Annotated in this window: 116 protein-coding genes and 1 riboswitch; of the genes, 60 read left to right on the forward strand and 56 right to left on the reverse strand. The window is 67.2% G+C overall.

Going from position 1 to position 108,463, the window contains the following annotated elements; genetic code table 11:
• Window positions 1–24: 24 nt before the first annotated feature.
• Complete coding sequence (locus tag ACW9UR_RS19635; RefSeq protein WP_458918759.1) at window positions 25–447, forward strand: EVE domain-containing protein; 423 nt, start codon at window positions 25–27, stop codon at window positions 445–447.
• 64 nt (window positions 448–511) lie between these two features.
• Entirely contained in the window at window positions 512–895 is a 384-nt protein-coding gene (locus ACW9UR_RS19640) for a DUF1761 domain-containing protein (protein WP_458918760.1), read from the forward strand.
• Window positions 896–969: 74 nt separating this feature from the next.
• Here ACW9UR_RS19640 and ACW9UR_RS19645 read toward each other — a convergent pair whose 3' ends face one another.
• From ACW9UR_RS19645 to ACW9UR_RS19670, 6 genes are all read right to left on the reverse strand, one after another.
• On the reverse strand, window positions 970–1,767 hold the full coding sequence (locus ACW9UR_RS19645) for an extensin-like domain-containing protein (protein WP_458918761.1): 798 nt from the start codon (window positions 1,765–1,767) through the stop codon (window positions 970–972).
• A 139-nt stretch (window positions 1,768–1,906) separates the two neighbouring features.
• Window positions 1,907–2,158, reverse strand: coding sequence for a hypothetical protein (locus ACW9UR_RS19650; protein WP_458918762.1), 252 nt, complete (start codon window positions 2,156–2,158; stop codon window positions 1,907–1,909).
• 453 nt (window positions 2,159–2,611) lie between these two features.
• Window positions 2,612–3,139 (reverse strand): peptide-methionine (R)-S-oxide reductase, encoded by a 528-nt coding sequence (locus ACW9UR_RS19655; protein WP_458918763.1) that lies wholly within the window; start codon window positions 3,137–3,139, stop codon window positions 2,612–2,614.
• Between the two features lie 10 nt (window positions 3,140–3,149).
• The gene (locus tag ACW9UR_RS19660; RefSeq protein ID WP_458918764.1) at window positions 3,150–3,707 is read right to left on the reverse strand and encodes a peptide-methionine (R)-S-oxide reductase; all 558 of its coding nucleotides are present in this window, start codon (window positions 3,705–3,707) and stop codon (window positions 3,150–3,152) included.
• A 118-nt stretch (window positions 3,708–3,825) separates the two neighbouring features.
• Window positions 3,826–5,217, reverse strand: coding sequence for an adenosylhomocysteinase (gene ahcY, locus ACW9UR_RS19665; protein ID WP_458918765.1), 1,392 nt, complete (start codon window positions 5,215–5,217; stop codon window positions 3,826–3,828).
• A gap of 93 nt (window positions 5,218–5,310) precedes the next feature.
• Window positions 5,311–5,613: a hypothetical protein gene (locus tag ACW9UR_RS19670; RefSeq protein WP_458918766.1), complete on the reverse strand. Its 303-nt coding sequence runs from the start codon at window positions 5,611–5,613 to the stop codon at window positions 5,311–5,313.
• Between the two features lie 239 nt (window positions 5,614–5,852).
• On the opposite strand from ACW9UR_RS19670, the gene ACW9UR_RS19675 reads away from it, so the two are divergent.
• From ACW9UR_RS19675 to ACW9UR_RS19695, 5 genes are all read left to right on the forward strand, one after another.
• On the forward strand, window positions 5,853–6,833 hold the full coding sequence (locus ACW9UR_RS19675) for a glycosyltransferase family 8 protein (protein WP_458918767.1): 981 nt from the start codon (window positions 5,853–5,855) through the stop codon (window positions 6,831–6,833).
• Window positions 6,830–7,426: a YfbR-like 5'-deoxynucleotidase gene (locus tag ACW9UR_RS19680; protein WP_458918768.1), complete on the forward strand. Its 597-nt coding sequence runs from the start codon at window positions 6,830–6,832 to the stop codon at window positions 7,424–7,426. The genes ACW9UR_RS19675 and ACW9UR_RS19680 overlap by 4 nt, the downstream gene beginning before the upstream one ends.
• 65 nt (window positions 7,427–7,491) lie before the next feature.
• The gene (locus ACW9UR_RS19685; RefSeq protein ID WP_458918769.1) at window positions 7,492–8,406 is read left to right on the forward strand and encodes a tetratricopeptide repeat protein; all 915 of its coding nucleotides are present in this window, start codon (window positions 7,492–7,494) and stop codon (window positions 8,404–8,406) included.
• Between the two features lie 31 nt (window positions 8,407–8,437).
• On the forward strand, window positions 8,438–9,100 hold the full coding sequence (locus ACW9UR_RS19690; protein ID WP_458918770.1) for an LON peptidase substrate-binding domain-containing protein: 663 nt from the start codon (window positions 8,438–8,440) through the stop codon (window positions 9,098–9,100).
• Window positions 9,097–9,291: a Trm112 family protein gene (locus ACW9UR_RS19695; protein WP_458918771.1), complete on the forward strand. Its 195-nt coding sequence runs from the start codon at window positions 9,097–9,099 to the stop codon at window positions 9,289–9,291. Before ACW9UR_RS19690 ends, ACW9UR_RS19695 begins: the two co-directional genes overlap by 4 nt.
• Before the next feature lie 21 nt (window positions 9,292–9,312).
• On the opposite strand, the gene ACW9UR_RS19700 is transcribed toward ACW9UR_RS19695, so the two are convergent.
• Both ACW9UR_RS19700 and ACW9UR_RS19705 read right to left on the reverse strand, forming a co-directional pair.
• Window positions 9,313–9,525: a hypothetical protein gene (locus tag ACW9UR_RS19700; protein WP_458918772.1), complete on the reverse strand. Its 213-nt coding sequence runs from the start codon at window positions 9,523–9,525 to the stop codon at window positions 9,313–9,315.
• Window positions 9,526–9,664: 139 nt separating this feature from the next.
• Window positions 9,665–10,864: a benzoate/H(+) symporter BenE family transporter gene (locus tag ACW9UR_RS19705; RefSeq protein WP_458918773.1), complete on the reverse strand. Its 1,200-nt coding sequence runs from the start codon at window positions 10,862–10,864 to the stop codon at window positions 9,665–9,667.
• 142 nt (window positions 10,865–11,006) lie between these two features.
• On the opposite strand from ACW9UR_RS19705, the gene ACW9UR_RS19710 reads away from it, so the two are divergent.
• The gene (locus ACW9UR_RS19710; RefSeq protein WP_458918774.1) at window positions 11,007–11,726 is read left to right on the forward strand and encodes an alpha/beta hydrolase; all 720 of its coding nucleotides are present in this window, start codon (window positions 11,007–11,009) and stop codon (window positions 11,724–11,726) included.
• Here the strand turns inward: ACW9UR_RS19710 and ACW9UR_RS19715 are convergent.
• Complete coding sequence (locus ACW9UR_RS19715; protein WP_458918775.1) at window positions 11,723–12,949, reverse strand: UbiH/UbiF/VisC/COQ6 family ubiquinone biosynthesis hydroxylase; 1,227 nt, start codon at window positions 12,947–12,949, stop codon at window positions 11,723–11,725. The genes ACW9UR_RS19710 and ACW9UR_RS19715 overlap by 4 nt on opposite strands.
• A gap of 84 nt (window positions 12,950–13,033) precedes the next feature.
• Here ACW9UR_RS19715 and ACW9UR_RS19720 point away from each other — a divergent pair, with 84 nt between their 5' ends.
• The 4 genes from ACW9UR_RS19720 to ACW9UR_RS19735 all read left to right on the forward strand — a co-directional run bounded on the left by ACW9UR_RS19720 (window position 13,034) and on the right by ACW9UR_RS19735 (window position 19,177).
• Window positions 13,034–14,359: an amidase gene (locus ACW9UR_RS19720; RefSeq protein ID WP_458918776.1), complete on the forward strand. Its 1,326-nt coding sequence runs from the start codon at window positions 13,034–13,036 to the stop codon at window positions 14,357–14,359.
• 97 nt (window positions 14,360–14,456) lie between these two features.
• A complete protein-coding gene (locus ACW9UR_RS19725) occupies window positions 14,457–15,671 on the forward strand; it encodes an aminotransferase class I/II-fold pyridoxal phosphate-dependent enzyme (RefSeq protein WP_458918777.1) in 1,215 nt (404 codons plus the stop codon).
• A 2-nt stretch (window positions 15,672–15,673) separates the two neighbouring features.
• Window positions 15,674–18,370 (forward strand): FtsK/SpoIIIE family DNA translocase, encoded by a 2,697-nt coding sequence (locus ACW9UR_RS19730; protein WP_458918976.1) that lies wholly within the window; start codon window positions 15,674–15,676, stop codon window positions 18,368–18,370.
• A gap of 204 nt (window positions 18,371–18,574) precedes the next feature.
• Window positions 18,575–19,177: a LolA family protein gene (locus ACW9UR_RS19735; protein WP_458918778.1), complete on the forward strand. Its 603-nt coding sequence runs from the start codon at window positions 18,575–18,577 to the stop codon at window positions 19,175–19,177.
• Between the two features lies 1 nt (window position 19,178).
• Here the strand turns inward: ACW9UR_RS19735 and xth are convergent, their stop codons facing one another.
• On the reverse strand, window positions 19,179–19,967 hold the full coding sequence (gene xth / locus ACW9UR_RS19740) for an exodeoxyribonuclease III (RefSeq protein WP_458918779.1): 789 nt from the start codon (window positions 19,965–19,967) through the stop codon (window positions 19,179–19,181).
• A 599-nt stretch (window positions 19,968–20,566) separates the two neighbouring features.
• Here xth and ACW9UR_RS19745 point away from each other — a divergent pair.
• Window positions 20,567–20,803, forward strand: coding sequence for a hypothetical protein (locus ACW9UR_RS19745; protein ID WP_458918780.1), 237 nt, complete (start codon window positions 20,567–20,569; stop codon window positions 20,801–20,803).
• Window positions 20,804–20,896: 93 nt separating this feature from the next.
• On the forward strand, window positions 20,897–21,439 hold the full coding sequence (locus tag ACW9UR_RS19750) for a flavodoxin domain-containing protein (protein WP_458918781.1): 543 nt from the start codon (window positions 20,897–20,899) through the stop codon (window positions 21,437–21,439).
• A 91-nt stretch (window positions 21,440–21,530) separates the two neighbouring features.
• Here the strand turns inward: ACW9UR_RS19750 and ACW9UR_RS19755 are convergent, their stop codons facing one another.
• Window positions 21,531–22,217, reverse strand: a complete 687-nt coding sequence (locus ACW9UR_RS19755; protein WP_458918782.1) for a response regulator transcription factor — start codon at window positions 22,215–22,217, stop codon at window positions 21,531–21,533.
• Window positions 22,218–22,494: 277 nt separating this feature from the next.
• On the opposite strand from ACW9UR_RS19755, the gene ribA reads away from it, so the two are divergent.
• The 3 genes from ribA (at window position 22,495) to ACW9UR_RS19770 (ending at window position 25,223) form a co-directional block, all read left to right on the forward strand.
• Window positions 22,495–23,517 carry a GTP cyclohydrolase II gene (gene ribA, locus ACW9UR_RS19760; protein WP_458918977.1) on the forward strand — a complete coding sequence of 341 codons (1,023 nt, stop codon included), beginning with the start codon at window positions 22,495–22,497 and terminating at the stop codon, window positions 23,515–23,517.
• Window positions 23,514–24,017: a L,D-transpeptidase family protein gene (locus ACW9UR_RS19765; RefSeq protein ID WP_458918783.1), complete on the forward strand. Its 504-nt coding sequence runs from the start codon at window positions 23,514–23,516 to the stop codon at window positions 24,015–24,017. The genes ribA and ACW9UR_RS19765 overlap by 4 nt, the downstream gene beginning before the upstream one ends.
• An 87-nt stretch (window positions 24,018–24,104) precedes the next feature.
• On the forward strand, window positions 24,105–25,223 hold the full coding sequence (locus ACW9UR_RS19770; protein ID WP_458918784.1) for a histidine kinase dimerization/phosphoacceptor domain -containing protein: 1,119 nt from the start codon (window positions 24,105–24,107) through the stop codon (window positions 25,221–25,223).
• 222 nt (window positions 25,224–25,445) lie between these two features.
• Here the strand turns inward: ACW9UR_RS19770 and ACW9UR_RS19775 are convergent, their stop codons facing one another.
• The gene (locus tag ACW9UR_RS19775) at window positions 25,446–26,102 is read right to left on the reverse strand and encodes a YggS family pyridoxal phosphate-dependent enzyme (protein ID WP_458918785.1); all 657 of its coding nucleotides are present in this window, start codon (window positions 26,100–26,102) and stop codon (window positions 25,446–25,448) included.
• 126 nt (window positions 26,103–26,228) lie between these two features.
• Here ACW9UR_RS19775 and ACW9UR_RS19780 point away from each other — a divergent pair, with 126 nt between their 5' ends.
• The 3 genes from ACW9UR_RS19780 (at window position 26,229) to ACW9UR_RS19790 (ending at window position 29,876) form a co-directional block, all read left to right on the forward strand.
• Window positions 26,229–27,506 (forward strand): acetylornithine deacetylase/succinyl-diaminopimelate desuccinylase family protein, encoded by a 1,278-nt coding sequence (locus ACW9UR_RS19780; protein ID WP_458918786.1) that lies wholly within the window; start codon window positions 26,229–26,231, stop codon window positions 27,504–27,506.
• Entirely contained in the window at window positions 27,503–28,333 is an 831-nt protein-coding gene (locus ACW9UR_RS19785) for an ADP-ribosylglycohydrolase family protein (RefSeq protein WP_458918787.1), read from the forward strand. The genes ACW9UR_RS19780 and ACW9UR_RS19785 overlap by 4 nt, the downstream gene beginning before the upstream one ends.
• 76 nt (window positions 28,334–28,409) lie before the next feature.
• Window positions 28,410–29,876, forward strand: coding sequence for an ABC transporter substrate-binding protein (locus ACW9UR_RS19790; RefSeq protein ID WP_458918788.1), 1,467 nt, complete (start codon window positions 28,410–28,412; stop codon window positions 29,874–29,876).
• A 32-nt stretch (window positions 29,877–29,908) separates the two neighbouring features.
• Here the strand turns inward: ACW9UR_RS19790 and ACW9UR_RS19795 are convergent, their stop codons facing one another.
• Window positions 29,909–30,052 carry a hypothetical protein gene (locus tag ACW9UR_RS19795; RefSeq protein WP_458918789.1) on the reverse strand — a complete coding sequence of 48 codons (144 nt, stop codon included), beginning with the start codon at window positions 30,050–30,052 and terminating at the stop codon, window positions 29,909–29,911.
• Between the two features lie 128 nt (window positions 30,053–30,180).
• Between ACW9UR_RS19795 and ACW9UR_RS19800 the strand changes: the two genes are divergently transcribed.
• From ACW9UR_RS19800 to ACW9UR_RS19815, 4 genes are all read left to right on the forward strand, one after another.
• The gene (locus tag ACW9UR_RS19800) at window positions 30,181–30,882 is read left to right on the forward strand and encodes an NYN domain-containing protein (RefSeq protein ID WP_458918790.1); all 702 of its coding nucleotides are present in this window, start codon (window positions 30,181–30,183) and stop codon (window positions 30,880–30,882) included.
• A gap of 70 nt (window positions 30,883–30,952) precedes the next feature.
• Complete coding sequence (locus ACW9UR_RS19805) at window positions 30,953–31,897, forward strand: ABC transporter permease (RefSeq protein WP_458918791.1); 945 nt, start codon at window positions 30,953–30,955, stop codon at window positions 31,895–31,897.
• Window positions 31,897–32,709: an ABC transporter permease gene (locus tag ACW9UR_RS19810; RefSeq protein ID WP_458918792.1), complete on the forward strand. Its 813-nt coding sequence runs from the start codon at window positions 31,897–31,899 to the stop codon at window positions 32,707–32,709. The genes ACW9UR_RS19805 and ACW9UR_RS19810 overlap by 1 nt, the downstream gene beginning before the upstream one ends.
• Window positions 32,706–34,295 carry an ABC transporter ATP-binding protein gene (locus ACW9UR_RS19815; protein ID WP_458918793.1) on the forward strand — a complete coding sequence of 530 codons (1,590 nt, stop codon included), beginning with the start codon at window positions 32,706–32,708 and terminating at the stop codon, window positions 34,293–34,295. Before ACW9UR_RS19810 ends, ACW9UR_RS19815 begins: the two co-directional genes overlap by 4 nt.
• Here ACW9UR_RS19815 and ACW9UR_RS19820 read toward each other — a convergent pair.
• The 4 genes from ACW9UR_RS19820 to ACW9UR_RS19835 form a co-directional block, all read right to left on the reverse strand.
• Window positions 34,292–35,275 (reverse strand): P1 family peptidase, encoded by a 984-nt coding sequence (locus tag ACW9UR_RS19820; RefSeq protein ID WP_458918794.1) that lies wholly within the window; start codon window positions 35,273–35,275, stop codon window positions 34,292–34,294. The genes ACW9UR_RS19815 and ACW9UR_RS19820 overlap by 4 nt on opposite strands.
• The gene (locus ACW9UR_RS19825; protein WP_458918795.1) at window positions 35,272–36,012 is read right to left on the reverse strand and encodes an SDR family oxidoreductase; all 741 of its coding nucleotides are present in this window, start codon (window positions 36,010–36,012) and stop codon (window positions 35,272–35,274) included. Before ACW9UR_RS19825 ends, ACW9UR_RS19820 begins: the two co-directional genes overlap by 4 nt.
• Window positions 36,013–36,027: 15 nt before the next feature.
• Complete coding sequence (locus ACW9UR_RS19830) at window positions 36,028–37,482, reverse strand: aldehyde dehydrogenase family protein (RefSeq protein ID WP_458918796.1); 1,455 nt, start codon at window positions 37,480–37,482, stop codon at window positions 36,028–36,030.
• A 66-nt stretch (window positions 37,483–37,548) separates the two neighbouring features.
• Window positions 37,549–38,523: a flagellar motor switch protein FliM gene (locus ACW9UR_RS19835; protein ID WP_458918797.1), complete on the reverse strand. Its 975-nt coding sequence runs from the start codon at window positions 38,521–38,523 to the stop codon at window positions 37,549–37,551.
• 139 nt (window positions 38,524–38,662) lie between these two features.
• Between ACW9UR_RS19835 and ACW9UR_RS19840 the strand changes: the two genes are divergently transcribed.
• The 7 genes from ACW9UR_RS19840 (at window position 38,663) to ACW9UR_RS19870 (ending at window position 46,599) form a co-directional block, all read left to right on the forward strand.
• Window positions 38,663–39,448, forward strand: a complete 786-nt coding sequence (locus ACW9UR_RS19840; RefSeq protein ID WP_458918798.1) for a flagellar motor protein MotB — start codon at window positions 38,663–38,665, stop codon at window positions 39,446–39,448.
• Window positions 39,449–39,545: 97 nt separating this feature from the next.
• Entirely contained in the window at window positions 39,546–40,844 is a 1,299-nt protein-coding gene (locus ACW9UR_RS19845) for a flagellar hook protein FlgE (protein ID WP_458918799.1), read from the forward strand.
• A 26-nt stretch (window positions 40,845–40,870) separates the two neighbouring features.
• Window positions 40,871–42,337, forward strand: coding sequence for a flagellar hook-associated protein FlgK (gene flgK, locus ACW9UR_RS19850; protein ID WP_458918800.1), 1,467 nt, complete (start codon window positions 40,871–40,873; stop codon window positions 42,335–42,337).
• A gap of 122 nt (window positions 42,338–42,459) precedes the next feature.
• Window positions 42,460–43,341: a flagellin gene (locus ACW9UR_RS19855; protein WP_458918801.1), complete on the forward strand. Its 882-nt coding sequence runs from the start codon at window positions 42,460–42,462 to the stop codon at window positions 43,339–43,341.
• A 20-nt stretch (window positions 43,342–43,361) separates the two neighbouring features.
• Window positions 43,362–44,468 (forward strand): flagellar basal body P-ring protein FlgI, encoded by a 1,107-nt coding sequence (locus ACW9UR_RS19860; protein WP_458918978.1) that lies wholly within the window; start codon window positions 43,362–43,364, stop codon window positions 44,466–44,468.
• A gap of 329 nt (window positions 44,469–44,797) precedes the next feature.
• Window positions 44,798–45,994: an MFS transporter gene (locus tag ACW9UR_RS19865; RefSeq protein ID WP_458918802.1), complete on the forward strand. Its 1,197-nt coding sequence runs from the start codon at window positions 44,798–44,800 to the stop codon at window positions 45,992–45,994.
• Window positions 45,973–46,599, forward strand: coding sequence for an HAD family hydrolase (locus ACW9UR_RS19870; protein WP_458918803.1), 627 nt, complete (start codon window positions 45,973–45,975; stop codon window positions 46,597–46,599). The genes ACW9UR_RS19865 and ACW9UR_RS19870 overlap by 22 nt, the downstream gene beginning before the upstream one ends.
• Here ACW9UR_RS19870 and ACW9UR_RS19875 read toward each other — a convergent pair whose 3' ends face one another.
• The 8 genes from ACW9UR_RS19875 to trpB all read right to left on the reverse strand — a co-directional run bounded on the left by ACW9UR_RS19875 (window position 46,600) and on the right by trpB (window position 51,762).
• Window positions 46,600–47,130, reverse strand: a complete 531-nt coding sequence (locus tag ACW9UR_RS19875; RefSeq protein ID WP_458918804.1) for a helix-turn-helix transcriptional regulator — start codon at window positions 47,128–47,130, stop codon at window positions 46,600–46,602.
• A gap of 28 nt (window positions 47,131–47,158) precedes the next feature.
• Window positions 47,159–47,719, reverse strand: coding sequence for a hypothetical protein (locus ACW9UR_RS19880; protein ID WP_458918805.1), 561 nt, complete (start codon window positions 47,717–47,719; stop codon window positions 47,159–47,161).
• Window positions 47,720–47,819: 100 nt separating this feature from the next.
• Window positions 47,820–48,290, reverse strand: coding sequence for a hypothetical protein (locus ACW9UR_RS19885; protein WP_458918806.1), 471 nt, complete (start codon window positions 48,288–48,290; stop codon window positions 47,820–47,822).
• A 107-nt stretch (window positions 48,291–48,397) separates the two neighbouring features.
• The gene (locus ACW9UR_RS19890; RefSeq protein ID WP_458918807.1) at window positions 48,398–48,697 is read right to left on the reverse strand and encodes a hypothetical protein; all 300 of its coding nucleotides are present in this window, start codon (window positions 48,695–48,697) and stop codon (window positions 48,398–48,400) included.
• Window positions 48,698–48,789: 92 nt separating this feature from the next.
• On the reverse strand, window positions 48,790–49,311 hold the full coding sequence (locus ACW9UR_RS19895; protein WP_458918808.1) for a helix-turn-helix transcriptional regulator: 522 nt from the start codon (window positions 49,309–49,311) through the stop codon (window positions 48,790–48,792).
• Between the two features lie 30 nt (window positions 49,312–49,341).
• A complete protein-coding gene (locus ACW9UR_RS19900; RefSeq protein WP_458918809.1) occupies window positions 49,342–49,833 on the reverse strand; it encodes a hypothetical protein in 492 nt (163 codons plus the stop codon).
• A gap of 63 nt (window positions 49,834–49,896) precedes the next feature.
• A complete protein-coding gene (locus ACW9UR_RS19905) occupies window positions 49,897–50,364 on the reverse strand; it encodes a hypothetical protein (protein WP_458918810.1) in 468 nt (155 codons plus the stop codon).
• Between the two features lie 177 nt (window positions 50,365–50,541).
• Complete coding sequence (gene trpB / locus ACW9UR_RS19910) at window positions 50,542–51,762, reverse strand: tryptophan synthase subunit beta (protein ID WP_458918811.1); 1,221 nt, start codon at window positions 51,760–51,762, stop codon at window positions 50,542–50,544.
• 187 nt (window positions 51,763–51,949) lie between these two features.
• Between trpB and ACW9UR_RS19915 the strand changes: the two genes are divergently transcribed.
• Entirely contained in the window at window positions 51,950–52,576 is a 627-nt protein-coding gene (locus tag ACW9UR_RS19915) for a DUF1236 domain-containing protein (protein WP_458918812.1), read from the forward strand.
• Window positions 52,577–52,700: 124 nt separating this feature from the next.
• Here ACW9UR_RS19915 and ACW9UR_RS19920 read toward each other — a convergent pair whose 3' ends face one another.
• The 7 genes from ACW9UR_RS19920 to cmk form a co-directional block, all read right to left on the reverse strand.
• Window positions 52,701–53,150 carry a GNAT family N-acetyltransferase gene (locus tag ACW9UR_RS19920; protein WP_458918813.1) on the reverse strand — a complete coding sequence of 150 codons (450 nt, stop codon included), beginning with the start codon at window positions 53,148–53,150 and terminating at the stop codon, window positions 52,701–52,703.
• Window positions 53,147–53,815, reverse strand: a complete 669-nt coding sequence (locus ACW9UR_RS19925) for a phosphoribosylanthranilate isomerase (RefSeq protein ID WP_458918814.1) — start codon at window positions 53,813–53,815, stop codon at window positions 53,147–53,149. The genes ACW9UR_RS19920 and ACW9UR_RS19925 overlap by 4 nt, the downstream gene beginning before the upstream one ends.
• 4 nt (window positions 53,816–53,819) lie before the next feature.
• Window positions 53,820–54,170, reverse strand: a complete 351-nt coding sequence (locus tag ACW9UR_RS19930; RefSeq protein WP_458918815.1) for a lipopolysaccharide assembly protein LapA domain-containing protein — start codon at window positions 54,168–54,170, stop codon at window positions 53,820–53,822.
• 37 nt (window positions 54,171–54,207) lie between these two features.
• The gene (gene ihfB, locus ACW9UR_RS19935) at window positions 54,208–54,492 is read right to left on the reverse strand and encodes an integration host factor subunit beta (RefSeq protein ID WP_458918816.1); all 285 of its coding nucleotides are present in this window, start codon (window positions 54,490–54,492) and stop codon (window positions 54,208–54,210) included.
• Window positions 54,493–54,582: 90 nt separating this feature from the next.
• Window positions 54,583–55,500 carry a signal peptide peptidase SppA gene (gene sppA, locus ACW9UR_RS19940; protein WP_458918817.1) on the reverse strand — a complete coding sequence of 306 codons (918 nt, stop codon included), beginning with the start codon at window positions 55,498–55,500 and terminating at the stop codon, window positions 54,583–54,585.
• Entirely contained in the window at window positions 55,501–57,186 is a 1,686-nt protein-coding gene (gene rpsA / locus ACW9UR_RS19945) for a 30S ribosomal protein S1 (protein ID WP_458918818.1), read from the reverse strand.
• Window positions 57,187–57,310: 124 nt separating this feature from the next.
• Window positions 57,311–57,952 (reverse strand): (d)CMP kinase, encoded by a 642-nt coding sequence (gene cmk, locus ACW9UR_RS19950; protein WP_458918819.1) that lies wholly within the window; start codon window positions 57,950–57,952, stop codon window positions 57,311–57,313.
• A 148-nt stretch (window positions 57,953–58,100) separates the two neighbouring features.
• Here cmk and ACW9UR_RS19955 point away from each other — a divergent pair, with 148 nt between their 5' ends.
• Window positions 58,101–60,659: a methyl-accepting chemotaxis protein gene (locus ACW9UR_RS19955; RefSeq protein WP_458918820.1), complete on the forward strand. Its 2,559-nt coding sequence runs from the start codon at window positions 58,101–58,103 to the stop codon at window positions 60,657–60,659.
• Between the two features lie 129 nt (window positions 60,660–60,788).
• Here the strand turns inward: ACW9UR_RS19955 and trmB are convergent, their stop codons facing one another.
• A complete protein-coding gene (trmB, locus tag ACW9UR_RS19960) occupies window positions 60,789–61,541 on the reverse strand; it encodes a tRNA (guanosine(46)-N7)-methyltransferase TrmB (RefSeq protein ID WP_458918821.1) in 753 nt (250 codons plus the stop codon).
• Between the two features lie 87 nt (window positions 61,542–61,628).
• A complete protein-coding gene (locus ACW9UR_RS19965) occupies window positions 61,629–62,054 on the reverse strand; it encodes a DUF1428 domain-containing protein (RefSeq protein ID WP_458918822.1) in 426 nt (141 codons plus the stop codon).
• A 277-nt stretch (window positions 62,055–62,331) separates the two neighbouring features.
• Here ACW9UR_RS19965 and ACW9UR_RS19970 point away from each other — a divergent pair, with 277 nt between their 5' ends.
• On the forward strand, window positions 62,332–63,528 hold the full coding sequence (locus tag ACW9UR_RS19970) for a multidrug effflux MFS transporter (protein ID WP_458918823.1): 1,197 nt from the start codon (window positions 62,332–62,334) through the stop codon (window positions 63,526–63,528).
• Here ACW9UR_RS19970 and lnt read toward each other — a convergent pair.
• The 4 genes from lnt to ACW9UR_RS19990 are packed head-to-tail and all read right to left on the reverse strand — an operon-like array spanning window position 63,525 to window position 67,534.
• Window positions 63,525–65,051, reverse strand: a complete 1,527-nt coding sequence (gene lnt / locus ACW9UR_RS19975) for an apolipoprotein N-acyltransferase (protein ID WP_458918824.1) — start codon at window positions 65,049–65,051, stop codon at window positions 63,525–63,527. The two genes, ACW9UR_RS19970 and lnt, sit on opposite strands and share 4 nt — an antisense overlap.
• 4 nt (window positions 65,052–65,055) lie before the next feature.
• The gene (locus ACW9UR_RS19980; RefSeq protein ID WP_458918825.1) at window positions 65,056–65,967 is read right to left on the reverse strand and encodes a hemolysin family protein; all 912 of its coding nucleotides are present in this window, start codon (window positions 65,965–65,967) and stop codon (window positions 65,056–65,058) included.
• A gap of 37 nt (window positions 65,968–66,004) precedes the next feature.
• Entirely contained in the window at window positions 66,005–66,508 is a 504-nt protein-coding gene (gene ybeY, locus ACW9UR_RS19985) for an rRNA maturation RNase YbeY (protein ID WP_458918826.1), read from the reverse strand.
• Between the two features lie 6 nt (window positions 66,509–66,514).
• Window positions 66,515–67,534, reverse strand: a complete 1,020-nt coding sequence (locus ACW9UR_RS19990) for a PhoH family protein (protein WP_458918827.1) — start codon at window positions 67,532–67,534, stop codon at window positions 66,515–66,517.
• A gap of 182 nt (window positions 67,535–67,716) precedes the next feature.
• Here ACW9UR_RS19990 and ACW9UR_RS19995 point away from each other — a divergent pair, with 182 nt between their 5' ends.
• Window positions 67,717–68,478 (forward strand): hypothetical protein, encoded by a 762-nt coding sequence (locus ACW9UR_RS19995; RefSeq protein ID WP_458918828.1) that lies wholly within the window; start codon window positions 67,717–67,719, stop codon window positions 68,476–68,478.
• Here ACW9UR_RS19995 and miaB read toward each other — a convergent pair.
• The 3 genes from miaB to ACW9UR_RS20010 all read right to left on the reverse strand — a co-directional run bounded on the left by miaB (window position 68,475) and on the right by ACW9UR_RS20010 (window position 72,554).
• Window positions 68,475–69,806 (reverse strand): tRNA (N6-isopentenyl adenosine(37)-C2)-methylthiotransferase MiaB, encoded by a 1,332-nt coding sequence (miaB, locus tag ACW9UR_RS20000; protein ID WP_458918829.1) that lies wholly within the window; start codon window positions 69,804–69,806, stop codon window positions 68,475–68,477. The genes ACW9UR_RS19995 and miaB overlap by 4 nt on opposite strands.
• Window positions 69,807–69,908: 102 nt before the next feature.
• Window positions 69,909–70,322, reverse strand: a complete 414-nt coding sequence (locus ACW9UR_RS20005; RefSeq protein ID WP_458918830.1) for a Ros/MucR family transcriptional regulator — start codon at window positions 70,320–70,322, stop codon at window positions 69,909–69,911.
• Window positions 70,323–70,532: 210 nt separating this feature from the next.
• Complete coding sequence (locus ACW9UR_RS20010) at window positions 70,533–72,554, reverse strand: M3 family metallopeptidase (protein WP_458918831.1); 2,022 nt, start codon at window positions 72,552–72,554, stop codon at window positions 70,533–70,535.
• Between the two features lie 159 nt (window positions 72,555–72,713).
• On the opposite strand from ACW9UR_RS20010, the gene ACW9UR_RS20015 reads away from it, so the two are divergent.
• From ACW9UR_RS20015 to ACW9UR_RS20045, 7 genes are all read left to right on the forward strand, one after another.
• Window positions 72,714–73,310, forward strand: coding sequence for a hypothetical protein (locus tag ACW9UR_RS20015; protein WP_458918832.1), 597 nt, complete (start codon window positions 72,714–72,716; stop codon window positions 73,308–73,310).
• Between the two features lie 106 nt (window positions 73,311–73,416).
• Entirely contained in the window at window positions 73,417–75,915 is a 2,499-nt protein-coding gene (locus tag ACW9UR_RS20020; RefSeq protein WP_458918833.1) for a GcvT family protein, read from the forward strand.
• A 440-nt stretch (window positions 75,916–76,355) separates the two neighbouring features.
• Complete coding sequence (locus ACW9UR_RS20025; RefSeq protein WP_458918834.1) at window positions 76,356–76,562, forward strand: hypothetical protein; 207 nt, start codon at window positions 76,356–76,358, stop codon at window positions 76,560–76,562.
• Window positions 76,563–76,615: 53 nt separating this feature from the next.
• Window positions 76,616–76,822 (forward strand): hypothetical protein, encoded by a 207-nt coding sequence (locus ACW9UR_RS20030; RefSeq protein ID WP_458918835.1) that lies wholly within the window; start codon window positions 76,616–76,618, stop codon window positions 76,820–76,822.
• Between the two features lie 32 nt (window positions 76,823–76,854).
• On the forward strand, window positions 76,855–77,061 hold the full coding sequence (locus tag ACW9UR_RS20035) for a hypothetical protein (RefSeq protein WP_458918836.1): 207 nt from the start codon (window positions 76,855–76,857) through the stop codon (window positions 77,059–77,061).
• A 32-nt stretch (window positions 77,062–77,093) separates the two neighbouring features.
• Window positions 77,094–77,300 (forward strand): hypothetical protein, encoded by a 207-nt coding sequence (locus ACW9UR_RS20040; protein ID WP_458918836.1) that lies wholly within the window; start codon window positions 77,094–77,096, stop codon window positions 77,298–77,300.
• Between the two features lie 32 nt (window positions 77,301–77,332).
• On the forward strand, window positions 77,333–77,539 hold the full coding sequence (locus tag ACW9UR_RS20045; protein WP_458918837.1) for a hypothetical protein: 207 nt from the start codon (window positions 77,333–77,335) through the stop codon (window positions 77,537–77,539).
• 118 nt (window positions 77,540–77,657) lie between these two features.
• Here the strand turns inward: ACW9UR_RS20045 and ACW9UR_RS20050 are convergent, their stop codons facing one another.
• The 3 genes from ACW9UR_RS20050 to ACW9UR_RS20060 are packed head-to-tail and all read right to left on the reverse strand — an operon-like array spanning window position 77,658 to window position 80,175.
• Window positions 77,658–78,650 carry a threonine ammonia-lyase gene (locus ACW9UR_RS20050; RefSeq protein WP_458918838.1) on the reverse strand — a complete coding sequence of 331 codons (993 nt, stop codon included), beginning with the start codon at window positions 78,648–78,650 and terminating at the stop codon, window positions 77,658–77,660.
• Window positions 78,647–79,489, reverse strand: coding sequence for an alpha/beta fold hydrolase (locus ACW9UR_RS20055; RefSeq protein WP_458918839.1), 843 nt, complete (start codon window positions 79,487–79,489; stop codon window positions 78,647–78,649). Before ACW9UR_RS20055 ends, ACW9UR_RS20050 begins: the two co-directional genes overlap by 4 nt.
• The gene (locus tag ACW9UR_RS20060; protein ID WP_458918840.1) at window positions 79,489–80,175 is read right to left on the reverse strand and encodes a haloacid dehalogenase type II; all 687 of its coding nucleotides are present in this window, start codon (window positions 80,173–80,175) and stop codon (window positions 79,489–79,491) included. The genes ACW9UR_RS20055 and ACW9UR_RS20060 overlap by 1 nt, the downstream gene beginning before the upstream one ends.
• 74 nt (window positions 80,176–80,249) lie before the next feature.
• Between ACW9UR_RS20060 and ACW9UR_RS20065 the strand changes: the two genes are divergently transcribed.
• Entirely contained in the window at window positions 80,250–80,648 is a 399-nt protein-coding gene (locus ACW9UR_RS20065; protein ID WP_458918841.1) for a VOC family protein, read from the forward strand.
• A gap of 3 nt (window positions 80,649–80,651) precedes the next feature.
• Here the strand turns inward: ACW9UR_RS20065 and ACW9UR_RS20070 are convergent, their stop codons facing one another.
• The 3 genes from ACW9UR_RS20070 to fabA are packed head-to-tail and all read right to left on the reverse strand — an operon-like array spanning window position 80,652 to window position 83,237.
• Window positions 80,652–81,440, reverse strand: coding sequence for an enoyl-ACP reductase FabI (locus ACW9UR_RS20070; protein ID WP_458918842.1), 789 nt, complete (start codon window positions 81,438–81,440; stop codon window positions 80,652–80,654).
• 9 nt (window positions 81,441–81,449) lie between these two features.
• Entirely contained in the window at window positions 81,450–82,676 is a 1,227-nt protein-coding gene (gene fabB / locus ACW9UR_RS20075) for a beta-ketoacyl-ACP synthase I (protein WP_458918843.1), read from the reverse strand.
• 54 nt (window positions 82,677–82,730) lie between these two features.
• Window positions 82,731–83,237: a bifunctional 3-hydroxydecanoyl-ACP dehydratase/trans-2-decenoyl-ACP isomerase gene (gene fabA, locus ACW9UR_RS20080; RefSeq protein ID WP_458918844.1), complete on the reverse strand. Its 507-nt coding sequence runs from the start codon at window positions 83,235–83,237 to the stop codon at window positions 82,731–82,733.
• Between the two features lie 188 nt (window positions 83,238–83,425).
• Here fabA and irrA point away from each other — a divergent pair, with 188 nt between their 5' ends.
• The 5 genes from irrA to dxs all read left to right on the forward strand — a co-directional run bounded on the left by irrA (window position 83,426) and on the right by dxs (window position 88,007).
• On the forward strand, window positions 83,426–83,857 hold the full coding sequence (gene irrA / locus ACW9UR_RS20085; protein WP_458918845.1) for an iron response transcriptional regulator IrrA: 432 nt from the start codon (window positions 83,426–83,428) through the stop codon (window positions 83,855–83,857).
• Window positions 83,858–83,930: 73 nt separating this feature from the next.
• The gene (locus ACW9UR_RS20090) at window positions 83,931–84,869 is read left to right on the forward strand and encodes a histone deacetylase family protein (RefSeq protein WP_458918846.1); all 939 of its coding nucleotides are present in this window, start codon (window positions 83,931–83,933) and stop codon (window positions 84,867–84,869) included.
• Window positions 84,862–85,110 (forward strand): exodeoxyribonuclease VII small subunit, encoded by a 249-nt coding sequence (locus ACW9UR_RS20095; protein ID WP_458918847.1) that lies wholly within the window; start codon window positions 84,862–84,864, stop codon window positions 85,108–85,110. The genes ACW9UR_RS20090 and ACW9UR_RS20095 overlap by 8 nt, the downstream gene beginning before the upstream one ends.
• Before the next feature lie 4 nt (window positions 85,111–85,114).
• Window positions 85,115–86,008, forward strand: coding sequence for a polyprenyl synthetase family protein (locus ACW9UR_RS20100; protein WP_458918848.1), 894 nt, complete (start codon window positions 85,115–85,117; stop codon window positions 86,006–86,008).
• Window positions 86,009–86,063: 55 nt separating this feature from the next.
• On the forward strand, window positions 86,064–88,007 hold the full coding sequence (gene dxs / locus ACW9UR_RS20105) for a 1-deoxy-D-xylulose-5-phosphate synthase (RefSeq protein ID WP_458918849.1): 1,944 nt from the start codon (window positions 86,064–86,066) through the stop codon (window positions 88,005–88,007).
• On the opposite strand, the gene ACW9UR_RS20110 is transcribed toward dxs, so the two are convergent.
• The 4 genes from ACW9UR_RS20110 to ACW9UR_RS20125 form a co-directional block, all read right to left on the reverse strand.
• The gene (locus ACW9UR_RS20110; RefSeq protein WP_458918850.1) at window positions 88,008–88,619 is read right to left on the reverse strand and encodes a phosphatase PAP2 family protein; all 612 of its coding nucleotides are present in this window, start codon (window positions 88,617–88,619) and stop codon (window positions 88,008–88,010) included.
• 102 nt (window positions 88,620–88,721) lie between these two features.
• On the reverse strand, window positions 88,722–89,387 hold the full coding sequence (locus ACW9UR_RS20115; protein WP_458918851.1) for an outer membrane beta-barrel protein: 666 nt from the start codon (window positions 89,385–89,387) through the stop codon (window positions 88,722–88,724).
• A gap of 158 nt (window positions 89,388–89,545) precedes the next feature.
• The gene (locus ACW9UR_RS20120) at window positions 89,546–90,355 is read right to left on the reverse strand and encodes a DUF547 domain-containing protein (protein WP_458918852.1); all 810 of its coding nucleotides are present in this window, start codon (window positions 90,353–90,355) and stop codon (window positions 89,546–89,548) included.
• 70 nt (window positions 90,356–90,425) lie between these two features.
• Window positions 90,426–90,893, reverse strand: coding sequence for a tRNA (cytidine(34)-2'-O)-methyltransferase (locus ACW9UR_RS20125; RefSeq protein WP_458918853.1), 468 nt, complete (start codon window positions 90,891–90,893; stop codon window positions 90,426–90,428).
• A 197-nt stretch (window positions 90,894–91,090) separates the two neighbouring features.
• Between ACW9UR_RS20125 and petA the strand changes: the two genes are divergently transcribed.
• The 4 genes from petA (at window position 91,091) to ACW9UR_RS20145 (ending at window position 94,856) form a co-directional block, all read left to right on the forward strand.
• On the forward strand, window positions 91,091–91,672 hold the full coding sequence (gene petA, locus ACW9UR_RS20130; RefSeq protein ID WP_458918854.1) for a ubiquinol-cytochrome c reductase iron-sulfur subunit: 582 nt from the start codon (window positions 91,091–91,093) through the stop codon (window positions 91,670–91,672).
• Between the two features lie 12 nt (window positions 91,673–91,684).
• Window positions 91,685–93,028: a cytochrome b gene (petB, locus tag ACW9UR_RS20135; protein ID WP_458918855.1), complete on the forward strand. Its 1,344-nt coding sequence runs from the start codon at window positions 91,685–91,687 to the stop codon at window positions 93,026–93,028.
• A gap of 10 nt (window positions 93,029–93,038) precedes the next feature.
• Entirely contained in the window at window positions 93,039–93,860 is an 822-nt protein-coding gene (locus ACW9UR_RS20140) for a cytochrome c1 (RefSeq protein ID WP_458918856.1), read from the forward strand.
• Between the two features lie 90 nt (window positions 93,861–93,950).
• Window positions 93,951–94,856: a DMT family transporter gene (locus tag ACW9UR_RS20145; RefSeq protein ID WP_458918857.1), complete on the forward strand. Its 906-nt coding sequence runs from the start codon at window positions 93,951–93,953 to the stop codon at window positions 94,854–94,856.
• Here the strand turns inward: ACW9UR_RS20145 and ACW9UR_RS20150 are convergent.
• From ACW9UR_RS20150 to thiB, 3 genes are read right to left on the reverse strand one after another with little or no spacing between them, the layout of a single operon-like run.
• Window positions 94,829–95,539: a thiamine ABC transporter ATP-binding protein gene (locus ACW9UR_RS20150; RefSeq protein WP_458918858.1), complete on the reverse strand. Its 711-nt coding sequence runs from the start codon at window positions 95,537–95,539 to the stop codon at window positions 94,829–94,831. The two genes, ACW9UR_RS20145 and ACW9UR_RS20150, sit on opposite strands and share 28 nt — an antisense overlap.
• Entirely contained in the window at window positions 95,523–97,088 is a 1,566-nt protein-coding gene (locus ACW9UR_RS20155; protein WP_458918859.1) for a thiamine/thiamine pyrophosphate ABC transporter permease ThiP, read from the reverse strand. The genes ACW9UR_RS20150 and ACW9UR_RS20155 overlap by 17 nt, the downstream gene beginning before the upstream one ends.
• Window positions 97,064–98,056 carry a thiamine ABC transporter substrate binding subunit gene (thiB, locus tag ACW9UR_RS20160; RefSeq protein ID WP_458918860.1) on the reverse strand — a complete coding sequence of 331 codons (993 nt, stop codon included), beginning with the start codon at window positions 98,054–98,056 and terminating at the stop codon, window positions 97,064–97,066. The genes ACW9UR_RS20155 and thiB overlap by 25 nt, the downstream gene beginning before the upstream one ends.
• A 33-nt stretch (window positions 98,057–98,089) precedes the next feature.
• Window positions 98,090–98,190: riboswitch (TPP riboswitch) on the reverse strand.
• A gap of 102 nt (window positions 98,191–98,292) precedes the next feature.
• Between thiB and aroC the strand changes: the two genes are divergently transcribed.
• The 3 genes from aroC to ACW9UR_RS20175 are packed head-to-tail and all read left to right on the forward strand — an operon-like array spanning window position 98,293 to window position 100,747.
• A complete protein-coding gene (gene aroC / locus ACW9UR_RS20165; protein WP_458918861.1) occupies window positions 98,293–99,396 on the forward strand; it encodes a chorismate synthase in 1,104 nt (367 codons plus the stop codon).
• Window positions 99,393–100,064, forward strand: a complete 672-nt coding sequence (locus ACW9UR_RS20170; protein WP_458918862.1) for an HD domain-containing protein — start codon at window positions 99,393–99,395, stop codon at window positions 100,062–100,064. The genes aroC and ACW9UR_RS20170 overlap by 4 nt, the downstream gene beginning before the upstream one ends.
• Window positions 100,061–100,747 (forward strand): haloacid dehalogenase type II, encoded by a 687-nt coding sequence (locus ACW9UR_RS20175; RefSeq protein WP_458918863.1) that lies wholly within the window; start codon window positions 100,061–100,063, stop codon window positions 100,745–100,747. The genes ACW9UR_RS20170 and ACW9UR_RS20175 overlap by 4 nt, the downstream gene beginning before the upstream one ends.
• On the opposite strand, the gene ACW9UR_RS20180 is transcribed toward ACW9UR_RS20175, so the two are convergent.
• Window positions 100,716–101,930: a class I SAM-dependent RNA methyltransferase gene (locus ACW9UR_RS20180; protein ID WP_458918864.1), complete on the reverse strand. Its 1,215-nt coding sequence runs from the start codon at window positions 101,928–101,930 to the stop codon at window positions 100,716–100,718. The two genes, ACW9UR_RS20175 and ACW9UR_RS20180, sit on opposite strands and share 32 nt — an antisense overlap.
• 121 nt (window positions 101,931–102,051) lie before the next feature.
• Between ACW9UR_RS20180 and ACW9UR_RS20185 the strand changes: the two genes are divergently transcribed.
• The 3 genes from ACW9UR_RS20185 to ACW9UR_RS20195 all read left to right on the forward strand — a co-directional run bounded on the left by ACW9UR_RS20185 (window position 102,052) and on the right by ACW9UR_RS20195 (window position 104,505).
• The gene (locus ACW9UR_RS20185; RefSeq protein WP_458918865.1) at window positions 102,052–102,549 is read left to right on the forward strand and encodes a VOC family protein; all 498 of its coding nucleotides are present in this window, start codon (window positions 102,052–102,054) and stop codon (window positions 102,547–102,549) included.
• A 70-nt stretch (window positions 102,550–102,619) separates the two neighbouring features.
• Window positions 102,620–103,540, forward strand: a complete 921-nt coding sequence (locus ACW9UR_RS20190) for a sulfite exporter TauE/SafE family protein (protein WP_458918866.1) — start codon at window positions 102,620–102,622, stop codon at window positions 103,538–103,540.
• Window positions 103,537–104,505 carry a TIGR02186 family protein gene (locus ACW9UR_RS20195; protein ID WP_458918867.1) on the forward strand — a complete coding sequence of 323 codons (969 nt, stop codon included), beginning with the start codon at window positions 103,537–103,539 and terminating at the stop codon, window positions 104,503–104,505. Before ACW9UR_RS20190 ends, ACW9UR_RS20195 begins: the two co-directional genes overlap by 4 nt.
• Here ACW9UR_RS20195 and ACW9UR_RS20200 read toward each other — a convergent pair.
• On the reverse strand, window positions 104,502–106,046 hold the full coding sequence (locus tag ACW9UR_RS20200; protein WP_458918868.1) for a YifB family Mg chelatase-like AAA ATPase: 1,545 nt from the start codon (window positions 106,044–106,046) through the stop codon (window positions 104,502–104,504). The genes ACW9UR_RS20195 and ACW9UR_RS20200 overlap by 4 nt on opposite strands.
• A 341-nt stretch (window positions 106,047–106,387) precedes the next feature.
• On the opposite strand from ACW9UR_RS20200, the gene ACW9UR_RS20205 reads away from it, so the two are divergent.
• Complete coding sequence (locus ACW9UR_RS20205) at window positions 106,388–107,263, forward strand: RNA polymerase factor sigma-32 (RefSeq protein ID WP_458918869.1); 876 nt, start codon at window positions 106,388–106,390, stop codon at window positions 107,261–107,263.
• A gap of 71 nt (window positions 107,264–107,334) precedes the next feature.
• A complete protein-coding gene (locus ACW9UR_RS20210) occupies window positions 107,335–108,072 on the forward strand; it encodes a ChaN family lipoprotein (RefSeq protein WP_458918870.1) in 738 nt (245 codons plus the stop codon).
• Window positions 108,073–108,463 lie beyond the last annotated feature (391 nt).

Here is a 108,463-nt window from a genome sequence, read left to right on the forward strand (position 1 = left end):
GCACGCAATCTGGAGGATGCGCCGATGCGCTACTGGCTGTTCAAATCCGAACCCGGCACCTGGAGCTGGGACGACCAGGTCGCCAAGGGCGACGCGGGCGAGGAATGGGATGGCGTGCGCAACTACCAGGCCCGCAATAACATGCGCGAGATGAAGATCGGCGACCGCGGCTTCTTCTACCACTCGCTGAAGGAAAAGAGCATCGTCGGCGTGGTCGAGGTCATCGCCGAAGCGCATCCTGACAGCAAGACCGACGATCCGCGCTGGGAATGCGTGGACATCAAGGCAATCGGCCCGATGCCGACGCCTATCACGCTCGACGATTGCAAGCGGGAACCTGCACTGGCGGATATGGTGCTGGTCAACAACACCCGCCTGTCGGTGCAGCCTGTCACCGCGGACGAGTGGAAGACCATTTGCCAAATGGGCGGCTGGCAGGGCGACTGAGCCGGATCTTTGACCGGAGTGGGCCCCGTGCAATAGTGGGCCGGTCTCAGCCTCGGAGGGTCCCATGGGCATTGTCGCCGTTCTAGTCGCAGCCATTGCCAGCTACGCCTGGGGCTCGGTCTGGTACATGAAGATGGCGCAGCCGTGGATGGCCGCCAATGGCCTGACCGAAGAGACCATAGACCGCAAGAACCCGCTGCCTTACGTGGTCAGCTTCGTCGCGACCGTCGTGGTCGCGGGCATGATGCGGCACATCCTGGTCATGGGCGGCATCGATGGTCCGTTCGCGGGACTTGTCACCGGCCTGGGCCTCGGGGCTTTCATCGCCGCGCCTTGGATCGTGACCAATTACAGCTTCGCAGGGCGGCCGCGCAGCCTGATGTTCATCGACGGCGCCTATGCCGTGGTCGGCTGCGCAATCATGGGGCTGGTGCTGGGGCTTTTCTGACGGGCTTCGCTATGGGTGGTTACCGCTGGAGCCTCCGGCGGGGATACTTTGGGAACATGGAAGGCAATCGCGCTTCAGCGACAGCTGCGATAGCGGCCCTGAGCCAGGTGGAAGTGGTCCTGGTGAAGGCTGTTGAAGTCCGGACCGAGCACCGTACGGAACCAGGTGCAGGCGTCGTCGCGCAGGTCCCGCCAGAAAGCGCGGATGTCGCTGTCGGGGTTGCGCCAGCCGTCCTGCAGGGTCAGCCGTCGGCCGCTGTCGAGCACCACCGAGGTGATGTCGATTGCGCTGGCGGTCGCATGGGCGCTCATCGCTTCGCCGTCGCCGTCCTCGGTGCGGATCGGTCGGCAGCTGAAACTGTCGAGATGGCCGATCTGCGTCACCCCCTGGCCCAGTCGCGCCTGCGCCGCGGGTTGAACTGCATGGCGTTCCCAAAGGTAAAGCCTCAGCGCCACGGGGCAACTGGTCGAGACCGGGGCGACCAGGGCGCGCGAGAGTTTCCGGACCTGCGTGTGCGCGGTGATGTGGCACTCGGCGCTGATCTGGCGGTCGGCCATACGGATCATGCCGGGTGTCTCGATCCGGTCGAGGACCGCGCGGCACGCCTCGGGCGAGCGGGTTGCGCGGTCAAGCTTGAACGCGGTGAGCGGGCCGGGCGGCGCCTCGGGGTCCAGCGGGGCCAGCGGGTTGAGCCGGTCGGGGATCCCTGGACCAAGCGCCGCTCCGGCGACGACGACGAAGACCAGCAGCAGGACCCAGCCGACCATCGAGCCGAGCGCGCCAAGGATCCCGCCCATGGTGACCGGCGGGCGTGGGGCGTCGGTCTCGGTCGGCTCCGCGGGTTCGCGATGTCTCAGGAAATGGGGGAACACGCCCGGCCTCGGAAATGAATGGACGGGGCGACTATACGACGGGATCGATCGTTGACCACCCCGCAGCGGATGGCAGAAGCGGCCCGGCGGGGGGAACCGGACCGCTTATGGGCGCGGCTGCGCCGGGGATCAGGGGTAATCAGTTGGTGGCGATCGCCTCGATGCGGCGCTTCTTGTCGTTGTCGCTGATGTCCGACTCCAGCACCCCGCGGATCTGTGCCAGCTGCGAAACCGTCAGCGACATCACGTCCACATTTTCCACGTTCAGTTGCTGGAACGCGTTGGTCGTCGCCAGCTCCAGCATCGACAGCTCTTCGCCCATCGCGAAGGCCGAGGTCGAGAAGGCAGTCGTCGAAGCGAAGAGCACGAGTGCGGTAGCGAAGGTTTTCATGGCGTGTTTCCCTTTGTTCTCTGGTGCAGACCGGAACCGCCCGGCCTGTGCAAACTGGTTTGAGCCATCCCGGGCAGCCGTTCAAAACACGTCCTTCTCACGGCGCTTCACGCGGTATTTGCCTTGACAGATATGTTGATTCCGACCTGCGCATGGAATGTTTCAAACCGCGTGCGCCGGGCGGGACAAGCACTCCAGATCAGGCTCTTGAGATCGGTTGGCGATCACGCCCTCTGACCGGCGCGTGAAGGATCGGACGCATGTGGTGTTACGCTCAGTCACGAACTGCGTGAGAATTAGGGATACGTCACGCAGCACACGTTCGCGTTGCTTAGCCGTGAGCGGATGAACCGGGCAAATTGGGGGAAAGAACTGCGGACCGGGGCAACAAAAAGGGGCCGAAGACGAATCGCCTTCGGCCCCAGGTTCCGGCTAGCCCGGCCCTTAGGCGGATCAGCCGGCCTCGGGGGTAAACAACAGCGAGGCGCCGTTGATGCAGTGGACGAGCTTGTCCTCCACCGTCAGCAAGTGGCCGAGGTGGCTGCCGCAACGGCGGCAATGAACCTCGATCTCGGGGACGTCGTCTTCGGACCGGCCGTAGGGGCTGCCGGGGTCGATATCCGTCATAACTGCGGTTGGCTGGCTGTGCGAGAAGAACACCCAGCCCTTGGTCAGCTCTACCCGCCATTCGGAGGAATAGATGTGCAGCTCGCAGCCTTTGCAGTGGAATTCCCCCTTTCGGTAGTCGTCCCAGAGCGGCGAGCTGCGCGCCCATTCCGTGCCGCCTTTTCTAAGGATGGCGAACTCGTAGTCGCTGAGCAGCGACCGCCATTCTGACTCGGTCCTGGTGATTTCGTAGTCGAAGGTGAAATTGCGGCTGGGCCGGGCAGATGCACGGCCCACGATCAATGTCGGCAAGGCCGAGGCGGCGAGGAGCGTGCGAGCAAGAAAGCCGCGACGGTTCGGATAATGTACCACCATCTCGCTGCCCTCAGGACATCGCGGTGAAGCTGAGCGACGCGCCGTTGATGCAGTGTACCAGCTCGCCGTCGATGTGGACGATATGCCCCAGATGGCTGCCGCACCGGCGGCAGTGGGTCTCGATCAGCGTGCGCTCGGGATTGTCGGGGCTGCCCATCCGGGCCTCGTTTCCGCCGCCATAGGGGTTGCCGCGGTCGATGCCGGTCAAGACTGCGTCCGGGTGGGAGTGGTAGAAGAACAACCAGCCCAGCTCGATCGGCGCGCGCCACTCCGAGGAGTAGAGCGGCAGGTTACAACCCCCGCACGCGAACTCTCCGGCGCTGTAGTCGTTCCATTTCGGATCGCTGGTCGGAAACTCGGTCCCGCCCTCGCGGAGCATCTCGTACTCCTTTTCCGAGAGCAGATCCCGCCATTCCGCCTCGGTCCGGGTGACCTCGTAGGGGTAGGCGGTATCCCCATATTTGGGGACGGATTGTGCGCGGGCAGAACCGGGCAGCGATGCCCCGATGCCTGCTAGCGCGGCGCCTCTCAGCAGCGCGCGGCGCGTTGGTCCATTCGGGGTACTCATGGTGCTTCCTTTCGGGCGTTCGTGACCTGCCCTCAAGGATACAGCCGCGGCCGGTAAACCCGGCTACAAGGCTGCGTGACGTCCGGCGGTGGGGCCGCCGGACGCGGGATCTCTGGCATCAGTAGCGGTAATGTTCGGGTTTGAAAGGGCCCTCTGCCTTCACGCCTATATAGGAAGCCTGGTCATCGCTCATTTTCGTGAGCTTGGCGCCGATCTTAGCCAGGTGCAGCCGGGCAACCTTCTCGTCGAGGTGCTTGGGCAGGATGTAGACCTGGTTCTGGTACTGCTCGCCACGGGTGTAGAGCTCGATCTGCGCCAGCACCTGGTTGGTGAAGCTGGCCGACATCACGAAGCTCGGGTGGCCGGTGGCGTTGCCGAGGTTCAGCAGGCGGCCTTCGGACAGCAGGATGATGCGGCTGCCCGAGGGCATTTCGATCATGTCCACCTGGTCCTTGATGTTGGTCCACTTGTGGTTCTTTAGCGCGGCCACCTGGATCTCGTTGTCGAAGTGGCCGATGTTGCCGACGATCGCCATGTCCTTCATCTCGCGCATGTGCTCGAGCCGGATGACGTCCTTGTTGCCGGTGGTGGTGATGAAGATGTCAGCGGACGATACCACGTCTTCGAGCAGTACGACCTCGAAGCCGTCCATTGCCGCTTGCAGCGCGCAGATCGGGTCGACTTCGGTGACTTTTACACGGGCGCCGGCGCCCCGCAGCGAGGCGGCGGAGCCCTTGCCCACGTCGCCATAACCGCAGACGACGGCAACCTTACCGGCCATCATCACGTCGGTGGCGCGGCGGATGCCGTCGACCAGGCTCTCGCGGCAGCCGTACTTGTTGTCGAACTTCGACTTGGTGACGCTGTCATTGACGTTGATCGCGGGGAACGGCAGGTGTCCCTTCTCCATCATCTGGTAGAGACGATGCACGCCGGTGGTGGTCTCTTCGGTGACACCCTGGATCTTGTGGCGTTGCTTGACGAACCAGCCGGGGCTGGCGGCCATGCGCTTGCGGATCTGCGCGAAGAGGGCTTCTTCCTCTTCCGATTTCGGCACCGCGATCAGGTCGGTCTCGCCTTCCTCGACCCGTGCGCCCATGAGGATGTAGAGCGTGGCGTCCCCACCGTCGTCGAGGATCATGTTCGCGCCGTCCTCGAAGTCGAAGATCTTGTCGGCGTAGTCCCAATACTCCTCGAGCGTCTCGCCCTTGATGGCGAACACTGGAATGCCGGCCTTGGCGATCGCTGCTGCGGCATGATCCTGGGTCGAGAAGATGTTGCACGATGCCCAGCGGACTTCCGCGCCGAGCGCGGTCAGCGTCTCGATCAGGACGGCGGTCTGGATCGTCATGTGCAGGCTGCCCGCGATGCGCGCGCCTTTCAGCGGTTTTGACTCTCCGAACTCCTCGCGCAGGGCCATCAGGCCCGGCATTTCGGTTTCGGCGATGTCCATCTCGTGGCGGCCGTAGTCGGCCAGCGCGATGTCCTTGATGATGTAGTCCTGCGCCATTTCTGGGATCCCGTGCAACTCGGTGTTGGAGGGTCACTTAGCACTGGTGTGGCAGTGTCTCAACGGGCGCGAGGACGCAGGGTGCGCGCCGTGTCACCCGGCGCTGGCGGGCAGTCCCTCAGGCTGCATGGGGAACTCGATCCAGTCCTGGCCCGCAGCCATGATGCAACTGGTTCCGGCCGCGTCGGTCAGCAGGATCGTCCAGCTGCCGTCCTCGCCGGTCCAGATCTCGACCAGCTTGCCCGGACCGGACAAGCCGCCCGACGTCAGTTGCTCGCCGTGGCTCTGGGCAAGGCTCTCGATCAGGTCCGCTCTCGGCGCGCAGGCAAACTGCGCCTTTGCCGCGACCGGCGCAAACAGGGCGACGACCGCGGCGGCCATGGTGGTAAGTCTCATGATCCGCTCCTGTCCTGTCGGTCAGTCCGCCGGGAGCATGGGAAACACCCTCGGTGGCGCTGCCTCGGTGCACGGACCGCCGATACGGGATGTCCGCGCTTACAATAAAATATGGCCCTGAAACTTTGCGGATCAAATAACTGGGGATCACGAGCGTGGCAGAAGCCTGCTTTCGCGGTCCGCGCCCCTGTGCTAGCACCCCCGCCTGAGCACGCCCGTTCCCGGCAATCTGGACCGCGATGACCGAGATAAGCCTATCTTCTGCCGATCGCCCGGCCTCCGCGCGGAAGGCCGTCGTCTTCTCCTGCGATGGCAACTACATGCCGTTCGCGTTGGCGGCCGCACAGCAGATAGCGGAGTTGCACCCAAACCGCGATTTCGACATCTGCCTGTGCTCCGAGGACCTGCCCGAACTGCCGCCGGGGTTCAAGCATCTCGGCCTGCGCCGGATCGCCGTCAGGACCGGCGGTCATTTCGCTGGCCTGCGGCTCGACGCGCGGCGGACCGAGGCGGTCTACATGCGGCTCGCGCTGCCGCTGATCTTCGCTGACGAGTACGACCGGCTGCTCTATCTGGATGCGGACATCTTCGTGCAGCGCGGTGACTTCTCGGCCCTTCTCGACGTCGACATGAAGGGCCATGTCGTCGCTGCCGTGCGCGACCACATCCAGTGGCGCACACCGAACCGCAAGCAGGAGCAGTACCGCCGGTTCGGCTGGCCCGCCGGACCATACTTCAACAGCGGGGTCCTGCTGATCGACGTGCCCGCCTTCGAGGCGCGCGAGATGCGCGACCGCTGCGTCGCCTTCGGGCTGGAGCACAAGGACAACCTGATCGGCCATGACCAGACGCTGCTCAACTGCGTGCTGCGCGCGGACTGGGCTGAGCTTTCGCCGATGTGGAACTGGCAGGACACCCGCTCGACCCGGCTGTTCGGGATGATGGAGGGCGCGCACCTGCTGCATTTCATCGGTCCGGCAAAGCCGTGGAATACCAACGACGGCCGCTTCCCGCTGCCCCTGTGGCAGCATTTCGACCGCTTCATGGCCCGCCACTATCCCGAGCTGCATACGCCCACGGCATCCGCGGACCCGCTCGCGAACCGGGAATTCATGGGGAAGATGCTCATGAAACACTTCGTCTCCCAAAGCTCCACGCGCCGCTACCTTTCGCGCTTCGAAAGCGCGTTGGACGTGATCTCGCCGGCGGGGTCGCGATGACCGCGCGCGCCTGGCAACGAATGCTCTCGGGGCGGCGGCTGGACCTGCTCGACCCTTCGCCGCTCGACGTCGAGATCGAGGACATCGCGCACGGCCTGTCTTTCGTCGCGCGATGGAACGGGCAGACCCGCGGCGATTTTCCCTATTCGGTGGCCGAGCACTCGCTGCTGGTCGAGCGGCTGGTCGTGCTGATCGCCCCGAAAACGCCTGCGCACTGGCGGCTCGCGGCGCTGCTTCACGACGCGCCAGAATACGTCATCGGTGACATGATCTCGCCGGTGAAGGCTGCTGTCGGCCCCTCCTACAAGGCGATGGACGCGCGGCTGGCCGAGGCGGTCCACATGCGCTTCGGCTTGCCCAAGACCCTGCCGATCACGGTCAAGCGGCTGATCAAGCGCGCTGACCGGATCAGCGCGTGGCTCGAGGCGACGCAGATCGCCGGCTTCACCGAGGCCGAGGCCAACAAGCACTTCTCGCGGCCGCCTTCGTCGCCGGACCTGAACGAGTTCCGGCTCGATCCGCGCCCGCCGATGGAGGTGAAGGCCGATTTCCTGTCCCGCCATGCGGCGCTCTGCGCCGAGGTCGAGGCCTAGCGTCCGGCGGTCTGGCGGCCTATATGGGATCGGGAAACGCGTCAGCGGAATAAAGGACGGGGCCGATGCTGGAATTCGGACAGAACGCGCAGGAAACCGCCGGGGATGACCTGATCAAGGACAGCTCCGAGGCGACATTCATGGCCGATGTGGTCGATGCCTCGATGGAGGTGCCGGTCATCGTGGACTTCTGGGCGCCGTGGTGCGGCCCGTGCAAGACCTTGACCCCGGTGCTTGAGCAGGCCGTCCGCGACGCGCGCGGTAAGGTCAAGCTGGTCAAGGTCAACGTAGACGAGAACCAGATGATTGCAGGCCAGATGCGCGTGCAGTCGATACCGGCGGTCTACGGTTTCGTCGGCGGCCGTCCGGTCGACGGCTTCATGGGCGCGCAGAGCGCGGGCGAGGTGAAGCGATTCATCGACGGTTTGATCGCGCAAAGCCCAGCCGGTGACGGCGGCCTGGCCGAGGCGCTGGAGGCCGCCGAACAGATGCTCGAGGAAGGCGCCGTCGCAGACGCCGCCCAGACCTTCGCCGCCATTCTCGGTGAGGAGCCTTCGAACATGCAGGCGCTGGCCGGTCTGGCCCGTGCCCATATCGCCCTTGGCGAAGTCGACCGCGCCCAGGCGCTGATCGACGGCGCGCCCGAGGAAGGCAGGAACGACCCCGCCATCGCCGCTGTCCGTGCGCAGCTGGAACTGGCGAGCGACGTACAGGACGCGGGAGAAGTGGCCGAGGCGCTGGCCCGTGTGGACGCCAACCCGGACGACCTTCAGGCGCGCTTCGATCTGGCGATGGCGCAGGTCTCTGCCGGGCAGTCCGCCGAGGCGATCGAAACGCTGCTGGACCTCTTCGGACGCGACCGCGAGTGGAACGAGGGCGCCGCCAAGGAGCAGCTTTTCAAGCTGTTCGAGGCGTTGGGCCCGAAGGATCCCGCGGCGCAGAAAGGCCGCCGGCGCTTGTCATCGATGATATTCGCCTAGGTTTCCCCTCAACAGGGGACCGAACGGGCGCATGACACGTACATTCACTCTCGCCGATTTGCCGGGCACCATCCCGGTATTTCCGCTGCCGGGCGCGCTGCTCTTGCCGCGTGCCCGGCTGCCGCTCAACATCTTCGAGCCGCGCTACCTGGCGATGCTGGATGATACGCTGAAGACCGAGCACCGGCTGATCGGCATGGTGCAGCCCGTGGCCATGCCCGATGGCCACGCGGGCGCGGAAGAGAAGTTCCACAGCATCGGGTGCGCGGGCCGTGTCACCGGCTTTCAGGAAACCGAGGACGGGCGCTACATGATCACGCTTACGGGCGTGTCGCGCTATCGTCTGCGGGCTCGAAAGGAGGGGTTCACGCCCTACCTGCGTGCCGAGGTGGACTGGACCAGCTTCGAGCGTGATCTTGGCCGGCGCGAAACCGATCCGGGATTCGACCGCGACACTTTCCTGAACGTCCTCCACCGTTATTTCGAGACAGCGCAACTGGCCTCGGACTGGGACAGTCTGAAAGAGGCCGAGGAGGAGCTGCTGGTGAACTCGCTTTCGATGCTCTGCCCGTTCGATTTCGAAGAGAAACAGGCGCTGCTCGAGGCACCGACGCTTCAGACCCGGCGCGAGACGCTGGTGACGCTGATGGAATTCGCCCTGCGCGGCGGCACCGATGAAGGCAGCCTGCAATGACCGACAATTCCCTCCGCGAGACGCTGGATCGCAAGGTACTCGAGGCGCTCGTCTGCCCCGTCACACGCGGCGTGCTGATCTACGACTCTGAGAAGCAGGAACTTGTGTCGCGCGGGGCCGGTCTTGCCTTTCCGATCCGCAACGGCATCCCGGTCATGCTCATCGACGAGGCGCGGCGGCTGGAGGACTGACCGCCGCGCCCGTCCAAAGGCTCACCCCGCCTCGATTACGCGCACACGGGTCGCGGCCTCACGCACGATCTCGCCGTCCTCGGTGAACACCGGGCGGGCGGCTTCGGGGCAATCCTCGCCGTCGATGAAATAGACCATCATCGATGCAGTCTGCTGCTTGGGAACCTCGCCCGCCTGGGCGTACATGGCGGACAGTATTGCGGCCAGGCTGGCCAGGAAGGTCTTGCGGTACATCGTCGTCTCCTGATCTTGAAGCGCCACCGTTGGCGCCGATGCACGCAATTTGCGCGGCGCGGGTTTCACCGGTTTGTCGAAATCAGGAAGATCGGTTTCAGGGGCGTTTCACCGCGTTTCTGGAGCGTTGCGATCGGCCTCAGGCCTTCTGATCCTGCCGAGCAGCACGTCCAAGCGCGACCTTTCGCCGGATCGCCAGCATCGCTCCGCCTGCAAGCAGCCCCCAGAACGCGCCAGAAACGCCCAGAAAGGCGGCACCCGAGGCGGTCAGCAGGAAGGTCACCGCGCTTGCCTCGCGGTCCTCGGCATCGCGGAACGCCGCCAGTGCCGAGGCCGAGAACGCCCCGAACAGGGCGACGCCACCGACCGCCTGGATCAGGATCTGCGGCGCCAGCCCCACGAATGCCGTTGCTGCGCCCGCCAGCACGCCAAGTGCGACATAGGCCATGCCGGCGACAATGGCTGCCCAGTACCGGCGGCGCGGATCCGGATGAGCATCCTCGCCCATGCAGAGCGCCGCCGTGATGGCGGCGTAGTTGGCGGCATGGCCTCCGAAGGGGGCCGCAAGAACGCTGGCGAAGCCGCTCGCAGCGATGTCGGGACCAGCCGGGCGGTCGTAGCCATGCGCCCTGAGCACCGCGGCACCGGGCAGGTTCTGCCCCGCCATCGTCACGATATAAAGTGGCAGCGCCAGCCCGACGAAGCCGCCAAGCGTGAAGACCGGCACCACGAATTCGGGTGTGGTCAGCAGCGGCAGGCCCCGCAACGCCTCGGCGTCGGGCTGCACCCCGAACAGGATCACGCCGACGAAGGCCGCCAGCGCAGTCGGCACGGCCAGCAGCGGATGAATGCGCCGACCGACGACCCACCCGACCAGGATCGGCAGGCCCCAGACGGGGTTGAACTCGATGGCTCGGAACGGCGCAAGGCACAGGCCCAGCAGCACGCCCGCCAGCATCGCGTTCGCCAGCGATGCGGGGATCCGGCCGACCAGCCCGGCCAGCGGTTTCCACAGCCCCGTCAACATCAGCAGTCCGCCGCACATGACAAAGGCCCCGACCGCTTCGGCGAAGCCTCCGGGCAGCGCGCCCGTCGTCACCAGCAGCGCCGCGCCCGGCGTCGACCAGGCGAACGAGATCGGAATCCGGGTGCGCGCCGACATGACCATCGCCGCAAGCCCCTTGGCGACGGCAATCGCCATCAGCCCAGAGGCCGCCTGCAGCGGCGTCGCGCCCACCGCCCCCAGCCCTTGCAGGACGACGGCGAAGGACGAGGCGAAGCCGACAAAGGCGGCGATAAGGCCCATGAAAGCGGCAGAGGCGGAGAAGTCACGGAACATGCCGCGCACCATGTCCAAGCAACGCGGGACGCGCCAGCGAAATCGCGGCGCAACTGCGTCTAAGTCTTCCTCGGCTTGTGGCCCGCACCGGCGACGCCCATGTTCTGCGAATGGGAGATTGAACTTATCGAAATGGGTTTCCGTGAACCGCGCATTTCTGTCGACCGTCTTTGAAGGTACCACCGGGCGGCACAGGCCGCCCGCCGCAGGGCAGGAGCATGTGGTGCTGCTGCACGGCCTTGGCCGCACACGCTCGTCCATGCGGGTGCTGGAATGGGCGCTGACGCAGGCAGGCTATCACGTCGTCAACCAGGGGTATCCATCGCGCCGCTTCCGTATCGAGGAACTGGCCGCGCAGACCCTGCCGAGCGCCCTGCACGCCTGCCGGGATGGAGCGACGGTAAATTTCGTGACCCACTCGATGGGCGCGGTGCTGCTGCGGCAATGGGCCTCGGAAAACGCCATCCCGCACGTCGGTCGGGCGGTTCTTCTTGGCCCGCCCGGTGCGGGCTCCGAGATCGTGGACCGGTTCGGAGATTGGCGGCTCTTCGGCTTGCTGAATGGCCCCGCAGGTACCCAGCTTGGTACCGGACCGGACGACCTGCCGGCAAAGCTGCCGCCTGAGGTCCCCATGGAGGTCGGAGTGATCGCCGGGAGCCGGTCGCTCAACCCGTTGATGTCCGCGCTGATCGAGGGTCCGAACGACGGCAAGGTGTCCGTCCGCTCCGCCTTTGCGACCCCGGCCAGCGACCGGCTGGTCCTGCCGGTCAGCCACACGTGGATGATGATGAACCAAAAGGTGGTCGAGGCGGTGATCCGCTTCTTGGTCAGCGGTAGCTTTGCCGAGCCACCGCAGGTCTAAAGCGGCCGTCCTTTCAAAAGGACCGGCAGATCGCCCGCCGTTCCCATCGCCTCGCGCATCAGGCGGCGGCGCAGGATGGGCGCATGCTCGATGGCCCCAAGCGCCAGCGTGCGGCCCAGTCGCAGCACCGGGTTGGCGTTCGAGAACACCCGGTTGATCGCGTCCGTCGCCGCGGCCAGCGCGGCGATGTCGAACTGGCGCCAGCGTCGATATCGCTCCAGCACGTCCGGCGCGCCGATGTCCTCGCCCCGCCGGTGCGCCTCGGTCAGCACCTCGGCCAGAGTCGCGACATCGCGTAGGCCCAGGTTCAGCCCCTGTCCCGCCAGCGGGTGAATGCCATGCGCTGCGTCACCGACCAGCGCCAGCCGGGGCGCGGTGATCCGCGTCGCCAGCGACAGGCCGAGCGGGTAGGAATAGCGCTTCCCGTCCAGCCGGATCTGCCCCAGAAAGTCGCCGAAGCGCGGCCGCAAAGCCTCAAGATAGCCGTCGTCGTCCATCGCCTGCACCGCCTCGGCACGGGCGCTTTCCTCGGTCCAGACGATCGAGACCCGATTGCCTGTCAGCGGCAGGATCGCGAGCGGCCCCTCAGGGAAGAACATCTGATGCGCGATGCCCTCGTGCGGGTGCTCGATCTCCAGCGCGGCGACGAGGCTGGTCTGCCGGTACGCCCATTCGGTCCGCGTGATCCCGGCGCGCTTCGCCGCTTGGCTGCCGCGTCCGTCCGCGCCAACCAGCATACGCGCAGTGCGGGTCGAGCCATCCTCCAGCGTGACCTCGACACCGCCGGGCACCTCGGTCTGACCAGTCACCAGCGCGCCGTTCTCGACCGTCACCAGCGGGTTCTCGGCGACAGCGGCCAGAATCGCTGCACGCAAGTGCCGGTCCTCGACGATATGACCCATCGGGCCTTCGCCCAGCTCGTTCTCGTCGAAATGCGCGAACAGGGGCGCGGCGCCCATGCCCGCGACGCCGTCGCTGACCTTGATCTGGTGGATCGGCTGCGCATCGGCTTCGACCGCAGTCCACAGGTCCAAGGCCTGAAACATCCGCCGAGAGGCCGCTGCGACCGCATAGGCGCGCCCATCGAACGCGGGATCCGCGAAGGTCGCCGCCGGGGCCGCATCCAGCACAAGGGACCGCAGCCCGGCCGAGGCCGCCGCCAGTGCCAGCGCCGGGCCGACCAGCCCGCCGCCCACGATCAGAATGTCGGTCTGCGTTTTCATCGTGGCGCAGTATGGGCCGGGTTTCGCGATTGTCCACGGGCGGCGGTGTCGCTACCGTCGCGGCGAAACGACCCGGAGGATCCGATGACCGCGCCAGACCTGACCGCCCCCGCCGCCGACATGGGCCGAGCCATCGCCAAGGGCGCACTGGACCCGGTTGAGCTGGCGCAGGCGATGCTGGACGCGATCGAAACAAGTGCATATGGGGCGCAGATCTATGCCCGGACCACGCCCGACCGCGCCCTGGCCGAAGCCAAGGCGGCGGCACAGCGCGCGAAGGCGGGGACGCGGCGTGGTCCGCTCGACGGGGTGCCGATCAGCTGGAAGGACCTGTTCGACAGTGCCGGGACCGCGACCGAGGCGGGCAGCGCGATCCTCGCGGGCCGGGTGCCCGAGCGCGATGCGAAGGTGCTGGAGAACGCCGCCTCGCAGGGGCTGGTCTGTCTTGGCAAGACGCACATGACGGAACTGGCGTTCTCGGGCCTCGGTGTGAACCCGGTGACGGCGACGCCGCCCAACCGGCACGACCCGGCACTGGCGCCGGGCGGTTCCTCCTCGGGTGCGGCGGCCTCGGTCGGCTATGGGCTGGCGGCCGCGGGGATCGGCTCGGACACCGGCGGCTCGGTTCGCGCGCCCTCGGCCTGGAACGACCTGGTGGGCTTCAAGACGAGCGTTGGCAGCCTGCCGATGCGGGGCGTCGTGCCACTCTGCTCCCGCTTCGATACGATCGGCCCGCTGGCCCGCACGGTCGAGGACGCGGCGCTGCTCTACGCAGCGATGGGCAACACCCGCGCGCCGGACCTCGGCGGCGCGAACGTCGGCTCGGCCCGCTTCCTGGTTCTGAACAACCCGGCCATCGCGCCGCTCGACGAGGCACCGCAGGCGGCGTTCGAGGGTGCGCTGGCGAAACTCTCCGCCAAGGGCGCCAACATCGACCACGCCACGCTGCCCGAACTGGAACAGGCGATGGCGCTGACATCGCTGTTCCCGGCCGAAGCCTGGGGCACCTGGGGCGACGCGATACTCGAGCGCGGCGCTTCGATGCATCCGCCGATCCGTGCGCGGTTCGAGGCCGGCCAGGCTGTCGGCGGCGCGAAGTTCGTGGCCGACTGGCGGGTGCTCGACGCGCTGAGGGCGGGGTTTGCCGCGCAGACCGCCGGCTACGACGCGGTTCTGCTGCCCACCGTCGCGATTCTGCCGCCGCGTATCGAGGATCTGATTGCGGACGACGACGAGTTCACGGCGCGCAATCTGGAAACGCTGCGGAACACCCGGGTTGGCAACCTGATGAACCTGACCGGGCTGACCCTTCCCACGGGCACGCGCCATTGCGGGCTGATGCTGCTCTGTCCCGCAGGGCACGAGGCCCGCGCGCTGCGTCTGGGCGCTGCTGTGGAAAAGACACTCTGACACCGCGGAGGGCCCTCAGGGCTGGACGCAACATGACGTGCCCGGTAGGTTCTTCGGCACTGAAAGGGGCACAAGACCCCGACCAAGAGGCATGAGCATGGACCACCCCCGCCGTTTCGCGGACCTGCCGGAGTACGCGTTTCCGCGCCTGCGCGCGTTGCTGAACGGCCATGCGCCGGGCGGTCCCGAGATCGCCATGTCGATCGGCGAGCCCCGCCATGCCATCCCCGCGTTCGTGCCCGAGATCATCGCCCGGCACTCCGCCGACTTCTCGCGCTACCCGCCGAACGAGGGCACGCCGGGCCTGCGCGCGGCGATCTGCGACTGGCTGGCGATGCGCTACGACATTCCGACACCGGACCCCGAGACGCGCGTGCTGCCGCTGAACGGCACCCGCGAAGGGCTGTTCAACGCCGCGCTGGCGCTCTGCCCCGAAGAAAAGAACGGCGCGCGCCCGGTGGTGCTGCTACCGAACCCGTTCTACCAGTGTTACGCCGTCGCCGCGCTCGCCGCCGGGGCCGAGCCGGTCTATGTGCCAGCCACCGCCGAGACCGGCTTCCTGCCCGATTTCGCGGGACTGCCCACGGCGCTTCTGGACCGCGCGGCGCTGGTCTACATGTGCTCGCCCTCGAACCCGCAGGGAGCCGTGGCTTCGCAGGACTACTGGGAAAGCCTGCTGAAGCTGGCCGAAAGGCACGATTTCCGCATCTTCGCCGATGAGTGCTATTCCGAGATCTGGCGGGAGACGCCGCCTCCGGGTGTGCTCCAGGCCTCGCACGCGATCTCGGCCGACCCCGAGCGGGTCGTCGCGTTCCACTCGCTGTCGAAACGCTCGAACCTGCCGGGGCTGCGCTCGGGCTTCGCACTGGCGGGCCCGAAGGCGACCGTGGCGCTGAAGCAGCTTCGGAACTACGCTGGCGCACCGCTGCCACTGCCGCTCCAGCACGCCGCCGAGGCCGTCTGGCGCGATGAGGAGCACGTGGTCGCCAATCGCGCGCTCTACCGCGAGAAATTCGACCTCGCCGACCAAATTCTCGGCAATATTGCCGGGTACAGAACGCCTGAGGCCGGTTTCTTCCTGTGGCTCGACGTGGGCGACGGTGAAGAGGCGGCGCTTCGGCTGTGGCGCGAGGTCGGGGTGCGGGCGCTGCCCGGTGCCTATCTTGCGCGTGATCCCGGGGACGGCTCGGCGAACCCCGGCAAGAACTATCTGCGCGTGGCGCTCGTCGCCAGCGCAGACGAGGTAAGACGAGGACTGGAAGGCGTGCGAGAGGTGCTGACGACCCGCGCCGCCGAAGGAGGGATCGGGTGAGCATGGCCCAGGCAAAGGCAGGCGGACGCCGGCGGCGCAAGACGACGCGCACGCGGCTGCTGGAGGAACAGACCGAAACCGCGCTCCGCCGTCGCGGAGTGGAACTGATCGGCCTCGGCCTGGTGTTCCTGGGATGCCTGGTCTTCGCCATGCTGTGGACCTATGACCCGGACGATCCGTCGCTGTTCTCGGCCACCGACGCGGTGCCGAACAATGCACTGGGCCTGCTGGGCGCGCTGCTGGCCGATCCGCTGCACCGGGCGCTGGGCTGGGCTGCCTATGGCATTCCGGTAACCTTTGGCGTCTGGGGCCTGCGGCTGGTGCTGCACCGGGGCGAGTCGCGGATCCTGACGCGGATCATCATGGCACCACTGGCGATTGCCGTGGCCGCCGTTTTCGCCGCCGCGCATGTGCCCTTCGACGACTGGACCTATGCCTACGGGCTGGGCGGGATGTTCGGCGACAGCCTATTCCTGGCGCTGCTCTCGGTGATCCCTCTGCCGACGCAGCAGGCGACCTTCTTCGCGACTATCCTGCTTGGCGCCGGCTTCGTGATGCTCTCGGGCATCGCGCTGGGCGTGAACGGCCCCGAGGCGCGGAGCATCGGACGTTTCCTGATGCTGGGCCTGCTGACCAGCTATGACGCAATCCTGCGGGCTACCGGCCGTGCCGCGCGCGGTGCAGGTGATGCCGCCAAAGCTGCGGCCGAGCGTCGCCGCGCAGCTGCCGCAGCACCCAAGGTCCGCCGCGAGCCGTCGACCCGCCGCGCCGCCGCCGCTGCCCCTGTCGATGCAGCACCCGTGCAGACCGAGCCGCGCTCGGACGACGAGGACCGCGTGATGGCCCGGATCGCCGCCGCCGTTCGCCGCCGGGACGAGGCGCGCCGCACCGAGGCGACGCCGATGGCGCTCGACGTACCGACGCTCGATGCGGAAGACGATGACGACCTGATCGATCACGAACCGATCGCGCCCCAGGACGACACGCCCTATGCAGCGCCGCCGCCGCCCGCGCCCCGGATGCTCGACCGCCGCAACGGCGGGACCGAGCCGCCAGTGACCCGGGCCGAGCGACCCGAGCCGCCCGCCGCGCCCCGCGTGCAGCAGCCCGAGCGCAAGCCGCCGGCCAAGTCCACGCGCGCGCGCAGCGAAGAACAGCCGTCGCTGGCACTGGGCGATGCGGACAACCCCGACTATGTCGCGCCACCGCTGTCGTTGCTCGAGAATCCGGCCAGCATTGTGCGCCAGACCCTGTCGAACGATGCGCTGGAGCAGAACGCCCGGATGCTGGAAACCGTGCTCGACGACTACGGCGTGCGCGGCGAGATCGTCAGTGTTCGTCCTGGTCCAGTCGTCACCATGTACGAATTGGAACCGGCCGCCGGGCTCAAGGCCAGCCGCGTGATCGGCCTTGCCGACGACATCGCCCGCTCGATGTCGGCGCTGGCCGCCCGCGTCTCGACCATTCCGGGCCGCACGGTGATCGGGATCGAACTGCCCAACGACCACCGCGAGAAAGTGCTGCTGCGCGAGTTGCTGGCCCATCGCACCTATGGCGACGGTCACCACAAGCTGCCGCTGGCGCTGGGTAAGGACATCGGCGGCGAGCCCGTGATCGCCAACCTCGCCAAGATGCCCCACCTGCTGATCGCGGGGACCACCGGCTCGGGTAAATCCGTCTCGATCAACACGATGATCCTGTCGCTGCTCTACAAGCTGACGCCCGAGCAGTGCCGCCTGATCATGATCGATCCGAAGATGCTGGAACTCAGCGTCTACGACGGCATCCCGCACCTGCTTTCGCCGGTCGTCACTGACCCGAAGAAGGCCGTCGTGGCCCTGAAATGGGTCGTTGCCGAGATGGAAGAGCGCTATCGCAAGATGTCCAAGATGGGCGTGCGCAACATCGATGGCTACAACGGCCGGGTGCAGGACGCGCTCGACCGGGGCGAGGCGTTCACCCGCACGGTTCAGACCGGCTTCGATGACGAGACCGGCGAGCCCGTGTTCGAGACCGAGGAATACGCGCCCGAGAAGATGCCCTTCATCGTCGTCATCGTCGACGAGATGGCCGACCTGATGATGGTCGCGGGGAAAGAGATCGAGGCCTGTATCCAGCGCCTCGCTCAGATGGCGCGCGCCTCCGGCATCCACCTGATCATGGCAACGCAGCGCCCCTCGGTCGACGTCATCACCGGTACGATCAAGGCCAACTTCCCGACCCGGATCAGCTTCCAGGTGACATCGAAGATCGACAGCCGCACCATCTTGGGCGAACAGGGTGCCGAGCAGCTGCTGGGCATGGGCGACATGCTCTACATGGCAGGCGGCGGTCGCGTGACCCGCGTACACGCGCCGTTCTGCTCCGACGAGGAAGTCGAGGAGGTCGTGAAGCACCTGAAGCTCCAGGGCGAGCCCGAATATGTCTCGGGCGTCCAGGACGGCCCCGAGGCCGAACAGGAGAGCGAAATCGACCTGGTGCTGGGCCTCGGCGGCAACACCAGCGGCGAGGACGCCCTCTACGACCAGGCGGTGGCCATCGTTGCGCGGGACCGGAAATGCTCGACCTCGTACATCCAGCGCAAGCTGGGCATCGGCTACAACAAGGCCGCGCGCCTTGTAGAGCAGATGGAGGACGAGGGCGTCGTCAGTCAGGCGAACCACGTCGGCAAACGCGAAGTGCTGGTCCCTGAAGTCTGACCCCGCGCCGGCGGCCGATGGGGGCCTCCGGCGGGGATATTTGCCGGAAAGTGGAAGGCGAGGGCGTTCGATCACCGGATCGCGAGCGCCGGAGGTCCTGCGTTACGGCGTTGTAACGGGAGGGGCGCGAAAGTGAGCGGCGGAGCCCCGCCGAGCGCTATATGCTCCCTTCACAAGCAACCGGGCAGGGACCATCTGAAGGTCATGAAAAGACGCGACATACTGGCGGCGTTCGCCGCGATCCCCTTCGCCGGCGCTGCGCTGGCGCAGGATCAACGGGTGCTGACCGAGGTCAGCAAGTACCTGAACCAGCTGACCTCGGTCTCGGGGCGCTTCACCCAGATCAACGGTGACGGCAGCCGCAGCGCCGGGCGCTACTGGCTGCGCCGGCCGGGCCGGGTGCGGTTCGAATACGACGGCGGCCAGGCGCTGGTCGTTGCGGATGGTGTGAACATCGCCATCTTCGACGCGAAGTCGAACGCGGCTGTGCAGCGCTACCCGATCCGAACCACGCCGCTGCGCTTCCTTCTGGCGAGGAACATCGACCTGACGCAGGCGAACCTCGCCTATGGCACGGATTCAAAGGGTGGGTTCACCACCGTGAACCTGCGCGATCCGAAGGCACCGAACGACGGCGCGATGCAGTTGCGGCTTAGGAACTCGCCGCCCGCGCTGACGCAATGGGTGGTGCGCGAGAAGTCGGGCCAGACGACCACCGTGGTGCTGGAGAGCATCGAGCCCGTGTCGAACATGGACATGCTGCTCTTCAACATCGAGGCGATCGCCCGGCGCTGGCCGAACGGCTGACCTAGACGTCGAAACTGGCGAAGACCGGCGCGTGGTCCGAGGGCTTTTCCCAGCCCCGCACGTGCCGGTCGATCCGGCTGTTGCCTGCGCCCGCCGCAAGGTCCGGGCTGGCCCAGATGTGATCGAGCCGCCGCCCCTTGTCCGCCGCGTCCCAGTCGCGGGCCCGGTAGGACCACCAGGAATAAAGCTGCCCTTCGGGGATATCCTGCCGGGTGATGTCGACCCAGCCGCCGGCCTGCTGCGCGTCGTTCAGCCCCTCGGTCTCGATCGGCGTGTGCGAGACGATCTTCAGCAGTTGCTTGTGGTTCCAGACGTCATCCTCGCGCGGGGCGATGTTCAGATCCCCGACCAGCACCGATTTTTCCGGTCGGTTGTCACGGAACCAGTCCCGCAGGTGGCCGAGAAACTCCAGCTTGTGGGCGAATTTCGGGTTCTTTGCGGTGTCCGGCTCGTCGCCGCCCGCAGGAATGTAGAAGTTGTGGATCACCGTGCCGTTCTCGAGCCGGGCGGCGATGTGGCGGGCGTCCTGGCGCTTGCAGAAGTCCAACTCCCCAGCCTCTTCGATGGGCAGGCGGCTGAGGATCGCGACGCCGTTGTAGCCCTTGAACCCACGGCTGACCATGTGGGTATATCCGAGCGCGGCGAAGTTCTCGGTTGGGATCTTCTCGACCGGCGACTTGGTTTCCTGAAGGCACAGCACGTCCGGCGCGCTCTGTCGCAGCAGGTCCAGCACGATCGGCTCGCGCAGGCGGACCGAGTTGATGTTCCAGGTCGCGACAGTCAGCGTCATCCGAGGGTCCTTTCGGGTAGATCCGAGGGGCAGGGGTCGGGGCGGACCATGGCCGTAGACGGGTCTGGGGGCAAGGCCCGGGCATGGCGATTCGCGACCCGCGGGGAGGTTTTGCGACCAGCGACGACGCCGAGTCGGCGGCTCTGCGCCGCAACCTGTGCGAGAGTTCGGGCGACGCACTCGACAGAGCAACACATGCAAGCATTCGAAGATATGAAGAAAATCCGCAAGCGAATCGCGCGGAAGTGGCGGCAGTGGTGCGGGCGAGGGAGCCGGGACGCTTTCAGTCTGCGAATTTTTCGTCACAGTTTCGCCACGATTTGAACTGTGCGACCACTTGAAGCGTCGGTCGTCAAACCCATCTTTCTGGAAAGATAGTAGCTGTGACGTCCATGCAATATTGAGGTTTCGCGTTGTTCGCGGACCGCAGGAAAGGACGAAGGGGCCCGCAGAGAGAGGCCCCAGCAAAAAGCACTGCGCGATAAATTTGCATCGCATGTGTGCCGCAATGTTGTCACCGCGCTGTGATGATCATTATGGTGGAGAATAGAGTGGCGCACTCGCCAAGAGATTGCGTGATTGTATGGGAGCCCCGATCAATGAGCCATATAATGGCGAATTGTGAAGCAGACTGGAGCGAGGTCTCGGACGCGAAGCCGGCCATCTCGTTCGGACTGCCGTTGGTTCTTTCCATCTGTGCCGCACTGCTTGCAGGCCTGATCGCCTGGATGCTCGGCGCCGGGCTACTGCTGTCGTTCGTGGCCTATGTGTGCACCGGCATCGTGGTGCTGCTCGGTGCGCTGGTGCTCCATGTACGCGGCTGGTTGGGCGCCTGACCCCCACCCTAAAAACCCGGAAAGGTTGATCCTGGTCAAACCGCTTTGCGGCTCGACCGGATAACACTTCTCCCGAAGCTACGGGAGGAGGCGATGAGAGTACTCATCTTCTACGCGACGATCGAGGGGCAGACCGGGAAGATCGCGGAGTTCATCGCGACGGCATTGCGCAAGGCCGGGCACGAGGCGCTTCTGCACACCGCAGACGATCCGCGCCCCCTGCCACTGGACCAGTCCGATGCGGTGATCCTCGCCGCTCCGGTACACGAGAGGAGGCATCCGCGCGCATTCGAGGACAGTCTCAACATGCAAGCCGATACCCTGTCGAAGCTTCCGACCCTGATGCTGTCCGTCAGCCTGAGCGCGGCCTTTCCGGAACGCCTGGACGAGGCGCGGGACTACCTCGTGGAAATGAAGATGCGGACCGAATTCGAGCCCAGCGCCGAGGCGCTGGTCGCCGGGGCGGTGCGGGCCTCCAGCTATGATTACTACGAGGCGCAGATCGTCGACCGGGTGGTTCTGCGCGACCAGGCGCCGGTGTCGCCGGGCCGCGACGCCGAGTTCACGGACTGGGACGCGGTGGCCACCACGGTCTCGTCCTTCCTGAGCAACGTCGCCGCAGAGCGCATAGGCTGAGCGGGCGATCCAGAAAAAAGGCCCGGACACGAAGTCCGGGCCAGTCCAACAGGGAGGATCCGCGCCATGACCCCGGCGCGGGAGGGAACTGTCAGCTGACCAGCCGGTAGCCGCCGGACTCGGTCACAAGCAGCCGCGCGTTCGAGGGATCGGGCTCGATCTTCTGGCGCAGGCGGTAGATGTGCGTCTCCAGCGTGTGGGTGGTGACGCCGGCGTTATAGCCCCAGACCTCGTGCAGCAGCGTATCGCGGGCGACGACGCCCGATTCCGCGCGGTAGAGGAACTTGAGGATGTTGGTTTCCTTCTCGGTCAGGCGGATCTTCTTGTCCGCCTCGTCGATCAGCATCTTCGCGGCCGGCTTGAACGTGTAGGGGCCGATGTTGAAGATCGCGTCCTCGGATTGCTCGTGCTGGCGCAGCTGGGCGCGGATACGGGCGAGCAGGACCGGGAACTTGAAGGGCTTGGCGATGTAGTCGTTTGCGCCCGCGTCGAGGCCGAGGATCGTGTCGGCGTCGGTGTTGTGGCCGGTCAGCATGACGATCGGGCTCTTGATGCCCTGCTTGCGCAGCAGGCGGCAGAGCTCGCGGCCGTCCATATCGGGCAGGCCCACGTCGAGGATCACCAGATCGTAGAGACCCTCTTTCGACTTCTCTAGTCCGCCGGCGCCGTCGCCAGCCTCGAACACGTCGAAATCCTCGGTCAGCACCAATTGGTCTGCAAGCGCCTCGCGCAGGTCTTCGTCGTCGTCGACAAGCAGGATTCTCTTCACGTTGGCCATGTTGGTGTTCCTCTTTCGGCTGCCCCAAGACCTGCGCCCGAACGCGGGTTTTCTCAAGACGAAGCGGGCGTGCCTCACGCGCACGTGTCAGGGCGCGGGGCTTTGTTTCAATTTCGCGGTCTGCGCTGTATAGGGCTGAAACGATTTGTAGGATCGGCTCACGGGATGGCGAGCGCTGCCCCCGCGCCGTTCACGGAAAGGTCAGCCGTTGTCGCAATTCCGGGCGCTGATTCCCACCGTCACCGAGCGTGTCGCCCGTGCCCGCGCCGACCTTCGCATGGGCGCAGTAGTCGTGCTCGCGGGCCCGTCTGGCGGTGCACTGGCTCAGGCGGCGGAGGGCGCCGGTCCCGAGCGGTTGGAGGCCCTGCGCGCCGCCGGTTCCCTGGATCTGGCGCTGACCCGCTGGCGGGCGGAGACGCTGAAGGTCCGCGCCTATGACGGGGACCTCGCTCGTGTCGCGGTTCCGGCCGATGCCGATGCCGGCTGGGTCCGCGCGATGGCCGATCCCTCGGAGGACATGGCCTGGCCGATGAAAGGCCCGTTCCTGGAGCGGCGTGGCGGCGAGGCCGACCTGCACCGGGCCGCCGTGCGTCTTGCCAAGCAGGCCCATCTGTTGCCAGCCGCTCTGGTGGCCCCGGTCGCCGATCCTGAGGCGATGGCCGCCGAGCTGGGCCTGACGCTGGTCACGCTGGAGCAGATGGCGCAGGTGGAGAGCACCCTGCGTGAGGTGTCTTCGGCCCGGGTTCCCCTGGCCTCGGCGGCGAAGTCGCGGGTCAGGGTGTTTCGGCCCGCCGATGGGGGAGAGGAGCACTATGCCGTCGTCGTCGGTCGTCCGGATCTTGAGAAGCCGGTGCTGGCGCGGCTTCATTCTGCCTGTTTCACCGGCGACGTGATCGGCTCGCTGAAATGCGATTGCGGGCCGCAGCTGAACGCGGCGCTGGCGCAGATCGGCGAGGAAGGTTCGGGCATCCTGCTCTATCTCAACCAAGAGGGGCGGGGGATCGGTCTTGCCAACAAGATGCGCGCCTATGCGCTGCAGGACCAGGGCTTCGACACGGTCGAGGCGAACCACCGGCTGGGCTTCGAGGACGACGAGCGGGATTTCCGGATCGGTGCGGAGATGCTCAAGGCGATGGGCGTGCGCGCGGTCCGGCTGATGACCAACAATCCTGCCAAGGTTGCCCGGATGGAAGGCAATGGCGTCGCCGTGGCCGAGCGGGTGCCGCTACGTGTCGGTCGGACGCCGCAGAACGCCCACTATCTTGAGACAAAGGCCCGGAAATCCGGGCATCTGCTGTGAGCCTGCTGCACGTGACGCCTTGGGGCGCGCGGCTCGACGGGCATGTCCTGCCTTGCGCCATCGGGCGCGGCGGCATTTCACCGTGCAAACGCGAAGGCGACGGCGCGACGCCCGCCGGAACCCTGCGCATCGCCGAGCTGTTCTACCGGCCCGACCGGCTGCCCGCCTCGGCCCTGCCGCGCTGGGCCCAGCCGATCCGCCCCTTCGACCGCTGGTCGGACGATGTGCGCGATCCGCAGTACAATCACCGTCTGCCCGGCGCGCTCTGGCATCCGTTCGGCTCCGAGGCGCTGCGGCGGCCCGATCCGCTCTATGACCTCGTGCTGACGACCGACTGGAACTGGCCCGACGCTCGGCCCGGGCTGGGCTCGGCGATCTTCGTGCACCGCTGGCGCAAGCCGCGCCACCCGACCGAGGGCTGCGTCGCTTTCGCGCCGCGCGATCTGCTCTGGCTGGCCTGGCAACTGGCCCCCGGCGATCGGCTCGAGATCGCGGGTTGACGTAACGTCGGGGCCGAGGCTCTTGCCCCCGAGGGCGCAATCGGCAAGGTAGTACGCGATTTTTCACAGTTAAGGACCGCCGCCCGCATGGATCCCGCGCCTCACCCGCACCAGATGGAGCGGTTGCAGACCCTGTACGACTACGGCGTGCTCGATACCGAGCGCGAGCGGGACTTCGACGACATTGTCGATCTGACCGCCCGGCTTTGCGAGGCTCCGGTCTCGCTGATCAGCCTGGTCGATTCCGGGCGCCAGTGGTTCAAGGCCGAGGTCGGGCTGGGTCTGCGCGAGATGCCTCTGAGCCAGTCGATCTGCGCACATGCGATCCTGAAGGAGGACTTCCTCGAGATCCCAGACACGCTGGCCGATCCGCGTACACTGGGCAATCCGATCTGCGTCGGCAACCCGAACCTGCGCTTCTATGCCGGGGCGCTGCTGACCGCCTCGAACGGTTTGCCGCTGGGTACGCTCTGCGTGCTGGACCACAGGCCGCGCGAATTGACCGCGCTGCAACGGGACACGATCCGCGTTCTCGCGAGGCAGGTGATGAAGCTGCTGGACCTGCGCCGGACGCTTCGGTTGCAGACCATGCTCCGGCAGGAAGTGGACCACCGGGTGAAGAACTCGCTGCAGACCGTTGCGGCCCTGACCCGGATGCAGGCGCGTTCGGTGCGTGACCCCGAGATCCGGGCGGCGCTGGACTCGGTGCACGGACGGATCGAGACTGTCGCGGCCCTCCACCAGGCGCTGTCGAAGTCCGAGAGCGGCGACCGGATCGACCTTGCCAGCTATATCGAGGGCGTGGTGCGGCTGATTGACGGGCACCGGCCCGCCAATGTGGCGGTCGATGTAGACTGCGGCGAGGGCACGGCGGTGACCTCGGCGCGGGCGTCGAATATCGGGGCCATCGTGAACGAGTTCGTCACCAACTCCTTCAAGCACGCTTTCCCGGGCGGACGCGCGGGGCGGGTCAGCATCGTCTGCCGGCGGGAGCCGGATTGCACCATGATACTGACCTGCCGCGACGACGGCGTGGGACTGGCGCAGCCCGGCGAGGACGGACCAGAGGCGGCGGGCAGCACCAGCCTTGGGCTAAAGATCATACAGGCGAGTGCCGTGGCGCTCGGCGGCACGGTGGAGACGCTGGACCTCGACACTGGCTACGGCATCGAGCTGCGATTCCCGGTTGCGGAACCCTCCGCCTGAGGGTGCCTTTCACGATGAAAAGCCTGGATTTCATCGTGAAAACCCCCTTAAGGCATTGAACTATAAGTTGAAAACTTCCTTAAAGCTTCCCTAACGCGCCGCGGGTCCCCTTACATGGACTGAAGTCCGGTCCCTCGCCCGCCTTCCACTTTCCGAAAAATATCCCCGCCGGAGGCCCCCGCCTGCCCGGGACGCAGCGCCGGGCGGATCGGGGCTGCGGCATCAGACTTGTGGCGGCCGCTCGCCGAAAATGGCCGAGCCGACGCGGATATGCGTCGCCCCCAGCGCGATCGCGCTTTCGAAATCGGCGCTCATGCCCATCGACAGCCCGTCCAGACCGTTGCGCGCGGCGAACTTGGCCAGCAGGGCGAAGTGCAGCGCCGGTTCCTCGTCGATCGGCGGGATGCACATCAGCCCGCGCACCGGCAGGTCCTTCGCGCGGCAGGCGGCGACGAACCCGTCGACCTCGGCGGGCAGCACGCCGGCCTTCTGCTCTTCCTCGCCGGTGTTGACCTCGATGAACAGGTCCGGGCAGGTGCCGCGCGCTTGCGCCTCGTCGGCGATCTTGCGGGCCAGTTTCTCGCGGTCGAGCGAGTGGATCGCCTCGAACAGGTCCATCGCCTGCTTGACCTTGTTGGTCTGCAGCGGGCCGATAAGGTGGACCTCGACGCCCTCGAACTGCTCCCGGTAGTCTGGCCAGCGCCCGGCGGCTTCCTGTACCCGGTTCTCGCCGTAGAGGCGGTGGCCCTGTTCCAGCATGGCGCGGATCCGGTCCTCGGGCTGCTTTTTCGAGACCGCGACCAGCTTGACCGAGCCGGCCGGGCGTCCGGCCTCGGCCTCGGCCTTGCGGATGCGGTCGGTGATGTCCTGCAGGGGCATGGCTTCCTCCGTTCGTCGCGGCACACATAGCGCCGCACTGGCGGGAAGGGAATGTTTGACACTCCCCCGATCAGGTTTTCAGATGGCGTCGAGCATTTCCCCCGAGTTTGACCCGAAGCCGATTGCATGACCCTGTCCGACCGCCTGTCCGCCGAGATCGACGCCCGCACCGAGGATCTGACCGCGCTTGCCCGCGACCTGATCCGCATCCCGACGCTGAACCCGCCGGGCGAATACTATCGGGACATCTGCGAGTTCGTGGCCGGTCGGCTGAAACCGCGCGGCTTCGAGGTGGAGTTGCTACGCGCGACCGGCGCGCCCGGCGACAGCGACCGATATCCGCGCTGGAACCTGATCGCCCGGCGCGACGGCGCGCGGGGCGGCGAGTGCGTTCATTTCAACAGCCATATCGACGTGGTCGAGGTCGGCCACGGCTGGACCGTCGATCCGTTCGAGGGGCTGGTGCGCGACGGCAGGGTCTACGGCCGGGGCGCCTGCGACATGAAGGGCGGGCTGGCCGCGTCGATTGTCGCGGCCGAGGTATTCGTGGATCTCTGCCCCGAGTTCTCCGGCGCGGTGGAGATCTCGGCCACGGCGGACGAGGAAACCGGCGGCTACGGCGGCGTCGCGTGGCTGGCCGAGCAGGGCTGGTTCGCGCCGGCGCGGGTGCAGCACGTCATCATCCCCGAGCCGCTGAACAAGGACCGGATCTGCCTGGGCCACCGCGGCGTATGGTGGGCCGAGGTCGAAACCAAGGGCCGGATCGGGCACGGCTCGATGCCGTTCCTGGGCGATTGCGCGGTGCGCCACATGGGTGCGGTGATCGACGAGATGGAGCAGACCCTGTTCCCGGCGCTGGGCGCGCGTCGGACCGAGATGCCGGTGGTGCCGCCGCAGGCGCAGGCCTCGACGCTGAACATCAACTCGATCCACGGCGGGCAGGCGGAACTGCCCGAGGATTTCACCGGCTTCCCGGCCCCCGTGGTCCCCGATAGCTGCCGCATGATCATCGACCGCCGCTTCCTGATCGAGGAGGACATTGCCGAGGTGAAGGCCGAGTTCGCCGAGCTGATGGAGCGGGTGCGTGACCGGCGCGAAGATTTCCGCTTCGAGATCCGCGACCTTCACGAGGTGATCCCGACGATGACCGACCGCGACGCCCCGGTGGTCGGCGCGGTTGCGCGTGCCGTCAACCGGGTGATGGGGCGCGAGCCGGAATACGTGGTCTCGCCCGGGACCTACGATCAGAAGCACATCGACCGGATCGGACGGGTGCACAACTGCATCGCCTACGGCCCCGGCATCCTGGACCTTGCGCACCAGCCGGACGAATGGGTTGGCATCGAAGACATGGCCGATAGCGCCCGCGTGATGGTCCTGGCGCTGGAGGAGTTGCTGGCATGAACGAGGACAGGCTGAAGGGGGCGTTGCTGGGGCTGGCGGTCGGGGACGCGCTGGGCACGACGCTGGAATTCTCGCCCCGCCCGGCGGAACCGGTGGTCAGCGACATGGTGGGCGGCGGCCCGTTCGCGCTGAAGCCTGGCGGATGGACCGACGATACCTCGATGGCCCTGTGCCTGGCCGACAGCCTGCTGGAGCATCCGGGGTTCGATCCGACCGACCTGATGCAGCGGTTCGTCGATTGGTGGAGGAACGGGCACAACTCGCACACCGGGGACTGTTTCGACATCGGCATCACGACCTCGAAGGCGCTCGGCCGGTTCGAGGAAGGCGGCGAGCCCTATGCCGGTTCGACCGATCCGATGAGCGCTGGCAATGGCGGCATCATGCGTCTTGCCCCGGTGGTGCTGGCGTATCACGGCGATCCCAAGCGGATGCGCGAGGTCGCCGCGCTCCAGTCCCGGACCACCCATGCCGCGCGCGAATGCCTTGAGTACGCGGCGCTGCTGGCCGACGCGATCCATGCCGAGGTGCGGGGCGAGGGGGCGCTGGAGACCGGGCACACACGCGACACGGTGAAGTCGTCCGGCTATGTGCGGCACACGTTCGAGGCCGCCGTCTGGGCGGTCGCAACGACCGGCTCGTTCCGCGAGGCGGTGCTCGCGGCGGTGAACCTCGGGGACGATGCGGATACAGTGGGCGCCGTGGCCGGGCAGATTGCCGGGGCGCGCTACGGGATGGCCGGGATTCCGGGCGATTGGCTCGCCAAACTTGCCTGGCGGGAGCAGATCGAAACGCGCGCGGATCGGCTCATTGCTCTGGGGACGTAGGGCGTTCGGATCGAAACGCTTGATCCCGGGCGCTTTTCAGCGGACCTTGCCGGTAACCATAACCGGGGAGACGGGGATGAAACACCTGACCGCTGCCGCTTTCGCTTGCCTGGCCGGTGCCGCGAGCGCTCAACAGACCGGCATCACCATAGGGATGCAGCTTGAGCCGCCGCACCTGGATCCGACCTCGGCCGCCGCTGCCGCGATCGACGAGGTGGTCTATGCCAACGTCTATGAGGGGCTGACGCGGTTCGGGCCGGACGGCTCGGTGCTGCCGGGGCTGGCCGAACGCTGGGAGATCGCGGACGACGGGCTCAGCTATGACTTCCACCTGCGCGAGGGCGTGACCTTCCACGACGGGGCCGCGCTGACCGCCGAGGACGTGGTGTTCAGCATCGACCGGGCCCGGGCCGAGGATTCGACCAATGCGCAGAAGGCGCTGTTCGACTCGATCGACGAGGTGACGGCGGTGGACGATCTGATGGTCGAGATCACGCTGAAGCAGCCCAATGGCGCGCTGCTGTTCAACCTGGCCTGGGGCGATGCGGTGATCATCGACGAAAGCGATGTCGAGACGCTGACCACAAATCCCGTCGGCACCGGCCCGTTCATGTTCAAGGACTGGGTCGAAGGCGACCGCGTCGAGCTGGTGAAAAACCCCGACTACTGGGGCGAGCCGGTGGCGCTGGAAAGCGCGACGTTCAAGTTCATCTCGGACCCGACGGCGGCCTTCGCGGCGATGATGGCGGGCGATATCGACGCCTTCCCGGTGTTCCCGGCGCCCGAGAACCTGGCCCAGTTCGAGGCCGATCCGCGGTTCACAGTTCTGGTCGGCTCGACCGAGGGCGAGACGATCCTGGCGATGAACAACGGCATCGAGCCCTTCGACGAGGCCAAGGTGCGGCAGGCCGTGGCCCACGCCATCGACCGGCAGGCAATAATCGATGGCGCGATGTTCGGCTACGGCACGCCCATCGGCACGCATTTCGCGCCGCACCACCCGGCCTATGTCGACCTGACCGAGAAGTCGGCCTACGACCCCGAGCAGGCCAAGGCATTGCTGGCCGAGGCGGGCTATCCCGACGGGTTCACCACGACGCTGAAACTGCCGCCGCCCAGCTATGCCCGCCGCGGCGGCGAGATCATCGCCAGCCAGCTGCGCGCCGTCGGCATCCAGACCGAGATCACCAACCTCGAATGGGCCCAGTGGCTTGAAGAGGTCTTTCGCGGCAAGGACTTCGGCCTGACCATCGTCAGCCATACCGAGCCGCTGGACATCGGCATCTACGCCCGCGCCGACTATTACTTCCAGTACGACGACCCGGCGTTCCGCGCGATGAACACGCAACTTGCCGAGATCGCCGACCCGCTGGAGCGCAACGAGGTGCTCAAGGCCATGCAGGAACGGATCGCGGATCATTACGTGAACGGCTACCTGTTCCAGCTAGCCAAGACCGGCGTCGCCGACGCCCGGATCGAAGGGCTGTGGCAGAACTCTCCGACGCAGGCCAACGACCTGACCGGTGTACGTTGGACCGAGTGAGGTCTATCTTGGCCTTGTCGGCGCTGGCGGCCCTAGCCGCCTGCGTCGAGACCGAGAGCCACGTTGTGCACGTCGATCCGGTAAACGTCGACGTCACCACGGGCGATTACCGCCCGCTGACAGGCATCCCTCACGCACATCGCCCCGAACCCGGCACCTGCCGCGTCTGGTACCACGGCGTCGCCGCCGAGAGGCAGCCAAGAGCAGGCTCATGCGATGTGCCCGTGCCGAAAGGAGCCGTATTGGTGAGGGGGTAGTGACGAGTTCGCATAACAGACGTCCAGATCTGGGACGTCACTATTGAATGGAAACAATTTTGAACCACGAGACGGGACTGGCCATTGGCGGGGGCAAGAGTACCCCGAACGCAGCATTGCTGATCGACGGAGAGAACATCTCCAGCGCATATGCAGGGCGGATTATCAATCAGGCGCGTAAGCACGGGCAACTCGCCGTGCGACGGGTCTACGGAGGCGTGCGCAGGATTCCAGACTGGGACGCCGCTCCGGGGTTTCGAATGGTTCACGCAGGCGCTGGTAAGAATGCCGCGGACATGATGATGGCGATAGACGCCGTAACTCTATTCTACGAGGGACGAGCAGGGGTATTTGTGCTCGTTACTTCGGATAGCGATTTCTCGCATCTGGCGCTATACTTACGAGAGCGCGGTTGCACTGTGATCGGACTTGGAGAAGAGAAAGCCCCGATTGGGTTTCGCAAGTCGTGCCATGAGTTCTTCGAGTTGAAACCTGCTGGTCCCGAGCCGGTGGACCTCGACAGCACATGTCTACCTAGCAAAGTAAAAAATATTATTGAGGAGCAAGGCGGCGAGGTGGAGATCAGCAAGCTGAACTCGATAGTCCGTCAGGCGTATGATTTTAAGGTCAGCACCCTAGCGAAAGGCACCTCGGAGAAAGGTACTTGGCGCGGGTTCTTTGAAGCCAATAGGAGCCTCTTCGAGTGTGATCCAAAGGGGCCCGGTGCCAAGGTCCGTTTGCTCGAGTAGGCCTCATTCGCTGGTCATCCTCCACAGCATCCCATAGGGTCGGCGGCAGCAACGCCGGCACCGGAAATTCATGCTCCGCTACGCCTTCAGACGACTGATCTCCTTCGCGCTGGCGCTGGTGGTGGCCAGCCTCGTCGTGTTCTTCAGCCTCGAGGTCGTGCCGGGCGATCCGGCCGCCTACATGCTTGGCATCAACGCGCAGCCCGAGGCGGTGGAGGCGCTTCGGGCCGAGCTGGGGCTCGATCGGGGGCCGGTGCAGCGCTATGTCGAGTGGGCGGGCGGCATGCTGCGCGGGGATTTCGGGATCTCGTATACATATCGCGCGCCGGTGGCAGGGATGGTCGCGGACCGGCTGTGGATCTCGCTGCCGCTGGCGGTTTATGCGCTGGCCTTGTCCACGTTGATCGCCTTTCCGGTCGGCATCCTTGCCGCCGCGCGGCGGGGCAGCGTCGCAGACATGGCGATCATCGGCACGACGCAACTGGGCATCGCCGTGCCGAATTTCTGGTTCGCGATGATCCTTGTGGCGGTGTTCGCGATCAACCTCGGCTGGTTCTCGGCCGGGGGCTTTCCGGGGTGGGAGGCCGGGTTCTGGGGCGGCCTCAAGGCGCTAACCCTGCCGGCCATCGCGCTGGCGCTGCCGCAGGCGAGCATCCTGGCGCGGGTCATGCGCTCGGCGCTGATCGACACGCTGGGCGAGGATTTCGTGCGGACCGCACGGGCCAAGGGTCTTAGCCCCGGGCAGGCGCTGCGGCGGCACGCCTTGCGGAACGCGCTGATCCCGGTGCTGACGATCATCGGCCTGCAGTTCAGCTTTCTGCTGGCGGGCGCGATCATCATCGAGAACGTGTTCTACCTGCCGGGCCTCGGGCGGCTGGTGTTCCAGGCGATCCAGCAGCGCGACCTGATCGTGGTCGAAAGCGTCGTGATGCTGCTGGTGTTCGCGGTGATCTCGGTCACGTTTCTTGTCGACCTGGCCTATGCGGCGGTCGACCCAAGGCTGAGGCGCGGCTGATGCGGGCGCTGGTCACAGGGGGCGTTCTGGCCGGGCTGTTCGTGCTCGCCGCGCTGATCTCGTTCGTCTGGGTGCCGCATGACGTAACGGTGCTGGACATCGCCAACAAGCTGAAGGCGCCGGGCGAGGGCTATGTGCTGGGCACCGACCATTTCGGGCGCGACGTGCTGTCGATGGTCATGGTCGGGGCGCGGGTCTCGATCGCCGTGGCGCTGGTCGCCGTGGGTATCGGCATGGGGCTGGGCGTGCCGTTGGGACTGGCGGCAGCGGCGACGCGCGGCAGCCTGCTGGACGAGGCGATCATGAGGGGGAACGACCTGGTCTTCGCCTTCCCATCGCTGCTGATCGCGATCCTGATCACCGCCGTCTTCGGCCCCTCGGCGCTGAACGCGATCATTGCCATCGGGATTTTCAACGTGCCCGTATTCGCCCGCGTGACGCGCGGCGCGGCGCTGTCGCTGTGGACGCGGGAGTTCATCCTCGCCGCCCGCACTGCCGGCAAGGGTCGGGCGCGGATCAGCGTCGAGCATATCCTGCCCAATATCGCCAACCTGCTGATCGTGCAGGGCACCATCCAGTTCTCGCTGGGCATCCTCGCCGAGGCGGGGCTGAGCTATGTCGGCCTCGGCGCGCAGCCGCCCACGCCCAGCTGGGGCCGGATGCTGGCCGAGGCGCAGACGATGATCAGCTTCGCGCCGCACCTGGCGTTGGTGCCGGGCCTGTCGATCGTGCTGACCGTGCTGGGGCTGAACCTGATGGGCGACGGGCTGCGCGACATCCTTGATCCACGTATCCGCAGGGGGCGCGCATGAGCCTGCTGTCCATCGAGGGGCTGGATCTGGGCATCCACGGCACGCCGATCCTGAAGGGCGTGTCGCTGACGGTCGAGCCGGGGCGGATCCTGGGCGTGATCGGCGAGAGCGGCTCGGGCAAGTCGATGACGGCGTTCTCGGTGATGCGGCTGTTGCCGCGCGGCGCGGCGCTGTCGGGGCGGATCCTGTTCGAGGGGCAGGACCTGGCGCAGGCCTCCGAGGCGCAGATGGGCCGGGTGCGCGGGGCCGAGATCGGCATGGTCTTCCAGGAGCCGATGACCGCGCTGAACCCGCTTCAGACCATCGGCGCGCAGGTGGCCGAGACGCTGCGGCTGCACGACGGGCTGTCCGGGCGCGAGGCGGCGCAGCGGGCGCGGGCGGTGCTGGACCGGGTCGGCCTGCCGGAGCCGGAGTTTCCGCTGGGCCGCTATCCGCATGAGCTGTCCGGCGGGCAGCGGCAGCGCGTGGTGATTGCCATGGCCATCGCCCGGCGTCCCCGGCTGCTGATCGCGGACGAGCCGACGACAGCGCTGGACGTCACCACGCAGGCGCAGATCCTGCGGCTGATCCGCCGGTTGGTGGACGAGGACGGCATGGGCGCGATCTTCATCACCCATGACCTTGGCGTGGTCGCGGACGTGGCCGACAGCGTGGCGATCATGCGCAAGGGCGAGGTGGTCGAGGCCGGCCCGACCGTCGAGGTTTTTGCCGAGATGCGGCATCCCTATACGCGCGCGCTGTTCGAGGCGTCGACGCACCAGCCCTCGCGCAAGCCGCATGCCGCGCCCGAGCCGCTGTTGCAGGTGCAGAACGTGGTGCGGACCTATCCGGGGCGGAGGCAGGGCCTGCTGGCCAGGCGCGGCGAACCGAAGGTCGCGGTGGACGGGGTCAGCTTCGCCCTGCACCGGGGCGAGAGCCTTGGGTTGGTGGGCGAATCCGGCTGCGGCAAGTCCACGCTGACCCGCGCGATCCTGGGGCTGGAGCCGGTTCAGGGCGGGCGCATCGCGCTGGCCGGGCAGGAGGTCGACGCCCACCGGCCCGTGCCGCGCGCGCTGCGGGCGAAGATGCAGGTGGTGTTCCAGGACCCCTACGGCTCGTTCAATCCGCGCCACAAGGTCTCGCGGCTGGTGACCGAGCCGTTTCACCTGCTGGATCAGCCGCCCACCGGCGCCTCGCGCGCCTTTGCGGTGGCCGAGGCGCTGGAGGCGGTGGGCCTGCACGCCTCGGACGCGGACAAGTACATCCACGAGTTCTCGGGCGGGCAGCGGCAGCGGATCGCCATCGCTCGGGCGCTGATCATCCGGCCCGAGCTGATCGTGCTGGACGAGGCGGTCTCGGCGTTGGACGTGCAGGTGCGGGCGCAGATCCTGGACCTGCTGGCGGACCTGACGGGGCTCTATGATCTGTCGTACCTGTTCATCAGTCACGACCTGCACGTGGTGCGGCGGATCACCGACCGGGTGCTGGTGATGCGGGCCGGAAAGATCGTCGAGGAAGGCGCGACCGAGCGGGTGTTCGAAGCGCCCGAACATCCCTATACCCGCGCGCTGCTGGCTGCCGCGCCGGATCTGGCGAAGGCGAGCTAGAGCGAGGACCAGCAGGGCTTGGTGTCACCATCGGCCGGGGTCGCCGCGTAAACGCCGCGCGCGACGGCGCGTGCCAGCACGGTGGCGGCGGCGTGGCCGAGCATCATCACTTCCAGCGGGTCCAGCGCGGGGCGGCTGCCGGTCGAGACGCCGAACACCAGGTCTCCGTCGAAGGGCGTATGGCTGGGGGCGATGGCGCGGGCTAAACCGTCATGCGCGGCGACGGCCAGCCGGGTCGCGCCCGCCTTGTCGAGGGTGGCGTCGGTGGCGACAATGGCGATGGTCGTTGCTTCGCCCAGTTTCGGCAGCTTGGTATCCTCGGGGCTCAGCGGGCGCGGGCGGGTGCCCGGCCCACCGAGCGCGCCGAATTCGTCGCCGACCTCCCATTCCCAGGCGCGGAAGGCGAGGCTTTCGGGGTAGGTCACGCAGCCGACCGGGTTGACCGCGACCAGCGCGCCGACCGTTACCCCGGACGGCAGCGCTATCGAGGCCGAGCCCAGCCCGCCCTTCAGCCGTGCGGTCAACGCGCCGGTGCCCGCTCCCACGGTGCCGATCTCGAACGCCTCGCCAGCTGAGGCGAACGCCGAGCGGCCCAGGGTGGGGTAGGGGCTGTCGTTCCACGTCTTGTCGCCGCCGTTGCCCAGATCGTTCAGGATCGCCGCCGGCACGATCGGCACGGGCAGCGGCGCGCGCACGCCCCGGCCGGCCGCGCGCAGGGCGGCAACCACGCCCGAGGCTGCGTCCAGTCCGAAGGCCGAACCGCCGGAAAGCACCAGCGCATCGACCTGGCTTACCAGCTTGTCCGGGGCCAGCAGGTCCGTCTCGCGCGTGCCGGGGGCGCCGCCGCGCACGTCGACGCCGACCACGAAAGGCGCGTCCGCCGTCAGGCACGTCACGCCGGATTTCAGCGTCGCGTCCTGCGCATTGCCGACCTTCAGGCCGGGCACGTCGGTGATCAGGTTGCGGGGCCCGGTCGTCATATGCAGCGGCCCCCGTCGACCTCCATCGCGACGCCGGTGATCAGCGAGGCCTCGTCCGAGCACAGGAAGCAGGCGGCGTTGCCCAGGTCCTGTGGGGTCGAGAAACGGCCCATCGGGATGGTCGACAGGAACTTCGCGCGCATCTCGGGCGTGTCCTCGCCCATGAAGCTTTTCAGCAGCGGCGTGTCGCCTGCCACCGGGTTCAGCGCGTTGACGCGGATGCCCCATTCGGCCAACTCGATCGCCATCGCGCGGGTCGCGGTGATCATCCAGCCCTTCGAGGCGTTGTACCAGTTCAGGCGGGGTCGTGGGCTGACCCCTGCGGTCGAGGCGATGTTCAGGATCGCCCCCGCGCCCTGCGCTTTCATCCCGGGCACGAAAGCCCGCGCGGTCAGGTAGACCGACTTGGCGTTCACCGCGAGCACCCGGTCGAAATCGGCCTCGGTGACCTCTTCCATCGGGGCGGGCAGATGGGTGATCCCGGCGTTGTTCACAACGATGTCGATGCGGCCCCAGGCGGCCTCGGCCGCGGCGGCCATTGCGTTAACGCTGGCGCCGTCGGCGACGTCGACACGGTGGGCCAGCGCACCCGTTTCCTCGGCCATGGCCTCGGCCGCGTCGCCGTTCAGATCGGCGATCATCACCCGCGCGCCCTCGTCCAGGAACTTGCGCACGATCCCTGCCCCGAACCCCGAGGCACCGCCCGTCACGATGGCGGTCTTGTCCTTCAAACGCATGATATCTCCCTGAAATCAGCCGTGGCGCGCGGCGACGGTCTTGAGCACCGAGAAGCCGTAGAGCGCCTCGAACCCCTTTTCCCGTCCGTGGCCGGATTTGCCGACGCCGCCGAAGGGCAGTTCCACCCCGCCACCCGCGCCGTAATTGTTGAGGAACACCTGTCCCGCCCGCAGTTTCCGGGCCAGCCGCATCTGCCGCGCTCCGTCGCGGGTCCAGACCCCGGCGACCAGCCCATAGTCGGTGCCGTTGGCGATGCGGATCGCCTCGGCCTCGTCGTCGAAGGGCAGCAGGACCTGGACCGGGCCGAAGATCTCTTGCTGGGCCAAGGCGTGGTCGGGGCCGATGCCGTCGATCAGCGTGGGCGGGACATAGTGGCCGCCGGTCGCGCTGTCGGCCAGCGTGCCCCGCGCGACAATGCGGCCGGGGGCAATCCGGTCCAGGAACCCTTCGACGATCTGCTTCTGCCTTGCCGAGACCAGAGGCCCGAGGTCGTGGTCCTCTTCCGCAGGGCCCACGCGAAGCGCGGCGTAGCGCTCGGCCATCCGGTCGCGCACTTCGTCGTAGACCCCGCGCTGCACCAGGATCCGCGAGGCGGCCGAGCACGTCTGACCGGCGTTCTGGATGCCCGCGTTGACGAGGAAGGGCAGCGCCGCGTCGAGGTCGGCGTCGTCGAAGACCAGCTGCGGGGACTTGCCGCCCAGCTCCAGCGTCACCGGCAAGACGTTCGCACCCGCCGCCTGCTGGACCAGTGCGCCGGTGCAGACCGAGCCGGTGAACGAGATGTGGTCGATGCGCGGATGCCCCGCCAGCGCGGCGCCCGCCTCGGCGCCGAGGCCCGGCACCACGTTCAGCGCGCCCGGCGGCAGGCCCGCCTGCTGTGCCAGATGCGCGAAGGCGAGGGCGGTCAGGCAGGCTTCCTCGGCCGGTTTCAGCACGCAGGCATTGCCCATCGCCAGCGCCGCGCCGACCGAGCGGCCGATGATCTGCATCGGGTAGTTCCAGGGGACGATATGGCCGGTGACGCCATGCGGCTCGCGCAGCGTGTAGACGGTGTAGCCGTCCTGGTAGGGGATCGTCTCGCCGGTGATCTTGTCGGCGGCACCGCCGTAGAACTCGCAATAGCGGGCGAGCGCGAGGGCGTCGGCGCGGGCCTGGGTCAGCGGCTTGCCGACATCGCGCGCCTCCATCAGGGCAAGCGCGTCGGCCTGAGCCTCGACCAGGCGGCTCAGGCGGGTCAGGCAGCGGCCGCGTTCGAGCGCGGTCATTGCGCCCCATTCGCCGTCCAGCGCCGCCTGTGCGGCGGCGACGGCCCGGTCGATGTCCTGCCCGGTGCCCCGCGCGATCCGCGCCAGCGGCTGCCCGGTCGAGGGGTTCACATCCTCCAGCGTCTCGGCCGGCTCGACCCAGATGCCGCCGATCAGCATCCGCGTGCTGTCGAAGCCTTGCAGATCGCCCGCCGTACCGTCCATGCCGTTCCTCCCGTCTGTCGTTGCATCCGGGATAAGCCGAGTATCCGGCGGGCGCAATCGCGACGGTCAGTGTTCGGGGCCGATCAGCCTTGCGATATTGTCCTGAAGGGCTGCGGGCGGTTCCTCGACCAGCTTCAGCACCTTTTCGCTTTCGAACATCCCGAGCCGCCCGCTGGCGAGCGTCGCCTGGAACGGCGTGCCCAGACTTTGCACCAGCTCGACCTGCGTCAGCGCGGTGCGCGGCAGCGGCAGGATCTGCCCGACCTCCATCTGTTCGACCGCCGAGAGGGGCAGCGTCACCCGGTGCAGGATGCCGTGCAGCGGCACTTCGGATTCGGCGGCGCTGCGGCGCATGTGCGCGACCCAAAGATCGTTCGGCGCGGTCTGTTCCTGCCCCTCGGCCTCGAGGATTGCGGCGCGCAGCACGTCGAGGATCGACAGCGGAACGATCAGGTCGAACTCGCCCGAGCGCGCCGCCTCGCCGATATCGAGGCTTGTGGTGATCAGCATGACATCCGCCGAATGCGGCGCGATCCGAACGGTGCCGATGTCCTGCTTGTGCCCGGCGACGCGGAACTTCGTGTCCAGGGGCACGCCTAGGCTTTCCTCCACCCCGCGCGAGAAGCTGGCCAGCACGGCGTCGAACACGTCCATGCAGAGCTGCGTGTCGATGGCCGAAAAGCTGCGCGTGGTCGGCAGCGGCGCGACGGTCGCATCGCCCCCCATCCGCATGTCGACGATGTGGTAGACAAGATCCGAGCCGATATTGATCAGCGCCATCCGGTCGGCGCCCGCCGCCTCGACCACGCCGAGCATCGAGGGCACCGGGATCCGCTCTTGCACCTCGGCAAGCTTGGTGACGCGGCAGTCGAGGATCAGCGCGCCGACCGTGGTCTTCAGGATCGGGCGCAGCGCATCCTCCAGCTGGCGGCCGAAATTCTCGCCGATCAGCTCCAGGTCGGGCAGGGGCGAACGCCCGACCCGCCGGGTCGAGAACATCCGCTGAAGTACGCTGCCGTCCGCCATGTGCCGCTCCGTCATTGCGTTCTCATATTGTTCGCGAGGTCTGAACGCGGGGTTAACGGGATCGCTCAAATGCTGTGGAAATTGCCGGGCGCCAGTAACCTGTCGGAAACCGGTTCGGTCGTGAACTTCGCCAAACGGAGGTGCCGGGGCGATCATGGCCGAGGACAGCGAAAGACCGATCATCATCCGCCGCAAGGTGGTCAAGGGCGGCGGCCATCACGGCGGCGCCTGGAAGGTCGCCTATGCGGACTTCGTGACGGCGATGATGGCGTTCTTTCTGCTGATGTGGCTGTTGAACGCCACGACCGAGGACCAGCGCAAGGGACTCGCGGACTACTTCAGCCCGTCGATCCCGGTGCACCGGACCTCGGGTGGCGGCGACGGGCCGTTCGGCGGCGATACGGTACTTTCGGAAGCCATGCTCACTCACAGCCGCGGGGCGCCGTCCGCGCAAACGGTTCAGCGCGAGGGGGGGGCCACGCTCGACGGGATCGCCGAGGCCCTCGTCGCGCGCGGCGGCGAGAGCGATATCGCCGACGACCGATTGCAGCACATCCGCCTGCGCCGCACCGACGAGGGGCTGGTGATCGAGCTGGCGGAACTGCCGGGTGCGCCGCTGTTCGGGGCTGGCGGTGCCACCCCGACGCGCCGACTGGATGATCTGATGGTCCTGGTGGGCGATGTAATCGCCACGGTGATCAACGATATCGCGGTCGACGCCCATGTCGAACAGGCGGCGCTTGCCCGCCCGACCGAGCCCGGGTGGCAACTGACCAGCGACCGTGCGCTGGCCGCACGCACGTCGCTTGCGGGGGCCGGTGTCGCCCCCACCCGATTCGCCCGTGTCAGTGGCGAGGCCGACCGAGCGCCGTCATGGCCGGACCCCCGGGATCTGAGGAATCGCAGGATCGAGGTGATCCTGCTGCACTCGGAAGACTGAACCGATCCCGCCCTTAGCCCGTCGTTAAGACACTGCGGGCAAGGGTGGACCCGAAACCGGCGCCGCGGACAGGCGGGGCCAAGCTACAGGAGTTCGAATGAGTATCTCGTCGTCCCTTACCGCAGGCGTCAGCGGCCTGTCGTCCAACGCCAGCAAGCTTGCGACGATCTCCGACAACATCGCGAACGCCAGCACCTTCGGCTACAAGCGCTCGGACGTCGAGTTCTCGTCGATGGTGATCTCGCAGCGCGCGGGGATGTATTCGGCCGGCGGGGTCCGGGTCAGCACCTATCACGAGGTGGACGCGCAAAGCTCGCTGGTGCCGACGTCGAATGCGACGGACCTGGCGCTGGGCGGGCGCGGCATGCTGCCGGTCACGCCGCTGACGGACGTGGACACCCCCGACGCGAACTTCCCGCTGCAACTGGTCAGCACCGGATCGTTCCGGCCGAACCAGGATGGCTACCTCGTGACGGAAACCGGTCTTGTCCTGATGGGCTGGCCGGCGGATGCCAACGGCGACATCCCCGCCTATCCGCGCGACGGCATCTCGGGGCTGGAGCCGATCGTGACCAACAACATGCAGTACCTCGCCTCGCCCACGACCCAGATCCGACTGGGTGCGAACCTGCCGGCCGAGGCGACGCAGGCCGGTGCGGCGGGCAACCCGCTCGAGATCACGACCGAGTACTATGACAACACCGGCGCCAGCCAGACGCTGGTCTCTACCTTTACGCCGACCGTGCCCGGCGCCGGTCAGTCCAACACCTGGACCCTTTCGGTGACCGACGAGGCGCAGGGCGGCGCAGAGGTTGGCCGTTTCACGATCGTCTTCGATGACAGCCCCGGCAATGGCGGCGAGGTGCTGAGCGTCACGCCTGCGACCGGGACCTATGACGGTGCGACCGGCGTCGCCGGGATCAACGTCGCCAGCGGGCCGATCTCGCTTGAGATCGGCGCGCCCGGGTCTCGCAACGTGCTCACCCAGCTCTCGGCCGAGTTCGCGCCTGCGGGTGTGACCCGGAACGGCGCCGCCGTGGGCACGCTGACCGGCGTGTCGGTGGACGAGAACGGCTTCGTGCACGCGGCCTACGACTCGGGGTTCACGCGGGTGATCTACCAGGTGCCGGTCGCGGATGTGCCGAACCTGAACGGGTTGACGCCGCTGGACAATCAGGCCTTCGCGGTGTCGCCGGAAAGCGGCAGCCTGTTTCTCTGGAACGCCGGTGACGGTCCCACCGGCGAGGTCGTGCCCTTCGCGCGCGAGGAATCCACCGCTGACATCGCCGAGGAGCTGACCCAGCTGATCCAGACCCAGCGGGCCTATTCCTCGAACGCGAAGATCATCCAGACCGTCGACGAGATGCTGCAGGAGACGACAAACCTCAAGCGCTGACACGCGCCTCAATCCGGAGCTGAGCCATGAGCCTGTCCACCGCCCTTACCAACGCGCTCAGCGGGCTGCGTGCCAGCACGCTGGAGGCGGAGCTTGTGTCCAACAACGTCGCGAACGCGCAGACGCCGGGTTACACGAAACGGACCGCCGAGCTGGCCTCGGCGACCGTGGGCAGCACCGGTGCCGGGGTGCGCGTGGCAGGCGTGGCGCTGGTTCAGGACCCTGCGGTTCTGGCCAGCCGCCGCGTGGCCGAGGCAGGGCTGGCATCGAGCGATGTCGCGCTGGATGCGGCCACCCGACTGAGCGACCGTCTGGGCCAGCCAGGCGATCCATCGGCGCTGGCGCAGCTGGCGACGGATTTCAAAACGGCGCTTCAAGGGGCGGCGAACGATCCGACATCAGACACAGCGCTCGACAACGTGGTTCGTGCCGCAAGTCGACTGACGGACGCGATCGGCACGCTCTCGACCGAAACCCAGCGGATGCGGATGACCGCGGACGCAGAGATTGCCGGCCAGGTTCAGTTGGTCAACGACAACCTGCGCGAAATCGAGTCGCTGAATCGCCAGATCCAGATGATCTCGACCGGTGGCGGCGATGCCAGCGCGCTGGTCGATGCCCGGAAGGCCCTGATCGACGAGGTCAACACCATAATCCCGATCCGCGAGGTCCCGCGCGAGAACGGTGCCGTCGCGCTTTACTCGGGGAACGGAGCTACCCTGTTGGACGGAGTGGCCGGGGAGATCGGTTTCGCCGCGACCCCGGTGATCGGTCAGGGCATGAGCGTTGCGAACGGGGACCTGTCGGGCCTCACCCTGAATGGGCGTTCCCTGACGGTCGGTACAGCCGGCGAAACCGGTCTTGCAGATGGCGGATCGCTGGGCGCGCTCTTTACCTTGCGGGATACCACTTTGCCCGCGTTCTCCGGTCAGCTGGACGCGCTGGCGGCGGACCTCGTCACGCGGTTCCAGGACCCGGGTCTCGATCCGAGCCGTGCGGCGGGGGATCCCGGATTGTTCACCGACGCGGGCGCTGCGCTGGCGCCGGGCGCGACCGATGGGCTGGCTGCGCGGCTTGAACTGAATGCGCAGGTCGATCCCGCGACGGGCGGCGCCTCCTGGCGGCTGAGGGACGGGCTTTACGCCGCCGCGCCGGGAGCAGCGGGCGACGGCAGCCTTCTGGCCGCCCTCGATGACGCACTGACCGGGGCCCGGGTGCCCGATGCGACGCTTGGGCTGGCGACCGCCGGATCGTTCGCGCAGATCACCGCCGGGTTCACCGGGCGGATCGCGGGGGAGCAGGCCTCGGCCGAGATCGGGCAAAGTCACGACATGGCGCTCGCCACCGCGCTGCGTAACCAGGAAAGCGCCGGGTCGGGTGTGGACACCGACGAACAGATGCAGCGGCTGTTGCTGATCGAACGCAGCTATGCCGCCAACGCCATGGTGATGTCGACGGTCAACGACATGATCCGCTCTCTGATGGAGATTTGACGATGACGCCACTTCCGCTTTCCGACCTCGCCGCCACCTTGAGGTTGCAGGATCAGGGCCGCACATTGAGAGCGGCTCTCGAGGCTGCTGGAACCGAGCTTACCACCGGGCAGGTGGCGGACATGCGCGCGGCAACCCGCGGCGACCTGGCGCCGGTCTTCGGGATCGACGCGGCGCTTCAGCGCCTCGAGGTGCGCGATCAGGGCCTGTCCCTTGCTTCGGCGCGCAGTGCCGCAGCTCAGCAGTCGCTGGCAACTGTGCAGCAGGCGGCGGGCAATCTGGGACTGGACCTTGGTGCGGCTGTCTCGCGCGGGGATCCGGTTTCGACGTCTGCTTTGCAGGCGACGGCTTCGGGTGTGCTTGAGGCGGTCGTGAATGCGCTGAATACCAGCTTTGGCGGGCGCACCCTGTTCTCCGGCGCGGGACAGGATGGGCCGGCGCTGGCCGGGGCCGGGCAGATAATCGCTGAAGTTGCGAACATTGTCGGTTCAGCAGCCGATGCGGCGTCGGCTGTTGCGGCGGTCGATGCCTGGTTCGATACGCCGGGCGGCGGGTTCGAGACGATCGCCTACCTGGGCTCGACGACGGATGCGGCCGCGGTGGAGATCGCCGACGAAACACGGTTGTCCTATTTGCCCCGGGCCGACGACGCTGCCTTGCGGGATACGATGAAGGCGCTGGCGCTGATAGCCGTGGCGCCGTTTGCTACGACCGCCGGGGACCGGGAAGCTCTGCTCGCTGAAGGGGCGGGCCAGTTGGTGGCTGCGGAACAGGCGGTAACCGGACTGCGTGCGGCGCTTGGTTCTGATGAAGAGCGGATCGCGCAGGCGAAGGAGACGACCGAAGCCGAGCGCAACGCCCTCGCCCGGTCCCGCAACGACCTGGTTGGCGTAGACCAGTACGAGGCCGCCACACGTTTTGCCGAGGTCGAAGGCCAACTGCAATCGCTCTATACCGTGACCGCCCGGCTTTCAGGGCTGAGTCTGACTAACTACCTGCGATGATGCGACGTCTGACATGCATGATGCTTGTGGCGGCGGTCTGCCTACTGGGCGGACTGCCGGCAGTGGCCAGCGAGGCGCGGATCAAGGACCTGGTAGAGTTCGACGGCGTTCGCGGCAACGACCTGGTGGGCTATGGCCTTGTCGTGGGCCTGAACGGTACCGGCGACGGATTGCGGAATGCACCGTTCACCGAAGAAGCGATGGTCAATCTTCTTGAACGCCTCGGCATCAACGTCACCGGCGAGGATTTCCGCGCGCGGAACGTCGCGGCGGTGCTGGTGACAGCCGTGATGCCTCCGTTCGGGCGGGCCGGGTCCAAGATCGACGTGACCGTGTCGACCATCGGCGATTCGACCTCGCTGATGGGGGGGACGCTGATCATGACGCCGCTCAACGCGGCGGATGGGCAGATCTATGCGGTCGCGCAGGGCTCGGTGATCTCGGGCGGGGCGTCGGTCGAGGGCGAGGCGGCCTCGATCACCGAAGGCGTACCGACGTCCGGCACGATACCCTCCGGCGCGCGGATCGAGCGCGAGATCGCCTTTGCCCTCGACGACCTGCATGAGATGCGGCTGGCGCTCAGGAACCCTGATTTCACCACCGCAGCGCGGATCGAGGCGGCGATCAACGCGGTCATGCCCGGTCACGTCGCGCATATGGTCGACAGCGGTACCGTGCGGCTGGATCTGGCCGCAGGCAAGGCGCCGGAAATCGCCCGGCTGATCGCCGAGATCGAGAATATCGAGGTGCGTCCGGACCAGCGGGCCAGGGTCGTCGTGGATCAGCGTTCGGGGACCATCGTGCTGGGCAATGACGTTCGCATCAGCCGGGTAGCGGTGACCCAAGGCAACCTGACGCTGCGTGTCCGCGAGACGCCGGTTGCGCTGCAGCCGAACCCGTTCTCGTCCCGCGGCGAAACCATCGTGCTGCCTCGAACCGATGTAGACCTGGCCGAGGATGACGGCAACCCGGATTTCGCCCTGGTTGGCAACGATGGCGACTCGGTTTCGCTGCCGGAAGTGATCGAGGGGCTGAACGCCCTCGGCGTCAGCCCGCGGGAGATGATCGATATCCTCAAGGCGATAAAGGCGGCAGGCGCGCTACACGCTGATTTCATCGTACAGTGATTGAGTAGGGGGCGGGCGCTTTGTTGGGTCATGGTGTGTAGGGCGTCAGGAACTCGCGCATCCCCGTATGGACCGGCGCAGTCCGCTTTCCTTTCAAAGTAGCGTCCTTCGCGGCTTGGGGCGACGTACCTCTCAATATGCATACCGTCCCGCGGACGCCCGTTCGCCAGGCGTTTGAGCATCGGCGGCAGGGATACCGAGATGCCTCCCGGAAATGAACCGGTGAGCGACTCCGACGCAACCGCTTCGTCACGGCTGCAGGCCGGTATGTCTTGCTTTCCCGGCCCTCGGTGCTAGGGCTTTCGCCGGATCAACCCGAGGGCCCGTTCTTGCCTGTCATCTCTCAGCTTGCCTCTCTGCGCCTCGTGTTTGCGCTGAACGGACTGGGCATCGCGCTCTGGCTGCCGCGCATCCCCGACGTGAAAGCGGCGCTGGAGGTGGAGCTGTTCACCCTTGCGCTCTGCTTCTTCATGCTGCCGCTGGGAACAATGGCGGGGTTCGCGATCGCACCGCGGGTCCTCTCCCGCTACGGCGCGCGCGCTGTCTGCCGCTGGGCGGGGGCCGGCTTCATCCTGAGCTTCATCCTGCCCGCCCTGGCGCAAAGCGCGCTGCAACTTGGGGCGGCGCTGCTGGTCGCGGGGCTGGCGGTCGGCTCGATCGAGGTGGCGATGAACGCCAAGGCGAGCGAGATGGAGCGGGCCATCTCCCGCCGGATCATGACCAGTTGCCACGCGTTCTGGAGCCTCGGCGGCATGGTCGGTGCCATGCTGGGCGGCGCTGCCGGGCAGGCCGGGGTGCCGTTCCTCGTCCAGCAGATCGCCCTGGCGCCGCTCTTCGCCGCGCTGGCCTTCGCCGTTGCCGGACGCCTGCCAGCGGACCGCCGCGCCGAAGCGCCGGTCACGCCCGATCTGCCAAGACCGCGCCGCGGTCTGCCCACCGGCCCCTTGCTGGCGCTCTGCCTGCTGCCAATCGGTGCACTGATGATCGAGGGCGCGATGATGGAATGGTCCGCGCTCTTCCTGGCCGAAGCGGCGAACTTGGGCGCGCTGCCTGCCGGCGCCGTCTTCGCGGCCTTCGCGTTGAGCATGGCCGGCAGCCGCATGGCGGGCGACCCGCTGGCCGAACGCTTCGGCACCGGTACTGTGCTGGCCGGCTCGGCGCTGGTGGCGGGGGCAGGCGTCGTCGCCTTCGCGACCTCGGCCGCACTGTGGCAAGCGCTGCCCGCGGCCGCGCTGCTGGGCCTCGGCATCGCGAACGTCTACCCGCTGGCGATGTCTCTGGCCGGAAACATGCCCGGCCGCCCGGTCGAGGAAAGCATCGCGACCGTCGCCTTCACCGCGTTTACCGCGTTCCTGATCGGCCCGCCGCTGATCGGTGCCGTCGGCTCGGCGCTGGGCTTGCCGGTGGCACTGCTGATCCTGACGCCGCTGGGGCTGAGCCCGCTCTTGCTGATCCGCGCGGTACTGTCCCCGACCCAGACCCCACCCTTGCCCGAGGAGGAGCCATGCCCCGCCCCGAAGCCGTGATCTTCGATATCGGCAACGTCCTGATCACCTGGAACCCCGAGCGCGTCTACGACGAGGTGCTGCCCAACCGCGATGCGCGCGAGCGCCTTTTCGAAGCGGTGGACCTGCACGGCATGAACGACCGTATCGACCGCGGCGCGCCGTTCCGCGAGACGGTCTACGAGGTGGCGCAGACCTATCCCGAGTACGAGGCGCTGATCCGGCTCTGGCACGACCGCTGGATCGAGATGGCGAGCCCGCCGATCGAGGCCAGCTGGTCGATCCTGCGCGATCTGCGCGAACGCGGCGTCCCGGTCTTCGCGCTGACCAACTTCGGCATCGAGAGCTTCGCCTATGCTGAAACGCAGTACCCGCAGCTGGGCGAGTTCGACCGTCGCTTCATTTCGGGGCACATGGGCGTCATCAAGCCCGAGGCGCAGATCTACGAGATGGTCGAGCAGGCCACCGGCCTGTCGGGGGCGCAGATCTTCTTCACCGACGACCGCGCCGACAACATCTCGGCGGCCGAAGCGCGTGGCTGGCAGACCTATCACTTCACGGATCCCCGGACCGGTCCCTCTGCCCTGGCCGATGCGCTCAAGGCGACGGGGCTGCCGCTGACCTGATCAGGTCTTCTCGGCCGCGTTCTCGGGCGCGTTTCGCTTGGTCAGCGGACCATCGGTCAGCAGGTCGTCGAGGAACAGCGCCATCAGCTGAGACCGGCCGCTGACGCCGGCCTTGCGGAAGATGGCGTTGCTCTGCGCCTTTACGGTGCCTTCGCTGGTCTCGCGCAGATTGGCGATCTCGCCGTTCGAGAACCCCTTGAGCGTGAACCAGGCCACGTCCCGCTCGGCTGGGGTGAGGCCCCATTCCTCGAACCGCTCCTCGAGCAATTCGGCGAAGGCGGTGGAGGCGGCGCGAAGCTGGCTTTCTACGAGGCGATTGCGGCGCCGGGTGACGATCAGCGCCTGGAGGCCGATCACGAAGCCGAGCACCAGGCCCAAGGCGGCACCTATCTCGATCAGCTCGCGCGCTTGCCAGCTGATCGGGGCGGTGCGCACGCCGATCAGCGCCGCGCCGATGTCCCAGATGAAGAAACCGGTACAGATCAGCTGTACCGGTACGATCCCCCAAAGCGCCCAGGCCGGCAGCCTCATGCCGGCCACCGACGCCAGTCAGTGCACGTCATTTTTTATCCCGGCCGTTGCCCTTGTCATCGCGGTCCCGGTCGCGACCGCCGCCGCCACCATTACCACTGTTGCCGCCACCGCCGCCGGAGTTTCCGTTGTTCCCGGAGTTTCCGCGATTGCCGGAGTTACCTCTGTTACCGGAGTTTCCGGAGTTACCTCTGTTTCCAGCGTTCCCGCTGTTGCCGGAGTTCCCGCTGTTGCCGGAGTTGCCTCTGCTCGCCGAGCCGCTGTTCCCGGTGGCCGACCCGCTGTTGCCCGGGCTCGTCGTGCCGGCGCTGCTCTGGTTCGGCTCCCAGTAGTCGCGCAGGACTTCTCCAGTCGTCGGGACATAGACGATCTCGCGGGTGTGGCTCGAAGAGCGGGCGATCACCCGGACGCGCCCCAGCCAGGTGCGCTTCACCGATTCGACCTCGTACCCTTGCCGCTCAAGCTGCGCCACGACGCTGCGCAGCATGCTGTCCTGCGCCATCGCGGGTCGCGCGGCCAGCAGGGCGAGGGCGCTTGCGATCAGGCTGCGCCGCCCCAGGTCGGGTAGTTTCTTGTCGTCTTCCGTCATGACAAAAAGCCTTTCGCGATGACGATGCGTGACGGGCGCGTGCCCTTCACGATCTGCCTGTCAGCGCCGGGGATCTTCCGCCCCCATGCGGTTTATCGTCTTACTCGTCACCACTGGCGCGAGGGCCACCCTGCGGGTCGCCGCCGCGGTCGCAATTGTTGTCGCGATAAGCAACAGTATTGCCGCCAATGCGCTCACCGTCATTCCCATCCTCCTGTCCGGGCGCGATATTTTCGCCACCCGTGTCTTCCCCAACACCCTCGAGCCGCGCATCGCGATAGGGGGCCGGGTCGATCCGGTCGTCGCCGCGGTCGCGAATCTCGTCACTGACGAGGCGACCGTCGCAGGTTTCGAAGACGAGGCGGCGCTTGAGGCCGCGCCCCTCGGCATCGACGATGACCTGGCCATCTGCGCGGACGATCTCGATTTCGCTAAACCCTTGTGAAGTCAGGGCTTCCAGCATCGGCCCCATGGTCAGGGACGCGTCTCCGGCCGCGTTGGCGGCGGGGAAAACACCGAGAAGAATAAGCAGCCCGATACGTCCGGGCTGAATAATGAAGCGCGTGATCAACCGAACCTCCGCCAAACGTGGCGACATCCGATCCTGCGCTCAGCGCGCGTATTGCGGCAACAAACCGGGGGGGTGGAGGGGTAAACTGCGGTTTACCCCATCAAGGATCAATCCTTGCGGAAGTATTTCTTCTCGCGCGGTTTTCCGTCCCAACCGGGTTTGCCGCCGCGGGGCGGGCGGTCACCCGACGGTTTCGGGCCGCGGGGCCGGTCGCCCTGCGGGCGCGAGCCGCGGTCTTCCTCGCGGTGCTCCCATTTGCGCAGCAGCACCGGGGCGAAGGCGTCGCGACCGATGGTACCCTCGTTGCACCATACGGTGTGTACGACGTCGTCCTCAACGCGCTCTACGGCCATTCGCATGGAACCGGCGGAAAGGACGACGATATCGCCGATTTCGAACTGAGACATGTCTTGATTCCTTGTTGTGATGCCGGGGAAGTTCCGCGCCGGCATGTCGACGCGACTCCATGCGCTTTTCAGGGCGCAAGGTAAAGGGGAATCTAGCCTGCGGCGCGTGTTTCGGCGTTTGTCGGCGTGGGTTCGGTCCTGTTCAACAGTTCGTCGACGAACAGGCTGAGCAGTTGCGCCCGCCCGTTGACGCCGGCTTTGCGGTAGATCGCGTTGGTCTGCGCCTTGACCGTGCTTTCGCTGGTATTGCGCAGCCCGGCGATCTCGGCGGTCGAAAAGCCCTTAACGGCGAACCACGCCACGTCCCGCTCGGCCGGGGTCAGGCCCCACCCTTCGAACCGCAGCTCGACGACCTCTGCGAAGGCTGAAGAGGCGGCGTCCAGTTGCGCCTCGACGACACGGTTGCGTTGCTGGATCCGGGTCGCGAGTACCGCGCCCAGCACGATGCCGACGACAAGTCCCAGCGCGGCGAGGATCTGGATCACCTCGTGCAGCCGCCAGCTTATCGGCTCGGTGCGCAGGCCGACGCGGCTGCCGAACAGTTCCCACATGAAGACGGCGGTGCAGATCACCTGCACCGCCAGGACCAGCCAGAGGGTAAGGCGCCGCTTCACCTGCCCCGAAGAGGGCTGAGCGGTGTGGGATCAATCGTCGTCGTCATCATCATCATCATCATTATCGTCGTCGTCGCGATCATCATCACGGTCGTCGTCCCGGTCGTCGTCCCGGTCGTCATCGCGATCATCGTCCCTGTCATCGTCGCGATCGTCATCGCGGTCATCATCGTCGTCATCCCGATCATCGTCGCCGCGACCGCCGGATCGACTGCCCGAACCGTCGCGGTCGTCGCTGCGGTCCCGGACGACGACGCCGGAGTTCCGACGGTCGTTGCTGGAGATGTGATCGCGCAGGACTTCCCCAGTGCGGTGGTCGAAGACCAGCTCGCGCGTGCGGTTGCCGTCTTCGGCCACGACCCGAGTATTGCCGAGCAGGGTTCGCCCGACGCTTCTCACGGTGAACCCCTGTTCGGACAGCTGGCGGCTGACCGAGCTGACGGCCCGATCATAGGACGATTGGGCCGCAAGCGGCAGCGTGCTCTGCGCGAAGAAGATCGCCGCGCAGAGCACCCGCAGCATCGTGAATGCCGAGAGATAGCGGCGCCTCACGTCAGGCGCCGTTCAAGGACATGACCGGCGAGGTCAGTCGTCATCATCGTCGTCATCATCATCGTCATCGTCGTCATCGTCGTCATCGTCGTCATCGTCATCGTCGCGATCGTCATCGCGGTCGTCGTCCCGGTCATCATCGCGATCATCATCCCGGTCATCGTCATCGTCATCGTCGTCGTCACGATCAAGGCTGCGGTCGTCACTCTCGTCATCATAGTCGTCGTCATCGTAGTCGTCGCCGCGCCGATCGTCACCGCTGTGATCGTCGTCCCGGTCGCTGCTCAGAAGCCGGCCGGTGCGTGCGTCGTAGACCAGGGTCTCGCGGTTGCCGTTGCGGGTGCCCTCGATGGCGATACGGCCTGCGCCGCGCTTGATCTCGACATTCGAGTAGCCTGCGGCGCGTAGTTGCTCGGCCACGTCGGCGGCTGTGGTCTGGGCCTGGGCGGCGGCCGCCAGGATGAAGCTCGCGGCGGCGGTGGCTGTCAGGAAACGTGTCATGAGAAAATCTCCGGTTCGGGTTCGATGGCGCGGCCCGTTGTCGGGACCGCCATCCCGGAGTGCCTGCCAAGCGATTGCCTGGCCATCGTACCGGCGGATGGTTTCGGCACCATCCGCCAGCCGGTTCATGCCCCTCGTCCTGAGGGATTAGACGCATAGACCCTGAGGTCTATGCCCTTACATGTCGACGCCAAGCGCCTCGGCGACAGTGAAGATGTCCTTGTCGCCGCGTCCGCACATGTTCATCACCAGCAGGTGGTCGGCGGGCAGGGTCGGAGCCAGTTTCGCCACGTGCGCCAGCGCGTGCGACGGCTCCAGCGCGGGGATGATGCCCTCGGTCTCGCAGCTCAGCTTGAAGGCATCCAGCGCCTCGCGGTCGGTGACCGAGACGTATTCGACGCGGCCGGTATCATGCAGCCAGGAATGCTCCGGCCCGATGCCCGGGTAGTCGAGGCCGGCCGAGATCGAGTGGCCCTCGAGGATCTGCCCATCTTCGTCCTGAAGCAGGTAAGTGCGGTTGCCGTGCAGAACGCCCGGACGGCCGCCGGTCAGCGAAGCGGCGTGCTCCATCCGGTCGTCGACGCCGTGGCCACCGGCCTCGACGCCGATGATCCGCACGGTGGGTTCGTCGAGGAACGGGTGGAACAGGCCCATGGCGTTCGAGCCGCCGCCGATGCAGGCCACCAGGCTGTCGGGCAGACGGCCCTCGGCCTCCTGCATCTGCTCGCGTACCTCCTTGCCGATGATCGACTGGAAGTCGCGGACCATCGCCGGGTAGGGGTGCGGGCCGGCGACGGTGCCGATGCAGTAGAACGTGTCCTCGACGTTCGTCACCCAGTCGCGCAGGGCTTCGTTCATCGCGTCCTTCAGCGTGGCGCGGCCGGCGGTGACGGGAACGACCTCGGCCCCCAGCAGCTTCATGCGGAAGACGTTGGGCTTCTGCCGCTCGACGTCGGTGGCGCCCATGAAGACCACGCATTTCAGGCCGAACTTGGCGCAGACGGTCGCGGTGGCGACGCCGTGCTGGCCGGCGCCGGTCTCGGCGATGATCCGGGTCTTGCCCATGCGGCGGGCCAGCAGGATCTGGCCCAGCACGTTGTTGATCTTGTGCGCGCCGGTGTGGTTCAGCTCGTCCCGTTTCAGGTAGATCTTCGCCCCGCCCAGACGCTCGGTCAGGCGCTCGGCATGGTAGAGCGGCGAGGGACGGCCGACGTAGTGCTTCCACAGGTGGTCCATCTCGGCCCAGAAGCTGTCGTCGGTCTTGGCGTGCTCGTAGTATGCCTCGAGATCCAGGATCAGCGGCATCAGGGTTTCCGAGACGAAACGTCCGCCGAAGTCGCCGAACCGGCCGCGCTCGTCGGGGCCGCTGCGGAAGGAGTTGAGCTGTTGCGTGGGCATCCGATGTTCCTTTGGGTCTGCGGGGATGTTTAAACCCCGGCCGCCCAGAGGTGAAGCCGCGATTGAGCCGCAGGGGATCGGCGGAAGTCCGCAGGCCGAAATTGCGGGCGGGAACGCGGGCCGCAGGGCGGGCGTTCTGAACGGCATCCGGATGCGGGAGGCACCGGAAAGCTGAAGGAGAAGACCCATGCTGAAGAAGATGACCCTGTCGATGACCGCCGCCGCCGCGATGCTGGCCGCCGCGCCTGCGCTGGCCGATGTTCAGGCGAGTGCGACGACCGATCTGAACCTGCGTGCCGGGCCGGGCGTCGGCTATCCGGTGATCGGGGTGATCGGCGCCGAGCAGTCGGTGGCCGTGGACGGCTGCCTCGATCCCGCCGACTGGTGCAAGGTGATCCATGACGGGCAGCAGGGCTGGGCCTATGGTGCCTATCTGAACGCGCCGCTGGACGGCAATCGGGCGCCGCTGGTCGATGCTGCCACCACGCTGAACGTTGAGACCGTTACCTTCGTTGAGACACCTGAGGTCGAGCAGGTCGTGGTCGAACCGGTGGGCGAGATCGTGACGCCGGACATCGTCTCGATCACGCCGATCGAGAAGATTGGCACGCTGCCGGACGACACGGTGGCCTATGTTCGCTCGAACCCGGTCGATCCGGTCTACCTGGACGGCGAGGTCGTGGTTGGCGCGGCGATCCCCGAGGCGGTCGCTGTCTACGAGGTGCCGCAGTCGGAGTACCGCTATGTCAACGTGAACGGCCAGTACGTCCTGGTCGAACCGGAGGGCCGCCGAGTGGTCTATATCGCGCGGTAAGCCTGCCCGAAGCGCCCCCGTCAGCGGGGGCGTTTCACCCTGAAAAGGCGGGATTTCATCGTGAAAACCCCCTTAAGCATATGAAATATATGCTGAAAACTTTCCTAAAACTTCGTAAGCGCCCTTAGTCGAGCGGTTTCTTGAAGCCGACGTGGCTGGGGATGTAGCCCAACCGTTCGTAGAATTCGTGGGCGCGGGTCCGCTGTTGGTCGCTGGTGAACTGCACCAGTCGGCAGCCGGCTTCGCGCGCGCGGTCTTCGGCGTCCTGCATCAGCGCGGCGCCGACGCCCTGGCCGCGCAGGTCCGAGGCGACGCGCACCGCCTCGATTTGCGCGCGGCGGGCGCCGCCGCGGCTGAGGCCCGAAATGAGGGTCAGCTGGTAGGTGGCGACGATGCGGCCGTCCGCCTCGCCGACGATGACGGAGTTGCCGATCTCGCTGCGCATGGCGTCGAAGGCCATGCGGTAGGGCAGCAGGTCCTCGCTTTCGCGACCTTTGCCGAGGTCATCCTCGGTGAGCAGCGCAACGATATCGGGGATATCCGCGCGGCTGGCCGTGCGGAACACCGGTTTCATGCGGTCAGCACCGGCGCATCGGCGGCGGCAATGAAGTCCCGGATCAGCTGCGGGTCCTTGACGCCGCGCGTCGCCTCGACCCCGGACGAAACATCGACCTGCCGCGCACCGGTCAGGTGTACGGCCTTCGCGACATTCTGCGGCGTCAGCCCGCCTGCCAGCATCCAGGGCAGCGGCCAGCGGCGGCCCTGGAGCAGCCGCCAGTCGAAGGCGAGACCGTTACCGCCCGGTATCTCGGAGGTCTTCGGCGGCTTGGCGTCGATCAGCAGTTGGTCGGCGACCTGCGCATAGGTGTCGATGGCGGCGAGGTCCGGCGCATCCGCGATGCCGACCGCCTTCATCACCGGCAGGCCGAACCGGGCGCGCACTTCGGCAACCCGTGCAGGCGATTCGGCACCGTGAAGCTGGAGCATGTCGAGCGGTACCGCGTCTGTCAGCGCCCGCAGCTGATCGTCATCGGCGTTCACCGTCAGCGCCACCTTGCAGACGCCCGGCGGCACCTCGGCCGCCAGCGTGGCGGCGGCATCAAGCTCGATGTTGCGGGGCGAGCGCGGAAAGAAGACGAAGCCGACATAAGCGGCCCCGGCCTGCACCGCGACGTCGAGGTTGGCCCGGTCGGTCAGCCCGCAGATCTTGACGCGCACGGATGTCGACGGGCCGGCCATCGGATCAGGCGTTCTTGCCGTCGATGATCGCCAGCACCTCGTCCTCGTCGGTCATGTGCTTGCGCTTGAGTTCCTGAACCTGGCCCTTGAGCTGCGCCGCCTCGCGCTTGCGGCGGGCGGCCTCGCGGCGGTGCTTGTGCTCGCGCAGCCACTCGAGGATGTAGCCGAGCAGAAGGCCGACCAGGATCGAGATCAGGATCACCAGGAACAGCGGCACCTGGACCGAGAGCGGCATGATGTGCGCGATCGCCTCGGGCAGAAGGTGCAGGGTGACGGCGCCCCGGTTGGCCAGAGAGAGCGTCACGATGACGATCAGGATGGCGGCCAGCAGCACCAGCTTGATGTAACGGAGCATTCCGCCCCTCCTTGAGTTGTCAGTCGTCGCGCGGGCTTCAGTCGTCCGCGTTCAGGCGGTCGCGCAGCAGTTTTCCGGTCTTGAAGAAGGGGACGTACTTCTCTTCGACGGGGACCGACTCGCCGGTGCGCGGGTTGCGGCCCATTCTGGCATCGCGTTTCTTGACCGAAAAGGCGCCGAAACCGCGCAGCTCGACCCGGTTGCCGGCAGCCATCGCCTCGATGATCTGGTCGAAGACCGTCCCGACGATGCGTTCCACGTCGCGCTGATAGAGGTGAGGATTCTCGTCCGCGATCTGCTGGATGAGTTCCGATTTGATCATGCCCCGGTCTCCTTGCGCTGACGTCCATGCGTTGCTGGCTCAGTCCGACCCGGGAATCAATACCCTAAGTGCCGGGAAAAATGCAGTCTTTTATTTCAGGATCGCCATTAGCCGGGGGCCAGGGGCGCCGGTTGCGCCCGGGAAAGCGCCGGTGGAGAGGCCCAGACGGGCGAGGAAACTCTCGAGCCGGTCGTCTTCCTCGGCGATGGCCCAGGTTTCGACCGGCAGTTCGGCCAGGTCGGGGTCCTGCGATTCGAGCCAGGCCACGGCGTCTTCCTCGTCGCCGAGCGCGTCGATCAGCCCCGCCTCAAGCGCCATGCGCCCGGTGAACGTCCGTCCGTCCGTGACCGCTTCGAGCCGGGCGCCCTCCAGGTCGCGGCGCTCTGCCACAAGGCCGCTGAACCAGTCGTGGGTCTCGTCGACCATGGCCTGTTCCAGGCGGCGGGCTTCGGGTGTGAGGTCGCGCAGCGGCGACGGCGCCGCCTTGAGATCCGACGAACGGATCGTCTCGAGGTCGACGCCGACCCGGTCCATCAGGCCGGTGAAGGTCATGTACTCCAGGATCACGCCGATCGAGCCGGTCACCGTGTTGCCGCGTGCGATCACATGCTCGGCGGCCAGCGCCGCGAGATAGCCGCCCGAGGCCGCGACCCCGTCCATCACGGCGACCACGGGCACGTCCGCGCCGATCTGGTTGAGCCCTTCATAGAGCGCCTCGGCGCCCACCACCGTGCCGCCGGGGCTGTCGATGTGGACGATCAGCGCGCGCACGTTCTCGTCTTCGGCCATCTCCGCGAGGATGCGATCACGCTCGAGGTCGGTGTAGATCACGTCGTCGACGTGGATGCGGGCGACATGCGGACGAACCGGCTTGCCATCCGCGAGGACAGCCGCGAGCACGCCGAGGCCGACCAGCAGCAGGACCGTGGCCAGCACGCCCCGCCAGAATGCGGAACGGCGCCATTTCCGGCGCCGTTCCTCGTAGAAGTCCCGGGTGATGGGATCCACTTACTTGTCGTCCTGACCTTTCAGGGCCGCACCCAGGATGTCGCCCAGCGAGGCGCCCGAGTCCGACGAGCCGTACTGTTCCACGGCCTCTTTCTCTTCGGCGATCTCGCGTGCCTTGATCGACAGGCCCAGACGGCGGGACTTGCTGTCGATGTTGGTGACGCGCGCGTCGATCTTGTCGCCCGGGGTGAAGCGCTCGGGGCGCTGTTCGGCCCGGTCACGCGACAGGTCGGAGCGGCGGATGAACGACTTCATGCCATCGTACTCGACCTCGACACCACCGTCTTCGATCTTGGTGACCGTGACGGTGACGATCTGGCCGCGCTTGACGCCCGAGGTCGCCTCGGCGAACGGGTCGCCGTCCAGCGCCTTGATCGACAGCGAGATACGCTCTTTCTCGACATCGACATCGGTGACGACGGCTTTGACCACGTCGCCCTTGCGGTAGTCCTGGATCGCTTCCTCGCCGGAGCGGTTCCAGTCCAGGTCGGAAAGGTGAACCATGCCGTCGATGTCGCCATCGAGACCGATGAACAGACCGAATTCGGTGATGTTCTTGATCTCGCCCTCGACCTCGGTGCCGACCGGATGGCTGGCCGCGAAGTTGTCCCACGGGTTGCCCTGGGTCTGCTTCAGGCCGAGGCTGACGCGGCGCTTGGCCGTGTCGATCTCGAGGACCATGACTTCCACTTCCTGCGAGGTGGAGACGATCTTGCCCGGGTGGACGTTCTTCTTGGTCCAGGACATTTCCGAGACGTGAACCAGACCTTCGACGCCCGGCTCCAGCTCGACGAACGCGCCGTAGTCGGTGATGTTGGTCACGCGGCCGGTGTGGACGCTGTCCAGCGGGAACTTGGCTTCGACGTCATCCCACGGATCGGCCTGCAGTTGCTTCATGCCGAGGCTGATGCGCTGGGTGTCCTTGTTGATCTTGACGACCTGGACCTTCACGGTCTCGCCGATCGACAGGATCTCGGACGGGTGGTTGACGCGGCGCCAGGCCATGTCGGTGACGTGCAGCAGGCCGTCGACGCCGCCCAGGTCAACGAACGCACCGTATTCGGTGATGTTCTTGACCACGCCGTCCACGGTGTCGCCTTCCTGCAGTTTCGCGACGATCTCGGCGCGCTGCTCGGCACGGCTCTCTTCCAGGATGGCACGGCGCGAGACGACGATGTTGCCGCGGCGACGGTCCATTTTCAGGATCTGGAAGGGCTGCTCGACATGCATCAGGGCAGAGGCGTCGCGCACGGGGCGGACATCGACCTGGCTGCCCGGCAGGAACGCAACGGCGCCGCCCAGGTCCACGGTGAAGCCACCCTTGACGCGGCCGAAGATGTGACCCTTGACGCGCTCGTCGCCCTCGGCAGCCTTCTCGAGGCGGTCCCAGGCTTCTTCGCGGCGGGCTTTCTCGCGGCTGATCACGGCTTCGCCGCGGGCGTTCTCGACGCGCTCGAGGTAGACCTCTACGGTGTCGCCCGGAGCAAGCTCGGCGTCCTCGCCGACCTTAGCGAATTCTTTCAGGTCGACACGGCCTTCCATCTTGTAGCCGATGTCGATGATGGCCTGGCCGGCTTCGATCGCCAGCACGGTGCCTTTGACGACGGAACCCTCGTCGGGGGTCTTGAGCTCGAAGCTTTCGTCGAGGAGGGCCTCGAACTCGTCCATGGTTGCGTTAGCAGGCATATGTAGGTGTGTATCCTTGTCTATCGGTTTTCTGGCCGGGTGGTTGGGTCCACCGGTCTCTCGGGTTTACTGCGTCGGCTGACCGGAGCTCGGCAAGCACGAACAAACGTAAAAGGGCCGGACTCTAGTCCCGACCCTGCTCGATTCGTGCTCTTATTAGCGCCGTGGCCTCGGCAACGGCGTCATCAATAGACAAATTTGTCGTGTCGAGCAAGAGCGCATCAGGCGCCTGCACCAGCGGCGCGTCCTTGCGCCGGCTGTCGCGCTCGTCGCGGGCCTTGAGGTCCGCCAGAACCTGCTCGACGGTCAGGTCGCTGCCCGCGGCGGCGAGCTCGCGGTGCCGACGCTGTGCGCGCCGCTCGTCATTGGCGGTCACGAACAGCTTCACGTCGGCCTGCGGGCAGATCACCGTGCCGATGTCACGGCCATCGAGCACCGCGCCTCCCTCGCGCCGTGCGAAATCGTGCTGGAACTTCAGCAGCGCCGACCGCACGCCGGGTATCGCGGCGACCTTGCTGGCCGCGCGCGAGGCCATCGTCGTGCGCAGGTCGGTGCGGGCGAGGTCGGCCTCCTGCAGGGATTCGGCGATCATCTCGGCGGCGATCGGGTCGATCACGCCGCCGGTTTGGTCCAGCGCTTTCACCCCGACCGCGCGGTAGAGCAGCCCGGTGTCGAGATGGCCGAAGCCGAACTCCGACGCGACCGCGCGCGCGATCGTTCCTTTCCCGGCTGCTGCCGGCCCGTCGATGGCGACTGTGAATTTCATGTGCGTCTGCGTTTTTGGCCCGCTGTGCCGCCGGGATAGGGGCTGTGGCCGGTGCGGTCAACCGAACCAGTGCGCGCAGCGGTAATCGACCGTTAAGCGGCTGGCGCTAGACAGGCGATCGGAGAGGTCCGCGGGGTGGAGGATGGTCATGCGGCTGCAGTCGGGATCGCTGAAGATCAAGATCGTCGCTTTGGTGATGCTGGTGTCGCTGATCACCGGGATCACCATGGCGGTGAACGTGCTGGTCCAGTCGCGGGCGGATTCGCTGTCCCGTCTGGGCGCGCTGCTGCGCCGGGACGCGGAAATGGCCGCCGCGCAGGTCGACCGGGTCGAGGCGCAGATGCGCGCCGACATGGCTTTCCTGGGCGAACAGCTGACGCGGCGCGCGACCGTCGCCAATTTCGCTGCCGCGCTGCTGAACGATAGGCGCATGCGCGACGCGGACCCGCTGGCCGGCTATGCCGAGGCGGGTGCGGCGGTGGACGATATCGGCGACGGCGGGCTTTATTCCAATCTGCACCGGCAGGAGCATCCGGCGCTGCGCCGGTTCGTCGAGGGGCGTGGTTACAGCGACATGATGCTGATCTCGCCGCAGGGCGAAGTGGTCTACAGCGTCGGCAAGGCAGGCGGCCTGGGCTTGGTGCTGGAGCGCGACGGTACCGGCCGCGGCGCACTGGAGCTGTCCTTCCGCGCGGCGCTCGAGGCGCCGGTCGGAACTCCGGTGGCGATTGATTTCCTTGATGTAGGCAAAGACGTTCCCGTGGCGCACCTTGCGATGCGCCTGCCGCGCGGCGAAGGGCTGATGGCTGCAGACAGCGGCGGCGTTCTGGTGATCTGCTTCGATTCGACTTTGCTCACGCCCGGCGCCGATGGCGGGCACCTGTCCACCTATCTGACCGATGCCGACGGCCTGCTGCTGAGCGACCTGGTCGCGACTCCCGGCGACGACCGGCTCTCCGGGCGGGTGACGCTGCCGCCGGTGGGCGTTTCGGGGCAGGCGGTGCCGATTTCGGAACAGGACGGCGCGTCAGGTGCGGCAGCGATCATGGCCGCTGTCTCGACACCCTTCTTTGGGTTGGACTGGGTCGTCGTGAGCGAGCGTGACGCGCGCGCCGAAGCGGCGCAGATCACCGCGCTGCAGCGATCGATGGCGCTGGTGTGCCTGGCGATCATGATCGCCGCGGGCGCCGCCAGCTGGTGGACCGGCCAGGCGCTGGCGCGGCCGGTGGCGAAGCTGCGCCACCGGATGACCTCGCTTGCGGCCGGGGACTTGGACAGCCCGATCCCGGGCGCAGAGCGGGGCGACGAGATCGGCGACATGGCGCGCTGCGTCGAGAGTTTTCGTGCCACCGGCCAGGCCGCCCGCCGGGCCGAGACCGAAGCCGCCGAGACCCGCGCCCAGGCCGAGGCTGCGCGGCGGAAGATGCTGGCCGATCTCGGCCGCAGCTTCGGCGAGGTGGTGCGCGCGGCGGGGCAGGGGGATTTCTCGGCCCGGGTCACGCATGATTTCGACGATCCGGTGCTGAGCGGTATTGCCGACGACCTGAATCGGTTGATGGAAACCCTGGGCATTGCCGTGGACGACCTCCAGGCGGTGCTGCGGGCGCTGGCGGCGGGGGACCTGTCGCAGCGCATGGAGGGCAGCCGCGAGGGCGCCATCGCTGAGCTTCAGGCCGCCGCCAATGGCACGATCGACACGCTGCGGGTGCTGGTCTCGCGCCTTCTGTCGGCGGTCGACGCGTTGGGCGGCACCGCGATGCGGGTCGCCGAAGGCTCCGAGAAGCTGGCCGAGCGGACCGAAAGCCAGGGCGCGGCGATCGAGCAGACCTCGGCCACGACGGAACAGCTTTCGGTCAACGTGCGGGCCAACGCGGCGAACGCCGGCAAGGCCTCGGGGCTTGCGTCGCAGGCCCGCGACCGGGCCGAGGGCGGGCAACACGTCGTCGCTGCCGCCGTCGCCGCGATGGACGAGATCGAGAGCGGCTCGAACCGCATCGCCGAGACCATCGAGGTTATCGATTCCATCGCCTCGCAGACCAACCTGCTGGCGTTGAACGCCGCGGTGGAGGCGGCCCGTGCCGGAGAGGCGGGGCGCGGCTTCTCGGTCGTCGCCGAGGAGGTTCGGGCGCTGGCGCACAAGACCTCCGAGGCGGCGAAGGACATCTCGGCCATCGTGCAGACCAGCAGCGACAAGGTGCGCGGCGGCGTGGCCCAGGTGAACCGCGCGGGCGAGGCGCTGGCCGAAATCACCCAGGCGATCAGCGCCGCGACCGAGGCGGTTGCCGAAATCAGCGACACCTGCCGCGAGCAGGCCACCGGCATCGCCGAGATCTCGGCTGCGCTGGCGCAGATGGACAGCCACACCCAGCAGAACGTGCAACTGGCCGAGATCAGCCGCGGTACCTCGGCCGAGCTGACCGCCGAGGCGGCCCGTATCGCCGAGGCGGTGGCGCGATTCCGGACCGGTGATCGGGCTGCAGTGCGGCGCGGCGGGCTCGCGGGGTCGGAGGAGGCCAAGGTTGCCCCACAAAGCTCGCCGATTGATGCCGAGGAGCAAGCGATGCGGCGATACTTCTCGGATCGTGCCGAGCCGGGCGAGGCGGATCGGGTGGAGCAAGCTGGTGCGTCGAGGGCTGAGGCGTCCCGACCGGTGCTGCGCGGTGGGGTTCTATCGGTCGCTGCCGAGGAGGACTGGTCGGAGTTTTAAGCCGGGAGCCGCGAACGTAAGGGCGTGACACGGCCCGCTGGGGTGCCGGGCCCCCGGGGGGCAGGGCCGGGCCAGCGCGGTATCGGGACGCTACGGGTTACCGACGGGGCTGAAACCCCGGCTACGTGTTCAGCGGCGGCGCATCTCGAGATACATGGGCGTGCGCCCCTCGCGCAGGGCCTTGGCCTCGTAGCGGGTGCGGTGCCAGCCCTCCCACGGTTCTCGCCAGTCGCCTGGGCCCTCGGCGAGCCACTCGAATTCGGGCGCGGCGTGCAGTTTTTCCAGGCTGTGGCGCACGTAGTCGGCGATGTCGGTCGCGATCCGGAACCGCCCGCCGGGCCGGAGCGCACGGGCCAGCGGGCCCAGCGTCTCGGGGTTCACGAAGCGGCGGCGGTGGTGCTTCTTCTTCGGCCAGGGATCGGGGTAGAGCAGGTAGACCATGTCCAGAGCGGCCTCGGGCAGCACGTCCAGCAGGTCGCGTGCATCGCCCATGTGCAGGCGGACGTTCGTCAGCCCCGCCTCGTCGAGCTTGGGCAGAAGCATCGCGACGCCGTTGACGAAGGGTTCGCAGCCGATGAAATCGTGGCCGGGATGGGCCGAGGCCTGCGCCAGCAAGTGCTCGCCACCGCCGAAGCCGATCTCCAGCACCAGCGGAGCTTCGCGCCCGAACAGGGCCGGCAGGTCCAGTGTCTCGCGATCCGGGTTCTCGTCCCAGCCGACATTGGGCACCGACAGGCGCGGCAGGGTCTGCTCCATGTGCGCGATCTGGCCCGGACGCAGCTGCTTGCCCTTGCGCCGGCCGTAGAAGTTGCGCCACGGCGCGCCGTCGTCGCGAGGCGGCGCGCTGTCGGGGTCGGAGGGAATGTGGTCACGGTCGCTCATCGGCGCGAGGGCCTAGCAGTACGGCGGCGAATACGCAATATCCGGTTGCCGGGCGAAGCACCGGAGCGGCAGGCGTCGGGTATCGCCTCACGCATCCGGACCACCGCGGACCGCCCGGCCCAAGGCATGAAACCCGCCGGCGACAAGACGCGTGCCGTCGAACAGCGGTTCCTGCCCGTCCCTCGGCTGCACCCGCGGATCGACGAGGATCTGTGGCAGCGCCCGGTCTCGAACCGCCTTGCTGGGCCACCCGGTCCACGCGAAGATCACGGTCTCGTTGCCCGTGGCGGCTGCGGCTTCTCGGAAATCGCGCAGCTTCGTGCGCTCGAGGACCGCGGGAGCGCCCTCGGCATGGAATTCGGTGCCGTCGCCCGCGTCGGGATCGAGCAGGATCTCGGTGACGCCGAGCGCGCCGTACTCGAGATAGATCGAGGAGATGGCGTCCGCGAACCCCCGATAGTCCCGAAGACTCTCGTGGCGGATCGGGATCAGGTAGGCGTCGAAATCGGACATTGCCGGCTCCGATGCGGCAGCACGCGCCATCACCCCAGCAGGATTCCTCGAAACAGGACCCCGGCCAAGGCCGCCGGGCGCCTCGTGGGCACTGTATCTGACACGCTATCGTGCCGCATGGCACCAATCGCGGGCGTCGCGGCTTCCCAAACCTTTCATCTGCCGCTAAAGGAAATCCGGTCAACCATGGGGCACCCGACCGTCGCGAGACCCTCGCCTGCCCTTGCGGTCCATTTTGGCCGCTTCCGAAATCGCCTTCACCCTTGGGGGAAATCGCATGTCCAGCGGAATGCTCCGTGCGGCCGTCATTCTCGGCCTTCTGTCGACTGTCGGGCCGCTCTCGATCGACATGTACCTGCCGGTGCTGCCCGAGATCGGCGCCGACCTGAGCGCGAGCGTGGCGCAGGTGCAGACCACGCTGACGCTCTATTTCATCGCCTTTGGCGTGGCGCAGCTGGTCTATGGCCCGATGGCCGACCAGTTCGGGCGCAAGCGGCCGCTTTATGTCGGGCTTGCGATCTTCATCGCGGGCACGATCGGGTGCGCACTGGCGCCGGACATTGCCTGGCTGTCGGCAGCGCGCTTCGTGCAGGGCCTGGGCGGCGCGGCGGTGATGGTAATCCCGCGCGCCATCGTGCGGGACAATTTCACCGGGCCGAAAGCAACGCGGCTGATGGCGATGATCATGCTGGTGATCAGCGTCTCGCCCATGCTGGCGCCACTTGCGGGCAGCGGCATCGCGGCGCTCAGCGGCTGGCGGGCAATCTTCGTCGCGCTTGCGGTGATCGGTGCGCTGAGCCTGACCCTGACCGCCTTCGCCCAGCCCGAGACTCTGCCGCAGGAGCGGCGGGTGTTGGTCAACGCGCGCTCGCTGATGCGGGGCGCGCGCACGCTGCTGGGCGATCCGGTGTTCATGGGCCTGACCTTCATCGGCGGCTTCGGCATGGCCAGCTTTTTCGTGTTCCTGGCCAGCGCCTCCTTCGTCTACACCGGTCAGTTCGGGCTGAGCCCGACCGGCTTCAGCGTTGCGTTCGCGCTGAATGCGGTGGGATTCTTCGCGGCCTCGCAGATGGCGGCGCCGCTGGGCGAGCGGATGGGGATGCGGCGGATGCTGCTGCGGGCGACGGGGGGCTTTGCCTTGTTCACCTGCACGCTGCTGGTGCTGGTGGCCGCGGGCTTCGCCAGCCTGCCTCTGGTGGTCGGGCTGCTGTTTCTCGGCAATGCCTGCCTGGGGCTGGTGATCCCGACAACGATGGTGCTGGCGCTGGACGAGCATGGCGATATCGCCGGGCTTGCCTCGTCGCTGGGCGGCACGTTGCAGATGCTGGCGGGCGGGCTGATGATCACCGCCGCAGGGCCGTTCTTCGACGGCACCGCAACGCCCATGGTCGGCGCGATCGCCCTGTGCGCGGTGCTGACTGTCTCGTTGACGATGTGGCTCTATGCGCGGCCGGCGATGCGCCCTGCGGCTTAAGCCTTCCGGGACCGGCGGGGCCAGAGCGCCGCGCCGGTCAGCAGCGCCAGCAGGGCGATCAGCGCCGCGCGGTCCCCGGTGCGCGAGTAGAGCGTCGGCGGCAGCGGTGCGGGCAGTGCCGCGTCGAAGAACCCGTCCGCGCCCAGCGCCAGCGAGTCGAGCACCCGCCCGTGCGGATCGATCATCGCCGAGACGCCGGTATTGGCCGAGCGGACCAGCGGCAGCCCCTGCTCAATCGCGCGCATCCGCGCCTGGTCGAGGTGCTGGTAAGGGCCCGACCAGCCGCCGAACCACGCATCGTTCGTCACCTGCAACAGCCAGTCGGGGCGGTTCGCGCCGGTCAGAAGTTCATGCGGGAAGATCGCCTCGTAGCAGATCAGCGCCTGCACCGGCGGAAGGCCGGGGATGCCGAGCAGGCGCGGACCGTCGCCGGGCTGGAAGCTGCCGACCAGCCCGTCCGCGAGATAGTGCAGGCCGAGCGTGCGGAGCGTGTCCGCGAAGGGCATGTACTCGCCGAAGGGCACGAGGTGGTGCTTGCTGTACTCGGTGACGATCCGCGACTGGTCGTCGATGGCGACGAGGCCGTTGTACCAGCGGCCCTGCAGGTCGCGGTCGAGCGCGCCCAGAACCGTCACGCGGCCTGGCCCGGTGGCCTGGGCGATGCGCTCGGCGACGGCGGGCTCTTCGCGGATCATCCAGGGGATTGCGGTCTCGGGCCAGATGATCGCATCGAGCCGCCCGTCGGCCGGAGCCATGCTGGCGGTGAGCAGACGCTCCCAGAACACGTGGACCATGTCCGGCTGCCATTTCAGGTGCTGCGCGGCGTTGGGCTGCACGACGCGGAGTACCGGGCCGGGATCGGCGGGCAAAGGTTGCGCCATCCGCCAGCTGCCCGCGCCCCAGAGCATTGCAAGGCCCGCGAGCGCCGCCAGCAGCGCCGCGGGGCGCATCAGGGCAGGCAGCAGCGCCAGCAGGAGAACCAGCAGCGACAGGCCGTGCGGGCCGGTCCAGGCGGCGATCTGCGCGACGGGCGTGTCGGCCCAGGCGTAGGCGGGCAGGGCCCAGGGGAAGCCGGTGAGGATGGTAGAACGCAGATACTCGGTGCCTGTCAGCGCGGCGGCGAGGGCGAGCACGGCGCGCAGGCCCCGGGCCTCGGGCGCGGCGGCGCGGGCAAGCCAGAAGGCGGCGCCCCAGAACAGCGCGAGGCCTGCCGCAAGCGCCAGCAGCGCGGGCGCGGCCAGGGGGCCGTGGCGGGCGATGTCGACGAGGAACGGCTCGACAATCCAGGACAGGGTCAGCCCGAAAAAGCCGACGCCCGCCGCCCAGCCTACCAGAGCCGAGGCCCGGGCGGTCGGGGCGGCGGCCCAGAGGTGGAAGATCAGCGGCAGCGAAGCGAAGGCCAGCCACGGCAGGTCATAAGGCGCGTGCCCCAGCCCGAGGCCCGCCCCGCCCAACGCGGCAAGCCCGAGGCGGGACCAGCGCGACCTGCGCCCGGCCCAGGATGCTGCCAGAGCCGGTGTCACGGGACTATTCGGCCGCCTGGTCCAGAAGCGCCGCCGGTCTGAGGCGCACGCGGATGCGCTTGACCATGCGGGGATCGGCGTCGACGACCTCGAACTCGTGGCCCTGCGGGTGCGGGATCACCTCGCCGCGCAGGGGTACGCGGCCGGCCAGCATGAAGACCATGCCGCCGAGCGTATCGACATCCTCGTCCAGTTCGTCCGCCAACAGGTCGACGCCGGCAAGCTCCTCGAAATCGTGGAGCGGCGCGCGGGCCGAACAGAGGTAGACGCCAGGCGCCTCCTCGATCCAGTAGGCGTCGTCCTCGGTGTCGTGCTCGTCCTCGATCTCGCCGACGATCTGTTCGACCAGATCCTCGATGGTCACGAGACCGTCGACCCCGCCGTACTCGTCGATCACCAGCGCCATATGGATGCGCTCGGTCTGCATTTTCTGTAGCAGCACGCCCATCGGCATGGACGGCGGCACGTAGAGCAGTGGGCGCAGCAGGCCCTTGATCTCGAACTTGTCGCCGTGGCCGTTGAACCCGTAGCGTAGGGCGATGTCCTTGAGGTGGACGAAGCCGAGCGGCGAATCCAGCGTCTCGTTGAAGACCGGCAGCCGGGTGTAGGTGCTGTCGCGGAACACATCGACCACTTCGGTCAGCGTTGCCGTGTCGGGCACCGCCACCACGTCGGCGCGCGGGACCGCCACGTCCTGGACGCGCACGTCGCGCATACGTCGGACGTTGAACAGCATTTCCTGCGCGCTGCCCTGTTCGGAGGCGGCAGGCTCTTCGCGCTGATCGCTGGGTCCGGCATCGTCCGAGCCGAAGCCCAGCAGCCGGTTGAAGAATGTCAGGGGACCGGTCCCCTGTTCCTGATCGTCCTGAGGCGCGCTCTGCGCCGCAGTAGAAGACCCGTCGGTATTGTCGCCCATGGCTCCTGTCTCGAAACGCGGCCCGGGGCCGCCGTACTTAGTATGGTGATTCGATCCCTGCCGAGGCAAGGGCCCGTATCTCCAGATTTTCCATCAACTCGGCGTCTTCGTCGATTTGGTGATCGTATCCAAGCAAATGAAGGCAGGCATGTAAAATTAGGTGAAGAATGTGGTGATCGGGCGGAATTCCGCCCGCTTCGGCCTCGGCCATGACCGTTTCATAGGCAATTGCGATGTCGCCGAGGCCCACCGCGCCGAAGGACGCGTCCGGAATCACCCGCGACGGCGCGCCGCCGGGCGAGTCGGGGAACAGATCAAGCGCCGGCCAGGACAGCACGTTGGTCGCGTTGTCCTTGCCCCGGAAGTCACTGTTGAGCGTCTTGATCCGCGCGTCGTCGCAGGCCAGCAGCGCGATCTCGACCTCGCGGGTCTCGATCCCGGCGTGAGCCAGCGCCAGCTCGGCGGCCCGCTCGGCCAGGTCTGCAAGCGCAGTGTCCTCCCAGCGCGGGTCCTCGACCACCAGGTCGACCAGTTCGGTCATCGCGGCTCAGGTATCCTTGGCGTCGGCTTCGTAGGCATTGATGATGCGCGCGACCAGCGGGTGACGTACGACGTCGACCGCCTTGAAGCGGGACATGCCGATGCCCTCGACACCGTTCAGGATCCGCTCGGCCTCGATCAGGCCCGAAGTCACGCCCCGCGGCAGGTCGATCTGGGTGCGGTCGCCGGTGATCGCCATGCGGCTACCCTCGCCCAGACGAGTCAGGAACATCTTCATCTGCATGGTCGTGGCGTTCTGCGCCTCGTCCAGAACCACGAAGGCGTTCGACAGCGTGCGTCCGCGCATGAAGGCCAGCGGCGCGATCTCGATCTGCTTCTCCTCGATCAGCTTCTGCACCTGCCGCCCCGGAAGAAAGTCGTTCAGCGCGTCGTAGAGCGGCTGCATGTAGGGATCGACCTTCTCCTTCATGTCGCCGGGCAGGAAGCCAAGCCGCTCGCCCGCCTCGACCGCCGGACGCGAGAGGATGATCTTGTCGACATGGCCGTCGAGGAACATCGATACGGCGGCCGCCACGGCGAGATAGGTCTTGCCGGTGCCTGCCGGGCCGATGCCGAAGACCAGTTCGTGCTTGAAGAGATTGCGGACATAGTCCTTCTGCGCCGGGGTGCGCGGCTCGATCACCCGCTTGCGGGTGCGGATCTCGACCCGGTCGCCCTGGAACATCTCCAGCTGCTGGGTGTCGTCGCCGGCCTCGGGCTCGGTCCGGCTGCCGCCCATGCGGATCGCGGCGGTCACGTCGCCCTGCTCGACCTCGCGGCCCTGCTCGAGCCGTAGGTACAGCGCCTCGAGCGCTTCGGCCGCACGGGCCACCGAATCTTCGGGGCCGTGCAGCACCAGCTCGTTGCCGCGGCGGGTTATGAGGATCGACAGGGCCTGCTCGATCTGCGCGAGATTGCTGTCGAATTCGCCGCACAGCGCGATCAGCAGCCGGTTGTCGGGGAAGGAAAGCGGACGCTCTGTCAGAGTGCCGTCTTTTGCGGTGGTCTCCAGGGCTTCGGTCGCCAAGGTGTCTCCGTCATTCGGGGCTTCGCCTGAGATCATCGTGCCCCAGCGGCGCGCGCAAGAGCAAGCGGAAACCGGGTCAAGAGGATGTCACATTGCGGTCCGTTGCCGGATTGACCGGCATCAACGCGCATCGCCCGGAAATGATGCAGAATCGTGAACAGGCACAAGAACGGGAGGGATGGATGCGGACAGGATCGTGGGTAATGGGCGCAGCCTGCGCAGCGCTGCTCGCGGGAGCTTCGGTGGAGGCCGAAACTTTCGTCGGAACCAACGTGGACAGCCGCGTCGTGGTCGGATTCGATGCGGCGGACGCTGGGGTCGCCGGGATCATGCCTGAGGGCTGGACGCCGGTGGCGTTTCCGTCCGGGCCGCTTGCCGGGGCCGATATGCTGCTTGTGCTGATCGACCGCGCCTTGCAGATGGACGCCGAAGGCAAGCCGGCCTCGCCCGCCAGCAGCCGTCATGTCGTTCTGGCAAGTCTTGGCAAGCAGACAGACGGCGATGCGGTGCACCTGTTCGTGCATCGGCTCTATTCCAGCGATCCCGCGCCGAACCCCTATGGCAACTCGGTCGCTGCGCAGGTGGACCGCAAGCAGTCCGAGGAGGGGCCCGCTGACGGCGGTCGCAAGCGGGCCGATTCCTGGCGCGCGGCGCCCGAAGGTGGCGGGGTTCTGTCGGTCTCCGTCTCGCGTACCACTGGCCCGCGCGGCTGGGCGCCTGGCGAGGCGACGCCACATTCCGGCGCCGACCCGTCTTTCTCGCGCATCTACCGCTACTCGCAGTTGGCCGAGGTCGCGATGAGCGCCCCTTTGGGCAAGGACCTGGCGGGCAAGTTCAACTTCTCGAACAGCGTGCCCGAGCTTAACGCGATCTTCGACGGGTCCGAGGTGCTGGTCGGCATCCTCGATATCCCGGTCTACGTTCGGGAGGTTTACCTGCCCTAGACGCGCTCGCCGGCCAGCGAGTTCGCCTCAGCGGCGACGATCCGCGCGTCTACGATGGTGCCGGCGAGGCTTGGGTCCGCCTGCAGGTGTACCGCCTGAAGATAGGGCGAGCGGCCGACCATCTGGCCCGGCATGCGGCCCGGTTTCTCCAGCAGGACGGGCAGGGTGCGGCCCACCATGGACTGCTGGAACTCGGCCTGGTGCTTCGACAGCAGGGCCTGAAGCCGCTGGAGCCGCTCGGATTTGACGTCCTCGGGCACTTCTTCGCGACCCGCTGCCGGGGTGCCGGGGCGGGCGGAGTACTTGAACGAATAGGCCTGCGCGTAGCGAACCCGCTCGCACAGGTCGAGTGTGGCCTGGAAGTCTTCCTCGGTCTCGCCGGGGAAGCCGACGATGAAATCGCCTGACAGCGCGATGTCTGGCCGTGCGGCGCGGATCCGGTGGAGGATCGCGAGATAGCTTTCCGCCGTGTGCTTGCGGTTCATCGCCTTCAGGATGCGATCCGAACCGGACTGAACGGGAAGGTGCAGATAGGGCATCAGCTTGGCGATCTCGCCATGCGCCGCGATCAGGTCCTCGCCCATGTCGTTGGGATGGCTGGTGGTGAATCGGATCCGCCGCAGCCCGTCGAGGTCCGCCAGTTCGCGGATCAGGCGGGCGAGCGTCCAGTCGCCGTCCGTGCCCGCGCCGTGGTAGGCGTTGACGTTCTGGCCCAGCAGCGTGATCTCGGCCACGCCGCGCTCGACCAGGTCGCGGGCCTCAGCCAGGATCCGAGCGGGCGGGCGGCTGACCTCGGCCCCGCGGGTGTAGGGCACCACGCAGAAGGCGCAGAACTTGTCGCAGCCTTCCTGCACGGTCAGAAAGGCGGTCGGCGCACGCTTGGCCTTGGGGCCGCGCGCGGGCGGCAGGTGGTCGAACTTATCTTCCTCGGGAAATTCGGTGTCGAGCGCGCGCTGGCCGCTGCGCACCTTGGCTTCCAGATCCGGCAGCCGGTGATAGGCCTGCGGGCCGACCACGAGGTCCACGGCGGGCTGGCGGCGCATGATCTCCTCGCCCTCGGCCTGGGCGACGCAACCGGTCACGCCGATGCGCAGATCCGGATTTTCGGCCTTCAGCGGCTTCAGGCGGCCCAGTTCCGAATACACCTTTTCGGCCGCTTTCTCGCGGATGTGGCAGGTGTTGAGCAGGATCATGTCGGCGCCGTCGGGCGAGTCGGTCGTCTCGTAGCCCGCGGCCTCCAGCGCGCCGGACATGCGTTCGCTGTCGTAGACGTTCATCTGGCAGCCGTAGGTCTTGATGAACAGTTTCTTCGGCTTTGGCGCGGTCATTCGGTCGGCCCCTCATAGCAGAACGGCGCCAGGGCCATGTGGCCCCGGCGCCGCCGGGTTCTAGCGTGAAGCGGTCCGGCCCGCAATCGGGCCGGGTCCGGCTTATTTCTTGGGCTTGCGGCCCAGACCGATCTTCTTGGCCAGTTCCTGCCGTTTCGCGGCATAGCTGGGCGCGACCATCGGGTAGTCGGCCTTGAGGCCCCACTTCTCGCGGTACTCTTCGGGGGTCATGCCGTAGGCCGCCATCAGATGCCGCTTGAGCATCTTCAGCTTCTTCCCGTCCTCGAGGCAGATGATGTAGTCGTTCGTCACCGATTTCTTGATCGGAACGGCCGGAACCAGTTCTTCCGGCTCTTCCTCGACGGGGCCCGAGAGCGTGTTCATCGTCTCGAATACCGACTTCAGCAGTTCAGTGACCTGTTCCGGCTGCACCGTGTTGTTGCCGACATAGGACGACACGACCTCGGTGCTGAGAGCGAGCAGTTCGGATTTGTCGATGGTTTGTTCTTCCGCCATTTTCATATTCCTTGCGGCAGCGTTGACTTGCCTGTGCCCCGTGAGGACCAGTCAAGCCCGCAGCTGATATATAGACTGCAAATGTTATATTGGCGCATTGTCCGGCGTACAAGGGCGCACAACGGAAATACTTGGATAAATTTACAATCTCACCCAGACGTGTTCGTTTCAGGTTGAATATTGCGGCCGCGTTTACACGGCCGCAAATGTTCAGGCGGTCAGACCGCGCTGTTTAAGCAAGGCTTCGACACCCGGCAATTTGCCTCGGAAGGCAATGTAAAGCGATTCGGCCTCGCCGGAGCCGCCTGCGGACAGGATGTTTTCTTCCAACGACCGGGCGGTAGCGGCATCGAAAATATCGCCCTTCTCCTCGAAGGCGGCAAAGGCGTCGGCGTCCATCACTTCGGACCACATGTAAGAATAATAGCCCGCCGAATAGCCGTCGCCCGAGAACACATGCGCGAAATGCGGTGTGGCGTGGCGCATGACGATTGCGGGCGGCATGCCCAGTTCTTGCAGCACTTCGGCCTGGCGCTCCATCGGCGCATCACTCGCGGGGCCGGTGTGGAACGCAAGGTCGACCAGCGCCGAGGCGGTGTACTCGACCGTGGCGAAGCCCTGGTCGAAGTTCTCGGCGGCCAGCAGGCGGTCGCGCAGGGCTTCGGGCATCGGCTCGCCGGTCTCGGCGTGGCGGGCATAGTCGGTCAGTACCTGCGGCGTCGAAAGCCAGTGCTCGTAGAGCTGGCTTGGCAGTTCCACGAAGTCCCGCGCCACCGAGGTCCCCGAGATGGACGGATAGGTCACGTCCGAGAGCAACTGGTGCAGTGCGTGGCCGAATTCGTGGAACAGGGTCCGCGCGTCGTCGAAAGTCAGAAGGGCGGGCTGCCCGGCCTCGGGCTTGGCGAAGTTGCAGACGTTGATGACGATGGGGCGAACTTCACCGTCCAGTTTCGACTGGCTGCGGAATCCCGAGCACCACGCCCCCGAGCGTTTCGAGGCGCGGTTGAAATAGTCGGCGATGAATACGCCCATGTGCCGGTCGCCCTTGCGCACCTCCCACGCCTGCGCGTCCGGGTGGTGCAGCGGCACATCCAGCTGCTCGAAGGTCAGGCCGAACAGTTTCGTCGCGCAGTCGAAGGCCGCCTGCCGCATGTTCTCGAGTTGCAGGTACGGCTTGACCTCGGCCTCGTCGATATCGTGCTCCCGCTGCTGCAGGATCGTCGCGTAGTGACGCCAGTCCCAGGGCCGAAGGTCGTCGTTCACGCCGTCCTCGCGCATCAGCGCTTCCAGCTTTTCCGCATCGCGCTGCGCTTGGGCGCGGGCCGGCTGCCAGACCGCCATCAGCAACTCGCGCACGTTGTCCGGCGTCTTGGCCATCTGGGTTTCCAGCTTGAATGAGGCGAAATCTTCATAGCCCAGCAACTTCGCGCGTTCCTCGCGCAGCTTCAGGATCTCGGCCACCAGCGGTACATTGGCGCGGTCCTCGTGCAGCTCGCCCCGCGCGGCCCAGGCGGAGAACGCCTTTTCGCGCAGGTCGCGACGCTTGGAGAATTGCAGGAAGGGCGCGATCAGGCTGCGCGACAGGGTGATGACATAACCGTCGCGCCCCCGCTCGGCGGCGGCGCCGCGCGCGGCGGAGCGGACGAACTCCGGCAGGCCGTCGAGGTCGTCCTCGCTCAGCGGCATCAGCCACTCCTCCTCGTCCTGCTGGAGGTTCTGCCCGAAGGCGGTGCCCAGTTCGGCCAGCCGTCCCATCACCGTCTTCAGCCGCGCACGCCCGGCCTCGTCCAGCTGCGCCCCCGAGCGCACGAAGGCGCGGCGGGTCAGCATCAGAACCCGCTCCTGCTCGGGCGTCAGCCCAAGCGCTTCCTTGCGCTGCCACAGGTCGTCCACCCGCGCGAACAGCCGCTGGTCGGTCATGATGTCGGAATGAAAGGCCGAGAGCTTGGGCGACAGCGCGGTCTGCTGCTTGCGGATCTCGGGGTTGGTGTCGGTGCCTGAGAGGTTGAAGAACACGCCCGCCACCCGGTCGAGCAGGTGGTCGGCGCGCTCCATCGCCTCGATCGTGTTGGCGAAGCTCGGCGCCTCGGGATTCTCGGCGATGGCCTTGTAAGCGGCGCGGGCCTCGTTCAGCGCTTGCTCGAATGCGGGCGGGAAATGCTCGGCCTTGATGGCGTGGAACGGCGGCAGTTCGAAACGCGTGTCCCAAGGGGCGGTGAGCGGGTTCGTCATCGGGAAACCTCCATGATCTGCGGTCAAGCTATGCGCGAGCGCAGGCGGGTTCCAGAGCATCCGGCGGGCAGATCACGGCTTTGCTGTATTTATGCCGGATTCGCATGGAATAGTGCCCGCCGAAGTAGAAGTGTTCCGCGTGTGTCGGGGGGATTTTTCATGACGAACGACGAAGCCAGGTCTGGCGCCGCGAAGACTGTCGCGATGATCGGCGGTGGTTTGGTGATGCTGGCCTTTATTGGTGGCCTCTACATGACAACGCGCGAGGATCCGGAAGCGGCCAGCCGCAGCCTGGCCCGCGCGATGGGCGCCTCGATCTCCGAGGATGCCCGCGCCGAGGCGCCGCCGCTGAAACCGCTCTTTTCGGCGATCCCGCAGGTCTACGACGATTGGCAGCGCACTGATTACCTTGGGCTGGAGAATGCCCGCGAGGAACTGTCCCGCCAGGCCGCCGCGCTGGGCGTGACGCCCGAGACCGGCTCCGGCGCGAAGGATGCGGCGGCGGCAGTGTTCTCGAACGGTGGCCAGCGGTTCGTCATCTACATGGAGCGGGGTCGCGCCGGCGCCGTGGGCGAGGGAGAGACCGTGCGCATCGCCGGTCTGCCCTTCCGCGGCGAGGTCGGCGCGGGCAACCTGCTGAACCTCAAGGCGGCCTCGGACGACGGGCTGCGCGTGCTGCTGGTCGGCCGCGCCTCGCCCGATACCGTCGCGGCCTTCCTCGAGGATCCGTCCTTCGCTGGGCTGGGCCTGCACTGACACTCATGTCGTTTTCCGGGCGCGTCATGTCGGCTTGACCCGCGCCCGCGCCGCGCGGACCGTCATTCTGTAGTGCGACAGGCACGGCAGGGAACGGAGCGGCGCGATGAAAACCCACGTCAAGGCATTGGTCGTCGGTGGTGGCGCGGTGGGCGCGTCGATCGCCTATCACCTGGCGCGGGCGGGCTGGACCGACGTGATGCTGCTGGAGCGGGACGAGCTGACCTCCGGCTCGACCTGGCACGCCGCCGGCCTGCTGCCGCTGTTCAACATGAGCTACGCGACCAGCCACATCCACGACTACAGCGTGAAGTTCTACAAGACGCTGGAAGACGAGACCGGGCTGAACGCAGGCTTTTCCGTCGTCGGCAACCTGCGAATGGCGCAGAGCCAGGCGCGGATGGACGAGTTCGAGCTGTATTCCTCGACCGCCGAAACGGTGGGCATTCCCTATGAATGGCTGACGCCCGAGCAGATCAGGGAGCGCTGGCCGCTGGTGCGGACCGAGGACCTGCGCGGCGCGCTGTTCCACCCGACCGACGGCTATATAAACCCCGCCGACGTCACGCAGGCGATGGCCAAGGGCGCGCGGCAGCGCGGGGTGGAAATCGTCCGCAAACGGCAGGTCGACAGCTATGAGTGGACCGGCAGCGAGTGGATCGTGCGCGGGTCTGTCATGATCGAGAAGGGTGGCAACCTTGTGCCCTCGGGCGAGGAATTCGAGATCCGGGCCGAGCATGTCGTCACCGCCACCGGCAACCATTCGCAACGCACCGCGAAGCTGCTGGGGATCAAGTTCCCCGCGATCCCGGTCGAACATCAGTATATAGTGACCGAGCCCGACCCGGCGCTGGTCGAGTACCGCAAGACCCAGGGCGAGCACCCGGTGCTGCGCGACGCCGATGCCAAGTGGTACGTACGCGAGGAACGCGGCGGCTGGATCCTCGGCCCGTATGAAGAGGGTGCGCCCGCCCGTTTCCCGTTCGATGTGCCCGAAAGCTTCCGCGCCGACCTGTTCCCCCTCGATCTCGAACGGATCGAGGAAGAATACATGTCGATGATCCACCGGATCCCCTCGTCCGAGACTTGCGGGCTGAAGGACGACTATAACGGGCCCATCTGCTACACCCCCGACGGCAACCCGCTGGTCGGACCCGCGCCGGGGCTGCGCAATATGTGGCTGGCCGAGGGCTTCAGCTTCGGCATCACCGCGGCGGGCGGCACCGGGTACTACCTCGCGCAGATGATGGTGGACGGCGAGGCCGAGATCGACATGGCCTCGCTCGACCCCAAGCGCTACGGCGACTGGGTGACGACCGAATATGCCATGCGCAAGAACGAAGAGTGCTATTCGCACGTCTATATCCTCCACCACCCTGACGAAGAGCGCGAGGCCTGCCGCCCGCTGCGCACGGCGCCCTGCTATGACCGGATGAAGGCCCGCGGCGCGCAGTTCGGCTGCATCAACGGCTGGGAGCGGCCGAACTATTTCGGCCCGCTGGGCGCGCCCGACGGGTTCGACCACGACGCCCGCAGCTTCCGCCGGGGCGGCTGGTGGCAATACGCCCGCGACGAGGCGCAGGCGATCCGCGACGGCGTCGGCGTGATCGATGCCAGCGGCTTCGCCAAGCACCGGATAAGCGGCCCGGGGGCGACGGCGTTCCTGGACTGGTTCACCTGCAACCGCCTGCCCAAAGTCGGGCGCATCAACCTGACCTATGCGCTGACCGAGGCCGGAACCGTGCGGACCGAGTACACGATCGTCCGGCGGGGCGAGCACGACTATTACCTTGTCTCGGCCGGGGCGTGGAGTGCCTATGACGAGGATTTCCTCGCCAAGGCTGTCGAGGACAAGGAGGCCGAGTTCGGCCGCATCAACGTCGAGGACGTCACCACCAAATGGGGCGTTTTCGCCATCGCCGGGCCGAAATCGCGTGAGGTGCTGAACAAGCTGGTCGTCGACGCGGACCCGGCAACGGTCCTGTCGAACGCGCGCTTCCCCTGGCTCTCGGCCCGCGACATCGAGTTGAAGATGTGCCCGACCATGGCGATCCGCGTCGCCTATACCGGTGAGCTGGGTTGGGAGCTGCACCACCCGATGGAGATGCAGAACTACCTGTTCGACCGGCTGATGGAGGCTGGAGAGCCCGAGGGCTTGAAGCTGGTCGGCGCCCGCGCGCAGAACTGGCTGCGGCAAGAGAAGTCCTATCGCGCCTTTGGGACCGAGCTTGGCCGCGACGCGACGCCGCTCGAGGCGGACCTGCCACGCTTTGTCGACCTGTCGAAGGAATTCCACGGCAAGCGGGCGATGGAAGAGACGGGGATCCGCTCGAAATGCGTCACGCTGCTGATCGACGGGCCGGACGATGCCGACCCCTGGGGGCGCGAGGCGCTTTACGCCGGAGAGGCGCGCGTCGGGCGGCTGACCTCGGGCGGGTATTCAGTGGCGTTCGGCAAGTCGATCGGCCTGGGCTATGTCAAACCGGACCATGCGGTGCCCGGAACGAAGCTCAAGGTACTGATGCAGGCCCGGCTCTGGGACGCAGAAGTGGTCGAAGACAGCCCGTACGATCCGAAGAACGCCCGGATCCGGATCGACGGATAGCGCAAGGGCGACTCAAAAGAGCCGCCCAAAGGCATGATCGGACGGGGTGATTTCCGTACCGATCCTCGCCGGAAGGGGACAATCCCGGACTTTTGCGCCGATTTCGCGATTGTTTCCGATTCCAGAATTCTTTGTGATGACTGCTTACTTCGCGGTCCCGGCTGGCTGAATCTCACGCCGCCGTTAGCGCATGTTCATCCCGTGTGAGTTGCGTGAAACGCGGGCCGGTTTCGTGGAGCCTTGAAAACAAGGCGATTATGCAATTTTGCGGCCTCTAATCCTCGCCGGAATAAACTTCAAGATCTGAAATGACTCACGATTTCGAGAGCGTTCTCAGGCGTTTTCGACGGTTGATGATTGCCCGGACGTACCGATATCAGCCCGGTCACCGCAACGAGCGGGACACGAAATACGAAACAATGCTGATCGGAGAAACCAACATGAAACGCATCGTCCTCGCGACTATCGCCGCCGCCGCTCTCGCCGCCCCGCTGTCGGCCCAGACCACCCTGAACGCCGAGCTGTCGAAGTACGTCGACAACCCCGGAGCCCTGACCACCGCGCAGATCGCGACCATCAAGGGCCTGACCGAAAGCGACCTGTCGAGCTCGGAGCTGGACGCCCGCATCAACGCGATTATCGACTGATCGCCCCCGTATCCGCGAACGCAATCGCACACGAACATTAAGGAAATATGACAATGAAACGCATCGTCCTCGCCACCCTGGCCGCCGCCGCCCTCGCCGCTCCGCTGTCGGCCCAGACCGCCCTGGAAGTCGAAGTTGGCCAGTACGTCGCCAACCCCGAAGCTCTGAGCACGTCGCAGCTGGCGACCGCCAAGGCGCTGATCGAGAGCGACCTGTCGCACTCGGAAATCCAGAACCGCATCGACGCGATCATCGACTGATCGTCAGACCTGAATTCGAAGGAAATAGACACATGAAACGCATCATTCTCGCCGCTGTCGCCGCCGCTGCCGTTGCTGGCCCGCTGGCTGCCCAGACCGCTCTGAACGCCGAGCTGTCGAAGTACGTGGACAACCCCGAAGCCCTGACCACCGCGCAGGTTGCGACGATCAAGGGTCTGACCGAGAGCGACCTGTCGAGCTCGGAGCTGAACGCCCGCATCAACGCGATCATCGACTGATCGTCAGACCTGAATACGAAGGAGAAAGACACATGAAACGCATCATCCTCGCCGCTGTTGCCGCCGCTGCCGTTGCCGGCCCGCTGGCTGCCCAGACCGCTTTGAACGCCGAGCTGTCGAAGTACGTGGACAACCCCGAAGCCCTGACCACCGCTCAGGTTGCGACGATCAAGGGTCTGACCGAGAGCGATCTGTCGAGCTCGGAGCTGAACGCCCGCATCAACGCGATCATCGACTGATCGTCAGACCTGAATACGAAGGAGAAAGACACATGAAACGCATCATTCTCGCCGCTGTTGCCGCTGCCGCCGTTGCCGGTCCGCTGGCTGCCCAGACCGCTCTGGAAGTCGAAGTTGGCCAGTACGTCGCCAACCCCGAAGCCCTGAGCACGTCGCAGCTGGCGACCGCTAAGGCGCTGATCGAGAGCGACCTGTCGCACTCGGAAATCCAAAACCGCATCGACGCGATCATCGACTGATGGGCTGCGTAGATCACCGACGCTGACGGACGGGGCCAGCCGGCCCCGCCCGGCACTACTCTCAAGGCGGCACCCGCAGGGGCGCCGCCTTCAATATTTCCTGGGGGCAGGCAGGCGCTCAGTCCCCCGCACAGGCGAACCGCGTCAGGGCATTCGTAAAGACGCCCGGATCTACGTTGCCACCTGTCGCGACGACCAGGACATCATCGCCCGTGATCGCATCGCGCCGGAACAGCGCCGATGCCAGCGCAACCGCGCCGCCGGGCTCCAGCACGACCTTCAGTCGCAAGAACGCGAGTGCCATTGCGCGCAGTGCCTCGTCGTCGCTGACGACCAGGCCGGGGCCGGCAAGGCGCGAGAGGATCGGGAAGGTGATCTCGCCGGGGCTGTCGGTCACGATGGCGTCGCAGATCGAGCCCGAGGCGCGTTCGTTCCGCTCGCGCTGGCCGCTGACGAGGCTGCGGGCCACGTCGTCGAAGCCCTCGGGCTCGCAGGGGCGGACGCGCAGGCCTGGGGCGCGGGCTTCCAGCGCCAACGCGATCCCCGAGGACAGGCCTCCGCCGCCGCAACAGACCAGCACATCAGCTCGGGTCACGCCCTCGGCGGCGGCCTGCTCGGCAAGTTCCAGCCCGCAGGTGCCTTGGCCCGCGATCACCATCGGCTCGTCATAGGGCCGGATCAGGGTCAGGCCGCGCTCAGCAGCCAGTTTCTCGCCAATCGCCTCGCGCTTCTCGCCTCCCGGGCGATCGTAGAGCACCACCTCGGCGCCCAGCGCGCGGGTGTTGGCGATCTTCAGCGCGGGCGCGTCGGCGGGCATGATGATGACCGCCGGGACGCCATGAAGCTGCGCCGCGCGCGCCACGCCCTGCGCGTGATTGCCCGAGGAATAGGCTAGCACGCCGCGCTTGCGGACGTCCTCGGGCAGGGCGCTGACCGCGGACCAGCCGCCGCGGAACTTGAACGAGCCCGTGTGCTGAAGACACTCGGCCTTCACCAGCACCCGCCGGCCAGCGATACGGTCGAGAAACGGGCTGGAGAGCAGCGGCGTGCGGCGGACCACAGGGGCGAGGCGGTCATCTGCGGCCTCGATATCGGCGATGGTGACGGTCAAGAGGCGTGCTCCTTCAGGAAGGCGTCGATGGCCGTAACGGCGGGCGGCTCATCGAGGAAGGGCGCATGGCCCCGGTCAGGGATCTCGACCGTGACCATGCCCGGATGGCGCGCCTTCATCTCGGCTACTGTTTCTGCCGTCAGGATGTTCGAATTCGCCCCGCGAATGCACAGGATCGGCGTTTCCAACACCGCGTCGAAGAGCGGCCACAGCTCGACATGTGGAAGGTCCATGTCATAGTCCACGCCGACGGCAGTGCGCAGGTGCGGATCGTAGCTTAGGCCCAGACCGCCTTCGCTTTCGCGGTAGATGGCGCGGGCGTGCTGTTCCCAACGGGTGAGAGGCACTCCGGGGAAGTCGGTCCCGTAGACACCGGCCAGTTCCTGCGCGGCCTCGGCAAAGGTCGCGGCCTGCGGTGGGCGGCCGAGATAGGACATGATGTGGACGAGACCCCGCGCCTCGATCACCGCGCCGATGTCGTTGAGCACCAGCGCCATAACGCTGCCGGGACGCACGGCGGCGAGCGTCATCCCGAGGATACCGCCGCGCGACGTCCCTATGATCGAAACCTGCGGCAGTCCGAGGTGGTCCAGCAGCGCCTCGACGTCGCGCGTCTCGGCGGGCACTGTGTACTCGGCCACCGGTTCCTTGGCCCAGTCGCTGCCGCCGCGGCCCCGGCTGTCGAGCCGGATCACCCGGTAACTCGGGCGCAGGTGCGCTGCGACGCTGTCGAAATCGCGGGTGTTCCGGGTCAGCCCGGCAAGGCACAGCACGGGCGGGCCGGAACCCTCGTCGGTATAGTGCAGTGACAATCCGTCGGGGGTCGTGAAATGCGGCATCAAAGCTCCTCGGCAAGGTCGGGAATGCCCGACAGATCCTTCAGGACGTGCGCCGGGCGCCAGGGCAGGCGGTCCACCGGCTCGCCCGCGCGATTCACCCAGACGGTGTGAAACCCAAAGCCCGCAGCGCCGGCCGCGTCCCATCCATTCGACGAGACGAACAGCACCTGCTCGGGCGGCACGCCCAGGTGCGTCTCGACAAGCTCGTAGACGCGGGCGTCGGGCTTGAAGACGCCAACCTGCTCGACGCTCAGCACCGCGTCCAGGCGGTCGCCGATGCCCGCGCTGTCGACCGCAGCAGCCAGCATCTCGGGCGCGCCGTTCGACAGGATCGCCGTATCGCGCCCGCCCGCCTTGAGCGTGGCCAGCATCGCGGGGACCTCGGGATAGGCGCCCAGCGTCCGGTAAAGCTCAAGAAACCGGGCGCGCAACGCGTCGTCGCCATCTAGGCCGGTCGCCTCAAGCGCCCAATCGAGCCCGTCCTGCGTGACCTGCCAGAAATCCGTGTGTGCATCGGTGATCGCCCGCAGCCAGCTATACTGAAGCTGCTTCAGCCGCCAGGCCTCGGCAAGGCGCGGCCATTGCTCGGCCAGTTTCTCGCGTCCCGGTTCGGTGGCGGCGACGCGGGCGGCCGAGGCCACGTCGAAGAGCGTCCCGTAGGCGTCGAACACGCAGGCTGCGATCATGGGGTACCTCGGCTTTGGGGCGACTCGGGCGCTCGTGCTATTCTCAAAGCACAGTTCGGGGGAAGGGGCAAAACATGGTGGACACGGCAGCGGATCCGCACGGCACTGTCTGGTGGAGCGAGTTGATGACCCGCGACGCCGAGGCGGCCAAGGCGTACTACCATGACGTTCTGGGCTGGGAGTTCGACACCATGCCCATGACGAACGGCGAATATTTTGTCGCGATGAAGGGTGGCAAGCCGGTCGCGGGGATCATGGACATCAGTGGGGTCGAGGCGTTCGGGCAGCAGCCGGTCCGATGGTTCACCTACCTCGCGGTGACGGACCTCGACACGGCGCTAGACAAGACCCGGGCCCAAGGCGGCATTGTGCAACGAGAGCCGTTCGAGGTGCCGAAGGTCGGACGCATTGCGCTTGTCACTGATCCGTCGGGCGCGTCGGTCGGGCTGATGACTCCGGCAGCGCCGGCCTGACCCCTAGAGGTTCTCGACCTGCGGCATGCCCGTGACGTGGAAGCCGCCGTCGACGAAGATGCATTCGCCCGTGGTGCAGGCGCCGTGGTCCGACAGCAGGTAGACGGCAGTACCGCCTACTGCGTCGAGCGTGGCGTTCGCCCGCATCGGTGCGTTCTCTTCGGTGTTGCGGAACACCTTGCGCGCGCCGCCGATCGCCGCGCCTGCAAGCGTGCGCATCGGCCCGGCGCTGATCGCGTTGACGCGAATCCCGTCTGGGCCGAGGTCATTTGCGAGGTAGCGCACCGCCGATTCCAGCGCCGCTTTGGCGACCCCCATGACATTGTAATTCGGCGTCACGCGCTGTGCGCCGAGATAGGTCATGGTTACGATCGAGCCGCCGTCCTTCATCAGCGGCGCCGCGCGCCGGGTCAGGTCGACCAGCGAGTAGCAGCTGATGTCCATCGAGTTGAGGAAGTTCTTCCGCGTCGTGTTCACGAAGCGGCCCGACAGCTCGGCCTTGTCGGAATAGGCGATGGCGTGGACCAGGAAGTCCAGCTTGCCCCATTCCTGCTCGAGCGTGGTGAACACCCCATCCAGCGACGCCTCGTCCTGCACGTCCGCGGGCAGGACCAGCGAAGAGCCGATGCTTTCGGCCAGCGGGCGGACCCGCGCGCCGAAATTCTCGCCCTGGTATGTGAAGGCCATCTCGGCCCCCTCGGCGTGCAGGGCGCGGGCAATGCCCCAGGCGATGGATTTCTCGTTCGCAACGCCCATCACCAGGCCGCGCTTGCCCTTCATCAGCTCAGGCATGTTCTGTCCTCAGTCCCGGAAGCGGCTGATCGCCAGCGTCGCGTTGGTGCCACCGAAGCCGAAGCTGTTCGACAGGATCGTGTCGAGCCCGGCGTTGTCGATGCGCTTGGTCACGATCTCTTCGGGCTTCAGCGCCGGGTCGAGCGTGGTGATGTTGGCGCTGGCGGCGATGAAGTCGTCCTGCAGCATCAGCAGGCCGTAGATCGCTTCCTGTACGCCGGTCGCGCCCAGGCTGTGCCCGGTCAGCGACTTGGTCGAGCTGATCGGCGGCGTCGAGCCTTCTCCGAACAGGCGGCGCACGGCCTCCACCTCGGTGATGTCGCCGACCGGCGTCGAGGTGCCGTGCGCGTTGATGTAACTGACCTTGCGATCGCCCAGCGTGGACATGGCCAATTTCATCGACCGCTCGCCGCCCTCGCCCGAGGGGGCGACCATGTCATAGCCGTCCGAGGTCGCGCCGTAGCCGGTGATCTCGCCGTAAATCTTCGCGCCGCGCGCCTTGGCGTGCTCAAGTTCTTCGAGCACCACGACCCCGCCGCCGCCGGCGATCACGAACCCGTCGCGGGTCTCGTCGAAGGCGCGCGAGGCAGTTTCGGGCGTGTCGTTGTATTTCGAGGACATCGCGCCCATCGCGTCGAACAGGCAGCTCAGCGTCCAGTCCAGTTCCTCGCCGCCGCCGGCGAAGACGATGTCCTGCTTGCCCAGCTGGATCTGTTCGGCGCCATTGCCGATACAATGCGCCGAGGTCGAGCAGGCCGAGGTGATCGAGTAGTTCACGCCCTTGATCTTGAACGGCGTCGCAAGACAGGCCGAGTTTGTCGAGCTCATGCAGCGGGTGACCATGAACGGGCCCATGCGCTTGGGGCTGCCCTTTTCCAGCACGGTGGTGTGTGCCGAAAGCATGTTCTTGGTCGACGGCCCGCCCGAGCCGACGATCAGGCCGGTGCGCTCGTTCGAGATGTCGCCTTCCTCGAGGCCGCTGTCCTCGATCGCCTGCTGCATCGCGATGTAGTTGAACGCCGCGCCATCGCCCATGAAGCGCAGCTGGCGCTTGTCGATATGCTCGGCGATGTCGATCTTGGGACGTCCCTGGATCTGGCTGCGGAAGCCGTGTTCGGCATAGTCGGGCGCGAATTCGATACCCGAGCGGCTTTCCTTGAGCGAGGTCATCACCTCGTCCTTGTCCACGCCGATGGACGAGACGATCCCGATTCCCGTGATCACGACTCGACGCATGTTGGATCCTTTCCCTCGTCGGTCAGCCGAAGGCCATGCGGCCCGGCTGGCGGGTCATTCCTGGAACAGGCCGACGCGCATGTCGGTGACGGTGTAGGCAACCTCGCCGTCGGCCTTCACGATGCCGTCGGCAACGCCCATTTTCAGTTTGCGGTCAATGACGCGGGTGAAATTCACCTCGTAGGACAGCAGCTTGGTCTCGGGCGTGACCATCGCGGTCAGCTTGACCTCGCCGACGCCCAGCGCCCGGCCCTTGCCCTGCATCCCGCGCCAGCCGAGGTTGAACCCGGTCAGCTGCCACAGCCCGTCGAGGCCCAGGCAGCCCGGCATCACCGGATCGCCAAGGAAATGGCACTCGAAGAACCACAGGTCCGGGTGGATGTCGAACTCGGCCAGCACGTGGCCCTTGCCGTTGGGTCCGCCATCGGCCGAGATCTCGGTGATGCGGTCCATCATCAGCATCGGCGGGGCGGGCAGCTGGGGATTTCCGGGGCCGAACATTTCGCCACGGGCGCATTTCATAAGCCCGTCACGATCAAAGCTGGTCGGCATTGAAGTCATGTGCCCGGTTTCCCCTTGTTCACTCTAAGTTACAGTGCGGTTACGGCGTCGTGTAGCACCCGTGTCGCAAGGTGCGCAAGCGGGGCGCATGGTTGACAGGTCACGGCCCGAACCGCACATAATTACGCATTGCTGGCAATTGGAACCCCCATATGGCAATAGAGTTCCGACCAGAGGCAAGGAGCGAGATGTCCGAGCACGCACAGGATATGGGCCGCAAGCGCGCCGCCGATTGGCTGGCGTCTGCTGAATTGCGCCCGACGCGGCAGCGTCTGACGCTGGCCTCCTTGCTGATCGGGGATGGCCAGAACCGCCATGTCACCGCCGAAAGCCTGCACGAGGCTGCCTCGAAGGGCGGCGATCCGGTTTCGCTGGCTACCGTCTACAACACGTTGCGCGCCTTCTGCGACGCCGGCCTTATGGTCGAGGTGACGGTCGACGGCTCGCGCTCGTATTTCGACACGCGCACCGACGATCACCCGCATTACTTCTGGGAAGACGACGGGCATCTGACCGACGCCCCCACCGACAGCGTCCGGATCGAGTCGCTGCCGACGCCGCCCGAAGGGGCCGAGATCTCGAAGGTCGAGGTCGTGATCCGCCTGCGCCGCAAGACCTGACGCTGCATCCCCCCGTAGGACCGCGCGAATTTCCCGGCTAGGCCGCACGGCGCGGCGCTGCTAAGGCTTGGGAATGCCGACGCTTCTGCTGACCCACCCCGACTGCCTTGCACATGTGACCCCGCCCGGCCACCCCGAGCAGGTTGCGCGCCTGACCGCGATCCTCGACGCACTTGCCGCGCCCGAGTTCGACGCGCTGACCCGCGCCGAGGCGCCGCTGGCCGAGGATGCCCATATCCTGCGCGCACACCCCGAGGCCTATCTGCGGCAGATCCGCGCGGCGGCGCCCGCCGAGGGGTTCGTCGGGCTCGATGCCGACACGCACATGTCGCCCGGCTCGCTGGACGCCGCGCTCCGGGCTGCCGGGGCGAATGTCGCCGCAGTCGATGCGGTTATGGCGGGGCAGGCGGGAAATGCATTCTGTGCGACTCGCCCGCCGGGGCATCACGCGGAAACCGCGACGGCAATGGGCTTCTGCCTGTTCGGCAACGTGGTGATAGGCGCGCGCCATGCCCTCGACGCCCACGGGCTGGAGCGGGTGGCGGTCATCGACTTCGACGTGCACCACGGCAATGGCACGCAGGATCTGGTCTGGGACGATCCGCGCATCTTCTTCGCGTCGACGCACCAGAGCCCGCTCTACCCGGGAACCGGCGCGGCGCACGAAACCGGGGCCTGCGGCAATGTGATGAACGTGCCGCTGCCGCCAGGCACCGACGGCGCTGCATTCCGACATGTGATGGAGACGCACGTGCTGCCCGCCGTCGCCGCCTTCCGCCCGCAGATGGTTTTCATCTCGGCCGGGTTCGATGCGCACGAGGCCGACCCGCTCGCCAACCTCAACCTGCACGAGGACGATTTCGCCTGGGCCACCGGTGCGATCTGCGATCTTGCCGATGAACACGCGCAAGGGCGCGTAGTCTCGACATTGGAGGGTGGATATGATCTTGACGCTCTGGCGGCCTCGACCGCCGCGCATGTCCGGACTTTGATGGAGCGTGCCCGTGACTGAATCCGAGAAGCCGATCGGTGACATGACCTTCGAGCAGGCCCTTGCCGAGCTGGAAAGGGTCGTCGGCGACCTTGAGGGCGGCCAGATCCCGCTTGAGGACTCGATCAAGCTTTACGAGCGCGGCGCGAAGCTGAAGGCGCATTGCGAGGACAAACTGGCGAAAGCCGAGGAGAAGGTCGCCCGCATCACCAGCGGCGCGGACGGCACGGCACAGGGCCTGACCCCGTTCGATCCGGAATAAGCCGATGATGGCCACCGCACGAGACCTCGTCTTCCAGGCTGCGTTGAGCCAGGCCGCCACCGCCGTCGAGGACGCGCTGGAGCGCCTGCTGCCCGAGCCCGACAGCCCGGTGACCGAGGCGATGCGCTATGCGACCCTTTCCGGGGGCAAGCGGCTGCGGGCCTTCCTGGTAATCGAGTCCTCGAACCTCTTCCGGGTGCCCACCGTGCAGTCGATCCGCGTGGCAGCGGCGGTGGAGTGCCTGCACGCCTATTCGCTGATCCACGACGATCTGCCGGCGATGGACGACGACGACCTGCGCCGCGGCAAGCCGACCGTGCACCGCAAATGGGACGAGGCGACTGCGATCCTGGCCGGTGACGCGCTTCAGGCGCAGGCCTTCGAGATCCTGGCCGGGCCGCGCACAGCGCTTGACCCGTCGATCCGCGCCCGCCTGATCGAGGGGCTTGCGCGGGCGTCGGGTGCGCGCGGCATGGTTGGCGGTCAGGCGCTGGACCTCGCGGCGGGCAAGACCGCGACCAAACTGACGCTCGACAAGATCACGCAGCTCCAGTCGCTCAAGACCGGGGCGCTGATCCAGTGGTCCGCCGAGTCCGGCGCGGTCATGGGCAAGTCCGACGTCACCAACCTCGCGAACTATGCCCGCGACCTGGGGCTTGCCTTCCAGATCCAGGACGACATCCTAGATGTAACGGGATCCGCCGAGGAAACCGGCAAGGCCACGCAGAAGGACGCGGCGGCGGGCAAGGCCACGTTCGTCTCGCTGCTGGGCTTGTCCGGTGCCAAGCGCAAGGCCAGGGAACTGGTCACATCCGCTTGCGACCACCTTGACCCCTACGGCTCTTCGGCGGAAAACCTGCGCCTGGCCGCGGAATTCGCGATCAGCCGCTCGAACTGAGCCGCGACCAACGCGACGGCGGCGCACGCCGCACGAGGATTTGCCGGAGGCACGCATGACCGACAGCCAGACCCCGACCCGGCCGCAGACGCCGCTTCTGGACCGCGTCCGCACGCCCGAGGACATGCGCTCGATGACCGATGCGCAGCTTGAAACGCTGGCGCACGAGCTGCGGTCCGAGGTGATCTCGGCGGTGTCGGAGACCGGCGGCCACCTGGGCGCGGGCCTCGGCGTGGTCGAGTTGACCGTGGGCATCCATGCCGTCTTCAACACCCCCCGCGACAAGCTGATCTGGGACGTCAGCCACCAGTGCTACCCGCACAAGGTGCTGACCGGCCGGCGCGAGCGGATCCGCACCCTGCGCAAGGGCGGCGGGCTGTCGGGCTTCACCAAGCGCGCGGAAAGCCCGTTCGACCCGTTCGGTGCGGCGCACTCGTCGACCTCGATCTCGGCGGGGCTCGGCTTTGCCGTGGCGCGCGATCTGGGCGGCACGCCCGCGCACGGGCTGGGCGACGTGATCTGCGTGATCGGCGACGGCGCAATGTCGGCGGGCATGGCCTACGAGGCGATGAACAACGCCGGTCACATGGGTAAGCGGCTGATCGTGATCCTCAACGACAACGAGATGTCGATCGCGCCGCCCACCGGGGCGATGTCGAGCTATCTCTCGCGGCTCTACGCGGGTGCCCCGTTCCAGGAACTGAAGGCCGCTGCCAAGGGTGCCGTCAGCCTGTTGCCGCCGCCGTTCCAGGAAGGCGCGCGCCGCGCCAAGGACATCTTCAAGCATATGACGGTGGGTGGCACCCTCTTCGAGGAGTTGGGCTTTTCCTATGTCGGTCCCATCGACGGGCACGACATGGAGCAGGTCCTCGCCGTTCTGCGCACCGTCAAGGCGCGCGCTGACGGGCCGGTGCTGATCCACGCGATCACCCGCAAGGGCAAGGGCTATCGCCCGGCCGAGGAAGCCTCGGACAAGGGCCATGCGACGGCAAAGTTCGACGTGGTGACCGGCAAGCAGAAGAAGGCGCCCTCGAACGCGCCGAGCTATACCAAGGTCTTCGCGAATACGCTGATCGAGCTGGCCGAGCAGGACCCGACGATCACCGCCGTAACTGCCGCGATGCCGGACGGCACCGGGCTGAACCTGTTCGCCGAACGCTTCCCCGAGCGCTGTTTCGATGTCGGCATCGCCGAGCAGCACGGCGTGACCTTCTGCGCCGGGATGGCTGCCGGTGGCTTGAAACCGTTCTGCGCGATGTACTCGACCTTCCTGCAGCGCGGCTATGACCAGGTGGTGCATGACGTCGCGATCCAGCGCTTGCCGGTGCGGTTCGCCATCGACCGCGCCGGGCTGGTCGGGGCCGACGGGCCGACGCATGCCGGCTCGTTCGATATCGCCTATCTCGCCAACCTGCCGGATTTCGTGGTCATGGCCGCCGCTGACGAGGCCGAACTTGTCCGCATGGTCGCCACCGCTGCCGCCATCGACGACCGCCCCTCGGCCTTCCGCTTCCCGCGTGGCGAGGGTGTCGGCGTCGAGATGCCCGAACGGGCCGAGCCGTTGGAGATCGGCAAGGGCCGCATCGTGCAGCAGGGGCAGGGCGCCGCGATCCTGTCGTTCGGCGCCCGGCTTGAGGAGTGCCGCAAGGCGGCCGAGGCACTGGCTGCCAAGGGTATCACGCCGACCATCGCCGATGCCCGTTTCGCCAAGCCCCTCGACCGGGACCTGATCCTGAAGCTCGCCGCCGAACACGAGGCATTGATCACCATCGAGGAAGGCGCCGTGGGCGGCTTCGGTAGTCATGTCGCTCAACTTCTGGCGGACGAGGGCGTGTTCGACCACGGGCTGAAGTTCCGCTCGATGGTGTTCCCCGACACGTTCATCGATCAGGACAGCCCCGCCGCCATGTATGAGGCGGCGGCGATGAACGCGCCGCAGATCGAGGCCAAGGTGCTGGAGGCGCTAGGCGTCGCCAGCGTCGGCAACCGCCGGGCGTAGCTAGGCGGGGCCGGAGCCCAACGACCACGCCCGCAGACGGGGGAACGGCAGTTGCATCGGGCGTGCGCGACGTCGTCTGCGCCGCAGGCCGAGGTCGGCGACCAACCCGATCAGCGCCCCGAAGACCACCTGGAACAGGAAGTGCATACCGGCCTCGATCCGCGAGCCGCCGGTGAACATCGCCGCGCCCCAGATCGCCATCTGCCCCACCGGGCTTTCCCGCAGGCAGGTCCGCGCAATGGCCGAGGCCCCGTAGAACGCTGCCGCCGTGTGCCCCGAGGGGAAGCCGCGCGTCGCGCCGCCGGGCCTGAGGTTGATCGGCGCATCGCCCAGCGCGTTTTTCGGCGCGTGGATCATCCCCTCGAGTGCCACGAAGCGCAGGGCGTAGTCCCGCAGGCCGCTGCGCCCGAACGAGCAGGCAGCCCCAGTGATCGGCAGCAGGAACTGGAGTGCGTCGCCCATTCGCTCGACCTGCCCCGGTTTTGCGCCAGAGGCGTGGGCCGGTGTCGCCGCTACCAGCAGCAGAAGGACGAACGCGGTCAGCGCGCGCAGAGGCGTGGGCAGGCAGGAGGGTAGCATCGGCAGGCGATTTCCGTCGGGCGGGGCGTTCATGGACCCGTCTGCCCGCTGGCAATGACGCGATGGTATCGGATCTGCGAAGCTTGCGTGACACCGGGGCGACTTCCGTGGCCCGAATGCCTCAGCCCGAATGCCTTAGAACGAGAAGCCGATGCCGACGTTGAGTGCGTTGGTCAGGATATCGGTGTCGATCTTGCCGCCGCCGTCGAGGTCGGCGGAGTTGATCGAGTACGTGCCGCTGTATTCCGCGAAAGCCGACCAGCTGTCCGTCAGCGCATAGTCCGCGCCCAGGTACCAGCGCGCGGCGGGGCCGGTCAGCTGGTAGCCCGAGGTTTCGACGCCGTCGGGCGAGATCGCCTCGACATGCGGAACGGCGACGCCCAGGCCAAGGCCGCCGCGACCGGTCCAGCGACCGGATTCGAACAGGGTGCGTTCGGCGTTGGCGGTCAGGATGTTCAACCCGTCGGTAAACTCGAGCTTCTCGAAGCCAAGGTCCTCGCGGGTGGCGTAGTCGGCGTAGACCTTGGCATGGGTGAACTCGAGCCCGAAGCTCCAGTTGTCGCCAGTATCACGCATCACCCGAACGCCCCAATAGGGTGGCATCTCGAACGAGTTGCCCAGCCAGCTGGCGTTCGTGTCGAAGCGCTCCCCGGTCTCGGTACGTCCGGACACGTCCGAATCCGCCGCGATCTGAGCGCCCGTGTACACATACAGATCCCACCCCGATTCCGCCTGCGCGGCGGGCGCCAGGAGAGCGGTCGCCGCGATCAGCGCGGCCATCGGAGTTGCGGTACGTGTCACCGTCGTCGCTTCCTTCGATTTCGGGGCGCGGACCCCACCAGGAACCCGAATAGATTCGCCCTCAATTCTCGGGCGTTTCTACAAATCCCTTGGTTAACAACAATGTAATACCGCAACTGCGAAAAGGCGAGGTCGAAGATGTGGCGATTGCGTGTCACTCACGCATTTATTCGCCAGTCGTAACGATCGGCAGAGATTCGCGCGATGCCGCCCAACTGACTGGCCAGCTGCGGCTCGGCATAACGCCTAAGGTGCGCGATCACGCCCGCGTCGGTGCCGCCGAAATCTTCCTTGAACCATTGATAAATCGAAGAAACCTGCAGCCTTCCGTCTGTGACCTGCGTGCCGCGCGGGTGGTTCACGTAGGCCCGTGCTCCCTGATCCAGCATCGCGCCCAGCCGTCCGGCGGTGTAGGCGCGCGGCGCAAGATCGGGGCAGCCGAGGGAGGCGCAGTTGACGGCATAGTGAACACGCGGATCGCGCCAGACCGGGCGCAGGATGCCATGCTCGATGTCGTCGAGGCTCAGGCTCTGCCCGGCGACGTTCACGAGTTTCTGCCGCCACGGCCCGGGTGCGATCAGGTTGCCGCCGATCTCGCGGATGGAACCGACGGGCCAGGTGCCAAGCACCACGTCCACCGTCAGCGCATTGTAGAGGTTCACGTAGTAGGCGAAAGCTGCCGCACTGGACAGGCTGGCGGGGTCTGTGGCGCTAAGCGCGCCGAGATAGGCGCGCACCGCGGCGCGATCGGCGCGCGCATAGTCGAACCGGGCGATCCCGTCCGGACCCATCCGCCGGTGTCGCGCCAGGATCGCGTCCCAGGCGCCGTGGTCCGGCCCGCTGCCCGATCCGAAGCGCGACCAGCGGCCATCGATCAGTCTGGCCTTGGGGGCCGCCAAAGCGGGCGAGGCCGTCAGTCCGGAAGCCATCAGGCCGGCGAGCGCGGCGCGGCGGGTCAATCTGGGCATGGCGGCCTCCTGTGCCTTGGGTGGTCCGGCGCACCATGCCCGCCTGAGCCGAGCGCGCCAATCCAACCTCTCAGCCTTGTGACGGCTCGTGGGGTACCATCGCCTGCCGTTGTGCCTCGGCCAGGGCGATACCGGCGGCGACGGCGACGTTCAGGCTGCGCCCACCGCCGGGCTGCGGCAGGCAGAGGCGCACGTCGGCGGCGGCATGGACCTCCGGCGGCACACCCGCGCTTTCGCGCCCGACCATGACGATGTCGGTCGGTGCGAAGCGATGTTGCCATAGCGGGGCCGCGCCGGTGGTCGTGAGCAACACCAGACGTCCGGCGGGACGGTCCGCAAGGAACCGGTCCCAGTCGACGTGATGGGTGACGTCGGCGAAGCTGGCATAGTCCATCGCGGCCCGTCGCAGCGCCTTGACCGAGAACGGGAACCCGCACGGTCCGATCACGTCGACGGGCACGCCGAAACAGGCGGCGGTACGGATCATGTTGCCCAGGTTCTGGGCGATGTCGGGCTGATAGGCGGCCAGTCGGGTCACGTGCGGTCCATTTTCTCGTTCAGGGCGGCTTTTTAGCGTCTTGCACCATCTTGGCCTGCGGCTGAAAGTCCGCTAGACCCTTCCCCGCCCATCCTCTAGGAAGGCCGGGTACCGAGACCGGGCTGTGCGCGGGGGCTTCCCGCATGCGGCCCGCGTCGGCATCCTATGCGAATCAAGGCTTTGAGGGAGAAGAACCCGTGGCCCACGTCGAAGAAGAAACCGGGACCCGCCGCGACTTCCTGTTCGTCGCGACCGGCGCAGCCGGGGCGGTGACCGCCGGCGCTGCCGTGTGGCCCCTCGTGAACCAGATGAACCCCAGCGCGGACGTCCAGGCCCTGGCCTCGATCCAGGTCGACGTCAGCAGCCTGCAGCCGGGTGGCCAGATCACGGCCCTGTGGCAGGGCAAGCCGGTGTTCATCCGGTACCGCACCGAGGAGGAGATGGAGGCCGCGCGCGGCGTCGATATGGGCGAGCTGCCCGATCCGAACGCACGCAACGCCAACATCGCGGCCGATGCGGATGCGTCGGACGCGAACCGCGGCCTGCTGCCGCCGGGCGCCGAGGAAGGCGCGGACAGCCCCTGGCTGGTGATGATCGGCGTCTGCACGCACCTCGGCTGCGTGCCGCTGGGCGAAGCCGGCGACTTCAACGGCTGGTTCTGCCCCTGCCACGGCTCGCACTACGATACCGCCGGCCGCATCCGGAAGGGCCCCGCGCCCGAGAACCTGCCGGTTCCGGTCGCCGAGTTCATTTCCGACAGCGTCATCAAGCTGGGCTAAGGGAGCTTCGACATGAGTGGCATTCCCCACGATCACTACGAGCCGAAGTCGGCCCCCGAGAAATGGCTCGAGTCGCGTCTGCCGATCCTCGGCGTGCTGCACTCGACCCTGTTCATTCCGACCCCCAAGAACCTCAACTGGATGTGGATCTGGGGCATCGTCCTGACATTCACGCTGGCGCTGCAGATCATCACCGGTATCACGCTGGTCATGCACTACACGCCGGACGCGGACCTGGCCTTCGCCTCGGTCGAGCACATCATGCGCGACGTGAACGGCGGCTGGGCGCTGCGCTATGTCCACATGAACGGCGCCTCGCTGTTCTTCGTGGCGGTCTACCTGCACATCTTCCGCGGTCTCTACTACGGCTCCTACAAGGCCCCGCGCGAGGTGACCTGGATCATCGGCATGCTAATCTACCTGCTGATGATGGCGACGGCGTTCATGGGCTACGTTCTGCCCTGGGGCCAGATGTCCTTCTGGGGCGCCACGGTGATCACCGGCCTGTTCGGCGCGATCCCCGGCATCGGCGAGACGCTGCAGACCTGGCTGCTGGGCGGCCCGGCGGTCGACAACTACACCCTGACCCGCTTCTTCTCGCTGCACTACCTGCTGCCGTTCCTGATCGCCGGCCTCGTCATCGTGCACATCTGGGCCTTCCACTCGACCGGCAACAACAACCCCACCGGGGTCGAGGTGCGCCGCGCATCGAAGGAAGAGGCCAAGAAAGACACGCTGCCGTTCTGGCCGTACTTCGTGATCAAGGACCTCTACGCGCTGGCGGTCATCCTGGTTGTCTTCGCGGCCATTGTCGGCTTCATGCCGAACTACCTCGGCCACCCGGACAACTACATCGAGGCGAACGCGCTTTCGACGCCCGCCCACATCGTGCCCGAATGGTACTTCCTGCCGTTCTACGCGATCCTGCGCGCCTTCACCGGCGACGTCTGGGTGGTGCAACTGGCCAGCTTCGTGACTGGCGGCATCATCGACGCCAAGTTCTTCGGTGTGCTGGCGATGTTCGGTGCGATCGCGGTCATGGCCCTGGCGCCCTGGCTCGACACCAGCTCGATCCGGTCGGGCCGCTACCGCCCGCAGTTCAAGCTGTGGTTCTGGCTGCTGGCCTTCGACTTCATGCTGCTGATGTGGTGTGGCGCGCAGCCGGCCGAAGAGCCCTACGCGACGATCTCGCTGATCGCCTCGGCCTACTGGTTCGCCTACTTCCTGGTGATCCTGCCGCTGCTCGGCTTCATCGAGAAGCCGCTGCCACAGCCCGAGACGATCGAGGACGACTTCGACTCGCACTACCCCTACGAGGGTGACGAAACCGGCGCCGCACGCGCCCCGGCCGAATAAGAGACGGATCATGGTGAAACGGATGTTCAATCGCACCCTGAAGACCCTGGCCGTCACCGCCGGCCTGGGCCTGGCCTCCACCGCCGCGTTCGCGGCGGGCGGCGGTGGCCATGTCGAGGACTACAGCTTCTCGTTCGAGGGCCCGTTCGGCTCGTTCGATCAGGACCAGCTGCAGCGCGGCTTCCAGGTCTACACCGAGGTCTGCTCGGGCTGTCACGGCCTGCAGTACGTCCCGTTCCGCGCGCTCGAGGATCTCGGCTATTCGGACGCGCAGGTGCGCGCCTATGCCAGCGGCTTCTTCGTGCCCGATGACGGCCCGGAAGCGCTGCCCGGCGACGAGCGCACGGCGCTGCCGACCGACTACTTCCCGGGCTCCAGCCTGTCGAACGCCCCGGACCTCAGCCTGATGGCCAAGGCCCGCGCCGGCTTCCACGGCCCCTACGGCACCGGTCTGTCGCAGCTCTTCAACGGCATGGGCGGCCCCGAGTACATCGCCTCGCTGCTGACCCACTACACCGGCGAGGAAAAGGAAGAGGCTGGCGTCGTTCTCTACGAGAACGAGACCTACGGCGGTTACCTCGCCATGAGCCCGCCGCTCTATGGCGATGACGTGGTCTACGAGGACGGCACCGAGGCAACGCTGGAGCAGGAAGCCAAGGACGTCGCTGCGTTCCTGATGTGGGCCGCCGAGCCCAAGCTCGAGGCCCGCAAGGCCGCCGGGGTCACCGCGGTGATCTTCCTCGGCATCCTGACGGTGCTGCTGTACCTGACCAACAAGAAGCTCTGGGCGCCGGTCAAGCACCGCCGCAAGGGCGAAGCCCCGGCCGAGTAAGGCTGAAGGCAGTTAAATCCAGGGGCCGTCCCGCCGGGGCGGCCCTTTCTCTTGCGGGCATGGCTCCGCGCCGCCAGGACCTTTTAGAACGTGAGCCCCGACACTGCCTCGCTCCGCCGGTTGAACCTGATCGGAAGCGGCTGGATGGTCGCCTCGATGGCCGGGTTCGCGGTCGAGGACGCGTTCATCAAGGCCGCCTCGAAGGTGTTGCCGGTCAGCGAGGTGCTGGTCCTTTTCGGCCTCGGCGGCACAATCATCTTCGCGCTGATGGCCCTCGGCTCCGGCCAGCGCCTGACCCCGCCCGAGGTCCTGTCGCGCCCGATGCGCGTCCGCGCGGTGTTCGAGGTCTGCGGGCGGCTGTTCTACACTCTCGCGCTGGCGCTGACGCCGCTGTCCTCGGCCACGGTGATCCTGCAGGCGACCCCACTGGTCGTCGTCGCCGGCGCGGCGCTGTTCCTGGGCGAGAATGTCGGTTGGAGGCGCTGGGCCGCGATCTTCACCGGCCTTGCGGGCGTGCTGGTCATCCTGCAACCCGGCGCCGAGAGTTTCACGCCCCTGTCGCTGCTGGCGGTCGCGGGAATGCTCGGCTTTGCGGGCCGCGACCTTTCCAGCCGCATGGCCCCCGCCTCGCTGGGTACCGCGATCTTGGGCTTCTATGGCTTCCTCGCACTGATCGTCGCCGGTCTCCTCTTCGCCATGTGGGAACGCGCGCCGTTCCTCTGGCCCGACCTCGGCACCTTCGCGCAGATCGGCGGCGCGGTGCTTGCCGGAGTCGCCGCCTATTCCTGCCTGATGAAGGCAATGCGGACAGGCGAGGTCGCCGCCGTCACGCCGTTCCGCTACACGCGCCTCCTGTTCGGGATCGGCCTTGGCGTGCTGCTGTTCGGCGAGACTGTCACGCCACCGATGCTGATGGGCTCGGCGCTGATCGTGGCCTCGGGCATCTTCATCATCGCCCGCGGGCGGCGTCAGGCAAGGCCCGCTTCGCCAAGATAGGCCGCGACCTCTGGAGTGGGCTCGTCCAGGACCTCGGCCACCGGGCGCGGAGCCTGCGCGCGACCGCCGTCCACGAAGATCACGCTGTCCGCGATCAGCCGTGCGTCCTGCGGCGTGTGGGTGACCATAAGCAGTGTCATGCTGTGCTCGGCCCGCAACTTTGCCACCAGACCCAGCATCTCGGCCCGCAGGGCAGGGCCGAGCGCGGCGAAAGGTTCGTCCAGCAGCAGCACGGGCCTGTCACGCAGCAGCACGCGTGCCAGCGCGGCGCGGCTCTGCTGGCCGCCCGACAGCGCGCCGGGGCGACGGGCGCCAAGCCCCTCGAGCCCGACCTGCCGCAGCGCATCCTCGGCGGCCGCCAGCGCCGCGCGGTCGGGCCGGGCGACAGGCTTCAGGCCGAGCGCCACGTTCTGCGCCACGGTCAGGTGCGGGAACAGGTTGTTGTCCTGAAAGACCATGCTGACGGGCCGCGCCGCCGGGCCATCGCCGGTCACGTCGCGCCCCGCCAGCCGCACCGTGCCCGAGGCGGGCGTGACGAACCCCGCCACCAGGTCCAGCAGCGTCGTCTTGCCCGAGCCCGAAGGTCCGATCACCGCCACCGCCGCGCCCGAGGGCACCGCCAGATCCGCCTCCAGCCGGAAGCCGGAGCGCTCCACCACCACCTGATCAAGCCGGATGTCCAAGACGCCCCCCACGGTCGATGATCCAGAACAGCGCAAGGCTCAGCACCAGAAGCAGCAGCGCCGCGCCCGCCGCCTGTTCCATCCTGTAAGCGCCCATCAACTGGTACATGTAAAGCGGCAGCGTCGCGGTTTCGGGCGGCGCGAACAGCGTGATCACGCCCAGGTCCCCCATCGACAGCGCCGCCGCCAGGCCCGCCGCAAAGCCCAGCGCCGGGCGGATCAGCGGCAGCGTCACCAGCCGCAGCCGCGCCATCCCCGTCAGGCCGAGGTTATCCGCCAGCCGCCCGTAGTCGTCCCGCACCCGCCCCAGCGCCGGGACCAGCACGCGCAGCGCGAAGGGCAGGCTCATTGCGGCATTGATCGTGCCGGTCACGACCAGTGCCCAGTCGAACGGATCGGTGATCGGCCGCAGCACGATGAAGAGCCCCGTGCCCACCACGAAGGGCGAGGCCGAGAGCATCAGCAGCCCCGCGCCCTCGACCACCGCACCGCGCCCGCGCGGCAGCGCCGAGATCAGCGCCGCCAGCGCCAGCGCAGCCAGCGTCGCGGCCAGCGCCGACAGAAGCGCGACGCGCAGGCTGACGAAAGCCGCCTGCCACAACCCGCCTGGCACGTCGCCGCTGAGCGCCGCGAGGCCCCGCAGGATCACGAAGATCATCGGCGTGCCGAGGAACAGCACGACCGCGACGATCACCGCGACATCCCACAGCCGCCGTTTTGGCGCATCCCACCGGCGCGGAGGCCGCCCCACGCCGCGCCCGAACCCCGCCGGCCGCCCGGTCAGCAACGCCAGCGCCGCGACTATCGCGCAAAGGCCGAACTGAACCAGCGCCAGCAGCGCCGCCTTGCCCAGGTCGAAGTCGAACCTCAGCGCCTGATAGATCGCCAGTTCGACCGTCGTCGCGCGCGGCCCGCCGCCAAGGGCCAGCGCCACGGCGAAACTGGTCATGCACAGCAGGAACACCAGCAAGACCGCGCCGGGCAGCACCGCGCGCAGCATCGGCCATTCCAGCCAGCGAAACACCGCGCCCGGCCCCATGCCCAGCTGCGCGGCCAGCCGGAAACGCTCCTCGGGGATCTGCTGCCAGCCCTGGATCAGCAGCCGCGCGACCAGCGGCACGTTGAAGAACACATGCGCCAGCACCACGCCGGTCAGCCCGTAGATCGACAGCAGCGGGCCGCCGATCGCCTGCGACAGCTCGCTCAGCGCGCCGGACCGGCCCCAGACCGCCAGCAGCCCCAGCACCGCGACGATCACCGGCAGCAGGAACGGCGCGCCCAGCAGCGCCACGATCGCCTGCCTCCCGGCAAAGCGCCGCCGCATCAGGGCGCGCGCGAAGGGCACGGCGATCAGCGCGCTCAGGCCCGCCGACAGCGCCGATTGCGTCAGCGTGAACCGGATCGCCGCCCAGTCCGCTGGGCCCAGCCCCGCGCCAGAGTTCGCGCCCAGCACCGCCAGCGGCCCCAGAACCAATGCCAGGACCGCCAGCAGGACCGCGCCGCCTGCGATGGCGGTGACGGGGCTCAGCGCGACAGCGCCGCCAGCCACTCGTCCAGCGCCTCCTGGCGCAGCGCGGGCACCTCATCCGAGGGCAGCAGCAGCGCCTTCTCCGGCTGAGCCAGCGTCTCGAAGCCTTCGGGCAGGGCCACGTCCGTCGCCGGGTACATCCAGTTCGTCGTCGGGATGACCGACTGGAAGTCCTCGGTCAGCATGAACGACAGGAACTGTTCGGCCAGTTCCGGCTGGTCCGTGCTGGCGAGCTTCCCGGCCACCTCGATCTGCATGTAATGCCCGTCCGAGAACGCCGCCGCCGCCTTGCTGTCGTCCTCCTCGGCGATCAGGTGATAGGCCGGAGAGGTCGTGTAGCTCAGCACCATGTCGGCCTCGCCCTCGATGAACATGCCATAGGCCTCGGACCAGCCCTTGGTCACGGTCACGATGCGCGGCGCCAGCTGTTCCCAGACCTCGCCGGCGCGCGCGCCATAGACCGCCTTGACCCACATCAGCAGGCCCAGACCGGGGGTCGAGCTGCGCGGGTCCTGAATGACGATGCTCAGATCCTCGGGCGCGGCGAGCAACTCGTCGAAGCTGCCGGGCACGTCCGTGACTTTGGTCTTGTCGTAGACGAAGGCGAAATAGCCCCAGTCGTAGGGCAGGAACGTCTCGTCCTCCCAGTCAACGGGCAGGGCCAGCGCCGGGTCCGAATTCCCGTGCGGCGCGAACAGCCCGGTCGCCGCCGCTTCGGCGGTCAGGGTCGTGTCCAGTCCCAGCACCACGTCCGCATCGCTTCGCTCTCCCTCCAGCCGCAGGCGCGACAACAGCGCCGCGCCGTCGCCCGCGCCGACGAACTTCAGATCGCAGCCGCAGGTTTCCTCGAACGCGGCTTCGATGGCAGGGCCGGGGCCCCATTCGGTGACGAAGCTGTCATAGGTATAGACGGTAAGTTCGGGCGTCTGCGCCTGCGCGATCCCCGCGCCAAGGGTCAGAACGGCCGCAGTCGTGAGAAGGCGTTTCATCATATCTCCTCGTTTTCTGCGACGCAGGTCAGGAGGAGCCATGCTCGCCTTCCCTCCGCCGGCATGATCCGGTTCAGGTTCGACGGGTTCGCGCGGCGCGCGTCTCAGCCCATTGGGCACCCCGAGGTGGCGAAGACACTAACCCCCTGCGCGGCGAAGGCAAGAGGCGCGGCACGGGCTTTCCGCCCGGCCCGTCCCGCGCTAGAACGGCGGCCGAACCTGCAAAAGGCGAGCGCATGTCCTTCAACACCTTCGGCCACATCTTCCGTGTCACCACTTGGGGCGAAAGCCACGGGCCCGGACTGGGCGCCACGGTGGACGGCGTGCCGCCGGGCGTGCCGATCGACGAGGCGGCGATCCAGCACTGGCTCGACCGCCGCAAGCCGGGGCAGAACAAGTACACCACCCAGCGGCGCGAGCCCGACGCGGTCGAGATCATGTCCGGCGTCTTCGAGGGTCAGACCACCGGCACGCCGGTGCAGCTGTCGATCCGCAACACGGACCAGCGGTCGAAGGACTATTCCGAGATAATGGACAAGTTCCGCCCCGGGCACGCGGACATCACCTACTGGCAGAAATACGGGATCCGCGACTATCGCGGCGGCGGCCGCTCTTCGGCGCGCGAGACGGCGGCCCGCGTCGCGGCGGGCGGGCTGGCCCGCGCCGCGCTGGAGCAGCTTGCGCCGGGGCTGAAGATCACCGGATACATGGTGCAGATGGGGCCGCACGGCATCGACCGCTCGCGGCTCGACATGGCGCAGATCGAGCAGAACCCGTTCTGGTGCCCGGACCCGCAGGCGTCCGAGACCTGGGCCGGCTACCTGGACGAGCTGCGCAAGTCGGGCAACTCGGTGGGCGCGATCATCGAGGTCACCGCCTCGGGCGTGCCCGCGGGTCTCGGCGCGCCGGTCTATGCCAAGCTCGACACCGATCTGGCGGCGGCGATGATGTCAATCAACGCCGTCAAGGGCGTCGAGGTGGGCGAGGGCATGGCGGCGGCGCTGCTGACCGGCACCGAGAACGCCGACGAGATCTACATGGGTAACGACGGCCGGCCGCAATACAGCTCGAACCACGCGGGCGGCATCCTGGGCGGGATCTCCACCGGGCAGGACGTGGTGGTGCGCTTCGCGGTCAAGCCGACCTCGTCGATCCTGACGCCGCGCATGACGATCACCAAGTCGGGCGAGCCTGCCGAGATCGTCACCAAGGGCCGCCACGACCCCTGTGTCGGCATCCGCGCCGTGCCGGTGGGCGAGGCGATGATGGCCTGCGTGCTGCTCGACCACCTGCTGCTGCATCGCGGCCACGTCGGACAGAACCGCGGCCCCATCGGGTGAACCGGGACCTTCCCGCGCCCGAGGCCGAACTGGCCGAGGCGGCGCTTTCCGCGATGGATGGCGGCGACAGCGCGCACGATCCCGGTCACCTGCGCCGGGTTCGCGACACCGCACTTGCCATCGCGGCGGAGGAGGGCGGCGATACCCGCGTACTGACCGCCGCCGCCTGGCTGCATGACCTGGTAAACCTGCCGAAATCCCATCCCGACCGCGCGCGGGCCTCGCGCCTGTCGGCCAAGGCGGCCGAGCCGGTGCTCGTGCGGCTCGGCTATTCCGCCCCTGAACGTGCCGCCATCGCCCACGCGATCGCCGCGCACAGCTTCTCGGCCGGGATCCCCTGCGAGACGCTCGAGGCGCGGATCCTTCAGGACGCCGACCGGCTCGACTCGCTCGGTGCCATCGGCATCGCCCGCACATTCGCGGTTTCGGGCGCGCTGGGCCGCCCGCTGTTCGACCCACAGGACCCGTTCGCCGTGCACCGAACTGTTGACGACACCGCTTCGGCCATCGATCATTTCGCGACCAAGCTGCTGAGACTGGGAGAGCGGATGCAGACGGCGACAGGACGGCGCATGGCCCGCACGCGCACGGCGCGGATGCGGGCCTTTCTCGCGGAACTGGGGGCCGAACTGGGCACGCCGCTTCCGGACGGTTTCGGCAGCGCATGAAGACGCCCGAAGCCCTGATCTTCGACGTGTTCGGCACCTGCGTGGACTGGCGCAGCTCGGTCGCCCGCGAGGTGTCGCGTGTGCTGCCGGACGTCGACGCGCTCGCCTTCGCCGATGCCTGGCGGGCCGAGTACCAGCCTGCGATGGCCTCGGTCCGCAACGGGGGACGGGACTACGTGCCGCTCGATCTGCTGCATCTCGAGAACCTCGAAACCGTGGCCGAGCGTTTCGGCGTCACCATCGACGATCCCGACCGCCTGAACCGGGCGTGGGAGCGGCTGGACCCCTGGCGCGATGTGCCACAAGGCCTGCGGCGGCTGGCGCGGCACGCGATCCTTGCGCCCTGTTCCAACGGCTCCATCGCGATGATGACGCGGCTCTCGCGCTATGCCGATCTGCGCTGGCACTGCATCCTGGGCGCGGACATCGCGCGGGACTACAAGCCGCAGCCGCGCGTCTACCTTGCCGCCTGCGCCGCGCTGCAGCTCTCGCCCGAGCAGGTGATGATGGTCGCCGCGCACAACGACGATCTCGCTGCCGCGCAGGAGGTCGGGTTGCTGACCGCCTTCGTCCCCCGCCCGCGCGAGCACGGGAAGGGTCAGACGCAGGATCTGGAGCCGGCGGGAAAATGGGACGCGGTCGCGCCCGACTTCATGGCGCTGTCGGATCGTCTGTTCGGCTGAACCGCGCGACGAGTTCCATGTGCCCGGACCAGCGGAACTGGTCCACCGGCTGCACCCAATCAAGCCTGTAGCCCGCCTGCACTAGCACCGCTGCGTCGCGCGCGAAGGTCGCCGGGTTGCAGGACACTGCGGCGATCACCGGCACCTTTGCCTCGGCCAGCCGCGCGGTCTGCGCTTCGGCCCCGGCGCGGGGCGGGTCGATCACCACGGCGTCGAACTTGCGCAGTTCCAGCGGCTCAAGCGGGCGGCGGAACAGGTCCCGCGCCTCGGTCGTCACCGTCTTCAGTCCTGCCGCCTGCCGCCAACCGGCATCGAGCGCCTTCGTCATCGCCGCCTCGCCCTCGACCGCGTGCACCTCGGCGCCCTCGGCCAGCGGCAGGGCGAAGGTGCCGCAACCTGCGAACAGATCGGCGATGCGCTTCGCGCCGCCCACGGCCTCGCGTACGGCGCGCACCAGCGCGGCCTCGCCCTCAGCGGTCGCCTGCAGGAACGCGCCCGGAGGCGGCACCACCTGCGCGCGACCCATCGCCTGCGCGGGCGGGCGGTGCAGGGCGACGATTTCGTCACCCCAGGACAGCCGCGCGATCCCGGCCTCGGCCGACAGCGCGGCAAGCCCCGAGCGCAGCGCCACGTCCGGCTCCTTGCCACCCTCGACGGCGACATCCCAGCCCGATGCGCTCTCGGTAACCTGCACCCGCAGCGCACCCTTCCTGCTGGCGCCCATCTTCGCCATCTGGCCGATCGCCGGGAACAGGCCCAGCATGCCAGGTCGCACCAGGTGGCACTCGCGGATGTCCTCGATCCGATCGCTGGCGCGGCCGTGGAAACCGACTTGCACGCCCTTCTTGGTGCGCCGCGCCGAGAAGGTCGCCCGGCGGCGGCTGCGCGGCGGCGAGGTCACGATCGGCCGCATCTTGGCACCGAGGCCCCGGGCCGCCAGCGCCCGTTCGATGGTCTCGACTTTCCAGCGCGCCAGGAAATCGTCGCTCGCGTGTTGCAGGGCGCAGCCGCCGCAGCCGCCGAAATGCGGGCAGACCGGCGCAATGCGGTCGGGCGAGGGCGTCACCACCTTCGGCGGAGCCCCCGGCACGATGCGCTCGCCCGGCAGGGTGAAAGGATAAAAGCCGTCTGCCGCGATGCCGTCGCCCTCGCGTCCCAGCCGTTCGATCACTACCTCTGTCATGGCAGCGGTTTACCCGGAGCCGCTTTCCGGCGGAAGGTGCAACTTATCGTTTCCGATAACGCGGCTTATTCCGGTGCTCCGCATCGACTATCTTCCGCTTCGAAACGGAAAGGATCTCGACATGACACCGGAACGCAAAGCCGAACCGCCGGCGCCCTCGGGGCTTCGCATCGGCCACGTGCACCTGAAGGTCTCGGACCTCGAGCGCTCCGTCGCGTTCTACCGCGACGTGCTCGGCCTCGACCTGGTACAGTATTACGGCGACCGCGCGGCTTTCCTGTCGGCGGGCGGCTATCACCACCACATCGGGCTCAACACCTGGGACAGCAAGGGCGGCACGCCGCCGCCCGCCGGGCACACCGGGCTTTATCATACCGCCTTCGTCTACCCGACCCGCGCCGATCTGGCGCAGGCCGTGCGCCGAGTGCTGGCCGCGGGGATCAGCTTCGACGGCGCGGCGGATCACGGCGTGTCCGAGGCGCTGTACCTTCACGATCCGGACTATAACGGGGTCGAACTCTACTGGGACAAACCCCGCGAGCAATGGCCGTTCAAGGCAGACGGAACGCTGGAAATGGTGAACGCCCGGCTCGACATAGAAGGTTTGCTCGAAAACTGATCTGACCCCCTTTCGCCCGCCGGAACTTGGGACTAGTGTGCGCGCAAATTTCCGCCAGCCACTGGTTCCCATGCAAATATACCTGCCTATCGCCGAGGTTTCCGTGAACGCATTCCTGCTTCTCGGGGCCGGCGGGCTGGTGGGGATCCTTTCGGGAATGTTCGGTGTCGGCGGGGGGTTTCTGCTGACACCGCTCCTGTTTTTCATTGGAATTCCGCCCGCCGTGGCGGTGGCGACCCAGGCGAATCAGATCGTCGCATCATCCCTGTCCGGGGTGATGGCCCATTTTCAACGGCGTACCGTAGACCTGAAGATGGGGCTGGTCCTGCTGGTCGGCGGGCTGGTCGGCTCGGCGCTGGGCGTGCAGGTGTTCACGCTGCTGCAGCGGATAGGCCAGGTCGAGCTGATGGTCTCGCTTTGCTACGTGGTCTTCCTCGGCGTGATCGGCGGGCTGATGTTCCTGGAAAGCTGGCGCGCGATCCGCCGGTCGCGCAAACCGGGTGCGAAACCCGCGCCGCGCAAGCACCATTCCTGGGTGCACGGTCTGCCGTTCAAGATGCGCTTCCGGCAGAGCCAACTCTACATTTCCGCGATTCCGGTCCTGCTGATTGGCGCCGCCGTCGGTGTGCTTGCGGCGATCATGGGGGTCGGCGGCGGGTTTATCATGGTGCCCGCCATGATCTACATCCTCGGGATGCCGACCAAGGTCGTGATCGGTACCTCGCTGTTCCAGATCATCTTCGTTGCCGGGTTCACCACGCTGATGCATGCGACCTCCTCGCAAACGGTGGACGGACTGCTGGCGCTGCTCCTACTGCTGGGCGGGGTGATCGGCGCGCAGGTCGGCACCCGGATCGGCATGCGGATGAAGGCCGAACAGTTGCGCATACTGCTGGCGCTCATGGTGCTGGGCGTCAGTTTCAAGCTGGCGCTGGACCTGGTGCTGACCCCGTCCGAGCTCTACTCGCTGACCCGAGGAGCGGTACATTGACCCGCGCTGCGCTTTTTCTGCTGTTGCTGGCGCTGCCCGCGTCGGCGCAGGACGCCGTCGGACCCTCCCCGGTCGCCGAGGACAGACCCGCCGCGCCGGCGGAAGCGCCGCAGCCGGAACCAGAACCGGATGCCGAGCCCGGACCGGAACCCGAACCCGAGCCGGAGGCAGAGCCAGCCCCCCAGCCCGAAGACGCGCCCGAACCCACACCGACCCCCGAGCCTCAACCGGAGCCTGTGACCGCGAGCGCCCCGGCTGAACAAGTGGTCGGCGGGTTGAACCAGAACCGTGTCTCGATCACCGCCGGGTTCGACGGCTCCGAGATCTTCGTCTTCGGTGCCGTCGTCCGCGAAGCGCCGGTGCCCGAGGATTCCTCGCCGCTGCATGTCGTCGTGACCATCGAGGGCCCGACCCTGCCTGTCACCGTGCGCCGCAAGGAGCGTGTGCTGGGCATCTGGGTCAACACCGATAGCGTCGAGATCGACGAAGCCCCGAGTTTCTACGCCATTGCCAGCACCGGGCCGCTGGACGAGATCGTCTCCGAGACCGAGAAGCTGCGTCACCGTATCGGCTTTGATTATATCGTGCGCACCGTCGGGGCCCGCGCCTTCGTTGACGATCCGCAGAACTTTGTGGACGCGGTGGTGCGGATCCGAAACGACAACGGGCTCTACACGAGTAGCGACGCCAGTGTGGACTTGCGGCAGGAGACCCTGTTCTCGACCGAAGTGGAACTGCCAGCGAACCTTGTCGAGGGCGACTACCGCGCTCGCATGTTCCTGATGCGCAACCGGCAGGTTCTGCACGTGACCGAACAGGCGATCACCGTCCGCAAGGACGGGCTGGAGCGACTGATCTACACGACAGCGCACGAGCGTCCGTTGCTTTACGGCATCGTGTCGCTCGCGGTGGCGCTCTTCGCCGGCTGGGCCGCGTCCGAGGCGTTCCGCTTCCTGCGCCGCTAGGCGCTGCGTTCCGTGTTGACGACAGCCGGCTTTCGGTCCTCGGCGGTCAACCGGTAGGCGGCGGCCTCGGCGACATGGGCGCGGGCGATTTCGTCCGACCCCGCGAGGTCCGCGATGGTCCGCGCCACCCGCAGAACCCGGTGATAGGCGCGCGCCGACAGGCCGAAGCGTTCCGCCACCTGTCCCAGCAGTGCCTTCGCCTCGTCGCCGATGGCACTGCGCGCCAGCAGCAGATCGCCCTGTGCATCGGCGTTGACCCGCACACCCTCGTCGCCCGCGAACCGCTCCGCCTGCCGTGCCCGCGCCTTGGCGACCCTCGCGGCCACGTCGGCCGAGGCTTCGCCCGGTGCGCTTTCCGCGATTTCGGCGATCCGCACCGGCGGCACCTCGATCCGCAGGTCGAACCGATCCAGCAGAGGCCCCGAGATCCGGCCCAGGTAATCCTCGCCGCAATTCGGCGCGCGGGAACAGGCCCGCGCCGCATCGCCCATGTGCCCGCAGCGGCAGGGGTTGGCGGCGGCGACCAGCATGAACCGGCAGGGATAGCGCACATGGGCATTGGCGCGGGCGACGATCACCTCTCCGGTCTCGATCGGCTGGCGCAGCGTCTCCAGCACCGCGCGCGGAAACTCCGGCAACTCGTCCAGGAACAGCACGCCATTGTGCGCGAGGCTGATCTCGCCCGGTTTGGCCCCCTTTCCGCCGCCCACCACGGCGGCCATGGAACTGGTGTGATGCGGCGGGCGATAGGGTCGCTCGCGGCTGATCCCGCCCGCATCCAGCAGCCCGGCGAGCGAATGGATCATCGACGTCTCCAGCGCCTCGGCGGCATCCATCGGCGGCAGGATCCCCGGCAGCCGGCTGGCCAGCATCGACTTGCCCGCGCCGGGCGGACCGATCATCAGCAGGTGGTGTCGGCCAGCGGCGGCGATCTCCAGCGCTCGGCGGGCCTTTTCCTGCCCGCGCACCTCCGACAGGTCGCGCCCGGTGGCGGGGGGCAGCACCTCGCCCGCTTCGGCCGGGGCCAGCACGGTTCGCCCGGTGAAATGGTTCACGCAGTCCAGCAGCGATGCGGGGGCGATCACCGCCGCGCCATCGACCCAGGCGGCCTCGGCCCCCGAGGCGGCGGGGCAGACCAGCCCGCAGCCGTCCTCGGCAGCGGCCAGCGCGGCGGGCAGGGCGCCCACCACCGGCAGCAGCGCGCCGTCCAGCGACAACTCGCCCATCGCCCAGAAGGCGGCGGCCTCCTCGCGCGGGATCACGTCCATTGCCGCCAGCACCGCCAGCGCGATCGGCAGATCGAAATGCGAGCCCTCCTTCGGCAGGTCCGCCGGGGCCAGGTTCACCACGATCCTCTTCGAGGGCAGGGCAAGCGCCATTTCGCTCATCGCCGCGCGGACCCGTTCACGCGCCTCGCTCACGGCCTTGTCGGCGAGTCCCACGACGCTAAATCCCGGCATACCGGGCTGGATTGAGCACTGAACCTCGACGCGTTTCGCATCCATGCCCTGGAAGGCGACGGTTATGATGCGGGCGATCATGAAGCAGGCTCCGGTGGCGACCGGACCAGGAAAGCGGCAGCGGGGTTAATTTCGGGTAAACCCGCGGACCCTCGAAACCTCGCGAGATTGCGCCTGAACGCACAACGCCGGGTTTTGTTCCCGGCGATTTTCCTCACGAAAGCGTGACCGATTTCGGGTCTGCCGGCTAACCCCTCGTCAACATTCATCCATTCGCGGTTCTCGCCGCTGTTTCCAGAACCGGCACAGTCCGTTCATGGACCGATTTCATGTTTCCTGCATTGGAAAGTGGTCCAATGGAGCCAAGCCCTCGTAACGCTGGCAGAAGTTCCAAGCACAGTCCGTTTCCATCGGAGGGGTCGATGAACTACGAAACCGCAGGGATCAGAAGCGTCACCCGGCAGGCCATGGCAGCCGAGATGCTCGACGCCGAAACCGAGCTTCAGCTTGCCCGCGCCTGGCGCGAAAACGAAGACGAGCAGGCGCTGCATCGTCTGGTCAATGCCTACATGCGGCTTGCGGTTTCAATGGCGGGGAAATATCGCCGGTATGGGGCGCCGATGCCCGATCTGGTCCAGGAGGCCGGCGTCGGCCTGATGAAAGCCGCCGAGAAATTCGATCCCGATCGCGGCGTGCGCTTCTCTACCTACGCGGTCTGGTGGATCAAGGCGTCGATCCAGGACTACGTCATGCGGAACTGGTCGGTGGTCCGCACCGGCTCGACGAGTTCCCAAAAAGCCCTCTTTTTCAACCTTCGCCGTGTCCGCGCCAAGTTCGAGCGCGAGGCGGGTGGCGAGCACATCGACACTGCCGAACTGCGCGAGAAGATCGCCATCGAGGTCGGCGTTCCGGTTCGCGACGTCGAGATGATGGACGCGCGGCTCTCCGGCTCGGATTTCTCGTTGAACGCCCAGCAGGCGGGCGAGGATGGGCGCGAGTGGGTCGAGACCATCGAGGAAGACAACCCGCAGGCCGAGATCACCGTTGAACGGGACCGCGATCTGGCCCGCGCCCGCGACTGGTTGCGTGACGCGATGGACACGCTGAACGCCCGCGAGCGCATGATCATCACCGAGCGCAAGCTGCGCGACGACCCCCGAACGCTGGAAAGCCTCGGCGACCAGCTCGGCCTATCGAAGGAGCGTATCCGTCAGCTCGAGGTTCAGGCGCTGAAGAAGATGCGCCGCCGCCTGGAAAGCCAGACCGGCAACGCCGCCGCTCAACTGGCGATGGCCTGAGGTCCGGCCTGCGCGCGCTTGCGCCTCTGCTGATCCTGGCAGCCGCCCCCGCAGGGGCGGCTGAACTCGATATGGCCGAAGCCATAGAGGCCGCCCGCGCCGCGCAGGTGGTTTTCGTCGGCGAGGTTCACGACAACCCGGCCCACCACGAGGCGCAGGCCACGTTCGCCCGCGCGCTCGCCCCCCGAGCCCTGGTCTTCGAGATGATCCGCCCCGAGGATGCGCCCAACGTGGCCGAGCTTCGCGACGACCCCGAGGCGCTCTCCAAGGCGCTCGACTGGGCGAACTCCGGCTGGCCCGAGTTCGACTGGTACTACCAGATCATCGCCGCTGCCCCCGAGGCCCTGGTGCTGGGCGCACAACTGCCCCGCGATGCCGCCCGTGCTGCCGTGAGCGAGGGCGCGGCGGAGGTCTTCGGCGAAGCGGCGGCGGACTACGGCCTGACTGAGGCGCTGCCCGAGGATCAGCAGCGGGCCCGCGAGGGCCGCCAGGCCGAGGCGCATTGCGACATGCTGCCCGAGGACCTGCTGCCCGGCATGGTCGAGGTCCAGCGCCTGCGCGACGCCATGCTCGCCCGTGCGGCGCTGGAAGGTCTCGCCGCCCCGGGCGACGGTCCGGTTCTGGTCATCACCGGCAACGGCCACGCCCAGTCCGACTGGGGCGCCCCCGCAACCCTGTCGCTCGCCGCGCCCGAAGTCACGATCTACACCTATGCTCAGCTGGAAGCGCCGCCCGAAGCCGCGCCGTACGACGCCTGGCGTGTAACCGATCCTGTCGAGCGCCCGGATCCCTGCGACGCGTTTCGCTGAGACTTCGTGCTCCGTCTTGCCTATCGAAAGCCGCTCCCAGGGGAATGGCTCTTATAGCAAGTTAAGCGCTGGGACCCGCAACAATGGCAAATGATCGCGTGCACATCGCTCCTGTGCGGCTAACCATGGCGCGACGTCCGCAAGTTTCCAGATCCACCCGTCGTACTAGCGCACTCTCCACGACTTCCACTCAGGAAGTGTCCGTCCGACCGCATGAATGTAGATAGCTGCAGGCCGGCGCGTCCGCCGTCTGCCGGAGGCAAGCGGTATTACCTGCGGGTTGGTCGTTGCGACGTCCACAACGCGAGGGCGCGGCTTTGCAGGGCGTGAAAACCCTCGCCGCCGCCCGTACTTGCTCCATGACATAGGTCAAATCATTTGTTTTCCGGTA

The organism is Halovulum sp. GXIMD14794 (genome assembly GCF_054457455.1).

What these genes read in the sequence shown, in the direction of transcription:
- dxs (WP_458918849.1), top strand. Translation starts at nt 86,064, where the DNA reads ATGACCGACAGCCAGACCCCGACCCGGCCGCAGACGCCGCTTCTGGAC.
- ACW9UR_RS20205 (WP_458918869.1), top strand. Translation starts at nt 106,388, where the DNA reads ATGAACTACGAAACCGCAGGGATCAGAAGCGTCACCCGGCAGGCCATG.
- ACW9UR_RS19925 (WP_458918814.1), bottom strand. Translation starts at nt 53,815, where the DNA reads ATGGCCGGCCCGTCGACATCCGTGCGCGTCAAGATCTGCGGGCTGACC.
- aroC (WP_458918861.1), top strand. Translation starts at nt 98,293, where the DNA reads ATGTCCTTCAACACCTTCGGCCACATCTTCCGTGTCACCACTTGGGGC.
- ACW9UR_RS19900 (WP_458918809.1), bottom strand. Translation starts at nt 49,833, where the DNA reads ATGCTGCGGGTGCTCTGCGCGGCGATCTTCTTCGCGCAGAGCACGCTG.
- rpsA (WP_458918818.1), bottom strand. Translation starts at nt 57,186, where the DNA reads ATGCCTGCTAACGCAACCATGGACGAGTTCGAGGCCCTCCTCGACGAA.
- ybeY (WP_458918826.1), bottom strand. Translation starts at nt 66,508, where the DNA reads ATGACCGAACTGGTCGACCTGGTGGTCGAGGACCCGCGCTGGGAGGAC.
- ACW9UR_RS19785 (WP_458918787.1), top strand. Translation starts at nt 27,503, where the DNA reads ATGAACGAGGACAGGCTGAAGGGGGCGTTGCTGGGGCTGGCGGTCGGG.
- ACW9UR_RS19725 (WP_458918777.1), top strand. Translation starts at nt 14,457, where the DNA reads ATGGACCACCCCCGCCGTTTCGCGGACCTGCCGGAGTACGCGTTTCCG.
- ACW9UR_RS19705 (WP_458918773.1), bottom strand. Translation starts at nt 10,864, where the DNA reads ATGTTCCGTGACTTCTCCGCCTCTGCCGCTTTCATGGGCCTTATCGCC.
- ACW9UR_RS20090 (WP_458918846.1), top strand. Translation starts at nt 83,931, where the DNA reads ATGCCGACGCTTCTGCTGACCCACCCCGACTGCCTTGCACATGTGACC.
- ACW9UR_RS19780 (WP_458918786.1), top strand. Translation starts at nt 26,229, where the DNA reads ATGACCCTGTCCGACCGCCTGTCCGCCGAGATCGACGCCCGCACCGAG.
- ACW9UR_RS19825 (WP_458918795.1), bottom strand. Translation starts at nt 36,012, where the DNA reads ATGCGTTTGAAGGACAAGACCGCCATCGTGACGGGCGGTGCCTCGGGG.
- ribA (WP_458918977.1), top strand. Translation starts at nt 22,495, where the DNA reads ATGGGCGCAGTAGTCGTGCTCGCGGGCCCGTCTGGCGGTGCACTGGCT.
- xth (WP_458918779.1), bottom strand. Translation starts at nt 19,967, where the DNA reads ATGACGCTGACTGTCGCGACCTGGAACATCAACTCGGTCCGCCTGCGC.
- ACW9UR_RS19660 (WP_458918764.1), bottom strand. Translation starts at nt 3,707, where the DNA reads ATGAGTACCCCGAATGGACCAACGCGCCGCGCGCTGCTGAGAGGCGCC.
- ACW9UR_RS20210 (WP_458918870.1), top strand. Translation starts at nt 107,335, where the DNA reads ATGGCCGAAGCCATAGAGGCCGCCCGCGCCGCGCAGGTGGTTTTCGTC.
- irrA (WP_458918845.1), top strand. Translation starts at nt 83,426, where the DNA reads ATGTCCGAGCACGCACAGGATATGGGCCGCAAGCGCGCCGCCGATTGG.
- ACW9UR_RS20025 (WP_458918834.1), top strand. Translation starts at nt 76,356, where the DNA reads ATGAAACGCATCGTCCTCGCGACTATCGCCGCCGCCGCTCTCGCCGCC.
- ACW9UR_RS19880 (WP_458918805.1), bottom strand. Translation starts at nt 47,719, where the DNA reads ATGACGGAAGACGACAAGAAACTACCCGACCTGGGGCGGCGCAGCCTG.
- ACW9UR_RS19810 (WP_458918792.1), top strand. Translation starts at nt 31,897, where the DNA reads ATGCGGGCGCTGGTCACAGGGGGCGTTCTGGCCGGGCTGTTCGTGCTC.
- ACW9UR_RS20055 (WP_458918839.1), bottom strand. Translation starts at nt 79,489, where the DNA reads ATGCCGCATTTCACGACCCCCGACGGATTGTCACTGCACTATACCGAC.
- ACW9UR_RS20070 (WP_458918842.1), bottom strand. Translation starts at nt 81,440, where the DNA reads ATGCCTGAGCTGATGAAGGGCAAGCGCGGCCTGGTGATGGGCGTTGCG.
- ACW9UR_RS19735 (WP_458918778.1), top strand. Translation starts at nt 18,575, where the DNA reads ATGAAAAGACGCGACATACTGGCGGCGTTCGCCGCGATCCCCTTCGCC.
- ACW9UR_RS19675 (WP_458918767.1), top strand. Translation starts at nt 5,853, where the DNA reads ATGACCGAGATAAGCCTATCTTCTGCCGATCGCCCGGCCTCCGCGCGG.
- trpB (WP_458918811.1), bottom strand. Translation starts at nt 51,762, where the DNA reads ATGCCCACGCAACAGCTCAACTCCTTCCGCAGCGGCCCCGACGAGCGC.
- ACW9UR_RS20140 (WP_458918856.1), top strand. Translation starts at nt 93,039, where the DNA reads ATGGTGAAACGGATGTTCAATCGCACCCTGAAGACCCTGGCCGTCACC.
- ACW9UR_RS19995 (WP_458918828.1), top strand. Translation starts at nt 67,717, where the DNA reads ATGCGGACAGGATCGTGGGTAATGGGCGCAGCCTGCGCAGCGCTGCTC.
- ACW9UR_RS19685 (WP_458918769.1), top strand. Translation starts at nt 7,492, where the DNA reads ATGCTGGAATTCGGACAGAACGCGCAGGAAACCGCCGGGGATGACCTG.
- ACW9UR_RS19805 (WP_458918791.1), top strand. Translation starts at nt 30,953, where the DNA reads ATGCTCCGCTACGCCTTCAGACGACTGATCTCCTTCGCGCTGGCGCTG.
- flgK (WP_458918800.1), top strand. Translation starts at nt 40,871, where the DNA reads ATGAGCCTGTCCACCGCCCTTACCAACGCGCTCAGCGGGCTGCGTGCC.
- ACW9UR_RS20190 (WP_458918866.1), top strand. Translation starts at nt 102,620, where the DNA reads ATGCAAATATACCTGCCTATCGCCGAGGTTTCCGTGAACGCATTCCTG.
- ACW9UR_RS20110 (WP_458918850.1), bottom strand. Translation starts at nt 88,619, where the DNA reads ATGAACGCCCCGCCCGACGGAAATCGCCTGCCGATGCTACCCTCCTGC.
- ACW9UR_RS19835 (WP_458918797.1), bottom strand. Translation starts at nt 38,523, where the DNA reads ATGACGGAGCGGCACATGGCGGACGGCAGCGTACTTCAGCGGATGTTC.
- fabA (WP_458918844.1), bottom strand. Translation starts at nt 83,237, where the DNA reads ATGACTTCAATGCCGACCAGCTTTGATCGTGACGGGCTTATGAAATGC.
- ACW9UR_RS20100 (WP_458918848.1), top strand. Translation starts at nt 85,115, where the DNA reads ATGATGGCCACCGCACGAGACCTCGTCTTCCAGGCTGCGTTGAGCCAG.
- ACW9UR_RS19915 (WP_458918812.1), top strand. Translation starts at nt 51,950, where the DNA reads ATGCTGAAGAAGATGACCCTGTCGATGACCGCCGCCGCCGCGATGCTG.
- ACW9UR_RS19860 (WP_458918978.1), top strand. Translation starts at nt 43,362, where the DNA reads ATGCTTGTGGCGGCGGTCTGCCTACTGGGCGGACTGCCGGCAGTGGCC.
- ACW9UR_RS19920 (WP_458918813.1), bottom strand. Translation starts at nt 53,150, where the DNA reads ATGAAACCGGTGTTCCGCACGGCCAGCCGCGCGGATATCCCCGATATC.
- ACW9UR_RS20015 (WP_458918832.1), top strand. Translation starts at nt 72,714, where the DNA reads ATGACGAACGACGAAGCCAGGTCTGGCGCCGCGAAGACTGTCGCGATG.
- ACW9UR_RS19670 (WP_458918766.1), bottom strand. Translation starts at nt 5,613, where the DNA reads ATGAGACTTACCACCATGGCCGCCGCGGTCGTCGCCCTGTTTGCGCCG.
- ACW9UR_RS19720 (WP_458918776.1), top strand. Translation starts at nt 13,034, where the DNA reads ATGACCGCGCCAGACCTGACCGCCCCCGCCGCCGACATGGGCCGAGCC.
- ACW9UR_RS20040 (WP_458918836.1), top strand. Translation starts at nt 77,094, where the DNA reads ATGAAACGCATCATCCTCGCCGCTGTTGCCGCCGCTGCCGTTGCCGGC.
- ACW9UR_RS20045 (WP_458918837.1), top strand. Translation starts at nt 77,333, where the DNA reads ATGAAACGCATCATTCTCGCCGCTGTTGCCGCTGCCGCCGTTGCCGGT.
- ACW9UR_RS19745 (WP_458918780.1), top strand. Translation starts at nt 20,567, where the DNA reads ATGAGCCATATAATGGCGAATTGTGAAGCAGACTGGAGCGAGGTCTCG.
- ACW9UR_RS20060 (WP_458918840.1), bottom strand. Translation starts at nt 80,175, where the DNA reads ATGATCGCAGCCTGCGTGTTCGACGCCTACGGGACGCTCTTCGACGTG.
- ACW9UR_RS20120 (WP_458918852.1), bottom strand. Translation starts at nt 90,355, where the DNA reads ATGCCCAGATTGACCCGCCGCGCCGCGCTCGCCGGCCTGATGGCTTCC.
- ACW9UR_RS19750 (WP_458918781.1), top strand. Translation starts at nt 20,897, where the DNA reads ATGAGAGTACTCATCTTCTACGCGACGATCGAGGGGCAGACCGGGAAG.
- ACW9UR_RS19840 (WP_458918798.1), top strand. Translation starts at nt 38,663, where the DNA reads ATGGCCGAGGACAGCGAAAGACCGATCATCATCCGCCGCAAGGTGGTC.
- ACW9UR_RS19690 (WP_458918770.1), top strand. Translation starts at nt 8,438, where the DNA reads ATGACACGTACATTCACTCTCGCCGATTTGCCGGGCACCATCCCGGTA.
- cmk (WP_458918819.1), bottom strand. Translation starts at nt 57,952, where the DNA reads ATGAAATTCACAGTCGCCATCGACGGGCCGGCAGCAGCCGGGAAAGGA.
- fabB (WP_458918843.1), bottom strand. Translation starts at nt 82,676, where the DNA reads ATGCGTCGAGTCGTGATCACGGGAATCGGGATCGTCTCGTCCATCGGC.
- ACW9UR_RS19635 (WP_458918759.1), top strand. Translation starts at nt 25, where the DNA reads ATGCGCTACTGGCTGTTCAAATCCGAACCCGGCACCTGGAGCTGGGAC.
- ACW9UR_RS19680 (WP_458918768.1), top strand. Translation starts at nt 6,830, where the DNA reads ATGACCGCGCGCGCCTGGCAACGAATGCTCTCGGGGCGGCGGCTGGAC.
- ACW9UR_RS19965 (WP_458918822.1), bottom strand. Translation starts at nt 62,054, where the DNA reads ATGTCCGATTTCGACGCCTACCTGATCCCGATCCGCCACGAGAGTCTT.
- ACW9UR_RS19905 (WP_458918810.1), bottom strand. Translation starts at nt 50,364, where the DNA reads ATGACACGTTTCCTGACAGCCACCGCCGCCGCGAGCTTCATCCTGGCG.
- ACW9UR_RS19655 (WP_458918763.1), bottom strand. Translation starts at nt 3,139, where the DNA reads ATGGTGGTACATTATCCGAACCGTCGCGGCTTTCTTGCTCGCACGCTC.
- ACW9UR_RS19730 (WP_458918976.1), top strand. Translation starts at nt 15,674, where the DNA reads ATGGCCCAGGCAAAGGCAGGCGGACGCCGGCGGCGCAAGACGACGCGC.
- ACW9UR_RS19875 (WP_458918804.1), bottom strand. Translation starts at nt 47,130, where the DNA reads ATGAGGCTGCCGGCCTGGGCGCTTTGGGGGATCGTACCGGTACAGCTG.
- trmB (WP_458918821.1), bottom strand. Translation starts at nt 61,541, where the DNA reads ATGAGCGACCGTGACCACATTCCCTCCGACCCCGACAGCGCGCCGCCT.
- ACW9UR_RS20175 (WP_458918863.1), top strand. Translation starts at nt 100,061, where the DNA reads ATGAAGACGCCCGAAGCCCTGATCTTCGACGTGTTCGGCACCTGCGTG.
- ACW9UR_RS19820 (WP_458918794.1), bottom strand. Translation starts at nt 35,275, where the DNA reads ATGACGACCGGGCCCCGCAACCTGATCACCGACGTGCCCGGCCTGAAG.
- ACW9UR_RS20010 (WP_458918831.1), bottom strand. Translation starts at nt 72,554, where the DNA reads ATGACGAACCCGCTCACCGCCCCTTGGGACACGCGTTTCGAACTGCCG.
- ACW9UR_RS19695 (WP_458918771.1), top strand. Translation starts at nt 9,097, where the DNA reads ATGACCGACAATTCCCTCCGCGAGACGCTGGATCGCAAGGTACTCGAG.
- ACW9UR_RS19970 (WP_458918823.1), top strand. Translation starts at nt 62,332, where the DNA reads ATGTCCAGCGGAATGCTCCGTGCGGCCGTCATTCTCGGCCTTCTGTCG.
- ACW9UR_RS19700 (WP_458918772.1), bottom strand. Translation starts at nt 9,525, where the DNA reads ATGTACCGCAAGACCTTCCTGGCCAGCCTGGCCGCAATACTGTCCGCC.
- thiB (WP_458918860.1), bottom strand. Translation starts at nt 98,056, where the DNA reads ATGAAACGCCTTCTCACGACTGCGGCCGTTCTGACCCTTGGCGCGGGG.
- ACW9UR_RS19980 (WP_458918825.1), bottom strand. Translation starts at nt 65,967, where the DNA reads ATGGGCGACAATACCGACGGGTCTTCTACTGCGGCGCAGAGCGCGCCT.
- ACW9UR_RS19870 (WP_458918803.1), top strand. Translation starts at nt 45,973, where the DNA reads ATGCCCCGCCCCGAAGCCGTGATCTTCGATATCGGCAACGTCCTGATC.
- ACW9UR_RS19755 (WP_458918782.1), bottom strand. Translation starts at nt 22,217, where the DNA reads ATGGCCAACGTGAAGAGAATCCTGCTTGTCGACGACGACGAAGACCTG.
- ACW9UR_RS19790 (WP_458918788.1), top strand. Translation starts at nt 28,410, where the DNA reads ATGAAACACCTGACCGCTGCCGCTTTCGCTTGCCTGGCCGGTGCCGCG.
- ACW9UR_RS20030 (WP_458918835.1), top strand. Translation starts at nt 76,616, where the DNA reads ATGAAACGCATCGTCCTCGCCACCCTGGCCGCCGCCGCCCTCGCCGCT.
- ACW9UR_RS19800 (WP_458918790.1), top strand. Translation starts at nt 30,181, where the DNA reads ATGGAAACAATTTTGAACCACGAGACGGGACTGGCCATTGGCGGGGGC.
- miaB (WP_458918829.1), bottom strand. Translation starts at nt 69,806, where the DNA reads ATGACCGCGCCAAAGCCGAAGAAACTGTTCATCAAGACCTACGGCTGC.
- petB (WP_458918855.1), top strand. Translation starts at nt 91,685, where the DNA reads ATGAGTGGCATTCCCCACGATCACTACGAGCCGAAGTCGGCCCCCGAG.
- ACW9UR_RS19650 (WP_458918762.1), bottom strand. Translation starts at nt 2,158, where the DNA reads ATGAAAACCTTCGCTACCGCACTCGTGCTCTTCGCTTCGACGACTGCC.
- ACW9UR_RS19640 (WP_458918760.1), top strand. Translation starts at nt 512, where the DNA reads ATGGGCATTGTCGCCGTTCTAGTCGCAGCCATTGCCAGCTACGCCTGG.
- ACW9UR_RS20200 (WP_458918868.1), bottom strand. Translation starts at nt 106,046, where the DNA reads ATGATCGCCCGCATCATAACCGTCGCCTTCCAGGGCATGGATGCGAAA.
- ACW9UR_RS19715 (WP_458918775.1), bottom strand. Translation starts at nt 12,949, where the DNA reads ATGAAAACGCAGACCGACATTCTGATCGTGGGCGGCGGGCTGGTCGGC.
- ACW9UR_RS20035 (WP_458918836.1), top strand. Translation starts at nt 76,855, where the DNA reads ATGAAACGCATCATTCTCGCCGCTGTCGCCGCCGCTGCCGTTGCTGGC.
- ACW9UR_RS19845 (WP_458918799.1), top strand. Translation starts at nt 39,546, where the DNA reads ATGAGTATCTCGTCGTCCCTTACCGCAGGCGTCAGCGGCCTGTCGTCC.
- ACW9UR_RS20180 (WP_458918864.1), bottom strand. Translation starts at nt 101,930, where the DNA reads ATGACAGAGGTAGTGATCGAACGGCTGGGACGCGAGGGCGACGGCATC.
- ACW9UR_RS19830 (WP_458918796.1), bottom strand. Translation starts at nt 37,482, where the DNA reads ATGGACGGTACGGCGGGCGATCTGCAAGGCTTCGACAGCACGCGGATG.
- ACW9UR_RS19815 (WP_458918793.1), top strand. Translation starts at nt 32,706, where the DNA reads ATGAGCCTGCTGTCCATCGAGGGGCTGGATCTGGGCATCCACGGCACG.
- ACW9UR_RS19930 (WP_458918815.1), bottom strand. Translation starts at nt 54,170, where the DNA reads ATGCTCCGTTACATCAAGCTGGTGCTGCTGGCCGCCATCCTGATCGTC.
- ACW9UR_RS20065 (WP_458918841.1), top strand. Translation starts at nt 80,250, where the DNA reads ATGGTGGACACGGCAGCGGATCCGCACGGCACTGTCTGGTGGAGCGAG.
- ACW9UR_RS19855 (WP_458918801.1), top strand. Translation starts at nt 42,460, where the DNA reads ATGCGCGCGGCAACCCGCGGCGACCTGGCGCCGGTCTTCGGGATCGAC.
- ACW9UR_RS19775 (WP_458918785.1), bottom strand. Translation starts at nt 26,102, where the DNA reads ATGCCCCTGCAGGACATCACCGACCGCATCCGCAAGGCCGAGGCCGAG.
- ACW9UR_RS20020 (WP_458918833.1), top strand. Translation starts at nt 73,417, where the DNA reads ATGAAAACCCACGTCAAGGCATTGGTCGTCGGTGGTGGCGCGGTGGGC.
- ACW9UR_RS20005 (WP_458918830.1), bottom strand. Translation starts at nt 70,322, where the DNA reads ATGGCGGAAGAACAAACCATCGACAAATCCGAACTGCTCGCTCTCAGC.
- ACW9UR_RS20185 (WP_458918865.1), top strand. Translation starts at nt 102,052, where the DNA reads ATGACACCGGAACGCAAAGCCGAACCGCCGGCGCCCTCGGGGCTTCGC.
- ACW9UR_RS19890 (WP_458918807.1), bottom strand. Translation starts at nt 48,697, where the DNA reads ATGTCTCAGTTCGAAATCGGCGATATCGTCGTCCTTTCCGCCGGTTCC.
- ACW9UR_RS19955 (WP_458918820.1), top strand. Translation starts at nt 58,101, where the DNA reads ATGCGGCTGCAGTCGGGATCGCTGAAGATCAAGATCGTCGCTTTGGTG.
- ACW9UR_RS19770 (WP_458918784.1), top strand. Translation starts at nt 24,105, where the DNA reads ATGGATCCCGCGCCTCACCCGCACCAGATGGAGCGGTTGCAGACCCTG.
- ihfB (WP_458918816.1), bottom strand. Translation starts at nt 54,492, where the DNA reads ATGATCAAATCGGAACTCATCCAGCAGATCGCGGACGAGAATCCTCAC.
- ahcY (WP_458918765.1), bottom strand. Translation starts at nt 5,217, where the DNA reads ATGGCGCAGGACTACATCATCAAGGACATCGCGCTGGCCGACTACGGC.